107 protein-coding genes and 3 pseudogenes are annotated in these 113479 nt (G+C 63.0%); 59 read left to right on the forward strand and 51 right to left on the reverse strand.

From position 1 onward, the window contains the following. Positions 1 to 175: 175 nt before the first annotated feature. From AC0L15_RS08515 to AC0L15_RS08550, 8 genes are all read right to left on the reverse strand, one after another. The gene (locus tag AC0L15_RS08515; protein ID WP_023799485.1) at positions 176 to 451 is read right to left on the reverse strand and encodes a sarcosine oxidase subunit delta; all 276 of its coding nucleotides are present in this window, start codon (positions 449 to 451) and stop codon (positions 176 to 178) included. Between the two features lie 15 nt (positions 452 to 466). Next, positions 467 to 1720 (reverse strand): sarcosine oxidase subunit beta family protein, encoded by a 1254-nt coding sequence (locus AC0L15_RS08520; RefSeq protein WP_287245272.1) that lies wholly within the window; start codon positions 1718 to 1720, stop codon positions 467 to 469. 92 nt (positions 1721 to 1812) lie between these two features. Further along, positions 1813 to 3120 carry a type III glutamate--ammonia ligase gene (gene glnT / locus AC0L15_RS08525; protein WP_023799483.1) on the reverse strand — a complete coding sequence of 436 codons (1308 nt, stop codon included), beginning with the start codon at positions 3118 to 3120 and terminating at the stop codon, positions 1813 to 1815. 37 nt (positions 3121 to 3157) lie between these two features. Next, positions 3158 to 4486 carry an FMN-binding glutamate synthase family protein gene (locus tag AC0L15_RS08530; protein WP_287245269.1) on the reverse strand — a complete coding sequence of 443 codons (1329 nt, stop codon included), beginning with the start codon at positions 4484 to 4486 and terminating at the stop codon, positions 3158 to 3160. 6 nt (positions 4487 to 4492) lie between these two features. Further along, the gene (locus AC0L15_RS08535) at positions 4493 to 5224 is read right to left on the reverse strand and encodes a GltB/FmdC/FwdC-like GXGXG domain-containing protein (RefSeq protein ID WP_287245266.1); all 732 of its coding nucleotides are present in this window, start codon (positions 5222 to 5224) and stop codon (positions 4493 to 4495) included. A gap of 4 nt (positions 5225 to 5228) precedes the next feature. Beyond that, on the reverse strand, positions 5229 to 6125 hold the full coding sequence (locus AC0L15_RS08540; RefSeq protein ID WP_287245264.1) for a class II glutamine amidotransferase: 897 nt from the start codon (positions 6123 to 6125) through the stop codon (positions 5229 to 5231). A gap of 133 nt (positions 6126 to 6258) precedes the next feature. After that, positions 6259 to 6477, reverse strand: a complete 219-nt coding sequence (locus AC0L15_RS08545; RefSeq protein ID WP_128245540.1) for a hypothetical protein — start codon at positions 6475 to 6477, stop codon at positions 6259 to 6261. 37 nt (positions 6478 to 6514) lie between these two features. Next, a complete protein-coding gene (locus AC0L15_RS08550; protein WP_473496225.1) occupies positions 6515 to 7912 on the reverse strand; it encodes an ammonium transporter in 1398 nt (465 codons plus the stop codon). Between the two features lie 165 nt (positions 7913 to 8077). Between AC0L15_RS08550 and AC0L15_RS08555 the strand changes: the two genes are divergently transcribed. From AC0L15_RS08555 to AC0L15_RS08580, 6 genes are all read left to right on the forward strand, one after another. Further along, positions 8078 to 9211: an aminomethyl transferase family protein gene (locus AC0L15_RS08555; RefSeq protein ID WP_287245259.1), complete on the forward strand. Its 1134-nt coding sequence runs from the start codon at positions 8078 to 8080 to the stop codon at positions 9209 to 9211. Between the two features lie 14 nt (positions 9212 to 9225). Beyond that, positions 9226 to 9822 carry a dimethylamine monooxygenase subunit DmmA family protein gene (locus AC0L15_RS08560; RefSeq protein ID WP_287245256.1) on the forward strand — a complete coding sequence of 199 codons (597 nt, stop codon included), beginning with the start codon at positions 9226 to 9228 and terminating at the stop codon, positions 9820 to 9822. After that, positions 9819 to 10784: a PDR/VanB family oxidoreductase gene (locus tag AC0L15_RS08565; RefSeq protein WP_287245253.1), complete on the forward strand. Its 966-nt coding sequence runs from the start codon at positions 9819 to 9821 to the stop codon at positions 10782 to 10784. Before AC0L15_RS08560 ends, AC0L15_RS08565 begins: the two co-directional genes overlap by 4 nt. A 9-nt stretch (positions 10785 to 10793) precedes the next feature. Beyond that, positions 10794 to 11834, forward strand: a complete 1041-nt coding sequence (locus AC0L15_RS08570) for a heme-dependent oxidative N-demethylase family protein (RefSeq protein ID WP_287245671.1) — start codon at positions 10794 to 10796, stop codon at positions 11832 to 11834. 130 nt (positions 11835 to 11964) lie between these two features. Beyond that, positions 11965 to 12711 carry an SDR family oxidoreductase gene (locus tag AC0L15_RS08575; RefSeq protein ID WP_287245251.1) on the forward strand — a complete coding sequence of 249 codons (747 nt, stop codon included), beginning with the start codon at positions 11965 to 11967 and terminating at the stop codon, positions 12709 to 12711. 37 nt (positions 12712 to 12748) lie between these two features. Further along, on the forward strand, positions 12749 to 13783 hold the full coding sequence (locus AC0L15_RS08580; protein WP_287245250.1) for an RNA polymerase subunit sigma-70: 1035 nt from the start codon (positions 12749 to 12751) through the stop codon (positions 13781 to 13783). 257 nt (positions 13784 to 14040) lie between these two features. Here the strand turns inward: AC0L15_RS08580 and AC0L15_RS08585 are convergent, their stop codons facing one another. After that, positions 14041 to 14748, reverse strand: coding sequence for a helix-turn-helix domain-containing protein (locus tag AC0L15_RS08585; protein WP_023799471.1), 708 nt, complete (start codon positions 14746 to 14748; stop codon positions 14041 to 14043). Positions 14749 to 14999: 251 nt separating this feature from the next. On the opposite strand from AC0L15_RS08585, the gene AC0L15_RS08590 reads away from it, so the two are divergent. Further along, on the forward strand, positions 15000 to 16358 hold the full coding sequence (locus AC0L15_RS08590; protein ID WP_287245248.1) for an NAD(P)-binding domain-containing protein: 1359 nt from the start codon (positions 15000 to 15002) through the stop codon (positions 16356 to 16358). A 34-nt stretch (positions 16359 to 16392) separates the two neighbouring features. Here AC0L15_RS08590 and AC0L15_RS08595 read toward each other — a convergent pair whose 3' ends face one another. The 4 genes from AC0L15_RS08595 to AC0L15_RS08610 all read right to left on the reverse strand — a co-directional run bounded on the left by AC0L15_RS08595 (position 16393) and on the right by AC0L15_RS08610 (position 21592). After that, positions 16393 to 17415, reverse strand: a complete 1023-nt coding sequence (locus AC0L15_RS08595) for a serine hydrolase domain-containing protein (protein WP_473496226.1) — start codon at positions 17413 to 17415, stop codon at positions 16393 to 16395. A gap of 62 nt (positions 17416 to 17477) precedes the next feature. After that, a complete protein-coding gene (locus tag AC0L15_RS08600; RefSeq protein ID WP_473496227.1) occupies positions 17478 to 19460 on the reverse strand; it encodes an ABC transporter permease in 1983 nt (660 codons plus the stop codon). Further along, on the reverse strand, positions 19457 to 20542 hold the full coding sequence (locus AC0L15_RS08605) for a quaternary amine ABC transporter ATP-binding protein (protein WP_287245240.1): 1086 nt from the start codon (positions 20540 to 20542) through the stop codon (positions 19457 to 19459). The genes AC0L15_RS08600 and AC0L15_RS08605 overlap by 4 nt, the downstream gene beginning before the upstream one ends. Positions 20543 to 20617: 75 nt before the next feature. Beyond that, a complete protein-coding gene (locus AC0L15_RS08610) occupies positions 20618 to 21592 on the reverse strand; it encodes an ABC transporter substrate-binding protein (protein ID WP_473496228.1) in 975 nt (324 codons plus the stop codon). Between the two features lie 83 nt (positions 21593 to 21675). Between AC0L15_RS08610 and AC0L15_RS08615 the strand changes: the two genes are divergently transcribed. After that, a complete protein-coding gene (locus tag AC0L15_RS08615) occupies positions 21676 to 21798 on the forward strand; it encodes a hypothetical protein (protein ID WP_268931792.1) in 123 nt (40 codons plus the stop codon). A gap of 226 nt (positions 21799 to 22024) precedes the next feature. Here the strand turns inward: AC0L15_RS08615 and AC0L15_RS08620 are convergent, their stop codons facing one another. The 5 genes from AC0L15_RS08620 to AC0L15_RS08640 all read right to left on the reverse strand — a co-directional run bounded on the left by AC0L15_RS08620 (position 22025) and on the right by AC0L15_RS08640 (position 27359). Next, complete coding sequence (locus AC0L15_RS08620) at positions 22025 to 22810, reverse strand: SDR family oxidoreductase (protein ID WP_287245238.1); 786 nt, start codon at positions 22808 to 22810, stop codon at positions 22025 to 22027. A gap of 8 nt (positions 22811 to 22818) precedes the next feature. Next, positions 22819 to 23583 carry an SDR family oxidoreductase gene (locus AC0L15_RS08625; protein ID WP_473496230.1) on the reverse strand — a complete coding sequence of 255 codons (765 nt, stop codon included), beginning with the start codon at positions 23581 to 23583 and terminating at the stop codon, positions 22819 to 22821. A gap of 135 nt (positions 23584 to 23718) precedes the next feature. Continuing rightward, a complete protein-coding gene (locus tag AC0L15_RS08630; protein ID WP_473496231.1) occupies positions 23719 to 25227 on the reverse strand; it encodes a sugar ABC transporter ATP-binding protein in 1509 nt (502 codons plus the stop codon). 50 nt (positions 25228 to 25277) lie between these two features. Next, a complete protein-coding gene (locus AC0L15_RS08635) occupies positions 25278 to 26216 on the reverse strand; it encodes a sugar ABC transporter substrate-binding protein (RefSeq protein WP_128171972.1) in 939 nt (312 codons plus the stop codon). A gap of 132 nt (positions 26217 to 26348) precedes the next feature. After that, positions 26349 to 27359, reverse strand: a complete 1011-nt coding sequence (locus AC0L15_RS08640; protein WP_473496232.1) for an ABC transporter permease — start codon at positions 27357 to 27359, stop codon at positions 26349 to 26351. Positions 27360 to 27791: 432 nt separating this feature from the next. On the opposite strand from AC0L15_RS08640, the gene AC0L15_RS08645 reads away from it, so the two are divergent. After that, positions 27792 to 28754 carry a sugar-binding transcriptional regulator gene (locus AC0L15_RS08645; protein WP_473474872.1) on the forward strand — a complete coding sequence of 321 codons (963 nt, stop codon included), beginning with the start codon at positions 27792 to 27794 and terminating at the stop codon, positions 28752 to 28754. On the opposite strand, the gene AC0L15_RS08650 is transcribed toward AC0L15_RS08645, so the two are convergent. The 6 genes from AC0L15_RS08650 to AC0L15_RS08675 form a co-directional block, all read right to left on the reverse strand. Continuing rightward, positions 28751 to 30292 carry a xylulokinase gene (locus tag AC0L15_RS08650; protein ID WP_473496233.1) on the reverse strand — a complete coding sequence of 514 codons (1542 nt, stop codon included), beginning with the start codon at positions 30290 to 30292 and terminating at the stop codon, positions 28751 to 28753. The genes AC0L15_RS08645 and AC0L15_RS08650 overlap by 4 nt on opposite strands. A 19-nt stretch (positions 30293 to 30311) precedes the next feature. Further along, positions 30312 to 31634 carry an NAD(P)H-dependent oxidoreductase gene (locus AC0L15_RS08655; protein ID WP_287175611.1) on the reverse strand — a complete coding sequence of 441 codons (1323 nt, stop codon included), beginning with the start codon at positions 31632 to 31634 and terminating at the stop codon, positions 30312 to 30314. 353 nt (positions 31635 to 31987) lie between these two features. Then, the gene (locus AC0L15_RS08660; protein ID WP_473496234.1) at positions 31988 to 33094 is read right to left on the reverse strand and encodes a mandelate racemase/muconate lactonizing enzyme family protein; all 1107 of its coding nucleotides are present in this window, start codon (positions 33092 to 33094) and stop codon (positions 31988 to 31990) included. 261 nt (positions 33095 to 33355) lie between these two features. Continuing rightward, the gene (locus AC0L15_RS08665) at positions 33356 to 34525 is read right to left on the reverse strand and encodes an efflux RND transporter periplasmic adaptor subunit (RefSeq protein ID WP_473496235.1); all 1170 of its coding nucleotides are present in this window, start codon (positions 34523 to 34525) and stop codon (positions 33356 to 33358) included. Positions 34526 to 34540: 15 nt separating this feature from the next. Continuing rightward, entirely contained in the window at positions 34541 to 37717 is a 3177-nt protein-coding gene (locus AC0L15_RS08670; protein ID WP_473496236.1) for an efflux RND transporter permease subunit, read from the reverse strand. Then, entirely contained in the window at positions 37711 to 37968 is a 258-nt protein-coding gene (locus AC0L15_RS08675; protein WP_287245229.1) for a hypothetical protein, read from the reverse strand. The genes AC0L15_RS08670 and AC0L15_RS08675 overlap by 7 nt, the downstream gene beginning before the upstream one ends. A 263-nt stretch (positions 37969 to 38231) precedes the next feature. Here AC0L15_RS08675 and AC0L15_RS08680 point away from each other — a divergent pair, with 263 nt between their 5' ends. Continuing rightward, a complete protein-coding gene (locus AC0L15_RS08680) occupies positions 38232 to 38813 on the forward strand; it encodes a TetR/AcrR family transcriptional regulator (protein ID WP_023799451.1) in 582 nt (193 codons plus the stop codon). A 481-nt stretch (positions 38814 to 39294) separates the two neighbouring features. Here AC0L15_RS08680 and AC0L15_RS08685 read toward each other — a convergent pair whose 3' ends face one another. From AC0L15_RS08685 to AC0L15_RS08705, 5 genes are all read right to left on the reverse strand, one after another. Next, positions 39295 to 40317: a LacI family DNA-binding transcriptional regulator gene (locus tag AC0L15_RS08685; RefSeq protein ID WP_473496237.1), complete on the reverse strand. Its 1023-nt coding sequence runs from the start codon at positions 40315 to 40317 to the stop codon at positions 39295 to 39297. Positions 40318 to 40386: 69 nt separating this feature from the next. Next, positions 40387 to 41181, reverse strand: coding sequence for an ATP-binding cassette domain-containing protein (locus AC0L15_RS08690; protein WP_473496238.1), 795 nt, complete (start codon positions 41179 to 41181; stop codon positions 40387 to 40389). A gap of 3 nt (positions 41182 to 41184) precedes the next feature. After that, entirely contained in the window at positions 41185 to 42171 is a 987-nt protein-coding gene (locus tag AC0L15_RS08695) for an ABC transporter permease (RefSeq protein WP_027152255.1), read from the reverse strand. 119 nt (positions 42172 to 42290) lie between these two features. Beyond that, positions 42291 to 43223, reverse strand: a complete 933-nt coding sequence (locus tag AC0L15_RS08700; protein WP_473496239.1) for a substrate-binding domain-containing protein — start codon at positions 43221 to 43223, stop codon at positions 42291 to 42293. A gap of 256 nt (positions 43224 to 43479) precedes the next feature. Further along, positions 43480 to 44637, reverse strand: coding sequence for a fumarylacetoacetate hydrolase family protein (locus AC0L15_RS08705; protein ID WP_473496240.1), 1158 nt, complete (start codon positions 44635 to 44637; stop codon positions 43480 to 43482). Positions 44638 to 44904: 267 nt separating this feature from the next. Between AC0L15_RS08705 and AC0L15_RS08710 the strand changes: the two genes are divergently transcribed. The 7 genes from AC0L15_RS08710 to AC0L15_RS08740 all read left to right on the forward strand — a co-directional run bounded on the left by AC0L15_RS08710 (position 44905) and on the right by AC0L15_RS08740 (position 52295). Further along, complete coding sequence (locus AC0L15_RS08710; RefSeq protein WP_473496241.1) at positions 44905 to 46188, forward strand: NAD(P)/FAD-dependent oxidoreductase; 1284 nt, start codon at positions 44905 to 44907, stop codon at positions 46186 to 46188. Between the two features lie 85 nt (positions 46189 to 46273). Continuing rightward, a complete protein-coding gene (locus AC0L15_RS08715) occupies positions 46274 to 47161 on the forward strand; it encodes an ABC transporter permease (protein WP_473496242.1) in 888 nt (295 codons plus the stop codon). Then, positions 47158 to 48036 (forward strand): ABC transporter permease, encoded by an 879-nt coding sequence (locus tag AC0L15_RS08720; protein WP_473496243.1) that lies wholly within the window; start codon positions 47158 to 47160, stop codon positions 48034 to 48036. The genes AC0L15_RS08715 and AC0L15_RS08720 overlap by 4 nt, the downstream gene beginning before the upstream one ends. Next, on the forward strand, positions 48021 to 49091 hold the full coding sequence (locus AC0L15_RS08725; protein ID WP_027152260.1) for an ABC transporter substrate-binding protein: 1071 nt from the start codon (positions 48021 to 48023) through the stop codon (positions 49089 to 49091). Before AC0L15_RS08720 ends, AC0L15_RS08725 begins: the two co-directional genes overlap by 16 nt. Positions 49092 to 49152: 61 nt before the next feature. Beyond that, positions 49153 to 49761 (forward strand): cupin domain-containing protein, encoded by a 609-nt coding sequence (locus tag AC0L15_RS08730; protein WP_473496244.1) that lies wholly within the window; start codon positions 49153 to 49155, stop codon positions 49759 to 49761. Beyond that, the gene (locus tag AC0L15_RS08735) at positions 49751 to 50836 is read left to right on the forward strand and encodes an ABC transporter ATP-binding protein (protein ID WP_473496245.1); all 1086 of its coding nucleotides are present in this window, start codon (positions 49751 to 49753) and stop codon (positions 50834 to 50836) included. Before AC0L15_RS08730 ends, AC0L15_RS08735 begins: the two co-directional genes overlap by 11 nt. A 31-nt stretch (positions 50837 to 50867) precedes the next feature. Then, positions 50868 to 52295: an aldehyde dehydrogenase family protein gene (locus AC0L15_RS08740; protein WP_473496246.1), complete on the forward strand. Its 1428-nt coding sequence runs from the start codon at positions 50868 to 50870 to the stop codon at positions 52293 to 52295. A gap of 61 nt (positions 52296 to 52356) precedes the next feature. Here AC0L15_RS08740 and AC0L15_RS08745 read toward each other — a convergent pair whose 3' ends face one another. Then, positions 52357 to 53049 (reverse strand): FadR/GntR family transcriptional regulator, encoded by a 693-nt coding sequence (locus tag AC0L15_RS08745; RefSeq protein WP_023799437.1) that lies wholly within the window; start codon positions 53047 to 53049, stop codon positions 52357 to 52359. A gap of 178 nt (positions 53050 to 53227) precedes the next feature. On the opposite strand from AC0L15_RS08745, the gene AC0L15_RS08750 reads away from it, so the two are divergent. Genes AC0L15_RS08750 through AC0L15_RS08780 form a run of 7 tightly spaced genes read left to right on the forward strand, consistent with a single transcriptional unit; the run spans position 53228 to position 59893 of the window. Then, the gene (locus AC0L15_RS08750; protein WP_027152265.1) at positions 53228 to 54223 is read left to right on the forward strand and encodes an ABC transporter substrate-binding protein; all 996 of its coding nucleotides are present in this window, start codon (positions 53228 to 53230) and stop codon (positions 54221 to 54223) included. A 12-nt stretch (positions 54224 to 54235) separates the two neighbouring features. Further along, entirely contained in the window at positions 54236 to 55063 is an 828-nt protein-coding gene (locus AC0L15_RS08755) for an ABC transporter permease (protein WP_287072837.1), read from the forward strand. Between the two features lies 1 nt (position 55064). After that, positions 55065 to 55868, forward strand: coding sequence for an ABC transporter ATP-binding protein (locus AC0L15_RS08760; RefSeq protein WP_287217885.1), 804 nt, complete (start codon positions 55065 to 55067; stop codon positions 55866 to 55868). 6 nt (positions 55869 to 55874) lie between these two features. Further along, the gene (locus AC0L15_RS08765) at positions 55875 to 56630 is read left to right on the forward strand and encodes an ABC transporter permease (protein ID WP_287217882.1); all 756 of its coding nucleotides are present in this window, start codon (positions 55875 to 55877) and stop codon (positions 56628 to 56630) included. A 2-nt stretch (positions 56631 to 56632) separates the two neighbouring features. Beyond that, on the forward strand, positions 56633 to 57331 hold the full coding sequence (locus tag AC0L15_RS08770; protein WP_287218265.1) for a fumarylacetoacetate hydrolase family protein: 699 nt from the start codon (positions 56633 to 56635) through the stop codon (positions 57329 to 57331). Beyond that, a complete protein-coding gene (locus tag AC0L15_RS08775; RefSeq protein ID WP_287217880.1) occupies positions 57324 to 58859 on the forward strand; it encodes an acyl--CoA ligase in 1536 nt (511 codons plus the stop codon). The genes AC0L15_RS08770 and AC0L15_RS08775 overlap by 8 nt, the downstream gene beginning before the upstream one ends. After that, a complete protein-coding gene (locus tag AC0L15_RS08780) occupies positions 58859 to 59893 on the forward strand; it encodes a 2-dehydropantoate 2-reductase (protein WP_287245203.1) in 1035 nt (344 codons plus the stop codon). The genes AC0L15_RS08775 and AC0L15_RS08780 overlap by 1 nt, the downstream gene beginning before the upstream one ends. Here AC0L15_RS08780 and AC0L15_RS08785 read toward each other — a convergent pair. Together AC0L15_RS08785 and AC0L15_RS08790 are read right to left on the reverse strand one after the other, a co-directional pair. Next, positions 59867 to 60260, reverse strand: a pseudogene (locus AC0L15_RS08785) (type II toxin-antitoxin system VapC family toxin); the annotation flags it as partial. The gene AC0L15_RS08780 and the pseudogene AC0L15_RS08785 sit on opposite strands and share 27 nt — an antisense overlap. Next, on the reverse strand, positions 60257 to 60523 hold the full coding sequence (locus AC0L15_RS08790; protein ID WP_236369901.1) for an AbrB/MazE/SpoVT family DNA-binding domain-containing protein: 267 nt from the start codon (positions 60521 to 60523) through the stop codon (positions 60257 to 60259). The pseudogene AC0L15_RS08785 and the gene AC0L15_RS08790, both read right to left, overlap by 4 nt. A gap of 256 nt (positions 60524 to 60779) precedes the next feature. On the opposite strand from AC0L15_RS08790, the gene AC0L15_RS08795 reads away from it, so the two are divergent. Beyond that, complete coding sequence (locus tag AC0L15_RS08795) at positions 60780 to 61133, forward strand: nuclear transport factor 2 family protein (protein WP_027152272.1); 354 nt, start codon at positions 60780 to 60782, stop codon at positions 61131 to 61133. Positions 61134 to 61322: 189 nt separating this feature from the next. After that, entirely contained in the window at positions 61323 to 61679 is a 357-nt protein-coding gene (locus tag AC0L15_RS08800) for an ArsC family reductase (protein ID WP_287213778.1), read from the forward strand. Positions 61680 to 61694: 15 nt separating this feature from the next. On the opposite strand, the gene AC0L15_RS08805 is transcribed toward AC0L15_RS08800, so the two are convergent. Together AC0L15_RS08805 and AC0L15_RS08810 are read right to left on the reverse strand one after the other, a co-directional pair. After that, entirely contained in the window at positions 61695 to 63197 is a 1503-nt protein-coding gene (locus AC0L15_RS08805) for a xylulokinase (protein WP_287245198.1), read from the reverse strand. Positions 63198 to 63251: 54 nt separating this feature from the next. Beyond that, complete coding sequence (locus AC0L15_RS08810; protein ID WP_287245196.1) at positions 63252 to 64235, reverse strand: sugar-binding transcriptional regulator; 984 nt, start codon at positions 64233 to 64235, stop codon at positions 63252 to 63254. 138 nt (positions 64236 to 64373) lie between these two features. On the opposite strand from AC0L15_RS08810, the gene AC0L15_RS08815 reads away from it, so the two are divergent. Both AC0L15_RS08815 and AC0L15_RS08820 read left to right on the forward strand, forming a co-directional pair. Beyond that, on the forward strand, positions 64374 to 65702 hold the full coding sequence (locus AC0L15_RS08815; protein ID WP_287245193.1) for a sn-glycerol-1-phosphate dehydrogenase: 1329 nt from the start codon (positions 64374 to 64376) through the stop codon (positions 65700 to 65702). Between the two features lie 4 nt (positions 65703 to 65706). Beyond that, a complete protein-coding gene (locus tag AC0L15_RS08820; RefSeq protein ID WP_287245668.1) occupies positions 65707 to 66516 on the forward strand; it encodes an HAD-IIB family hydrolase in 810 nt (269 codons plus the stop codon). 151 nt (positions 66517 to 66667) lie between these two features. Here AC0L15_RS08820 and AC0L15_RS08825 read toward each other — a convergent pair whose 3' ends face one another. Next, positions 66668 to 67588, reverse strand: a complete 921-nt coding sequence (locus tag AC0L15_RS08825; RefSeq protein WP_287245191.1) for a sugar-binding transcriptional regulator — start codon at positions 67586 to 67588, stop codon at positions 66668 to 66670. 155 nt (positions 67589 to 67743) lie between these two features. Here AC0L15_RS08825 and AC0L15_RS08830 point away from each other — a divergent pair, with 155 nt between their 5' ends. The 5 genes from AC0L15_RS08830 to AC0L15_RS08850 all read left to right on the forward strand — a co-directional run bounded on the left by AC0L15_RS08830 (position 67744) and on the right by AC0L15_RS08850 (position 73148). After that, a complete protein-coding gene (locus tag AC0L15_RS08830) occupies positions 67744 to 68631 on the forward strand; it encodes a carbohydrate ABC transporter permease (RefSeq protein ID WP_128179817.1) in 888 nt (295 codons plus the stop codon). A gap of 1 nt (position 68632) precedes the next feature. Beyond that, entirely contained in the window at positions 68633 to 69505 is an 873-nt protein-coding gene (locus AC0L15_RS08835) for a carbohydrate ABC transporter permease (RefSeq protein ID WP_473496248.1), read from the forward strand. 59 nt (positions 69506 to 69564) lie between these two features. Continuing rightward, positions 69565 to 71070 (forward strand): ABC transporter substrate-binding protein, encoded by a 1506-nt coding sequence (locus AC0L15_RS08840; protein ID WP_128171996.1) that lies wholly within the window; start codon positions 69565 to 69567, stop codon positions 71068 to 71070. A gap of 253 nt (positions 71071 to 71323) precedes the next feature. Next, positions 71324 to 72049, forward strand: coding sequence for an SDR family oxidoreductase (locus tag AC0L15_RS08845; protein WP_287236948.1), 726 nt, complete (start codon positions 71324 to 71326; stop codon positions 72047 to 72049). Between the two features lie 31 nt (positions 72050 to 72080). Further along, on the forward strand, positions 72081 to 73148 hold the full coding sequence (locus tag AC0L15_RS08850) for an ABC transporter ATP-binding protein (RefSeq protein ID WP_287236949.1): 1068 nt from the start codon (positions 72081 to 72083) through the stop codon (positions 73146 to 73148). A 32-nt stretch (positions 73149 to 73180) separates the two neighbouring features. Here the strand turns inward: AC0L15_RS08850 and AC0L15_RS08855 are convergent. The 3 genes and pseudogenes from AC0L15_RS08855 to AC0L15_RS08865 all read right to left on the reverse strand — a co-directional run bounded on the left by AC0L15_RS08855 (position 73181) and on the right by AC0L15_RS08865 (position 75870). Further along, positions 73181 to 73537: pseudogene (locus AC0L15_RS08855) on the reverse strand (DUF488 domain-containing protein). Between the two features lie 78 nt (positions 73538 to 73615). Further along, on the reverse strand, positions 73616 to 74872 hold the full coding sequence (locus AC0L15_RS08860) for an aminopeptidase (protein WP_287245179.1): 1257 nt from the start codon (positions 74870 to 74872) through the stop codon (positions 73616 to 73618). Positions 74873 to 74955: 83 nt separating this feature from the next. Beyond that, positions 74956 to 75870, reverse strand: a complete 915-nt coding sequence (locus tag AC0L15_RS08865; RefSeq protein WP_287245178.1) for a LysR substrate-binding domain-containing protein — start codon at positions 75868 to 75870, stop codon at positions 74956 to 74958. A gap of 97 nt (positions 75871 to 75967) precedes the next feature. Between AC0L15_RS08865 and AC0L15_RS08870 the strand changes: the two genes are divergently transcribed. The 3 genes from AC0L15_RS08870 (at position 75968) to sbmA (ending at position 78972) form a co-directional block, all read left to right on the forward strand. Further along, a complete protein-coding gene (locus AC0L15_RS08870) occupies positions 75968 to 76180 on the forward strand; it encodes a hypothetical protein (protein ID WP_473496249.1) in 213 nt (70 codons plus the stop codon). Positions 76181 to 76412: 232 nt separating this feature from the next. Continuing rightward, the gene (locus tag AC0L15_RS08875) at positions 76413 to 77573 is read left to right on the forward strand and encodes a YbfB/YjiJ family MFS transporter (RefSeq protein ID WP_473496250.1); all 1161 of its coding nucleotides are present in this window, start codon (positions 76413 to 76415) and stop codon (positions 77571 to 77573) included. A gap of 121 nt (positions 77574 to 77694) precedes the next feature. Continuing rightward, a complete protein-coding gene (gene sbmA, locus AC0L15_RS08880; protein ID WP_287061538.1) occupies positions 77695 to 78972 on the forward strand; it encodes a peptide antibiotic transporter SbmA in 1278 nt (425 codons plus the stop codon). Positions 78973 to 79000: 28 nt separating this feature from the next. Here sbmA and AC0L15_RS08885 read toward each other — a convergent pair whose 3' ends face one another. Continuing rightward, positions 79001 to 79996 (reverse strand): polysaccharide deacetylase family protein, encoded by a 996-nt coding sequence (locus AC0L15_RS08885; RefSeq protein ID WP_473496251.1) that lies wholly within the window; start codon positions 79994 to 79996, stop codon positions 79001 to 79003. A gap of 295 nt (positions 79997 to 80291) precedes the next feature. Between AC0L15_RS08885 and AC0L15_RS08890 the strand changes: the two genes are divergently transcribed. Then, complete coding sequence (locus AC0L15_RS08890; RefSeq protein WP_287061535.1) at positions 80292 to 80957, forward strand: tetratricopeptide repeat protein; 666 nt, start codon at positions 80292 to 80294, stop codon at positions 80955 to 80957. 3 nt (positions 80958 to 80960) lie between these two features. Further along, positions 80961 to 82391 (forward strand): ribosome biogenesis GTPase Der, encoded by a 1431-nt coding sequence (gene der / locus AC0L15_RS08895; RefSeq protein ID WP_128245589.1) that lies wholly within the window; start codon positions 80961 to 80963, stop codon positions 82389 to 82391. A 64-nt stretch (positions 82392 to 82455) separates the two neighbouring features. Here der and AC0L15_RS08900 read toward each other — a convergent pair whose 3' ends face one another. Next, positions 82456 to 83214 carry an SDR family NAD(P)-dependent oxidoreductase gene (locus AC0L15_RS08900; RefSeq protein WP_473496252.1) on the reverse strand — a complete coding sequence of 253 codons (759 nt, stop codon included), beginning with the start codon at positions 83212 to 83214 and terminating at the stop codon, positions 82456 to 82458. 190 nt (positions 83215 to 83404) lie between these two features. Between AC0L15_RS08900 and AC0L15_RS08905 the strand changes: the two genes are divergently transcribed. The 12 genes from AC0L15_RS08905 (at position 83405) to AC0L15_RS08960 (ending at position 91910) form a co-directional block, all read left to right on the forward strand. Then, positions 83405 to 84001 carry a L,D-transpeptidase gene (locus AC0L15_RS08905; protein ID WP_023799405.1) on the forward strand — a complete coding sequence of 199 codons (597 nt, stop codon included), beginning with the start codon at positions 83405 to 83407 and terminating at the stop codon, positions 83999 to 84001. 201 nt (positions 84002 to 84202) lie between these two features. Continuing rightward, the gene (locus tag AC0L15_RS08910; RefSeq protein ID WP_091596207.1) at positions 84203 to 84340 is read left to right on the forward strand and encodes an ABC transporter; all 138 of its coding nucleotides are present in this window, start codon (positions 84203 to 84205) and stop codon (positions 84338 to 84340) included. A 139-nt stretch (positions 84341 to 84479) separates the two neighbouring features. Beyond that, positions 84480 to 85064, forward strand: coding sequence for a hypothetical protein (locus tag AC0L15_RS08915; RefSeq protein ID WP_031255001.1), 585 nt, complete (start codon positions 84480 to 84482; stop codon positions 85062 to 85064). A 157-nt stretch (positions 85065 to 85221) separates the two neighbouring features. Continuing rightward, the gene (locus AC0L15_RS08920; RefSeq protein WP_031254999.1) at positions 85222 to 85809 is read left to right on the forward strand and encodes a protein-S-isoprenylcysteine O-methyltransferase; all 588 of its coding nucleotides are present in this window, start codon (positions 85222 to 85224) and stop codon (positions 85807 to 85809) included. Between the two features lie 10 nt (positions 85810 to 85819). Further along, a complete protein-coding gene (locus AC0L15_RS08925; protein ID WP_023799402.1) occupies positions 85820 to 86599 on the forward strand; it encodes a hypothetical protein in 780 nt (259 codons plus the stop codon). Continuing rightward, the gene (locus AC0L15_RS08930; protein ID WP_287245167.1) at positions 86596 to 87486 is read left to right on the forward strand and encodes an SDR family NAD(P)-dependent oxidoreductase; all 891 of its coding nucleotides are present in this window, start codon (positions 86596 to 86598) and stop codon (positions 87484 to 87486) included. Before AC0L15_RS08925 ends, AC0L15_RS08930 begins: the two co-directional genes overlap by 4 nt. 284 nt (positions 87487 to 87770) lie before the next feature. After that, positions 87771 to 88955 carry a cell wall hydrolase gene (locus AC0L15_RS08935; RefSeq protein WP_287245164.1) on the forward strand — a complete coding sequence of 395 codons (1185 nt, stop codon included), beginning with the start codon at positions 87771 to 87773 and terminating at the stop codon, positions 88953 to 88955. A gap of 242 nt (positions 88956 to 89197) precedes the next feature. Next, positions 89198 to 89596 (forward strand): AtpZ/AtpI family protein, encoded by a 399-nt coding sequence (locus tag AC0L15_RS08940; protein ID WP_023799399.1) that lies wholly within the window; start codon positions 89198 to 89200, stop codon positions 89594 to 89596. Positions 89597 to 89666: 70 nt separating this feature from the next. Beyond that, entirely contained in the window at positions 89667 to 90425 is a 759-nt protein-coding gene (locus AC0L15_RS08945) for a F0F1 ATP synthase subunit A (RefSeq protein ID WP_077381387.1), read from the forward strand. Positions 90426 to 90506: 81 nt separating this feature from the next. Continuing rightward, the gene (locus AC0L15_RS08950) at positions 90507 to 90731 is read left to right on the forward strand and encodes a F0F1 ATP synthase subunit C (protein ID WP_023799397.1); all 225 of its coding nucleotides are present in this window, start codon (positions 90507 to 90509) and stop codon (positions 90729 to 90731) included. Positions 90732 to 90808: 77 nt separating this feature from the next. Beyond that, entirely contained in the window at positions 90809 to 91408 is a 600-nt protein-coding gene (locus tag AC0L15_RS08955) for a F0F1 ATP synthase subunit B (RefSeq protein WP_023799396.1), read from the forward strand. 10 nt (positions 91409 to 91418) lie between these two features. After that, positions 91419 to 91910, forward strand: a complete 492-nt coding sequence (locus AC0L15_RS08960) for a F0F1 ATP synthase subunit B (RefSeq protein WP_128179833.1) — start codon at positions 91419 to 91421, stop codon at positions 91908 to 91910. A 174-nt stretch (positions 91911 to 92084) separates the two neighbouring features. On the opposite strand, the gene AC0L15_RS08965 is transcribed toward AC0L15_RS08960, so the two are convergent. Together AC0L15_RS08965 and AC0L15_RS08970 are read right to left on the reverse strand one after the other, a co-directional pair. Next, the gene (locus AC0L15_RS08965; RefSeq protein WP_473496253.1) at positions 92085 to 92780 is read right to left on the reverse strand and encodes a ribonuclease HII; all 696 of its coding nucleotides are present in this window, start codon (positions 92778 to 92780) and stop codon (positions 92085 to 92087) included. 154 nt (positions 92781 to 92934) lie between these two features. Then, on the reverse strand, positions 92935 to 94089 hold the full coding sequence (locus AC0L15_RS08970; protein ID WP_027152303.1) for a PA0069 family radical SAM protein: 1155 nt from the start codon (positions 94087 to 94089) through the stop codon (positions 92935 to 92937). A gap of 151 nt (positions 94090 to 94240) precedes the next feature. Here AC0L15_RS08970 and AC0L15_RS08975 point away from each other — a divergent pair, with 151 nt between their 5' ends. From AC0L15_RS08975 to AC0L15_RS08995, 5 genes and pseudogenes are all read left to right on the forward strand, one after another. Continuing rightward, positions 94241 to 94747: a glycosyltransferase gene (locus tag AC0L15_RS08975; protein WP_473496254.1), complete on the forward strand. Its 507-nt coding sequence runs from the start codon at positions 94241 to 94243 to the stop codon at positions 94745 to 94747. A gap of 185 nt (positions 94748 to 94932) precedes the next feature. Beyond that, positions 94933 to 95224, forward strand: a pseudogene (locus AC0L15_RS08980) (type II toxin-antitoxin system prevent-host-death family antitoxin). Positions 95225 to 95377: 153 nt separating this feature from the next. Beyond that, positions 95378 to 96313, forward strand: coding sequence for a cyclase family protein (locus tag AC0L15_RS08985; protein ID WP_287288294.1), 936 nt, complete (start codon positions 95378 to 95380; stop codon positions 96311 to 96313). A 192-nt stretch (positions 96314 to 96505) separates the two neighbouring features. After that, positions 96506 to 97330, forward strand: a complete 825-nt coding sequence (locus AC0L15_RS08990; RefSeq protein ID WP_287318602.1) for an MBL fold metallo-hydrolase — start codon at positions 96506 to 96508, stop codon at positions 97328 to 97330. A 258-nt stretch (positions 97331 to 97588) separates the two neighbouring features. Then, positions 97589 to 98554: a phytanoyl-CoA dioxygenase family protein gene (locus AC0L15_RS08995; protein ID WP_128167704.1), complete on the forward strand. Its 966-nt coding sequence runs from the start codon at positions 97589 to 97591 to the stop codon at positions 98552 to 98554. Between the two features lie 46 nt (positions 98555 to 98600). Here AC0L15_RS08995 and moaB read toward each other — a convergent pair whose 3' ends face one another. The 6 genes from moaB to AC0L15_RS09025 form a co-directional block, all read right to left on the reverse strand. Next, positions 98601 to 99158 (reverse strand): molybdenum cofactor biosynthesis protein B, encoded by a 558-nt coding sequence (moaB, locus tag AC0L15_RS09000; RefSeq protein ID WP_287288289.1) that lies wholly within the window; start codon positions 99156 to 99158, stop codon positions 98601 to 98603. After that, positions 99145 to 100047: a 4-(cytidine 5'-diphospho)-2-C-methyl-D-erythritol kinase gene (locus AC0L15_RS09005; RefSeq protein WP_287318703.1), complete on the reverse strand. Its 903-nt coding sequence runs from the start codon at positions 100045 to 100047 to the stop codon at positions 99145 to 99147. Before AC0L15_RS09005 ends, moaB begins: the two co-directional genes overlap by 14 nt. Positions 100048 to 100072: 25 nt before the next feature. Then, on the reverse strand, positions 100073 to 100258 hold the full coding sequence (locus tag AC0L15_RS09010) for a membrane protein (protein ID WP_027152312.1): 186 nt from the start codon (positions 100256 to 100258) through the stop codon (positions 100073 to 100075). 80 nt (positions 100259 to 100338) lie between these two features. After that, the gene (locus tag AC0L15_RS09015) at positions 100339 to 101205 is read right to left on the reverse strand and encodes a S49 family peptidase (RefSeq protein WP_287288283.1); all 867 of its coding nucleotides are present in this window, start codon (positions 101203 to 101205) and stop codon (positions 100339 to 100341) included. 86 nt (positions 101206 to 101291) lie between these two features. Beyond that, positions 101292 to 102092, reverse strand: a complete 801-nt coding sequence (locus AC0L15_RS09020; RefSeq protein WP_287236961.1) for a tRNA1(Val) (adenine(37)-N6)-methyltransferase — start codon at positions 102090 to 102092, stop codon at positions 101292 to 101294. Then, positions 102092 to 102316 carry a putative signal transducing protein gene (locus AC0L15_RS09025; RefSeq protein WP_023799382.1) on the reverse strand — a complete coding sequence of 75 codons (225 nt, stop codon included), beginning with the start codon at positions 102314 to 102316 and terminating at the stop codon, positions 102092 to 102094. The genes AC0L15_RS09020 and AC0L15_RS09025 overlap by 1 nt, the downstream gene beginning before the upstream one ends. A gap of 162 nt (positions 102317 to 102478) precedes the next feature. Here AC0L15_RS09025 and AC0L15_RS09030 point away from each other — a divergent pair, with 162 nt between their 5' ends. Beyond that, positions 102479 to 103495, forward strand: coding sequence for a polyprenyl synthetase family protein (locus AC0L15_RS09030; RefSeq protein WP_027152316.1), 1017 nt, complete (start codon positions 102479 to 102481; stop codon positions 103493 to 103495). Between the two features lie 149 nt (positions 103496 to 103644). On the opposite strand, the gene AC0L15_RS09035 is transcribed toward AC0L15_RS09030, so the two are convergent. Continuing rightward, complete coding sequence (locus tag AC0L15_RS09035; protein WP_473496255.1) at positions 103645 to 104751, reverse strand: helix-turn-helix transcriptional regulator; 1107 nt, start codon at positions 104749 to 104751, stop codon at positions 103645 to 103647. 325 nt (positions 104752 to 105076) lie between these two features. On the opposite strand from AC0L15_RS09035, the gene AC0L15_RS09040 reads away from it, so the two are divergent. Beyond that, entirely contained in the window at positions 105077 to 106852 is a 1776-nt protein-coding gene (locus tag AC0L15_RS09040; protein WP_287280164.1) for a tetratricopeptide repeat protein, read from the forward strand. A 67-nt stretch (positions 106853 to 106919) separates the two neighbouring features. Here the strand turns inward: AC0L15_RS09040 and AC0L15_RS09045 are convergent, their stop codons facing one another. Then, the gene (locus AC0L15_RS09045; protein ID WP_287288279.1) at positions 106920 to 108746 is read right to left on the reverse strand and encodes a patatin-like phospholipase family protein; all 1827 of its coding nucleotides are present in this window, start codon (positions 108744 to 108746) and stop codon (positions 106920 to 106922) included. A gap of 296 nt (positions 108747 to 109042) precedes the next feature. Here AC0L15_RS09045 and AC0L15_RS09050 point away from each other — a divergent pair, with 296 nt between their 5' ends. After that, the gene (locus tag AC0L15_RS09050) at positions 109043 to 110086 is read left to right on the forward strand and encodes a glycine--tRNA ligase subunit alpha (RefSeq protein WP_084833728.1); all 1044 of its coding nucleotides are present in this window, start codon (positions 109043 to 109045) and stop codon (positions 110084 to 110086) included. Between the two features lie 388 nt (positions 110087 to 110474). Continuing rightward, positions 110475 to 112898 (forward strand): glycine--tRNA ligase subunit beta, encoded by a 2424-nt coding sequence (gene glyS / locus AC0L15_RS09055; protein ID WP_473496256.1) that lies wholly within the window; start codon positions 110475 to 110477, stop codon positions 112896 to 112898. 35 nt (positions 112899 to 112933) lie between these two features. Here glyS and AC0L15_RS09060 read toward each other — a convergent pair whose 3' ends face one another. Then, complete coding sequence (locus AC0L15_RS09060; RefSeq protein ID WP_473496257.1) at positions 112934 to 113392, reverse strand: hypothetical protein; 459 nt, start codon at positions 113390 to 113392, stop codon at positions 112934 to 112936. Between the last annotated feature and the right edge of the window lie 87 nt (positions 113393 to 113479).

Below are 113479 nucleotides of genomic sequence, written 5' to 3' on the forward strand. Positions count from 1 at the left end.
CAAACCGCATGGCGCTGCGGCGGACACGACAGGGGGAAAACTGTAACCCATGTATCCGGTTCAAAGTGTTACCCATCTATCAACTGGACACCGGCCGCAACGCTGGCGATCCCCCTCTCCCCGTTCTTCACGGGGAGAGGGTAAGGGTGAGGGGCGGCGCCAACTTGGACAGAATTCATTTTGCCACCTGCCTCGCCCCGACGCCCGCCGCCGGCTCGACCCAGGAGATCTCGTGCGTCAGCGTGTTGCGGGTGATCTTCAGCCAGGCCCGGCAGCCGCCGCCGTGGCACCAATGTTCGCTGGCCTCGCCGGCAATGTTGTCGCGCAGATAGACATAGTCGAACACCTCGTCTTCCGAGGCGCCGGCTGCCGGCCGCATCGGCTTGGCGTCGCCGAGATAGGTAAACTCGCCGAGTTCGCGTTCGCCGCAGAAGGGACAGACAATACGCATGCTTTTGGACCGTCCTCAGTGCAGGTTCGGTTGGGCGCCGACGCCCTTTTCATCGATCATCGCGCCCCGCCGGAACCGGTCGAGGCGGAAGCGCGCCGCCTCCTTGTGCAGTTCGTCGCGGGCCAGAAGATGAGCAAAGACAAGGCCGGAGCCGGGCGTCGCCTTGAAGCCGCCATAGCACCAGCCGGCATTGAGATAGAGCCCGTCCACCGGCGTCTTGTCGATGATCGGCGAGCCGTCCATCGACATGTCCATGATGCCGCCCCATTGGCGCAAGAGGCGCACGCGACCGATCATCGGCATCAGCGCCATGCCGCCCTCGCAGACGTCTTCCATCACAGGCATGTTGCCGCGCTGGGCATAGGAATTGTAGCCGTCTATATCGCCGCCGAAGACCAGCCCGCCCTTGTCCGACTGGCTGACATAGAAATGGCCGGCGCCGAAGGTCATGACATTGGGGATCAGCGGCTTGATCGCCTCGGAAACGAAGGCCTGCAGCACATGGCTCTCGATCGGCAGCCGCAGGCCAGCCATCGCCGCGACCCGCGACGAACTGCCGGCGACGGCCATGCCGACCTTGCCGGCGCCGATTGTGCCGCGCGAAGTCTCGACGCCGGTCACCTTGCCGTTGGCATCGCGTACAAAACCTGTCACCTCGCAGTTCTGGATGATATCGACATCGAGCGCGCTCGCCGCATGGGCGTAGCCCCAGACCACCGCGTCGTGGCGCGCGGTGCCGCCGCGCCGCTGCAGCAGGCCGCCTTGCACGGGAAAGCGGGCATTGTCGAAGTTCAGGAACGGCATCATCTTCTTGACCGCGGCAAGATCGAGCAGCTCGGCATCGAAGCCGTTGATGCGCATCGTGTTGCCGCGCCGCGCATAGGCGTCGCGCTGCGCATCGGAATGGTAAAGGTTGATGACGCCGCGCTGGCTGACCATCGTGTTGTAGTTGAGGTCCTGCTCCATCCGCTCCCACAGCTTCATCGACAGCTCGTAGAAGCCGGTATTGCCGGGCAGCCCGTAATTGGAGCGGATGATGGTGGTGTTGCGGCCGGCATTGCCGGAGCCGATCCAGCCCTTTTCGAGCACGGCGACATTCCTGATGCCGTGTTCGCTGGCGAGGAACCATGCCGTCGCCAGGCCGTGGCCGCCGCCGCCGATGATCACCACGTCGTAGCGGTCCTTCGGGCTGGCGTCGCGCCAGGTGCGCTGCCAATTCTTGTGGCCGGAAAATGCGGCGCGGGCGAGGGAGAAGATCGAGTATTTCATGACTCTATTCCGAGGTCGCTCGCGCCGCGCAGGACCATTCTTGACGCATCGGAATCATCCGAAAACCGCTTCACGCTTTTCGGTCCGATGCTCTAGATATCCAGCGTGTGGTCGCGCTCCCACTGGGTGAAGTGGGAAGCATAGGAATTCCATTCCTGGTGCTTCAGCTTTAGATAAGCCGACGAGAATTCCTCACCCAGCGCCGCCTTGAGCGATTTGTCGTTGTCGAACTCGCGCAACGCGTCGAGCAGGTTGAGCGGCAGCTTCGGCGCGCCCTCCACCGTATGCCCGAACTGGTACATGTCGATGTCGTAGCGCTTGCCCGGATCGGCCTTCGAGCGGATGCCGTCGAGGCCGGCGGCGATGATGACCGCCTGCAGCAGATAAGGGTTTGCCGCGCCGTCGGGCAGGCGCAGCTCGAAGCGTCCCGGGCCGGGCACGCGCACCATATGGGTGCGGTTGTTGCCGGTCCAGGTCACCGAGTTCGGCGCCCAGGTGGCGCCCGAAATGGTACGCGGCGCATTGATGCGCTTGTAGGAATTGACCGTCGGGTTGGTGATCGCGGCAAGTGCCGAGGCATGCTTCATGATGCCGCCGAGAAAATTCCTGCCCTTCGCCGACAGGCCGAGCTCCATGGCGTTGTCGGCAAAGACATTGGTCTTGCCGTCCTTGTCCCACACCGAGATGTGGGCGTGACAGCCATTGCCGGTCAGGCCGGGGAACGGTTTTGGCATGAAGGTGGCGCGCAGGCCGTGCTTTTCTGCAACGGACCTCACCATGAACTTGAAGAAGGAATGCTTGTCGGCGGTCGCCAGCGCATCGTCGAAGGCCCAGTTCATCTCGAACTGGCCGTTGGCGTCCTCATGGTCGTTCTGGTAGGCGCCCCAGCCGAGCGCCAGCATGTGGTCGCAGATCTCGGCGATGACATCATAGCGCCGCATCACCGCCTGCTGGTCGTAGCAGGGCTTTGACGCCGTGTCGTATTCGTCGGAAATCGTCTTGCCGTCCGGCGAGATCAGGAAGAACTCGGCCTCGACGCCGGTCTTGACATGCATGCCGTCGCCCGCCGCCTCGTCAATCAGCCGCTTCAGCGTGTTGCGCGGCGCCTGAGCGACCGTTTTTTCGTCCATCATGCAATTGGCGGCAATCCAGGCGACTTCCGGCTTCCACGGCAGCTGGATGACCGAATCCGGATCAGGCACCGCCAGCATGTCTGGATGCGCCGGCGTCAGGTCGAGCCAGGTGGCAAAGCCGGCAAAGCCGGCGCCGTCCTTCTGCATGTCGGCGATGGCTTGCGCCGGCACCAGCTTGGCGCGCTGCCCACCGAACAGGTCGGTGTAGGAGATCATGAAATATTTGACGCCGTTCCCTTTGGCGAAGGCGGCGAGATCGTTCCCCATTATAGTTCCTCGCTTATTGGTATCTGGTAGTTTGGTATCAGAAGCCGTTCTTCCCCGGTATCCAGTTGGTCCCGGCCAGCGGCACGCCGGCCATGGCGGCGGCTTCGATCGTCAGCGCGACGAGATCCTCGGGCTCGAGATTGTGCAGGCTGTTCTTGCCGCAGGCGCGGGCGATCGTCTGCGCCTCCAGCGTCATCACCTTGAGGTAATTCGCCAGCCGTCTTCCTGCCGCTATCGGATCGAGCCGTTTCATCAGCTCGGGGTCCTGCGTGGTGATGCCGGCCGGATCGCGGCCCTCGTGCCAATCGTCATAGGCGCCGGCGGTGGTGCCGAGCTCGTTGTAATCCGCTTCCCAGCGCGGATCGTTGTCGCCGAGCGCGACAAGTGCGGCGGTGCCGATCGACACCGCGTCGACGCCAAGCGCCAGCGCCTTGGCGACATCGGCGCCGTTGCGGATGCCGCCGGAGATGATCAGCTGCACCTTGCGATGCATGCCGAGATCCTGCAGTGCCTGCACCGCCGGGCGGATGCAGGCAAGCGTCGGCTGGCCGACATTCTCGATGAACACTTCCTGGGTTGCGGCGGTGCCGCCCTGCATGCCGTCGATCACGACGACATCGGCGCCTGATTTCACCGCAAGGGCTGTGTCGTAATAGGGCCGCGCGCCGCCGACCTTGACGTAGATCGGCTTTTCCCAGTCGGTGATTTCACGCAGTTCCAGGATCTTGATTTCGAGATCGTCAGGCCCGGTCCAGTCGGGATGGCGCGAGGCTGAGCGCTGGTCGATACCCTTGGGCAGCGTGCGCATGTCGGCGACACGGTCGGAGATCTTCTGGCCAAGCAGCATGCCGCCGCCACCGGGCTTGGCGCCCTGGCCGACGACGATCTCGATCGCATCCGCCCGGCGCAAGTCGCGCGGGTTCATGCCGTAGCGCGACGGCAGGTACTGGTAGACCAGCGTCTTGGAATGGCCGCGCTCTTCCTCGGTCATGCCGCCGTCGCCGGTCGTCGTCGAGGTGCCGGACAGCGTCGCGCCGCGGCCGAGCGCTTCCTTGGCCGGGCCGGACAGCGAGCCAAAACTCATGCCGGCAATGGTGATCGGGATTTTCAGCTCGATCGGCTTTTTCGCATGGCGCGAGCCCAGCACGACGCTGGTGTCGCAGCGCTCGCGATAGCCTTCGAGCGGATAGCGCGAGATCGAGGCGCCGAGGACAAGCAGGTCGTCGAAATGCGGCAGCCTGCGCTTGGCGCCGGCGCCGCGGATATCATAGATGCCGGTCGCAGCGGCGCGACGGATCTCGGAAAGCGTGTAGTCGTCGAAGGTCGCGGATTTGCGCGGCGTCGTCGGCGGGTTGCGATAGGTCATTGAGCCTCAATACGCGTCGGCGTTGTCGATGTTGAAATTGTATAGGGTGCGCGCCGAGCCGTAACGCGTGAACTCCGCCGACTTGACGCCGGTCACCCCGGCGCGGTCGAGCAGGTCCTGCAGCAATGCCAGATGCTCGGGCCGCATCTCCTTGGCGATGCAGTCGGCGCCGAGGCTGCCGACCTTGCCGCGCACGAACAGCCGCGCCTCGTAGATGGAATCGCCGAGCGCATCGCCGGCATCGCCCAGCACCACCAGATTGCCGGACTGCGCCATGAAGGCCGACATATGGCCGATATTGCCGTGGACGACGATGTCGATGCCCTTCATCGAGATGCCGCAGCGCGACGACGCGTTGCCCTCGATGACCAGCAGCCCGCCCCTGCCGGTGGCACCGGCATATTGGCTGGCATCTCCTTTGACCGTTATCGAGCCCGACATCATGTTTTCGCCGACGCCCGGTCCGGCCGAGCCATGCACCGTGATGGCGCTGCCGTCGTTCATGCCACCGCAATAATAGCCGACGCTGCCGCGGACATTGATGGTGATCGGCTGGTCGACGCCGACGGCGACCGAATGGCTGCCTTTCGGATGAAGCACCTCCCAGGCGGTCTCGTTCGAACCAGGGGTCAAATTGTGAAGCGCCTGGTTAAGCTCGCGCAACGGCATCTCGGCCAGGTCGAAGACCCTGGATGCATGGCTCTGGTCGAGTGCCTTGGAGACGTTGATTGCCGGCATGAACTCAATGCTCCCAGAAATAGACGGTTGCAGGCTCGGGTTCCCAGACCCTCGCATTGTCGATGCCGGGCAGTTTGGTCAGCGCACGATACTCCGAGCCGAAGGCGACATATTGGTCGGTCTCGGCCATGACGGCAGGCTTGCAGGCGATCGGATCGCGCACCACGCCGAAGCCGTTCTTGGTGCCGACGACGAAGGTGAAGAAGCCGTCGAGGTCGCTCAGCGTGCCTTCCAGCGCCTCGCCGAGATTCTTGCCATGCGCCATCTGCGAGGAGAGATAGGCGGCCGCGACTTCGGTGTCGTTCTCGGTCTCGAATTTCATGCCTTCGCGGATCAGCTCGCGGCGGACATTGTTGTGATTGGAAAGCGAGCCATTATGCACCAGGCATTGGTCGGCGCCGGTCGAGAACGGATGCGCGCCCATCGTCGTAACTGCCGATTCCGTCGCCATGCGGGTATGGCCGATGCCGTGCGTGCCGGTCATGCTGCGCACGTCGAAGCGATCGACCACCGTTTCGGGCAAGCCGACTTCCTTGTAGATTTCGACAACGTCGCCGGCGCCCATGATGCGGATGTCGGGGCGCAGCGACTGGATCGCCTCGCGCACTTCGTCGATCTTGGCAGGCGCGGTCCTGACCACCGCATGCGTCGATTTCACTGCGATGCTTACCGGTGCTCCGATCGCCTTGGCGAGTTCGGCGTCAAGGTTGCGGAAATCGTGCTCCGGCTTTGCCGACTGAATGGTGATCTTGGCCTCGTTGCCGGATGGCGTGCCATAGATCGCGATGCCGGCGCTGTCGGGACCGCGATCGCTGAGCGAGATCAGCATCTCCGAAAGCATCGAGCCGAACTGGGGCTCGAGCGACTTGTCCTTCAAAAACAATCCGACGATTCCGCACATGTCAGGCTCCCGCGGTGAGGTATGATTCCGGGTGCTACCAGCTTCATAGGTTGAGTTCAACTCATATGAAAGTTTTTTTCATCTTGGACAAGTCGTCCGGCGCAAATGACGCGCCAGACGACCTTATTCCGGTTTAATGGCGATCGATCGCCTTTCTGGTCTCCTCGCCGCTGCGATCCGCCGCCATATCGGCCTCGATCTCAGCGTTCTCCTGGCGCGTCTGGAGGACATGCCACCCGATCCAGAAGACGAGGCCGACGATCACCATCACCACTTCAGAACCCTGAAACGGGTAGATCGCGCCGACGTCCTTGAGGTCCACGGCCCAGCTTTCCATTCCATTGGTCGACATTGCGGTTCTCCCTGTCGGTTGACTACTTGTCGGTTGACTATTTGATCATGGCCTTCTCGGCGGTTCCCAGTTCGCGGACCGACGCCTCGAACGCATGGTTGAGGGCAAAGTCGACGCCCTCGAGTTCGACCTTTTTCGGCACGCGCAGGAGGTTCATGCTGTTGAGGATCTTGCAGACCACGAAGGTGGGGACGAAGCCGAGCACGAACATCAACACCGCACCTGCGAAATTGCCGAGCGGGTTGATGTGCGCGAAGCCCTCATAGGGCGAGGACGGCTGTCCCCACAGCATGAAGCCCGCCACCGCGACGCCGAGAAAGCCGCCATAGCCGTGCACAGCAACGGCGCCGACCGCATCATCGATCTTGAAGCGGCGCTCGACGAAATAGTGCAGCTTGTAGCAGATGCTCGGGACGATCGCGCCGATCAGCATCGCCTGGATCGGGTGATAGAGGTCGTTGCCGGCAGACGCCGAGATGATGCCGCAAAGCCCCATCGAGAACGTCCAGAACGGGTCGCCTTTCGAGACGATGTAGCCGGCCAGCATACCGCCCGACAGCGACATCAGGAAGTTGAAGGTGACCGCCGAGAGCGTGGTCGGCGCGAGATAGATATTCGTCGCCGTCCAGGTCTCGCCGGTGATCTGGCCGGCAATCGTGGCCGGGCTGATCAGCGGAATGTTGCACGCGGCATAAAAGCCCCAGAAACCGGTGAAGATCAGGAACAGGCCGATCGTGACCAGCCAGACATTGTGGGGCGGGATGTCGCGCGGCGTGCCGTCGGGCCTGAACTTGCCGATGCGCGGACCCAGAACGATGAGAAAAGCGAGTGCCGCTCCGCCGGCGATAGCGTGCACGACCCCCGATGCATACGCATCATGATAACCCCAGAGTTTCACCATCCAGCCTTGCGGATGCCAGCCCCAGGAGGCGTCGAGGATCCACAGGACCGAGCCAATCAGTACCGCGACGATCCAGAACGCGCCAGAGCGCGCGCGCTCTATGATCGAGCCCGAGATGATCGACGCCGTCGTGATGGAAAACAGCAGGAAGGCGCCCCAGAACACGCCGTTGAGGCGATGCCACAGCGCCGCGTCGGTGGGCGTGACCCCCGTCTCGCCCGGATTGACGCCGGAGAGATGGGTGCCCATCAGCGGATTCCATGGTTCGGCAAATGGTGCGGTGACAAGTCCGCCGGCGATGCCCGGCCCGTTGGGGAAGCCGAAATAGATCCACCAGCCGAAAAAATAGAAGGTGATCGTGACGAGCGGAATCGCCATCGCGTTCTTCATGAGCGTTTTCAGATGATTGCGCCGACGCGACACGCCGACCTCGTACATGCAGAACCCGACATGGATCAGGAACATCATGACGATGGTCACCCAGTAATAGAATTCCGTGAAAATGGTCGTTAGAGCGTTGAGATCCCCTTCCATTTCATGTCCCCTCCGTTCAGTTGCGTTCCTTGCCTCTGAGTAAAACTTTTTGCATCTTAGTATTGCGCGCTTTTGGAGTTTTGAGTCAATATGGCGCGGACCGTCGCATGGCCTTAGTGCCCTTGAGCGGCGAACGCCGGCAATCTTGTGAGGAGAAGCAAGTCCATGACCGCATCCTGGAGATTTTCGACCTTGGCGGATCGCCATCGTGCGCTCGGTTCGAAGCTCGAAGACTGGAGCGGGATGGGCACGGCCTGGACCTACGACAAGGACGCCGACGAGGAGTACATCGCCATCCGCACCAAGGCCGGGCTGATGGATGTGTCGGGTCTGAAAAAGGTCCACATCACCGGGCCGCATGCCTCGCACCTGATCGACCTCGCCACGACGCGCGACGTCGAGAAAATATATCCCGGCAAGTCGGCTTATGCCTGCATGCTCAACGAGGCCGGCAAATTCACCGACGACTGCATCCTCTACCGCACCGGCCCGAATGCCTGGATGGTCGTGCATGGTTCGGGCACCGGCCATGAGGAGTTGCAGCGCGCCGCCATGGGCCGCGATGTCTCGCTGCGCTTTGACGACAATCTGCACGACCTTTCGCTGCAGGGACCGATATCAGTCGACTATCTGGCAAAGCATGTGCCTGGCATACGCGACCTCGCCTATTTCCATCACATGCAGACCCGGCTGTTCGGTCTTCCGGTGATGATCTCACGCACCGGCTACACCGGCGAACGCGGCTACGAGATCTTCTGCCGTGGCCAGGATGCCGGCACGATCTGGGACACCATCCTCGACGAGGGCAAGAGCGCCGGCATCATCCCGTGCCGGTTCACCACGCTCGATATGCTGCGCGTCGAGAGCTACCTCCTGTTCTACCCCTACGACAATTCGCAGAAATATCCGTTCGAGAACGAAGGCCCCGGCGACACGCTGTGGGAACTCGGCCTCGATTTTACCGTCAGCCCCGGCAAGACAGGGTTTCGCGGCGCCGAGGAGCACTACCGCCTCAAGGGCAAGGAACGCTTCAAGATCTTCGGCGTGCTGCTCGAAGGCAAGGAGCCGGCCTACGAGGGCGCACCGGTCTATCGCGACGGCAAAAGGGTCGGCGTGGTGACCTGCGCAATGTATTCACCGCTGGTCCAGAAATCGATGGGCATAGCCCGGCTCGATGTCGATTGTGCCGTCCAGGGCACCAGGCTCGAGATCCGCAACCAGAGCGGCGCCATCAGCGCAACGGCCGAGCCGCTTCCATTCGACGATCCGAAGAAGACCAAGCGCACGGCGAAAGGCTGAGGCATACTGAGAGGATGGCAGCGAAAAGCATCATCAGCCGGCCGGTCTACGGAACCCTGTCTCCGCAGCCCGGCAAGCACCATCTTTTCGTGGCCGATGCAGAAGGCGCGCTGGCGATAACAGACCTGGCCGCCAAGGCGCCCGACGGTTTTTTTGCCGATGCCCATATTATTTTCATCCCCGATAATGAGGGCCAGCATGTCGCCGCGCTCGAAGCGCTGAAGCCGGCCCAGCTCTATCAGGGGCCGTCCTTCGCCAGCGCCCTGCCGCGGCTGAAGCAGACGCTGGCCAACGCGCATATGGGCCTGCGCCTCTATCTCGCCGGCACCGAGGGGCTGATCGGCCAGGCCATGCAGGCGGCGCTCGAAGCCGGCATCGACCACACCTCGATCCAGACCGAGCATCGCGGCTCGCTGGCGCGCCGCGTCCAATGCGTTCATTGCAAGGGCATCACCGAAAACGTGACGACGCAGCCGGCAACCTGCTCGCATTGTGGCCTGCTTCTTCTGGTACGCGATCACTATTCCAGGCGCCTCGCCGCATTCCAGGGCGTCTGCATCAACGCGGAAGACCGCAGCGAAATTCCTCCGGCGGAGGAGATCTTTCGATGAGCACCGGCACCACCAAGCTTGACGTCGTCGTGAGCGATGTCGTCCCGGTCAACGAACTGGTGACGCGCTTCCATTTCCGCCGGCGCGACGGGCAGCTTTTGCCGACGTTCTCCGGCGGCGCTCATGTTGTGGTGGAGATGCGCGACGGCGAGCGGACCAGGCTCAACCCCTATTCGCTGATGGGCTCGCCGCTCGACACGCGCGAGTACACCATCTCGGTGCGCCGCGACGATGCCGGCCGCGGCGGCTCGCTGTATATGCACAGCAATGTCAGGCCCGGCCATGAGATGGTGATCAGCTATCCGGTCAATCTGTTCTCGCTCGACCTGCGCGCCAGGAAGCACCTGATGCTGGCGGGAGGCATCGGCATTACGCCGTTCATGGCGCAGACCGCGCAGCTGGCAGCGGAAGGCGGCAATTTCGAGCTGCATTACACCTGCCGCACCGCCTCGCTCGGCACCTATGCCGATGTACTCAGAGACCGCTATGACCGCCGGGTCAGACTCTATCACGACGACCGCGACGAGCGCATCGAGCTCGACCGGCTGCTGTCGTCGCAGCCGCTCGGCACGCATCTCTATGTCTGCGGCCCGGCCGGCATGATCGGCTGGGTGCGCGATCGCGCCGCTGCCCTCGGCTGGCCGGCGGAAATCGTCCATTTCGAGCATTTCGCCGCCCCGCAGCCCGGCGCGCCGTTCGACGTGACGCTGGAGGTCAGCGGCAAGACGATCCGCGTCGACGAGCAGCAGAGCCTGCTTGAGGCGATCGAGGCCGCCGGTGTCGATCCGCCCTATCTCTGCCGCGGTGGCGTTTGCGGCCAGTGCGAAACCAACGTCATCGCGCATGACGGCAAATTCATCCACAACGACCACTGGCTGAGCGAGGAAGAGCACCGGTCCTGCAAGAAGATCATGCCTTGCGTCTCGCGCTTCGAGGGCAGGTCGCTGGTTCTGGAAAGATAGGAGGCGAGCCTGGGCATCACCTTTCGTAACGAAACGTTCCGTAACGACTTCACCTTCAGGAACAGCCCGGAGCACATCAGGCGGTTTCCGTTCCCGTTCCACGAAGACAGCTACATGTATGCGGTCAACATCGAGCCGCATGTTTTGGGGCCGAAGGGCAGCGTGCTCGAAAACCTGATCGACGTCGACGAGCACTATGTCGCCGAGATGCAGGACCGCGCTTTGGTGCTGGCGGAGGATCCGCTGCGCTGCCAGTCACTGGCGCACATGACGCTGGCCGGCTGGGACCTGCTCGAACTTCTGATGGAACAGCAGGCGCTGGGCTATCCCGAGCATTTCACGCTGACGCGCGACGGCGACAAATGGCGCTGGATCAACCGGCCGCTCGGCATCGACGACAGCTTCACGTTCGGCGATGTGTCGACGCTGCCCTACGGGCCGATGGAATACATCACGCGGCAAAGCCAGGGCGATTTCTGCATCCTCGACCAGCGCGACGGCAATCTGTGGATGGATGCCGGCATCGTCACCACCCAGGCCGACTGGTCGCTGGATTTCGACATCGGCATGAACTTCTTCGAATGGCACGCGCCGGTGCCGCTGGCGCATGAGAAGGGGATTTTCACCCGGGCGCTAAAATTCCTCACCAACATCCAGCAGGGCAAGCCGGCGCGGCGGCTGAACTGGACGATGACCATCAATCCGCGCCTCGACACCAGTCCGGAAAATTATCACAAATGGGGTCCGGACCGGACGACGGTGACGCCCGAAAACGTCGGCGACAAGGTCCATCTGCGTGTCGAATTGCAGAGCTTCTGGCGGCTGCCGCGCTCGAACGGCATCGTCTTCCCGATCCGCTGTTATCTCATCAAAATGGACGAGTTGGTGACCCAGCCGAAATGGGCGCGGCGCCTGCACCGCGTCATCCGCGACCTTCCCGAAGAGCTCGCCAATTACAAAGGCCTGACACGCTACCGCGCGACGCTGGTCGAATGGCTGTCGAAGCTCGACGACGGCAGCCCGACATCGCCCGGCTTCGGGCCGGATTAAGGAGGCTTGCACCGCCTTCCGATCACCTGAGAAGATTTTTAACCCGCACCGATGATTTCAGACCGCCTGCGCTGTCCTTATCAATGGGCGTGCCTGGATGGTCCAGCTGCCCGGATAGCAAGGTGGGTCCATGAGATTGTTACAAGGTCAGAATGTCGTCGTCGTTGGAGGAAGCCGTGGTGTCGGCCGCTCGATCGTAGAAGCCGCTCTCAGCGAGGGAGCGACCGTCCTCGCAGTCGCCCGCAGCGAACAGACCCTGTCGGAATTTGCCCGGGAGACTTCGGGCGTGAAGACGTTCGCGGTCGATGCAACTGTGGATATCGCTCCCGATCAGGTCTTCGCCGCGCTGGAACCGGACGTCCTAGTGATATGCGCAGGTGCTCTTGCCCCCTCCGCGCCCCTACATGAACAGAACTGGGAGGCGTTCTCCGAAAACTGGGAAACGGACGTCAAGGCGTCGTTTCTGTTTTGCAAGGCCGCGCTTCGGCGTCCGCTCAAACCGGGCGCCCGGGTTGTTCTGATCTCCAGCGGCGCGGCTCTGACCGGGGGACCACCGAATTCCGGCGGCTATGCCGGCGCAAAACGCATGCAGATGTTCCTGGCCGGTCATAGCCAGAAGGAATCGGATCGGCGCGGCCTCGACCTGCGCTTCATGGCGCTTGCGCCTATGCGCATCATGCCAGGGACCGGCGTGGGCGACGCCGGCATCGAGAGCATTTCGGCCTATAGGGGCATCCGGCCCATGGAGTTCATCGCGGGCATCCTCGACATGCAGACGCCGGCCGACGTCGGACGGGCGGTCGTGGCACTCGCCACCCAACAATCGCAAGGATGTTCCTTCGCAGTGAGCGCGAGCGGACTTACGCCGGCCGCCTGAGACGCGCGTAATGCAAACTCAAAATTGCCGGATCCGCATGACAGACTCGCAGGCACCTCTCAAGCCGGTACGTGAGCCGGGCCAGCCGATCCTCGATCGGCTGGCATTCGAACACTTCACGGCTGCCCATCGCCGGGAGCTCAAGCTCCATTGCTATCGCATGATGGGCTCGCTGCACGAGGCGGACGACCTTGTCCAGGACACGCTTCTGCGCGCCTGGCGCGCAAGATCGGAGTTCGATGGGCGGGGTTCGGTTCGCGGTTGGCTCTACACGATCGCGACCAACTCTTGCCTCAACGCGCTCAAGGCCAGGTCGAGGGCGAATCGCATTCTCCAGCAGCCCGAACGGCCGGCTTCCCACGGGATGGCCACAGGCGGCCCTGCAGCCGAGGTCACCTGGTTGGAGCCTTACCCGGACGCAGAGCTACCGGGCCGCGCTGATGGTGAGCCGGGTCCGGAAGCGCGCTACGAGACCCGCGAAGCCGTCCAACTCGCTTTCGTCGCCGCGATCCAGGATCTGCCGCCCAGGCAGCGCGCCGCTCTACTGCTTTCCGACGTGCTGGGCTGGTCGGCTGTCGAAACGGCGGGATTGCTGGGCGGGTCGACGGTTTCGATCAACAGCGCATTGCAGCGGGCCCGCATAACCCTTGCGGCGCGATATCCCCAAGGACGTCCCATCCATCGATCGAAGCCCAACCCCGACGAAGGCCTGCTGCTCGAACGTTACATGCGAGCCTGGGAGGCCGCCAATCTCGACAGCCTGATCGAACTCCTGCGGGAGGACGCCACCTATCGCATGCCGCCCTGGCAGGAATGGTATCGTGGACGCGCGGCGATCCGCAGTTTCCTCGAGACCATCTGGGGCAATTTTTCGGGCTTCCGCACCGTAGCCATTGGAGCCAATGCCCAGCCGGCAGTCGGGGTCTATTCCCGCAGCCAGAATGACCCGGCGTGGCGAGCCCATTCGCTGCATGTGATCGAGCCCGCCGAGGGCGGTATCGCCGCTCTGACGATCTATGTGCCGCCGCTCGGCCCCAGCTTGTTTGCGGCCTTCGGCCTGCCGTCATCCTAAAGCGCGTCGCATTTGACCGGCCCCATGCGACGCGCTTTAGGTTGTTGTTTCATGCATGTCGAATATCGCAAAACCGCTGCACACTTTTGCGCGACATGCATTAGAGCAATTCCAGGAAAAGCGTGAAACGGCTTTCCCTAGGGAATTGCGCATAAACAAAGAGATAGAGCGGTTCTAGCCTGGACCTGTAACATTCCATCCGGCCGCTTCGCGGCCACGGCGCTCAATGAGGGGACTTCGCTTGCGTCCGAACCCGCTCAAACCGCGCTACTCTGCGGATAGCAGATGATCGAGAGATAGCGCATCGGCAGTTGCGTCAGCTGTTCCGGGCCGTGCGGCGCGTCGGCGTCGAAGAACAGGCTGTCGCCGGGTTTCATCGGATAGAGATTGCTGCCGTGCCGGTAAACCACCTCGCCTTCGAGCATGTAGAGGAACTCCATGCCCTCGTGCTGGAAGGTCGGAAACACGTCGGAATCCTCGGTCAGCGTGATCAGATAGGGCTCGACGACGACCCCGCTGGTGTTCGACCCGATATGGCCGAGCAGGTTGTACTGATGGCCGGCGCGCGTACCCCGCCGCTCGACATCGAGGCCTTGGCCGGCCTTGACGAAGACAGCGCTGCGCTCTTCCTCGAAGCGGCGGAAGAAGGCGGTGACCGGAACGCCGAGCGCCCGCGACAGCGCCTGCAAGGTGGTCAGCGACGGCGAGGTGATGCCGTTTTCGATCTTCGACAACATGCCAAGCGAAATGTCGGTGGCAGCGGCAAGATCGGCAACAGTGATGCCGAGTTTCTTGCGAAACGCCCGCACCTCGCGGCCGATTGCGACCTCCAGGACTTTTTCGCGGGTGTCGCGGACGGCGTGCGGGTCCTGGGTCAGTGGCGTCCGGATCGTTGCCACGCCCTTCGGCTGTGGCTTGGCCTTGGCGGCGGCGCCATTCCTCAAACTGGAAGCTTTCTTCGCCATGCCACCACCCGGTCCTGCAGATTAATTTCACTCAGGGTGAACATATTCGCTGCTGATACAGAGCGCAACTGCGACGGCAAGCCACTTTATGTCGAACGCGTGCTCTCCCGGTTTCCGCCATGCGGTTCTGCTGAAAATCCGATTGGTGAAACGTGGTTTCAGCAGAAGGCCTGTTGACAGCATCGAAGGGGCAATTACTGTCCTGTCAGTGAAATTTGTTTCGTTAGAGAAATGAGACCGGGAGGCCCGCAATGAAAAGTCGTGTTGCCGTCATCGGAGCCGGGCCGTCCGGCATGGCCCAGCTTCGAGCCTTCAAGTCGGCAGCCGACAACGGCGCGGACATTCCGGAAATCGTCTGCTTCGAAAAGCAGTCCGACTGGGGCGGCCTGTGGAACTACACCTGGCGCACCGGCCTCGACGAGCATGGCGACCCGGTGCACGGCTCGATGTACCGCTACCTCTGGTCGAACGGGCCGAAGGAATGCCTCGAATTCGCCGACTACACGTTCGAGGAGCACTTTGGCCGGCCGATCGGCTCCTACCCGCCGCGCGCCGTGCTGTGGGACTACATCAAGGGCCGCGTCGAAAAATCCGCCGTGCGCAAATGGGTGCGCTTCAACAGCCCGGTGCGCATGGTGACTTTCTCCGACGCGACGAAAAAGTTCACCGTCACCGCGCATGACCGCAGCAACGACGTCACCTATTCGGAGGAGTTCGACAACGTCGTCGTCGCCTCGGGGCATTTTTCGGTGCCCAACGTCCCCTATTTCGAGGGTTTTTCCACCTTCAACGGCCGCATCCTGCACAGCCATGATTTCCGCGACGCCATGGAATTTAGGGATAAGGACATCCTGATCATCGGCCGCTCCTATTCGGCCGAGGACATCGGCTCGCAATGCTACAAATACGGCGCCAGATCGATCACCTCCAGCTACCGCTCGAAGCCGATGGGTTTCAAATGGCCTGACAACTGGCAGGAAGTGCCGCTGCTGCAGAAGGTCGTCGGCAAGACCGCGCATTTCAAGGACGGCAGCACCAGGGATGTCGACGCCATCATCCTGTGCACCGGCTACCTCCACTCCTTCCCGTTCCTGACCGAGGATCTGAAACTCAAGACCGCCAATCGGATGTGGCCGGACGGGCTCTATGAGGGCGTCGTCTGGGAGAAGAACCCGCAGCTGTTCTATATCGGCATGCAGGACCAGTTCTACACCTTCAACATGTTCGACGCGCAGGCCTGGTTCGCCCGTGACGTCGTCATGGGCCGCCTGAAACTGCCTTCGGCCGAGGCGATGGCCGAACACGGCAGCAAATGGCGGGCGCGTGAGGAAACGCTGGAAGACGCCGAGCAGATGATCTGGTTCCAGGGCGACTACACCAGGGAGTTGATGGAGCAGACCGACTATCCGGGCTTCGATGTCGAGGCTGTCAATCAGACCTTCATGGAATGGGAGCACCACAAGGCGCAAGACATCATGAGTTTCCGCGACCACGCCTACCGCTCGCTGATGACCGGCACGATGGCGCCGCTGCACCATACGCCCTGGCTGCAGGCGATGGACGATTCGATGGAATCCTATCTCGAGGTGAAAGGCGTCGCGGCGGAGTAGCGGCGTCCTCGCCACACACTTCGCGCGACATGCACTAGCTGCGCGCCTCGCGCACGTCTTTCGTCGCTTCAATGATCCGGCCGAGCAGGGCATGGAGATCGTCGCGGTGGCCGCTGCGGCCGGCGGGGCCGTTTTCATCGGAAGTCATGACCACGGTCAACGCGCGCCCCGGCACAACATAGACCATCTGCCCGCCATAGCCCCACCCGTAGAAGACCGCTTCGCCCGCGATCTGACGGATGAACCAACCATAGCCATAACCGTCACCGGTGAAACGCGAGGCGGTGCGTGGCTGCCAGGAGAGCTTGATCCAGTCGGCCGGCACGAGCTGCCGTCCGCCGCGGCTCATCCCGCCGCTGCGATAGAGCTCGCCAAAGGCCAGCAGCGAGCGCGGGCTCATGGCCATCTGGTTGCCGCCGAGATAGATGCCCTGTGGGTCGCGGTCCCAGGCGGTGATGGAAAAGTCCTGCTGCGGCCCAAGCCATTCACGCGCCAGTTCCAGCGTCGAGCGGCCGGTCCGCCGCGTCAGGATCGCCGAAAGGAGATGGGTCGAGCCGGTGGAATAGAGCATGGTACCGCCCGGTTCGTCGTCGAAAGGCATGGCGAGCGCTGCCCGCACCCAGTTGTCGCTTGCCACCCAGCGCCCGTAGTTTGGGCCTGAGGTCCGACCTAGCCCCGCCTGCATGGAAAGCAGATGACCGATCGTAACCTGCTGGAGACGCGGATCCGCGTCGGCGGGCAGGTCGGCCTGAAGAAGCGGAGCGATCTTCTGGTCAGTACCTTGGAGCACGCCCTTTTCGATGGCGATGCCGACGAGCGCGGAGATGATCGACTTGGAGGCGGATTTTATGTTGGCAGGACGTGCCGGAGAGTGGCCGCGATAGCCACGTTCCGCCACCACCGCGCCCTCATGCGCGATGGCAACCGTGCGCAGGGGCGTCAGGCGCTCGGCCTCGTCAAGGAGCTTTCCAAGCCGCTGCTCCAGGCCATCCGCAGCGTGGGCAGCGACGGAAAGGATGAGGAGAAAGGCGAGAATCACGGTGGAGCGCTTCAGCATAAAGCCAGCTTGGGATGCATTTTGGGCAAGACGAAGGTGGGGCGCGATCCTCTATTTTCCGGCTACCCCAGCCGTGCGCGTGCCTTCGCCGTCCAGGCGTTGAACAGCCGGTCGGCGACGATGCCGATGAAGGCGATGGCCAGTCCGGCGACGATGCCGCGGCCGGAATCGGCCTTGGATAGCGCAATGAACACCTCCTGGCCGAGATCGCGGGTGCCGACCATGGCGCAGATGATGATCATCGCCAGCGCCATCAGGATCGTCTGGTTGACGCCGAGCATGATCTCGGGCAACGCCAGCGGCAGTTGCACGCGCAGGAACGTCTGGCGCTTGGTGCAGCCCGACACCTTTGCCGCCTCGATCAGCGCCGGCGGCACCTGCCGAAGGCCGTAATTGGTGTAGCGGATGGCCGGCACCACGGCGAAGGCGACGGTCGCAATCATCGCCGTCACGTCGCCGACGCGAAATAGCATCACCACCGGAATGATGAAGCAGAACGACGGCAGCACCTGCAAAGTGTCGATGACCGGCGTGACGATCTTTTCGACACGGTCGCTGCGTGATGCCATCAGCCCTATCGGGATGCCTATCAGGCAGGCGATGAAAGCCGAGATGCCGCAGAGATAGACCGTCGCCATGGTCTTGTCCCAAAGGCCGGTCACCGCGCAGAAGACGGTCAGCGCCGCGACCAGGGCGGCGAGGCGAAGGCCGCCGAGCTGGTAGCCGGCAAGGCCGAGCAGGAACACCGCGCCCAGCCACGGGAAGCCCTCGCAGAAGGCGCGCACCGGGTTCAGCACATTGAGGATCAGCGCCACGCGGAACGCTTCGATCGTGTCGAAGAAGTTGATCGTGATCCAGCTCACCGCTGTCTTCCACAGGGGTGCGGTGGTGAAGGTGATCGCCTTCGGCACCGCGGCGAAGGCCGGCACGAACAGGCCAAGCAGCGTCGTGGCTGCAAGGATGGCGACGGCCAGCGTCAGATTGGGGTAGCGCCGCCAGAAGCTCGGGCTGACCTCCTGATAGACATGGCCCTTCGCGTGATTGCGCGCGATCGCCTGGCTCAGCCGGTCGAGCGCGATGGCCAGCGCCACGATGGCAAGGCCGGCTTCCATCGCCTCGCCGACCTTCAGCGCCCTGAGCGCCAAAAGCACGTCGTAGCCGAGGCCGCCGGCGCCGATCATCGAAGCGATGATCACCATGTTGAGCGCCAGCATGATGACCTGGTTGACACCGACCATCAATGTCGGACGCGCCGAAGGCAGCAGCACGCGCCACAGTTTCTGGCGCGCCGTGCAGCCGGCCATCTCGCTGAAATCGTCGATCTCGGACGGCACCCGCGACAGCCCCAGCATCGTCGCGCGCACCATCGGCGGCGTCGCGAAAATGGCCGTCGCGATCATCGCCGAAACCGGACTGTTGCCGAACAGAAGAAGCATCGGGATCAGATAGGCGAAGGTCGGGATGGTCTGCATCAGGTCGAGGGCAGGGGAGATCAGCAGCCTCTCCGCCCATGGCTTGCGCCACGCCCAGATGCCGACGAACAATCCGGTGACGATGCAGAACGGCACGGCGATGGAGATCAGCCCGAGCGTCAGCATGGCGCTGGTCCACTGGCCGAACAGCGCGATGTAGAGGAAACAGCCGCCGACCAGCGCGCCGAGCTTCCAGCCGCCGGCGGCACGTCCGGCCAGGAATGCGGCGATGCAGACACCGACCCAGGACAGGCGCGGCAGGACGAGCATGTCGGCGCCATGGCCGATCTTGAAATTCTTGGCGAGCAGACCGAGCGCAAAATCGAGCGGCACGCCGAGCGCCGCGGTGATCGAGCGCGTCAGCCAGGAAAAGTTCGACTTTATCAGGCTCATCAGCGCGCTGACCCAGTCGGCGACCGAAACGATTGCGCTGGCCGGATAGTTGACCGCCCAAGGCAGCCTGTCCTGCAGCAGGAACACGGCAAGCACGGCGGCAAGGGCGCAGGCCCAGACCACCAGCCAGAGCTGAACCGGCCGCGATCTCGCCTCGCTGGCGCTTGCCGTCACCGTCATGCGTTGGCCCCCGAACGCTCGATGCCCGCCAGAAGATCGATCACGGCTTGCGGCGTGACTTCGCCGATCGGCTTGCCGGTGCCGTTGACGACGGCGAACGGCTTGCCGGCCGAAACGATATCAGCCGAAAAACTCGATATCTTGGCATCCGGCGCGACCACGCCGCCATGCTCGGCGCCGGCGCAGGCGCGCATCAGGCTTCGCGCCGAGATCACCTTGGCGCGGTCGACGTCGCGGGTGAACTCGGCGACATAGTCGGTCGCCGGGTTGACCACCAGCTGTTCCGGGGTGCCGATCTGGATGACTTCGCCGTCCTTCATGATGGCGATGCGGTCGGCCAGCCGGATGGCTTCGTCGAAATCATGGGTGATGAAGACGATGGTCTTGTGCAGCATGGTCTGCAGCCGCATCAGCTCGTCCTGCATTTCGCGGCGGATCAGCGGATCGAGCGCCGAGAACGGCTCGTCGAGAAACCAGATTTCCGGCTTGGTGGCGAGGCTGCGGGCGATGCCGACGCGCTGCTGCTGGCCGCCGGAAAGCTCACGCGGATAGAAATGCTCGCGGCCGCGCAGGCCGACAAGCTCGATCACTTCGCGCGCGCGTTTTTCGCGCGTCGGCCGGTCCTGCCCTTGGATGCCCAGTGGAAAGGCGATGTTGTCCAGCACATTCAGATGCGGCAGCAGGGCGAAATTCTGGAACACCATGCCCATGCGGTGGCGCCGCAACTCGATCAGCGCGGCATCCGAGATTTTCAGGAGATCCTTGCCCTCGAACTCGACCTTGCCATGCGTCGGCTCGACCAGCCGCGACATGCAGCGCACCAAGGTCGACTTGCCCGAGCCCGAAAGCCCCATGATGATGAAGATCTCGCCCTGGCGGATTTCGAGGTCGACGGCGCGCACCGCGCCGACCAGCCCGGCCGCGGCGACCTCCGCCATGCTGGCCTTGCCGTCGCGCAGGCGGATGAAATTGGCCGCGTTCGCGCCGAACAGCTTCCAGACATTGCGGCAGGCGAGCTTTATCGGGCGGGCATCCTTCGGCGTGCCTGCCGCTTGCAGCACCTGTTCAGTCGTGTCGGCCATGCAGTCGTCCTTCTGGAATATGGGATAGAGACCCGGCCATGAATGACCGGGGCTCGCAGTTTCCAGTTGGAGCGATCACTCGGCCCAGGCTTTCCAGTCGGCTTCGTGGGCGGCGATCCAGGCGGCGGCGACGTCTTCCGGCGTCTTGCCTTCAAGATCGATCTGGCCGCTCATCTTGTTGAGCTCGTCGGTGTCGATCGTGTAGTTCTTCGCGACCTTGTAGGCGACCGGCCATTTGTCCTTCATGCCGGCCCAGGAATATTTCCAGATCTCGCCATGCGGCTTGCCGCAGTCATACTTTGCGTCGGGGTTCACGCCCCATTTCGGATCGGTGTAGCATTCCGGCGTATAGTCGGGGAATTCGACCCATTCGCCCTTGTATTTGGCCGGCGCCCAATGCGGCGAATAGACCCACAGCATGATCGGCGCCTTGCGCTGATAGGCCGAATCCAGCTCGGCGAACATCGCCGCGTCGGTGCCGGCATGGATGACGGTGAAGGGCAGCTTCAGCGCCGCGGCACGCTCGTCGTCAAAACCTTCCCATGTCACCGGGCCGCCGAGATAGCGGCCGTTCGGCGCCGTTTCGGCGGTCGAGAAGGCTTCGGCGCATTTCGGGTCCTTCAGCGCCTCCCAGTTCGGCAGGCCCGGGCATTTTTCCTTCATGTATTCGGGATACCACCATTCTTCCTTGGCCTTGGGCCCGAGCGGGCCGAGGCGTTCGGTCTGCCCGGTCGCCTCCGAGGCCTTCATGGCTTCGCCGGCCGTCGTGTCCCAGAATTCCATGGCGACAGCGAGATCGCCATTGGTTAGGCCGGTGGTCAGGCTGGAGAGATAGTCGGCCGTCGGGTACTCGACCGTGTATCCCAGCTTTTCGAGAATGCCGCCGAGGATCTTTGCGTTCAGATTGACGCTGGTCCAGTCGAACAGCGCGATCTTGATAGGGTCGTTTGATTCTGGCGCCGCCGCTTGGGCCGAAGGCGTCAGTGCACTTGCCGCGGCAAGTGTTAAGGCTCCCATTGATAATCTCGAAATCAAACTCCGAAGTGACATGCCTGTGCTCCTGTCAAGCTCTGGTGGAAGTTATCGTTCGTTCCCTTCTTGCGTCTTTTTGATTGTGTTGGAAAAGCTGGTCGTTGCGCAAGTCCATTGGCAGCAAATTGCTGTCGGCGCTGAAGTCGGCGCAGACGGGAATGATGCCCAATTCGATGAAGAGGTCGTGCGACCGCGTCATGGCTGCCGTGCTGCCGAAGCAGTGATCCGCGGATCGATCGCCGCTCTTGCGGCGCCCTCAAGCTTGCGAGCCATCAAGGTCCCATGCTGTCGGCTCTCGGCAGTCGCCGAAGCCATTTTCATGAGATGAAATTATATATACCAACATTCATGTCGCGCAACGACTAACGGGGCGCGAATCGCGCAATTCGGCTGCAGTTTCGCCGCCTGTCGATTATATCAGCAGATTGACGCGTGAACCTGCCCCGTTGCTCACGACATGATCAGGCCGCCATCGACATTGATCGTCTGGCCGGTGATGTAGGCGGCGTCGTTGCTGGCCAGAAAGCTGACCAGACCCGAAACATCCTCGCCGCTGCCGGCGCGGCCCATCGGGATGTTCTTCACCCATTCTGCCATCAACTCGCCGGGCTTGTAGTCGCCCATCAGTCTGCCCCATGCGGCGTCGTTGTAGGCCCACATGTCGGTGTCGATGATGCCGGGGCAGATCGCGTTGACGGTGATCTTCTCCTTGGCCACTTCCTTGGCGAGGCTCTGGGTGATGCCGACGACGCCGAATTTCGAGGCAGCATAGTGCGGCGTGTAGATGAAACCCTGGCGCGCCTGGCCGGAAGCGGTGTTGATCAGCCGGCCGCCGTCGCCATGCTTGCGGATGCGCGCGATCGCCTCCTGGCAGCACAGGAACACGCCCTTGGTGTTGACCGCCATCACCTTGTCCCATTCGGCCTCGGTCATCGCCTCGATCCTGGCGATGGTGATGACGCCGGCATTCTGCACGGAGATGTCGACGCGGCCGAACTGCTGTTCGGCCAGATCATAGAGGGCGGCGACCTCGTCCTTCCTGCTCACGTCCATGCGCAGCGATGCCACCTTGGCGCCTTCCGCCTTCAGTCCGGCGGCGACCTCTTCGACGCGCGCGTCGATGGCGCTGACGACGACAGCAGCCCCCTCAGCCGCGAAGCGCCTGGCCATGGCCGCGCCAATGCCGCCGCTGGCGCCGGTGATGACCGCCGTCTTTCCCTCGAACCGCTTCTGCATGTTCTCTCCTACCAGCAGACGAAGCCGCCATCGACGATCAGGTCGATGCCGGTTACGAAACTCGAAGCGCGGCTGGCCAGGAACACGGTCGGGCCGACCATCTCTTCCGGCGCCGCCATCCGCCCCATCGGCGTGTCGCGCTCGAAGATCCTGACCTGGTCGGCGACCTCCGGCCGCTTGTTCATCGGCGTCAGCGTGTAGCCGGGGCTGACGACGTTGACGCGCAGGCCGCGATCGGCCCATTCCATGGCGAGACTCCTGGACATGTGGATGACGGCGGCCTTCGACGAATTATAGTGCGCCTGGGTCAGGCCGCGGTTGACGATCGAGCCCGACATCGAGGCGATGTTGATGATCGAACCCTTGCGCCGCGTCAGCATTACGCGCGCTTCGGCCTGGCAGGACAGGAACACGCCGCTGACATTGACGTCGTAGAGCTTCTGCCATTTCTCCAGCGACAGCGTCTCGGCCGGCTCGGCCCCGGCGACGCCGGCATTGTTGACGGCGATGGTCAGCGCGCCGAGTTCCTTCTCCGCGCGTTCGATCGCCGCTGCCAAATCGGCCTCTGACGTCACCGTGCCGGTCAGCACCAATGCCTTGCGGCCGAGCGCCGAGATCCTGTGCGCGGTCTCGTCCAGCCCGCCCTTCGAGGTATGGCCGAAACAGGCGATATCGGCGCCGGCTTCGGCCAGGCCGATGGCGATTGCTTGCCCGATGCCGCTGCCGGCGCCGGTGACGAGGGCAACGTCCCCCTGAAGATCGAATAGTTTCATCGAAAATGTTTTCCTGTTGAGCCGCCGGTGCTGCCCTGGGAAGGAAGGGGCGCCAGTCCTGGCTGGCGCCCCGCGCGGTCCGGTGCCTGGGAGGATACCACCTGCTGCGCTCTATTCCGATCCCTTATGCCGCCCTCAGCTTGTGGCGAGCTCCATGACGGCGACGTTGCTCGCTTCGCTGCGGTCTAGAATGCCACGCTGCCGGCCACGGCTCAGCACCAGCACGCGATGCGACAGGCCGAGCACTTCCTCGAGGTCGGAGCTCACCACCACCACCGCCATGCCGGAGCGGGCGAGTTCGGCGATGACATCGTAGATCGCGGCGCGCGCGCCGACGTCGATGCCGCGTGTCGGCTCGTCCAGGATGAACACCTTGGGCGGCCGTGAGATCCATTTGGCGATGATCACCTTCTGCTGGTTGCCGCCGGAAAGCTTGCTGATCGCCTGGTTAGGCCGGCCCTTGACGCCGAGCCGGCCGATGCCGGCCTCGGCAAATTTCTGCACCGCCTTGGGAAAGACCCAGCCATGCGGCGCGACATGGTCGAAATTGCCGATCGCCAGATTCTCGCCGATGGTCTGGTCGAGCACCACGCCTTGCGCCTTGCGGTCTTCCGGCACCAGCACGACGCCGGCCTTGATCGCCGCCGCCGGGCCAGTGAGGTGCACCGGTTTGCTGGCGATACGCACCGACCCCGAGGAAATCGGATCGGCGCCGGCAATCGCCCGCACCAGTTCGGTGCGGCCGGCGCCGATCAGGCCGGCGATGCCAAGGATTTCGCCGGCCCTTACCGAGAAGCTGACATTCTGAAAGCTACGTTCCGGCGAGGACAGGTTGTCGACCTCGAGCAACGCCTCGCTGCCCGGTTCCGACAGCGGCGGGAACATCCGCTCGACGCTGCGGCCGACCATCTGCTCGACGATCGCGCGCACCGGAATGTCGGCGCGCTCGTGGCGGGCGACAATGCGCCCGTCGCGCATCACCACGACGCGGTCGGCGATCTCGGGGACCTCGTCCAGCCGGTGGCTGATATAGATGAAGGACATGCCTTCCGCCTTGAGCTTGCGGATCTGCTTGAACAACAGCTCCGTTTCCTCGCTGCCAAGTGCCGCTGTCGGTTCGTCGAAGATCAGAAGCTCGGCATTGAGCGTCAGTGCCTTGGCGATCTCGACCTGCTGCTGTGCGGCGATGCGCAGCGTGCCCACCTTGCGTTCCGGCGAGACATCGAGGCCGAGCCGCTTCAGTTGGGCCGACGCCCGCGCATTCATGGCCGCGCGGTCGATGCGGCCGCCGCGCATCAGCAGGCGCCCGACATAGACGTTCTCGGCAACCGACAGGTCCGGCAGCAGCTTCAGTTCCTGGTGGATCATGCCGACGCCGGCGTCAATGGCCGCGGCGGGAGAGGCGGGGGAATACGGCTTCCCCCGCCATGTGATGCTGCCGGCATCGGGCTTGGTCGACCCGGCGATGATGTTGGAAACGGTGGACTTGCCGGCGCCATTTTCTCCAAGCAGCGCCACGACCTCTCCCGGCCGCACTTCGAAGCTCGCATCGGCCAGGACCTGCACCGGCCCGTAGCTCTTGCAGAGGCTGCTGACGAAGAGCCCCAGATGCGGGGTCTGCGTATGGCTGGGATCCAGGGACATCGTTCCGCTCATCAACTGCCGGACTCTTTTGGGATCAGGGATGCCTGATACTAAGGATGCTTGGCGATGAACTGATCGACATTGTCCTTGGTGGTCAGCGTCGCATCCTGCAGCTGTTCTGCGGGAACGGTTTCGCCGGCCACCAGCTTGATCGCCGCATCGACCGAAAGCCGGCCCATGCCTTGCGTCTGCTGCGTCGCAGTCACGTCGAAGACGCCGCCTTTCAGTGCCTTGAGCGCCGCCACGTCGCCGTCGAAACCGGCGATCCAGACCTTGTGGCCGGGATTGGCGACCTTGACCGCCTGCGCGGCACCGAGCGCCAGCGCATCGGCCTGGCCGATGACGATCGACACGTCGGGATGCGACTGCAACAGGTCCTGCGTCAGCTTGAAGCCCTCGTCCTGGTGCCAGCCTTCGCTCCACAGCTCGCCGACCACCTTAATGTCGGGATAGGCGCTCAGCGCTTCGCCGCAGCCCTTCGACCGGTCGACCTCGGGCGTCGTGCCTTTCTGGCCATGGATGATGATCAACTCACCCTTGCCGCCGGCCTGCTTGGCGATGTAGTCGCAAACCGCCTTGGCCGATGCCACGCTGTTGGTGGCGATGAAGGTGTCGCCGGGGGCGCCCTCAGCGTTGCGGTCGACATTGATGACCGGGATGCCGGCCGCCTTGGCCGTCTTGGTCGGCACGGTGGCGGCGGTGGCGCCGGCCGGGATGTAGATCAGCGCATCGATGTTCTGCGTGATCAGGTCCTGCACCTGGCTGACCTGGGTCGCCGAATCGCCCTTGGCGTCGACGGTGACGATCTCGATGCCCTTTTCCTTGCCATAGGCCTCGACGGACTGCTTGATCTGGTTGAAGAAGTCGGCCTGCAGGTTGGCGACGGCGAGACCAAGCTTCTTGGCCTCCTTGGCCGAGGCCATCTCGGACAGTCCGAGCAGCGGAATGACAGCCGCGGCAGCAAGCAGCAATGAACGTTTGGTCAGCATGTGTTTCCTCCGTTGATGTTCAATCTGTCCCGCCGGCGCATCACGGCGCCCCTTGGCCGAACAACTCCCAGTTTCGGATCACCGATCCGTTTTCGCCCGGACATCCGGGTGAATCTCATTGCGCCCCACTCTTCATTGCGCTCTGCGCCGCCATGTATCCGTGGCCACCGCCAGCGCGATCACCACGCCGATCACCACCTGCTGGATGAAGGGCGACACGCCAAGCAGGTTCAGCCCGTTGCGCAGCACGCCGATGATGAGCACGCCGATGGCGGTGCCGCCGATCGAGCCGACGCCGCCCGACAGGCTGGCGCCGCCGATCACCACCGCCGCGATCGTGTCCAGCTCGTAGCCGAAGCCGGAACTCGGCTGGACGGAATCAAGCCGTGCCGCGAGCACGATGCCGGCGAGCCCGGCCAGAACGCCGCAGACGGCGTAGACCCAGTTGGTCAGCGACTTGACCGGTATGCCGGACAGCCTGGCGACCTCGGCGCTGCCGCCGATCGCGTAGAGGCTGCGGCCGGTCGCGCGATAGTTCAGGAAGATCGCGAAGATGATGGCCAGAACGATCATCAAGCCGACGGTGACCGACAGGAAGCCGAAATGGCGGATGATCGACAGGCTGGTGAACCAGTCGGGGAAGCCGATGATCTGCGAGCCGTCGGTGATCATGTTGGCAAGACCGCGGGCCACCGACATCATCGCCAGCGTGGCGATGAAGGGCGGCAGTCTGGTGACGGTCACGAGCAGGCCTGAAACCAGCCCGCAAAGCCCAGCAACGACAAGCGCTGTGACGATGCCGGCAGGCATGCCGAGATTGAGGTGGTCGGGATGGGCGACGAACCCCATCACCATGGCGGCGAGCGCCAGCACGGAGCCGACGGACAGGTCGATGCCGCCGATCAGGATGACCAGCGTCATGCCGATCGCCATGATGCCGAGCACGGTGACCTGGTCGAGCACGTTGAGGATGTTGCGGACGGTGAGGAAGGTGTCGGTGGTCACCGACAGCGCAAGGCACAGCAGCACCAGCCCGATCAGCGGTCCCATGGTTCCGGCGAACAGGGCCGAAAGCTTCGCGCCCGCCGCGGCCTGTGCATTTGGGCCAGCCTTCAACTCGCTTGCACCGTTGCTCACAGCCATCTTGTCTCCTCCATCAGCGATCCGGCGATGCGTCGTCGGCTCACTCTTGTTCACCAGGCACCTCCCTGTGAACAATTTATCTTTGATATGCAATTTTGTTCAGCTAAACTGTTCGTCGGAAAATTGTCAAGGCCCACCGCATCATTCCACGCCGGTTTGCGCCGCCAGCCGGTTTGCCTTACGAAAGGACATGAAATGCCGCGTTTCACGTCCGGTCTCATCCTGCGGATTCATGTCGGCTGCTTGAGCAGGGCAGGACGGCCAAGACGAAGTAAATGTTGACCATTTTGGCTTTCACTCACGTTTTAGAGGTATCCTGTCGATGTCCTGAATCTCGAATCCCGGGCACGCAGAATAATTTCGCGTCGCTTGGTCGGATAACGCCATTTGAATGGCATTTAAGGATTCGGACGACCGCGGGAGGGCAAAAAGATGGCGATGACAGACAATGACAAGGCCTCGCGCTTCCCGGATGCCGAGCTGAAGGCGCGTGCCGCGTGGCACTATTATATCGAGGGTCTGACGCAGGAGAGGATTTCGGAGATCCTCGGCATCGGCCGCATCAAGGTGCATCGCATCCTGTCCGCCGCGCGCGAGGAGGGCGTCGTCCAGTTCCGCATCCGTGACAGCGTCGTCGAATGCTTGGTGCTGGAAGAGGCTCTGAAGCAGCGTTTTGGGCTCAGCCAGGCCGTTGTGGTGCCGTCGGCCGCCGACCGAAGCAACGCGCCGCTGATGATCGGCCATGCCGCGGGCGCCTATCTGGCCGACAATGTGAATGCCGGCGATGTCATCGCGCTGGGCTGGGGGCGCACGCTGAAGTTCGCCATCAATGAATTGCCGCGGCGGCCGATCGCCAGGACGACGGTGGTTTCCATGCTGGGCGGCCTCACCCATGCCCAGCCGCTCAACCCGACCGAAAGCGCCTGGGAATTCGCCGAAAAGATCGGCGCCGAGTGCTTTCTGCTGCCGGTGCCGGTCTATGCCGACAGGCCGGAGCAGCGCGAAGCCTTCATGAGCCAGCGCAGCGTTCAGGACGTCGTCTTCCGCGCGCGCCGGGCAAACATCGCCGTGCTCAGCGTCGGATCGTTTTCCACTGACAGTCCGATCGCCAATTACGGCTTCATCAAGCCCAGCGAACTCGAAGAGCTTCAGGCGGCCGGCGCAGTTGGCGATATTTTATGCCATTTCATCGACGCCGACGGCCGGCTCGTCGACCATGAGGTCAACCGCCGGGTCTGCGCCTATCCGCTGCAGGACCTGTCGGACATCCCGGCCATCATCCTGGTTTCGGGAGGGCAGGAAAAAATCGCCATCATGCGGGCGGCGCTTGCCAACACCAGGATATCGGTTCTGATCACCGACGAGGACGCCGCCAAGGGCCTGCTCAACCGCTAAACCTGCCCGACTTCACCGAGCCGCACATGGGTCTCGCGCGTCGCCTGATAGAGGTCGCGGTAGATTGCCTTGCGCACACGGTAACCGGAGACCAGCCCGTCGACGGGGTCGACATGCTGGGTCGGCGGCGCGGCCATCGCCTCAGCCGCCGTTTCAGGCGAGGCAAACCATCCGATAGCGGAAGCCGCCAGCATGGCGGCGCCGAGCGCTGCGGCTTCGTTGACCGGCGAGACTGAGAGCGGCCGCTCGAGCACGCTTGCCATGATCCGCATCAGCAGGGCGCAGTTGGTGCCGCCGCCGGCGGCGATCATCGCCGCCGGTTTGCCGCCGGCCAGAGTTTCCGCCGCCTGCGTTTGCGCCGCTTGGGTTTCCGCCGCTTGAGTTTCCATTGCCTCGCTGGCGATGGCCTGCTCGAAGGCGATGCCTTCCAGAACCGCTCGAAAAAGGTGCTTCGGCTCATGGTCGAGCGACAGGCCGACAATGGCGCCGCGCGCCGCGCCGTCCCAATAGGGGCTCATGACACCGGCCCAATACGGCATGACGAGCAGGCCCTCGCTGCCGGCGGCAACGTCGACCGCTGCTTTCTCCAGCGCTGCAGCCGACGGCGAGCCGGTGGTGCGAACGATCCAGTCGACCAGTTGCATGCCCGAGCGCAGCACGGTCTCCAGCATGAAGCCCGAGCCGGTCGGCGAGACCAGCGTTCGAAACGCGTCCGAAGTCGTGATCCCACGGGAGTAACAGCCGCTGACGATGCCCGAGCCGAGCGACAGGTAGTTTTTGCCGTCGCCATAGACGCCCATGCCAAGGCCCATCGCCTGGCCGTCGCCGGCGCCGGCGACAACAGGCGTGCCGGCCTTCAACCCGATCAGCCGGGCCACGCTTTCGCCAAGCCCGCCGCAGATCGCGCCGGGCGCGACCAGTCGCGGCAACTGGTCCGGGCGCAGCCCCGCGGCCTCGACGAGCTGAGGGTGCCAAGTGCCATTCTTGACGTCGAGCAGCCCGAGCGGATCCGCACTTGCCGTGCTGGTGACCAGACGTCCGGTCAGCCGGTGGACGAAGAAGCCATGCACGTCGACGAGTGCGGCTGCGTCATCAAGCGTTTGCGGCTGGTGCTCGGCAAGCCAGGCGATCGCATAGAGCGCGGGCGTCGGGTCCGGCGGTTTGCCGCTCCAGTCGCGGATCGTCTCGCGGCCGAGCTCCGCCGAAAGCCTGATGACTTGCGGGCGCGCCCGCTCGTCCAGCCACAGGATCGCCGGAATAAGCGGCTTGCCGGCATGGTCGATCAACGTGAAGGTCTCGCGCTGGTGGGCGATGGCGATCGCCGCCACCCGGGCAGCGCCAACCGCCTCGGTGACTTGCTTCAAGGCGCCGAGCAGCGCGGTCCACCAATGTTCGGCATCCTGCTCGAAATGGCCGGGCCTGGGATTTGAAAGCGGGTAGGCTTCGCGCGCCTGGAACAGCTCCTTGCCGTCGCGCGTGAAGGCAATCGCTTTCACGGCCGTGGTCGAGGCGTCGATCCCGATTACGACATCGTCCATCAGGCGGGAATCCAGCGGATCAGGCGGCGTTCGTAACGAACCGTCCGTCCGACTGGTCGAGACGACGGCGGATCTGGGTTATCACCATCGAATCGTCGGGTACACAATTTTCATAGGTGAGGAAATCGCCTGTCTTGACCGGCTTGACCACCTTGGCGCGTTCGGCGAGGCCGAGCGGCAGGGCGCCGCGGGCGCGCGCGTCCTCCCAGGTCATGGCGAAGCCGCGATAGTCGTTCTCGCCGATCATGCCGAGCGACTGGCCAGGGGCAAGCTCGCTCTTGGCAACCGCCACCGCCTCGGCGACCGGATGGTCGAGCGGCTCCATGTCGGCGCGCTTGTAGACCACGGCGCGCGCCGCCGACAGCGGCACTTCCAGGCTGGTCAGATGATAGGGGCGGAAGATCGTGAAATACGGGCCCTTGCCGACCTTGAGGTCGATCATGCGCTCCAGCACGCGCGGATGCCTGGTCTCGATGATGCAGAACACGCCGGGCGCCACGCCCTTGCCGATCGAATAGTCGACCACGCCCTTGCGGTGCAGCACGCCGCCATCCTCGCGCGGGCAAAGCACGCCGGCGAGTTCCTCCAGCGTCGCGGTCGGGCCGTGCATGCCCGGCACGTCGGGCACCAGGCCGGTGGCGTTGGCGATCGCCACCATCTCGATCGCCGTCTTCGAGCCGTCGACGAACTCGACCAGCATGCGCGCATTCATATTGCGCTCGGCCGCCTCCTTCTCGTAGTCGGCCGGCATGGCATCGATCTTCAGCGGATTGTTCTTGCCCTTGCCGGCGGCGATGATGTTGAAGCCGAGGCTCCTGGCAAAGCCGATGATCTCCAGCGTGCAGGCCGGCTCGTCGCCGGCCGCGCCGGTATAGACGACGCCGGCCTTGCGCGCCTCCTCCTTGAGGAAGCGGCCGATGGTGATGTCGGCCTCGACGTTGAGCATGACGATATGCTTGCCGTTCTTCATCACTTCAAGCGCGAACAGCGTGCCGATGTTGGGGTTGCCTGTCGCGTCGATGATGACGTCGATGCGGCCGGCGGACGCCAGCGCATGCAAATCTTCGGTCACCGCGATCTTGCCGGCCTCGATGGCGCGGTCGATCGCCGCCGCATTGCCGGCCTGCACGATATCCGAGCGGTCGTGGCCGGCGAGCAGCGCCGCGTCGATCGCCGCCTGCGGCCTGACCTCGGAAATGGCGCCGATCCGCATGCCCGGCATCAGCGCGACCTGGACGACGATGTCGGTGCCCATCTGCCCGGCGCCGGCAAGCCCGATGGTGATCGGTCCCTGCTGTTCAGCGCGCTGCAAAAGTTCCGCTGCAAATTGCGGATGGGCCATGTCGCTTCCTCCAGTTCCTGACGCGCCGCAGCGTCGAAGTCATCATTTTGAACATTCCTATTTCCAAATGAAAAATATTTCAACCGCCAATTCGGCAGCCGTGCCCGCAAACATTCTGTGATTTAATTTGTGCAAGCCTTGGCTTGCGGCTTGGCAGCGCGGTCAGCGAGGGGCGCAGAAGGCGGTGATCTCTTGGGATGCAGGCGGCGACGAACCGTGACATCCCTTCTCGCAAGCAAGCGAGTGCGACGAAAAAACTGTTTCACGACCGCTCAGCTGCCGCTGTGCCTATCGCCAACGACGAAGCCGCGCAACAGAGAGCGCCAGCCGGAATGCTGGCGCATGCCAGTCTATCAGCTGCCGACCTCGAAGAAGGGCGCGCCAAGCAGGTCGGGAACAACGTCGATGCCGAGGCCCGGCCCGTCCGGAATGCCCATGCGGCTTCCCGAAACCGGCGGTTTGTTCGATGCGGTGCGCACCGTCACCCATTCGTGGAAGGCAATGGCATGCAGCCGGCGCTCCTCCGGCGTCGACAGCGACAGATGCGCCATGGCTGATGTGTCGATCTCGGCGCCGCCGGTGTCCTCGACGGTGATCATGAAGCCCAGGTCGACGGCAAGGTCGCGGATCTGCCGCGTCCTGGTCACGCCGCCGAGCCGCGAGATTTTCAGCGTCAGCCCGTCGGCCGCGCCCTTGCGGTGGATGTCGAGCACGTCGTCCAGCGAGGCGACGGATTCGTCGAGCACCATCGGCTTGTCGAGCGAGCGGCGGACCGACATGCATTCGTCGATCGTGGTGCAGGGCTGCTCGAACGTGTAGTCGATGGCGCGCGTCGCGTCAGCGAACTGGCGCGCCTGATAGGGCGTCCAGCCGGCATTGGCGTCGCAGAAGATGACGGTGCCCTTCGGCACCGAAGCGGCGACCGCGGTGACGCGCTCGATGTCGTCATGGACGTTGCCGCCGACCTTGACCTGCAGCCGGTGAAACCCGTCCCTGACGATGCGCTTGGCCAGTGCGGCCATCGCGTCGACGGTGCCATGGGAGACGACCTTGTAGAGTTCCGCCGTCTCGCTCTCGCGCCCGCCGAGCAGCGTCACCAGCGGTATGTCGGCGGCGCGTGCAGCGAGATCCGAGCAGGCCATGTCGAGCGCCGATTTGATGTAGGGATGGCCCTTGAACACCGTGTCCATCAGCCTGCCGATACTGGCCAAGGCGCGAGGATCGTGGCCGAGCAGATGCGGCGCAATTTCGATGACGCCGGCGCGAGTGCCGGCCGAGAATGCGGGCGAGTAGAAATTGCCGAGCGGCGCCATCTCGCCCCAGCCGGTCAGCCCGCTGTCGGAGGTGATTGCGACGATCACCGCGTCGAACGCGGCGGCGACACGCCCCTTGGACATGCGGTAGGGCCCGTCCACAAAGGGCTGCACGACATGGTAGGCCTTGATGGTTTTGATCCGCAATTTTTCTGTCCGTCGCTGTGACGCCCTGACGAAGCCGCCAACCTGCATCGTCCGCTGGGCTCAACTGCCGTCAGGCCGGTTGCGCGTCAGGCCGGCGCGATCGGCCTTGACGCCTCTGGAAACACACTGTTCGAGGCAGCGCGCATAGGCAAGCAATTCTTCGAAGCTGTGCCGATGTCGCCGGCCTTGTCGAACTGCTCAGCAAAACGGCGCCCTCGGCATAGCCGGGGGCGCCGCTGGACCGGGCCTGATGGGGGGGTATCAGGTGGCAGGTTTCTGTGGCAGCGGCGAGACAGGCATTCCCGGGCCGATCTTCTGCAGATTGCCTGTTATCACCTGGTCGCCTTCCGCTACGCCGCTCGAGATCGCCACCAGGTCGCCGTTGGTCGGCCCCAGCGAAACAATGCGCTGGTCGACAGTATTGTCCTTGCCGACGACGTAGAGATACTTGCCGAGCTGGCTCGATCCCAATGCCGTCTGCGGCACCATCAGTGCATCTGGCTGCTGCTTGATATGCAGCCTGACGCGAACATATTGGCCCGGCAGCAGCGTGAACTTGGCATTGCCGATCGTCGCGCGTGCGGTGATGGTGCCGGTCGAGCGATCGACCGTGTTGTCAATGAAGGTGAGCTGACCTTTGTGGCGCGGTTCCGTATCGCCGGGAAGCAGGACGTCGACATCGATGGGTCCCGTCGCGCGGGCTTCCTCGATCTGCGCCAGATCCGTTTCGCTCGGATTGAAGGTGACATAGATCGGGTCGAGCTGCACCAGCGTGTTGAGCACTGTGCCGGCGACGCTGACCAGCGTTCCGACCGAGGCCTGGTTGCGGCCGACGCGCCCGGCGAACGGCGCCTTGATTTCCGAATAGCTCAGATTGAGCTCGGCGGTCCGCACAGCCGCCTGGTTGACGGCGAGCGATGCCTGGGCCTCGCGCAAGCTGCTGGTGCGCTGGTCGAACGCATCCTTGGCGATGTATCCGCTCTTGGCCAGTTCGGTGCCGCGACCAAGGTTGGATCGTGCATAGTCGAGCGTTGCTTCGTCGCGCTGGACCTGAGCCTTCGCCTGTTCAAGGGCCGCCTGGAAATCCTCTGGAGCGATCTTGTAGAGAAGGTCGCCCTTCTTGACATCGCTGCCGTCGGGCGCGACCTGCTCCTGCAGATACCCCGGCACGCGCGCCTGCAGCGTGATGCTGCGGATCGGCTCGGTGCGAGCGGCATAGTCGAGATAGATCGGGATCGTCTTCTTGACGACGCTCACCACTGGCACCGGCATGACAAAAGCCGCGGGCTCGGGCGCCGCGGGCTCAGGCGTTGCCGCCCCTGCCGTGCCGGCGTTGAGGCCGAAATTACCCATGTCGAGCAAGTGGACGCTGGCCATCGAGACCGCCCCCACGGCAACAGCCGCTCCCAACGCAATTTTCCATTTACGCATGATCATTCTCCAATTCTATTCGGCCGCTTCGGCCAATCGCTCGAAAGCGGGTTCGGCAGTTGGTTCAGTCGGTTCGGCGACAGGCTCGCTCTTGCTGCCGCGCTCGCGCAGCTGCTCGATCACCGCGTAGAAGACCGGCACGAACACCAGCGACAGGATCGTCGCTGCGACCATGCCGCCAAAGACGGTGGTGCCGATCGACTGGCGGCTGGCTGCACCGGCACCTGTCGAGAACATCAGCGGCAGCACACCGAGGATGAACGCGAAGGCGGTCATCAGGATGGGCCGCAGCCGCAGGCGCGCCGCTTCCATTGCGGCGTCGACGATGCTGAGACCTTCCTCGCGCCGGCGCCGGGCAAACTCCACGATCAGAATGGCGTTCTTCGCCGCCAGCCCGATCAGCATGACGAAACCGATCTGCGAATAGACGTCGATCTGCATGCCGCGCATAAGCAAGGCGACAAAGGCGCCGAACAGGGCAAGCGGCACCGCGAGCAGGACCATGAAGGGCATGGCCCAGCTCTCATATTGGGCGGCAAGGATCAGGAAGACGAAGACCATGGCGAGACCGAAGACGATCGAGGCGATCGATCCGGCCTTGAGCTCCTGATAGGTGATGCCCGTCCATTCGTAGCCGAAATCCTTCGGCAGCGCCGTGGCGGCGGCACGTTCCATCGCAGCGACCGCCTGGCCCGAGGAGAAGCCGGGTGCGGCACCGCCATTGATCAGGGCCGACGCATTGTTGTTGTAATGCGGGACGGTTTCCGGGCCGACGATAGGCACCAGCTTGCCGAGCGTGCTCAACGGCACCATGCCGCCGGAGGCATTGCGCACATAGAGCCGCGAAATGTCTGCCGCACCCGCACGTGCATCCTTGTCCGCCTGGATCGTCACCCGGAAGGTGCGGCCGAACAGGTTGAAGTCGTTCACATAGAGCGAGCCGAGATAGATCTGCAGTGTGTTGAACACGTCGGGCAGGCTGAGGCCGAGCAGCTTCGCCTTGTTGCGATCGAGGTCGTAGTTGAACTGCGGCGTCGAGGTCGAGAACGACGAGAACAATTGCTGCGGGTTGAGCTCGGGCTGTTTGCGAGCTTCGGCCAGCACGGCCTGCGTAGCGTCGTTGAGCGCAGCGCTGCCGCGACCGGTCAGGTCCTCCACCTGGAATTCAAAGCCGCCGGTCGTGCCGATGCCCGGGATCGAAGGCGGATCGAAGCTTAGCGCGAACGCTTCCGGAAGTTCCATGAGCTTCGAGCGCACGTCGGCGACGAGCTTCGAGGCGCTCTGGTCAGGGCCGCGTTCGTCCCATGGCTTCAGGATGGCGAATTCCACCGCCGAGTTCGACTGGGCGGCACTGGTGAGGAAGTTCAAGCCGCTGATCGAGCCGACGATATCGACACCAGGCGTGTTCTGCAGGATGTCGCGTGCCTTCCGCGCCACCGCGTCGGTGCGTTCCAGCGACGCCCCATCCGGCAACTGGATGACCACGAAGAAATAGCCCTGGTCCTCGACCGGAAGGAAGGTCGAGGGCAGGCGCTGCCAGACGAAATAGGTGGCGACAAGCCCAGCCGCGAATATGCCGAGCATGATCCAGCGCAGGCGGATGAGGAAGCGCACACCATTGGCATAGGCATGCGACAGCCGATCGAAGCCCGTGTTGAACCAGCGGAACAGCACGAATTGCGTTGCCGGGCGGTGGCGCAGGAAAGCGGCGCTGAGCGCCGGGGTGAGCGTCAACGAGACGAAGGCGGAGATGCCGAAGGAGATCGCCACCGTCAGGGCAAACTGGTTGTAGAGCCGGCCGGAAACGCCGGGTATGAAGGCGACTGGCACGAACACGGCCATCAGCACGGCGGTCGTGGCGATGATCGGGCCGGTGACCTCGGCCATCGCCGCGCGCGTGGCAGCCAGCGGTTTGAGGCCGGCCTCCAGCTGGCGTTCGACATTCTCGACGACGACGATCGCGTCATCGACAACTAGGCCGATCGCCAGCACCATGCCGAGCAGGCTGAGCATGTTCAGCGAGAAGCCGAACATGTACATGACGACGAGCGTGGCCACCAGCGACACGGGAATCGCGATCGTCGGGATGATCGTGGTGCGCCAGCTCTGCAGGAAGATGAACACCACCGCGACAACCAGGACCAGCGCCTCGCCGAGCGTGACCAGCACGTCGTGCATCGACGCCGAAACGAAACGTGTCGTATCGTAATGCATGGCGTAGCTGACGCCCTTCGGGAAGCGGGCCGACAGTTCCTGCATCTTGTCCTTGACGCGCTGCTGCAGGTCGAGGGCGTTCGAGCCTGGCATCTGGTAGACCGCGAGCACCACGGTCGGGTCCTCACCGAAGAACGCCGACGACGAGTATTGCAGGGCGCCGAGTTCGATGCGCGCGACGTCGCGCAACCGCACCAGCGAACCGTTCGCGGCATCGGCGCGCACGATGATATCGCCGAATTCCTTGGGATCGCTCAGTCGGCCGACGGCATTGACCTGCATTTCGAAAGCGGTGCCGGCCGGCGCCGGCGACTGCCCGATCTTGCCGGCCGCGACCTGGACATTCTGCTCGGCAATGGCGTTTTGGACATCGACGGCGGTGATGCCGAGATTGGCGAGCTTGTCGGGATCGAGCCATACGCGCATCGAATAGCGCCGCTCGCCGAAGATCTGCACGTCGCCGACGCCGGGCAGGCGCTTCAGCGGGTCGACCACTTGCAGGTAGGCGAGGTTGCTGAGCGCGACCGGATCGACGGAGCCGTCGGGCGAGGTGAGATTGACGATCAGGACGAAGTTCGGGTTCTGCTTCTTGATCGTCACGCCGCCCTGGTTGACGATGGCCGGCAGCGAGGACGCCGCCTGTGAGACGCGGTTCTGGACATCGACGGCGGCGGTGCTCAGGGGATAGCCGACCTCGAAGGTAACGGTGATCGTCGACGAGCCGTCATTGGAGCTCGACGACGACATATAGGTCATGCCTTGAACGCCGTTGATCTGCTGTTCGAGCGGCGTCGTGACGGTGTCGGCCACGACTTGCGCACTGGCGCCAGGATAGTTGGCGCTGACCACGACCTGAGGCGGCGTGATATCGGGAAACTGCGAGACAGGCAGCAGGAAATAGCAGATCGCCCCGGCGAGCACCATGATGATGGCGATCGACGATGCAAAGATCGGACGGTGGATGAAGAAATTTACCATGATACGCACGCCTCGCCCGATGCTCTCGCCTGGCCAAAGGCCTTGGCCAGCCTGGACAGCCGCCGGCTGCGGCTTTGCCCGGAATCCTCCAGGAAACGAGGCGGCGCCTTGCGGCTGCGGCCTTGCGCATCCGCAAGGGTACGCAGCATCGTCTCGAAAGAGCGCGGGTCGACACGGTCGGCCTGCATCAGCATCCGGATCATCGGATCCTTCACAACTTCGTCGATCGTCAAATCTTTGCGCTGCGACATCGTAGCGGCTCCTGGCTTTGGCGATCTGTGGCGTACGCCGCCGCAGATCGGGTGGTCTTCCTTTTCGCGGCCAAAGTCGCCTGGGGCGCAGTTTCATGCCTGGGCCGATTTGGCGGAGGCTGTTCACAGGCGCCTGCGAGATTGACACGAGGCAATGGGGGTGTTACCAGTAAGTAACATCTAGAAGTTACAGACCGGTAACACCCTAGTCAAGAGGTGTGCCGAGGGATTTTTCGGAAATCCCGGAAACCAAGGAGGTTTTGATGGAAGACGGCACTGCGGAACGCATCCGCCCTCGGGATCGCATCCTGGAGACGGCACGGGATATGTTCCACAAGCATGGCATCAAGGGCGTCGGCGTCGACGCGATCACTGAGGCCGCCGGTACCAACAAGATGACGCTCTACCGTCATTTCGAGTCCAAGGACGATCTGGTCATCGAGTGCCTGCGGGCGACCGCATGTAGCGCCAACGCGATGTGGCAAAAGTTCGAGGCCGAGCATCCGGGCGACAAGCTTGCGCAACTGCATGCCTGGGTCCGGATGGCAGCCGATTGCCTGATGATGGACGGCCGCGGTTGCGACATGGCCAACGCCGCCATCGAGTTGAGCGAGACCGACCATCCGGCCCGTCGGGTAATCAAGGAACTCAAGCAGGCTCAGCGCGACCGCCTCGTCGGCCTGTGTCGGGATGCCGGCATCGGCCAGGCAGAGCTTCTTGCCGATACATTGTCGCTGCTGCTTGAAGGCGCCCGTGTCAGCCTGCAAAGCGTCGGAGCCGAAGGCCCCAGCGCGCAGTTTGTTCGCATGGCGGAAGGCCTGATCACCTCGTTCAGGGCCAGATAGTCTCGCAAGCGGCGAAACGATCGCTGGCGTGTTCATTGCAAGCCGCGCCGCGAGTGCTCTTTTGCCTTGGCATGTGCTGCCATCTCACGTCTCCGTTGCCGGTCTGTCGCCGCGCTCTTGCGCGCGGCGGTCGCTGCTGGTTGTGAGCAGGCTAGGCCCGATGGCGAATTGGCGAGAGTGACAAGTGTGGCGGGATTCCAATGGGGCTGGCGATTGCCGCCGCCTTGCCCGACACCCAGAACAAAAAAAGCCCGCTGCCGGGAGGAGGTGGCAGCGGGCTCGATTTCGAATACGACGCGGGAGGAGGTGCGCCGCACTCAGCGTCGGCATCGCATCTGGGAGGAGTAGATGGCCGACACCTGTGAAACTATCAATTGCCCAATGATTCGGCAATAGCAAAAGATGCATAGCAGATGTGCAGATTCGCGGTATCAACCGAATTTTAACCATCGCCGAGACCGACCGTGGCGCTTGCGTGGCATCACTGGACCGGAACGTTCTCCTTGAAGATAAGGCGCGGCTCGATAAATTTCCGCGTCAGATAAGGCGCCGAGGAAGCGATCGAGCCGAGCAGGCGAATGACCGATTGCTCGGCGATCAGCCGTGCATTCTGGTCGATGACGACATCGAGCAGATCGTCGACGAGATAGCCGCGTGTCGCTCTTGTCAGGTCGTGACAGATGAACACCGGCTTCCTTCGCGGCTTGGCTTCCAGCAGCGCTTTCGCCACGCCCGAGCGTCCGGCGCCCACGCAATAGATGCCGAGCAGTTCCGGCTCGTTGTGCAGCGCCTTCATCGTCGCCGTATAGCTGATATCAGGCTCGTCGTTGATCTCGACAGCGCTGGTCACAGTCAAATTGGGGAACTCCTCGCCGAGCACCGAGCGAAAGCCCATTTCGCGTTCCTCATGCCCGCGATAGGAGCGTGAGCCGACGATCATTGCCAGATGGCCCGTGCGACCGCCCAGGAAACGTCCCATCAAAAGGGCTGCGGTGCGCCCTGCGACACGGTTGTCGATGCCGACATAGGCCGATCGTGGTGCGCCCGGAACGTCCGACACCAGCGTGACCAGGCGGATGCCGGCTTCGACGATCTCGCGCAGGATGTTGCGCGTTCTCGGGTGGTCGATGGCGATGACACCGACGCCGTTTGCCTTGAGCGAGAGGTTTTCGACGGCCGTCTGCAACGAGCTCGGCGAGATGCCGGCGAGCTTGTGGATCCGGCAGGAGGCGACGAGCGGCAGGCGGGCAGCATAGTCCTCGATGTGATTTGCCAGATCCGTCATGAAGGCATTGGAGCCGATCGGCAGGAAGAACTCGAGATGCGCCGGCCGCGAGGGCAGCGTGACCTGATCCACGACCGGCAAATAGCCAAGCTGCTTGGCCGCCTCCATCACCCGCTGCCGGTTGGCGGCGCTGGCGCCCGGCCGGTTGTTCAGCACCCGGTCGACCGTCGCGGTCGACAGCCCGCAGCTTCTGGCGATGTCCGCAACGGTGGCTTTCATTGTCGCAGTCATAGGAGCCGATGTGATCCTGTACCAGAGATACGGCCAACCCGGCTTCCAACTGGCCACTCAGCCTTGTGGTTGCTTCCCCTGCGCGATGGCGTCACGGATCTCCTTGTCGGACATGCCGGTGATGATCCGTTCGACTTCCGCGACGTTGGTGTTCTTCGGATCGATATCGTCGGCAACCACCTTGCCGCGGCGCATGACGACGATGCGGTCGACCACCTGGAAGACGTGGTGGATGTTGTGGGCGATGAAGATGCAGGAATGGCCCGAATCGCGGGCGCTGCGCACGAAGCTCAGCACACCTTGCGTCTCGGCGACGCCGAGATTGTTGGTCGGCTCATCGAGGATGATGAGGTCGCTGTCGAAATGCATGGCGCGCGCGATCGCCACGGCCTGCCGCTCGCCGCCGGAGAGCGAGCCGATCGGTGTGGTCGGCGGGATGTTCTTCGAGATGCCGACCTGCTTGAGCAGGTTCCGGGCGACCACGTTCATCGCCTCCTGGTCCATACGGTTGAGGAAACGCGGCGGCTTGATCGGCTCGCGCCCGAGGAACAGGTTGCGCGCGATCGACAATTGCGTGACCAGTGCGGAGTCCTGGTAGATCGTCTCGATGCCGTGGGCGATGGCGTCGCTTGTGCTGCGCAAGGCCACCTTCTTGCCGCGGATGAAGATGTCGCCGCTGGTCAGCGGGACCGCACCCGATAAGACCTTGATCAGCGTCGACTTGCCGGCGCCATTGTCGCCGAGCAGACCGACGATCTCCCTTTCGTTGACATGGAAATTGGCGTCCACCAGCGCTTGCACGCGCCCGTAAGACTTGCGGATGTTTTCCATGCGGACAAGCGGCTCAGTCATGGTTCAAGTTCCCGCCTGATGCCGGCGTTCCAGCCATGAGTGGAGCGCCATCATGCCGAGGATGATCGCGCCGATGAAGATGTTGTAGGCAAGCCCAGGCACGCCGATCAGCACGATGCCGTTGCGCATCACGCGCAGGATCAGGATGCCGAGCACAGTACCGATGATGGTGCCGCGTCCGCCGGTCAGCGCCGTGCCGCCGATCACCACCATGGCGATGACTTCGAGCTCGTAGCCGGTGCCGCTGTTCGGGTTGGCGGCCGAAGTGCGCAGCGAGCTGATGACGCCGGCAAGCGAAGCCATGATCGACGACAGGATGAACAGGCCGATCTTGACACCGCTGACATTGACGCCGCGCGCCCTTGCCGCATTGGGGTTGCCGCCGGCCGCCTGGATCCAGTTGCCGGTCCGGCTCTGCGTCAGCACGTAGCCAAGTGCGATCGCGGCTGCGATGAACCAGAACAGCGACATGTAGATGCGGAACGGCCCGATGAAGAAATCGCCGACCAGCGCCTCGGCGAGCCAGCTGCCTTCGGCGCTCCAGGTCCGCTGCGGAAATCCGCTGGTGACGAACAGAGCGGTGCCGCGCACCACCAGCAGCATGCCGAGCGTCACCAGGAAGGACGGTATCTTGAGTTGCGTCACGAACCAGCCATTGACCAGCCCGATGAAGGCGGCAACCAGCAAGGCCACGACGAAGCCGGCCTCCAGCGAGGTGAGGCCGCTGTTGAAGAGCGTCCACATCAAGACGGGCGAGAAGCCGAACAGCGATCCGACCGAAAGGTCGAATTCGCCTGAAGTCATCAACAGCGTCATCGCCAGCGCGATCAGGCCGAGCTCGACCGTGAAGGCGAGTATGTTGCTGATGTTCTGCGGCGACAGGAAATCGTGGTTGAACCCCCAGAACACCGCGAGCTCGACGACAAGCAGCACGAAGGGCCCGAATTCCGGCCTGGCGATCGAGCGTTGGATGATGGAACTGTTTTCCACGTTGGACCCGCGACATGGTTGGAACTGGCCAACCCCGGCGCCGCATGAGGCGGTTCGAGGCTCGGCAGGATGATGGGGATGATCGTGGCAGGCGTGCCGCGATCATCCCGATCGCGGTTTTATTTTCCGGACAGGATGTCGTCGTAGACCTGTGCGGAGTCCTTTTCGTAGAGCGCGCCGGTGATCACGTCGAAGCCGGGCGGAATGCCGCTCGCGGCCATGTTGGCGATCGAAAGCGCCACATAGCTGGTCGCCTGCGGATCCTGCCACTGCGCGGCATTGACGTAGCCGGTCAGCACCTCCTGGGTGGTGTCGAGCGAGTTGCCCCAGCCGACGACCGGGATCTCACCCGGCTTGATGCCGGCCTGGTCGAACACCCGCTTGATCGAGCCGGTCACCAGGTCGCCGAGTCCAATGATCGCCTTGACCTTGGCCCTGTTGGCGGTGAGATAATCGACCATGCGGTTGATTGCTTCGGCCTGGTCGAGCGTGGCTTCGGTGATTTCATAGGTGATGCCGAGCGGCTCGAAGACGCTCTTGATGCCCTCTTCTTCCTGGACGCCGTAGGTGGCGCCGGGGATTTCAACCGGCATCCAGACAAAATCGCCCTTCTTCACCAGGCCCTTGTCGACCAGATACTGAGCCCAGTTCTTGCCGAAGGTGACGTTGTCGCCGCCGACATAGGCGTTGAAGTCCGCCTTCGGATCGGGCGTGTTGAAGTTGATGATCGGGATGTTTGCCGCTCGTGCCTCCTTGACGAGCTCGATAAGGCTGCCCGGGTCGGGGCTGGTGGTGGTGATACCGTCGGCCTTCGCCGCGATGGCGGCGCGAACAGCCTCTTGCTGGGACGACACGTCGCCATTGTGGAACGAGGTGTTGACGGTATTGCCGGTGTCCGTCGCCCATTGCTTGGCGCCGGCGAGGAAGTAGGTCCAGACCGGGTCGGCCGGGCCGCCATGCGAAATCCAGTAGAAGGTCTTGGCCTGTGCCGCCGCCGGAATCGCCAGCGCCACGATCAAGCCGAATACAAATAGTCGTAGCCTCGTCAGCATTTGATTTCCTCCCATTTTGAAAACGTCCTTCAGCTCCGGCGACGATCACGGCAAGCCCTGACCGTATTCTTGCCAGCGGCGATCTGGATGCATCAGAGCATCCGGTTTTTCGATCAATGGCAAGCCTCCATTTGCCAGTGGTAGTTGGCGCACGACGACGCGCCATCAGCCATCCCATCAGATCGCATCAGTTTGGCTGATATCTTTTGCGGCAAGCGGCACTCGCGCCGAAGACGAGGCGCAGGCGGGACGGAAGCTAGATGAGGTCGGCCCTGGCAAGGTCGCGCAAGAGATGGCTGGCGCCGTAGGTCCAGTGGGGACAGTCGGGCGACAGCCGTACCCGGTTGATCAGGGCGCCGAATTTCTCCGAGGAGATGGTGACGATGTCGCCGACCTTGTGCGTGAAGCCCTTGCCCTTTTCGCCGCGATCCTTTGACGGCACGAACATGGTGCCGAGATAGAGCGCCATCCCGTCGGGGTACTGGTGATGCGGACCCATGGCGGCGGCGACCAGCTCTTCGGGCGAGCGGCTGATCTCGGCCATCGAGCTGGCGCCTTCCAGCGAGAAACCGTCCTCGCCCTCGACCTTCAGCCGCACGATGGCCTGCTTCACGTCACCAATGGAAAAATTATCGTCGAACAGCCGGATGAACGGGCCGAGCGCGGCCGAGGCGTTGTTGTCCTTGGCCTTGCCGAGCAACAGCGCCGAGCGCCCTTCGACGTCGCGCAGATTGACGTCGTTGCCGAGCGTGGCGCCGACGATCTTGCCGCTGCTGGCGGCGATCATGGCGATCTCCGGCTCCGGATTGTTCCAGGTGGAGACCGGATGCAGGCCGACATCGGCGCCGAAGCCGACCGACGCCATCGGCTGGCATTTGGTGAAGATTTCGGCGTCGGGGCCGATGCCCACTTCCAGATATTGCGACCAGGCGCCGCGCTGGATCAGCTTGGCCTTGATCTCCATCGCCTCCGGCGAGCCTGGCTTGAGCTTCGACAGATCGTGGCCGATCAGCCCGGCAATGTCGGCGCGAATGGCGTCCGCCTTCTCGGCCGAGCCGCGCGCCTGCTCCTCGATGACCCGTTCGAGCAGACTGACGACGAAGGTGACGCCCGATGCCTTGATCGCCTGCAGGTCGACCGGAGAGAGCAGGTACGGTTTTTGCGGATCGCGCGCGGCCTGGAAACTGTTGGCGGCGATCGCATCGAGCGATCCGATCGGTTCGCCCGCGGCGGCGTGGACGTAGCCTGCCGGGTCCGGCATCTCGCAGACGTCGCGCACGGTTGGTGCCATGCTCGAGGTGATGTCGAAGACCGTGCCGCCGCGCACTGTGACCACCAGCGGATGCGACGCTTCGCTTGTCCGGACGCGGCCGAAGAAGAGTCCCTCGTCAGGCAGGATAGTAGTGTTCGTCATGGCTTGCGGTCCTCGGCTTGTCTTGTTCTGCTGCGACGGTCGTCGCCGCCGGACCAATGGTTCATAAAGAGCCTGGCCAGCGGCGACGGCACTTTCAACAAAATCCTGCCAAAGGTCTATCCCGTTCCTCGCGGTCGAGCCCTGCGCTGCATTTCGCATCGGCGGACGCCATCCTCTTCAATCCGCTGATGCCGAGATCAAACGCTCTTTCAAAATCGTGAAATCGTCACTAGGATTTTCATTTGACGAAGTACATTCAGGTGACCCTTGCCCCTACCGTTTTCCGATCCGATCTGGCAGAAGCCGCCGGCGGCCCCTGCGTTCCGGTCGCTTCTTCCCGGCGGCCAGTGTGCCGATGTCGTCATTGTGGGTGGCGGGATTCTCGGTCTGTCGACAGCCTTGCATGCAGCCCGGTTCGGCCTTGCCGTGCAGGTGCTGGAAGCCGGCGAAATCGGCCAGGGCGCATCGGGCCTGAATGGCGGTCAGGTCATCCCCGGCCTGAAATATGATCCGGAATGGCTGCTGGAGCATTTTGGCTCCGAACGCGGCGAGATCCTCGTCAATTTTGCCGCCTCGACAGCGGACGCCGTCTTCGAATTGATCCGCGACGAGAACCTGCCAGTGCCGTTCGTCCGCAATGGCTGGATCCAGGCAGCGCACACCGAGACGGCGCTGGAGGCGGCGGCGAACAGGGACCGGCAGTGGCGGAACCGTGGCGCCGATGTCCGGCTTCTGAGCCAGACCGAGATCGCCGCGTTGACTGGCGCTCAGGGCTATCTCGGTGGCTGGCTCGACCGCCGGGCCGGCGTGATTGATCCACTTGCCTACACGTCGGAACTGGCACGGATCGCCTCGGCCGCGGGCGTGAAGATCGCCGAACACCAGAAGGTGATGCGCCTCGATCACAACGCCGGCATTTGGCGCATCTCGACGGAGGGCGGCGCCGAATTGCAGGCCAAAGCGGTCATTCTGGCGACAAACGCCTATACCGGTGACCTGCTCCCCGGTCTCGCCGAGACGATCGTTCCGCTGCACTCCTTCCAGATCGCGACAGCACCGCTGCCACCCGATCTGGCGGCCGGGATTCTGCCGGAAGGGCAAGCCGTATCGGACTCACGTCGCATCCTCGTTTATTACCGCAAGAGTGCCGACGGGCGGCTGGTGCTCGGCGGGCGCGGCCGAATGGCGCTGCCGACCAGCGAAAGTGATTGGGCGCATCTCGAGCGCGCGCTGCTCCGGCTGTATCCGGCGCTATCCGGAGTCGCAATCGAAAAGCGCTGGTTTGGCCGGGTGGCGATGACGCCGGATCACCTCCCGCATATACACGAGCCCGAGCAGGGCCTGATGGCCGTGGTCGGCTGCCAGGGCCGTGGCGTCGGCCTGATGACCGCGCTTGGCGAGCGCATTGCTGGCTATCTGGCGAGCGGCGACGCCAGGCAATTGCCGTTCCCGGTCTCGCCGATGCGGCCGATCCCATTCCACGTCTTTCGGCAAGTCGGCGTCGCCGCGACGATCGCTTGGTATCGTATGCTGGATGCATTCGAGCGCTGATTTTATGCCGATGCAGGAATCAGCTTGACAGTTTCACGATTCTGAAAAATTCTTAAGTGATTTCAAATTTCGATGGGCAACCCCGATGTCGACCATCGTTTCAAGGCAGCCGCTGCCGGAGTCCCGGTCCTCGACGGGTTTCCGGTTGGCCATGCTGCTGCCGGGCGGGCTGGTCACCTTCTTCCTGATCCTGTTTGCCCTCGGCCTCGTGGTTTTCCTCGCCCTTCGCGGCAATGACGGTTCGCTGCTGGGCGACGGCTTCACTTTTGCGAATTTCATCACCGTGGCATCCGACCCGCTGTACTGGTCGGTAACGCTGCGCTCGCTGGCCATTGCCGGCCTGGTGACGCTGGCGACGGTCGTCACCGCCTATCCCGTCGCCTACTACCTGGCCTTCCATGCCGGACGGCGGCGCGGGCTGCTGCTGTTTCTGGTGACGCTGCCGTTCTGGACCAGCTATCTCTTGCGCGTCTTCGCCTGGAAGATCGTGCTTGCCTACAATGGCGTGCTGAACTCGGCGCTCGTCGAAAGCGGCATCTGGTCCGAACCGACACTGGGGTTTCTCAACACGCCGGCCGCCGTCGTCGTCACGCTGGCTCACGCCTATGCGCCGTTCGCCATCCTGCCTATCTATGTGGCGCTGGACACGATCCCGAAATCGCTGCTCGAAGCTGCTTCCGATCTCGGCGCCAGACCGTTCACCAGCTTTCGCCGCGTCGTGCTGCCGAATTCGATGCCGGGGGTGCTGGCGGCGGCTCTCGTCGTCTTCGTGCCGACGGTCGGCGATTATGTCACCCCTGCGCTGGTCGGCGGCCCTGCCAGCACCATGATCGGCTCGCTGATCCAGGCCCAGTTCGGCAAGGCAAATGACTGGCCGTTCGGCGCAGCACTCGCCGTTGCCGTCATGCTGGTCATCCTTGCCGTGGTGCTTGTCGTGCGTTCCGCCGACCGCAGGTTTGGCAGCCGCACATGAGCGCCGCGCGCATAGACGCAAAGCAAGGTGGCCGCTGGCTCGGCGCCTACGTGCTTGTCTATCTGGTATTCCTCTATTTGCCGATCTCGCTGATCCCGCTGTTTTCCTTCAACGATTCGATCCAGGCGGCGTTTCCGCTGCAAGGCTTCACGTTTGAATGGTACACGACGCTGTCCGGCAATTCGGCGCTGTCCGGCGCGCTTGCCAACAGCCTCGTCATCGGTGCAATTGCCGCCACCGGTGCCACGCTCTGCGGCATCACCGTGTCCTACATGGATCTCTTCGGCCGTTCGCCGCTTGCGTTCACGATCAGCGCTATCGCGCGGCTGCCGATCCTGATCCCCGGCGTCATCGTCGGCATCTCGTTGCTGATCCTGGTCAACCTCATTGGCTTCGGACCGTCACGCACGGCCATCGTGCTCGGCCACATATTGGTGGCGCTGCCGACGACGGTGGTGATCATGAAAAGCCGCTTCGCCGCTATACCCAAGACCATCCACGAGGCGGCACTCGATCTCGGCGCCTCCGACTGGACGACATTCAGGCGGGTCATGCTGCCGCTCAGCCTGCCCGCCATTGTATCAGCGTTCATGCTGGCCTTCCTGACCTCATTCGACGAGTTCATCGTCGCCTTCTTCCTCGCCGGCACCGAACCGACCTTGCCGCTTTATATCTGGAGCCAGCTGCGTTTCCCGAAATCGCTGCCCACCGTCATGGCACTGGGCACGGCCATCCTGGCCGTGTCCTTCGTCATCGCGGCAACTGCCGAAATCCTGCGCCATCGCGGGCTCGCCGCCGCTCAGCGGCCAGTGCCCGCCAACCTGTCCAAACCAGAAGAAACCGAAAGAGGAGAACTGCAATGGCATTCGACCTGAAATCGATAAATCGCAAGACAGTCCAAGCCGGATTGGCAGCCTTCGCGCTGGCGCTTTCGTCGACCGTCGCGCTTGCGGCCGACAAGCTGCAATATTTCACCTGGTCGGGCTACGAACTTCCCGACTTCAACAAGAGCTTCCTCGCCGCACACCCCGATGGTGTCGAGGCCTCGATGTTCGGCGACGACGATGACGCCTTCACCAAGGTCAAGGCCGGTTTCCGTCCTGACGTCGCGCATCCCTGCTACGACAAGGTGGCGCGCTGGAACAAGGAAGGCCTGCTGCAGCCAATCGACACCAAGCGCATCAAGAACTGGGATTCGATCTTTCCGGTTTTCAAGAACCTGCCCGACCTGCAGGCCGGCGACGGCAAAGTCTGGATGGTGCCGTGGGACTGGGGCAACACCTCGATCCTTTACCGCACCGATCTGGTGAAGAACCCGGAGCCGAGCTGGAACCTTTTGTGGGACAAGCAATATGCCGGGCGCATGGCGACGATCGATGCCGTCCACGACACGCCGGTGGTGGCGGCGCTTCTCGCCGGTGTCAATCCGTTCGACATGACGCCGGAACAGATGGAAAAGGTGGCTGAAAAACTGCGCGAGCAGCGCCCGCTGCTCTCCAACTACACCACCGACATGACCTCGGTCGAACAGGCGCTGGCGAGTGGCCAGTTGGTCGCCGCCATGACCTGGAACGCGTCGGCCACCTCGCTGAAGAAGCAGGGCGTGCCGGTCGAGTTCATGAAGCCTAGGGAAGGCATGCTGACCTGGTCGTGCGGCTTCGTCATGCTCAAGGACGCCAAGAATGTCGACCTCGCCTATGATTTCATCAACAGCCGGCTGGAGACGGATTCGGGAAAATACCTGATTCAGACCTATGGTTACGGCAGCTCAAACAGCTCGGCCTTCGCCGCGGTGCCGAAGGAGGAACTGGAAAAGCTGCAACTGCCGTCCGATCCGGAAGTGATGCTGAAGACTACCGTCTTCACCGGGCCGATGAAACAGAATGACGAACTCGCCAAGATGTTCGAGAAGGTCAAGGCAGGCGGCTGAGTTCGCTCTTCCTTCTCCCACAGGGGGAGAAGGGAAAGTGCTGGCGAACGAGGAAGTATGCATGGATATACTGGACCAACCGGCTGAAAAGCCGAAAGACGACGCCGATGTGCGGGTCGGCCGGCGCGTGCGGGCGCTTAGACTGGAACGCAGTCTTTCGCTGGCCGAGCTCGCCGCCAGGGCCGGCGTTTCGATCGGGGCGCTCAGCCAGATCGAGCGCGGCTTGTCCTCGCTTCGCGTCAAGGTGATCTGGCCGCTCGCCGCCGCTCTCGACATTGAGCCGTCGGCGCTGATTGCTGACGGCAACGATGCCGTCAGCGATCTCTATTGCGTGCGCGCCAACAGTCGGCGCCAGATCCCGGTGAAGTCGGAAGGCATCGCCAAGGCGCTGCTGTCGCCGCCCGCCGCTACGCTCACCGGCATGCTGGTGACGGTAGAAGCCGGTGGCGGCACCGTCGAAGCCTACGCCCATCCCGGCCACGAATTCGGTTTCGTCCTGTCGGGCGAGGTCGAACTCGTGATCGATTCAACCAACTACGGGCTGAAGACCGGCGACAGCTTCGCCTTCAAGAGCACCTTGCTGCATGCCTTCCGCAATCCGGGCGCCGAGCGCTGCCAGATCCTCTGGGTCAACACGACCAAGCCGTCCGAGGTTCGCGATGGCGCCTGATCCTCTCGTCCGGCTGGAGGCGGTGTCGAAGATTTTCCCCGGCGGCATGGTCGGACTCGATGCCCTCGATCTCAACATTGCCCGCGGCGAGTTCCTGACCTTGCTCGGCCCATCTGGCTGCGGCAAGACCACTAGCCTGCGGGTGATCGCAGGATTCGAAAGCCCGTCGAGCGGACGGGTGCTGCTCGACGGCCGTGACATTACTTCGCTGCGGCCGTTCGACCGTCCCGTCAACACCGTGTTCCAGGACTATGCGCTGTTTCCGCACATGGACGTCGCCGAAAACGTCGGCTTCGGCCTGTCGCTGCGCAAGCTGTCCGGGGCAGAACAGGCAAAGCGCGTCGGCGAAGCGCTCGACATGGTTGGCCTTGCCGAGAAGCTCGGCGCCCGCGTATCCGAATTGTCGGGCGGCCAGCGTCAGCGCGTCGCGCTTGCCCGTGCGATTGTCTGCGAACCACGTGTGCTGCTGCTCGACGAGCCGCTGTCGGCGCTCGATGCGCATCTGCGCGAACAGATGCAGGTCGAATTGAAGCGGCTGCAGTCGCGGCTCGGCACCACTTTCGTCATGGTCACCCACGACCAGACCGAGGCGCTGTCGATCTCCGACCGTATCGTCGTCATGAACAAGGGCCGCATCGAGCAGATCGCGCCGCCGGCCACGCTCTACGACCGGCCCGCCACCAAATTCGTCGCCAGTTTCATCGGCACGATGAACCTGCTGCAGTCGCGCTTTGTCGGCCGTGACGGCGATCGGTTGCGTTTCGCCGCCGGCGCCCTGCCACTCGAAGCCACGTCGGAAACCGGCGAAGTGCCGGGAGAAGGCGCGGTGCGAACCATCGGAGTGCGTCCGGAGGATCTTTTGGCGGCGACCGAAGCAGCGACGGGCACCGCGCCGGTGCGGGTGAGCAGCATCGTCTTTCACGGCCGCACCTTGCGCCTGCACGCCGAATTGGGGCAGGGGATACCAGTGGTGATCGATGCGCCACGCCGGGCGGAAGGTTTTCAATTCAGCGTCGGCGATGTGGCGCATATCAGCCTGCGCCGCGGCGCTAACTGCCCTATGCTGCCCATCTGACCTATCCTTCCAGAAAACCGGAGCACCACCCATGAGCAATCACTTGAACTTCTTCATCGACGGCAAATGGGTCGCGCCGGTGGTGCCGGCGACGCTGGAGGTGATCGATCCGTCCACCGAAGAGGCCTACACCAAAATCTCCGTCGGCTCGAAGGCCGATGTGGATCGCGCCGTGGCGGCGGCAAAGGGGGCCTTTCCGGCCTTTTCGCAAACCAGCAAGGCCGAGCGCCTGAAGCTGCTGAAGCGCATCCTCGAAGTCTACAACGAGCGCTACGAGGACATCGCCCAGGCTGTCAGCCAGGAGATGGGCGCGCCGATCACCTGGGCGCGCGAGGCGCAGGCCTGGGCGGGCAGGGCGCATATGGAAGCCACTATTCATGCGCTGGAGGATTACGAATTCAGCGAGAAGCGCGGCGCCACCATGGTGGTCAAGGAGCCGATCGGCGTCTGCGCGCTGATCACACCGTGGAACTGGCCGCTTAACCAGATCGTCTGCAAGGTGGCGCCGGCGATCGCCGCCGGCTGCACGGTCGTGCTGAAGCCTTCCGAGATCGCGCCGATCAGCGGCATCGTCTTTTCGGAAGTGATGGAAGCGGCCGGCACGCCGAAGGGGGTCTACAACATGGTCAACGGCACCGGTCCGGATGTCGGACAGGTCATGGCCGGACATCCCGATGTCGACATGGTTTCCTTCACCGGCTCGACCCGGGCCGGCATCATCGTCGCCAAGACGGCGGCCGAGACGGTCAAGCGCGTGGCGCAGGAACTCGGCGGCAAATCGCCCAACATCGTGCTTGCCGATGCCGACTTCGAGAAGGCCGTGCGCAAGGGCGTCAATGCCTGTTTCGGCAATAGCGGCCAGTCCTGCGATGCGCCGACGCGCATGCTGGTGCCGGCCGCCCGCCACGATGAGGCGCTGGGGATCGCCAAGAAGGCGGCCGAGGCGCACAAGGTCGGCGATCCGCGCTCGGAAGACACCAAGCTCGGGCCGGTGGTCTCCAATATCCAGTTCGACAAGATCCAGCGGCTGATCGAGGCCGGCATCGCCGAGGGTGCAACGCTGGTCACCGGCGGTCCCGGCCGGCCGGAGCATCTTAATCGCGGTTATTACGTGCGGCCGACCGTCTTCGGCCACGTCACGCCGGGAATGACCATCGAGCGGGAAGAAATCTTTGGGCCGGTGCTTTCGGTCATCTCCTATGATGACGACGATGACGCGGTGAAGATCGCCAACGACACCGTTTATGGCCTCGCCGCCTACGTGCAGTCAGGGGATATCGACCACGCGCGCAAAGTCGCCGGCCGCCTGCGCGCCGGACAGGTCTCGATCAACTATCCGGAGTGGGACACCTTCGCGCCGTTCGGCGGCTACAAGCAATCCGGCAACGGCCGCGAATATGCCGATTGGGCGATCCACGATTTCCTCGAGATCAAGGGCATCATCGGCTACGGCGCTTAGCCCATGACACCGAACAGCGCCCGCGCCTAAGAAGCACGCGCGCTGTAACGGGCTAACCGAGCTATTCGGCGGCTTCGCGGACAGGGATCAGGCGCCGCTCGACCTGCTGGAGATGCAGGCGCATCGCTGCCGCCGCGCCGCCGAGGTCACGCTCGGCGATCGCCTCGACGATCCGTTCATGGTCGGCGAAGCTGTGATGGTCTGCCGGAGGGCGGGCGCCTTCTGAACGGAGACGTCCCCAGACCACAGTGCGGCGCACGGCGTTCAGCACGTCGAACAGGCCGAGCAGCACATTGTTGCGGCTCGCCTGCGCAATCTGCCGGTGGAGCAGATTGTCGACATTCTCATATTGCCGCCACGTGACGGCCTCCCGCGTCTGCACCAGCGATTGCCGCATCGCGGCGATATCCGAAAGCGTGGCGTGCAGCGCCGCTTCGCGCGCAATCTCCGGCTCGAGGATGAGGCGCGCGCGCATCACGTCGGCCGGATTGGTGCGCCCGGCGATTTCCGAAATGCCGATCGTCTCCTCGACCGGCCCGCTGCCGACGAAGGTGCCCCTGCCGACGTGACGCCAGATGCGGCCGTCCTTCTCGAGCACCGCCAGCGCCTTGCGCAGATCGCCGCGCGAGACGCCGAGGCTCTCCGACAGTTCCCGCTCGGCAGGCAGCCGCGTCTCACCGGCATGATCCATCTGGGCAAGATAGGCCTGCAGCTGAACCAGGGCGGCGTGGCCGCCATTACCGGGATCGTCCATCAATTTAACCAATCCGCATATGATTTCCCTTTGTCGGTGTTAAAACGATTAGCTCAAACCGTCAACTGCCGAGTTTTCTGGGCACACCCGTTCGATACGGTGCAGTTTCTCCTTGACCAATCCGTCCCATAGTCTTAACCAATCAAGGAAATGGTTACAAAAAACGGGAGGAATGACAATGGCCGGCGTGTCCAGACGTACCATCCTTGCCACCGCTTTCGCCGCGGTCCTGGCATGTGCAGCGCCCTTGTCGGCCGCAAATGCGGGCGACATGCGCATCGCATTCGGCGACCTTCCAGGCATCGAATCCATCCAGACGCTCGCCGCGATAGAGCGCGCCAAGGAACGCGGCGTGAATGTCGAGCTCATTGTTCTCAATGACGAGGATCTGGCTGCCCAAGCCATTGTCGGCGGCCAGGCCGATGTCGGCATCGGCGCGCCCTATACCTTGATCCAGAAGGTGGGCGTGCCGATCCGCATTTTCGCGCAGATATCGACGCTGCGCTTCTTTCCCGTCGTCAACAGCGAATTCTACAAGGAATGGAAGGATCTCGACGGGCAGGAGGTCGCCGTCCAGGCGCGCGGCTCCGGCACCGAGGCGGTCATGCTGCTGATGGCGAAAAACCACGGCATCAAGCTCGGCAACATCAGCTATGTCCCGGGTTCCGAGGTTCGCCGCAATGCGCTGCTCCAGGGGACCATCAAGGCGTCGATCGTCGATGCCGCCAACAGGCGCGCGCTCGAGGCCGAAGCCCCCGGCAAGTTCATCGTCTTGCCGGTCGAGGATCTCGGCGCCTCGGACGAAGCGCTTTTCGCGACCGCGGACTATCTGAAGAACAACGCCGCCGACGTCGACATCCTGGTCGAGGAATTGATGAAGACCGCGCGCGAGATCACCGCGAGCCCGGCGGTCGCCGTCGAGCTTCGCAACAAATACAAACTGCTGCCGGATCTCGGCGCTGAAGCCGACAGCGAAATCACCGAATACTACAAGGAAACCGCGGAAGCCGGCAGTCTTGCGCTGAACGGCGGCGGAGCCGATGCGGCCAAGGACGACTTTGCCTTCTTCAGCCTTGCCGGCCAGATCGAAGGCGATCCCGCCAGCCTCAAGGTCGAGGACTTCTGGGACGTCTCCGCAATCGACCGCGCCGTCGCCAAGCTCGGCAAGAAATAGGCGGCCTGCCGGATGGCCGCAAGCATCAGAACCGACGGCGAGGCTGCCGGCCTCGCTCCTCTTTCCAATCGCAGTGCAACGGGCGCATCGTGGGACCAGCCGGTCCTGCTCAGGCTGGTGTCGATCGCCCTGTTCGCGGGAATCTGGGAGGTGGCCGGGCGTATTCCCGTCAGCTTCGCTTTCCCGACCTTTTCCGACACGGTCGTCGCGTTCTTCGGACTGCTCGCCGACGGCAGCCTGGCAACCGCCTACCTTTCGACGCTGCAGCCGCTGGTGCTTGGCGTTGTCCTGTCGGCGTTCCTGGGTGTCGGCCTCGGCACGATCTGTGGCCTGTGGCGCACCGGCGAATGGCTGGTGATCCCTGTGTTCATCGTGCTTCAGGCAGCACCGGTCGCCGCCTTCATTCCGATGGTCACCTTTGTCTACGGAATAGGCATGACCGCCAAGACGCTTGCCGTCATGATCCTGGCGCTACCGGTCATCGTGCTCAACACCTACAAGGCCGTGCGCAACGTCAACGAGTCGCTGCTCGTCATGTGCCGATCGTTCCTGGGCACCCGCTGGCAGACCGTCGCCAAGATCATCCTTCCAGACGCCAGCCCGGTGATTTTTGCCGGCTTGCGCCTTGGAGTCGCTGCCGGCTTCGTCGGCGTGGTGCTCGCCGAACTGCTGATCACCCCGACCGGCATCGGCGACCTCATCACCTTCCACCGCTCGCGCGCCGATTACGCCGAGATGTACGCAACAATCGCCTCGATCATTGCGCTTTCCACCCTGACGCTCGTCTTTCTGCAGTGGGTGGAAGTCCGCGTTTTCAGGCCCGAGAGCAGAGGTGCTTAAGATGGGCGCGACCGCATTGCGAAATGGACCGTCGCCGGTTCCCGCACCGATCGATTCAATCGTGGAAGTGAGGGGAATCTCCAAGACCTACGGCAATGTCGAGGCGCTGCGCAGCATCGATCTCGACTTTCCCAGGGGCAAGCTGACCAGCCTTCTCGGACCCAGCGGTTGCGGAAAGACGACGCTGCTGAAGATCATAGCGGGGCTGATACGGGCCGATGGCGGCACCGTCGCGATCAACGGCAAGCACGTCACCGCACCCGGCCCCGAACGCGCTTTCGTGTTCCAGGACTTTGCGCTGATGCCGTGGGCGACGGTGACACGCAACGTGGCCTTCGGGCTGGAGTTGCGCGGCACCAACAAGGCCGAGCGCGAGGAGATCGCCCGACGCTACATCGCCGAGGTGGGGCTCGCCGGCTTCGAGGACAAATATCCGCATCAGCTGTCGGGCGGCATGCGCCAGCGTGTCGGCCTGGCGCGGGCCTTGTCGGTCGATGCCGACGTCCTGCTGCTCGATGAACCGTTTTCAGCGGTCGACGAGCAGAACCGGCGGAAGTTCCAGGAAGACCTGATCCGGCTGCGCACCAACCAGAACAAGACCTTCATCTTCGTGACCCACTCGATCGAGGAAGCGGTCTACATCTCTGACCGCATCGTCTTGCTGTCACCGAGACCTGGCCGGGTTTCGCAGATCATCGAACCGGAAATCGATCGCTCCGGCGACCCCGAGCGCATCCATCGCGACAGGCACTATCTCGATACTGTCGAGGAGATCTGGCAGGGGCTGAAGCAGTATGTGGAGTGACCGGCCGTGACCTTGTTTGGCTACCGTGTGCCCATGATGGCGTCCCTGCTGGTCTGGTGCGTCGTATGGGAAATCGTCGGCCGGCTCGACCTTGTCTTTCTGCTGCCGCCGGTTAGCGACGTGCTGGTTGCAGCGGTCAGCCTGGTGCAGACGCCGTCCTGGCAGAGCGCGACAGTCACGACCCTTCGCGCCTTCGCGACGGGCATGGCCCTGTCGATCGTTGTCGGCGTGCCATTGGGTATCCTGATGGGACGCGTCAAGATCGCCGACGACCTGCTCGGCATGTGGGTCAACATCTTTTCAAGCGCGCCGCTCTCGGCGATCGTCCCGGTGCTGATGATCCTGTTCGGCTTCGGCGAGAAGACGATCGTTGCGGCGGTGTTCCTGTTTGCGATCTGGATCATCGTTCTCGACACCCGTGCCGGGGTCCGCCATATCTCGCCGTCGCTGATCGAGATGGCGCGTTCCTATGGCGCCTCGCGCCCGGCGCTCTATAGCAAGATCATCCTTTGGGCGGCACTTCCGGAAATCCTTGCCGGCATTCGCCTCGGCCTCATCCGCGGCGTCAAGGGCGTCGTCATCGGCCAGTTGCTCGTCGCCATCGTCGGCTACGGTGCGCTATTCGAAACCTTCTCGCGAAATTTCCGCATGGCCGAATTCTGGGCCTTGACCATCATCCTTTTTGCCTTCGCCCTGCTGATCGCCGAACTGATCGAACGGGCCGAAGCCAAAGTCGAATATTACGCAGGAGCAAGACAGTGAACATGCACGGCACGACTTCAAGCTACGTCATCGAACCGAGCGCAATCCCGAGCATCCCGGTGGCGGGAACCGACAAGATGTTTCCGGTGCACCGGGTCTATTGCGTCGGGCGGAACTATGCCGCGCATGCCGTCGAGATGGGACACGACCCCGACAAGGAGCCGCCATTCTTCTTCCAGAAGAACCCCGACAACCTCGATGCGACAGGAGAATTTCCGTACCCTCCGGCCTCCAACGATGTCCATCACGAGATCGAAATGGTCGTGGCGCTGAAAAGCGGCGGTACCGATATCCCGGTCGAAAAGGCTCTGGACTGCGTGTTCGGTTATGGCGTAGGTCTCGATATGACGCGGCGCGACCTGCAAGGGAAGGCGAAGGACATGGGCCGTCCATGGGAGGTCGGCAAGGCTTTCGAGGCATCGGCGCCATGCACGCCACTGGTTCCGGCAAGCTCGACCGGCCATCCCAGCCAGGGCGCGATCTGGCTGGATGTCAATGGCCAGCGAAAGCAGACCGGCGACCTCAACCAGATGATTTGGAAGGTTCCGGAAATGATCAGCTATCTCTCAGGTCTGTTCACGCTGATGCCGGGGGACATCATTCTTTCCGGCACGCCGGCGGGCGTCGGCGCGGTCGTTCGCGGTGACGTTCTTCGCGGTCATATCGATGGCGTCGGCGACCTAGAGGTTCGCGTTGTCTGAAGCGGCCTCGATCATTGAACGGCTTGCCGCCGGAGCCGACGATGCGCCGGCGATTTCGGCACCCGACCGGATCACGCTCACGCATGGCGGACTGCGCCAGCTGATCTCCGAGACGGCAGCGCAATTGCATGCACTGGGCCTCGGCCGTGGCGATCGGGTGGCCATCGTGCTGCCGAACGGGCCGGAGATGGCGACGGCCTTTGTCGCGGTGGCGGCGGCGGCGTCGACTGCGCCGCTCAACCCGGCCTACCGGGCCGACGAGCTCGATTTTTATCTCTCCGACATCGGCGCCAGGGCGATCCTCGTTGCCGAAGACGAAAGCGGCCCGGCGGTGACCGTGGCCGAGCGCCTCGGCATAGCGGTGCTCAGGCTCACAGCACTGCGTGACGCGCCAGCCGGCAGTTTTGAGATCAAGGGCAAACCGGTTGGTCCGTCTGTTTCGCCCGGCCTGGCTGAGGACGGCGACATCGCGCTGTTGCTGCACACGTCCGGCACCACGTCACGACCCAAGCTGGTGCCGCTCAGCCACGCCAATCTCGCCGCTTCGGCCGCCCATATCGGCGCGACGCTCGGTCTGACATCAGGCGATCGCTGCCTCAACATCATGCCGCTGTTCCACATTCATGGGCTGATCGCGGCGGTGCTGTCCTCGCTCGCCGCCGGCGGCAGCGTCTTCTGCACGCCGGGCTTCAACGCGCTGCGCTTCTTCCATTGGCTGAGCGAGGCGCGGCCGAGCTGGTACACGGCGGTGCCGACCATGCATCAGGCGATACTGCCGCGCGCAACGCGCAATGCCGATGCATTGGCGGCGGCGCCCTTACGCTTCATCCGCTCGTCCTCGGCATCGCTGCCACCGCAGGTGATGGCCGAGCTTGAATCGACCTTCGGCTGCCCGGTGATCGAATCCTACGGCATGACCGAGGCCGCGCACCAGATGGCTTCGAACCGGCTGCCGCCGGGCCTGCGCAAGCCGGGCAGCGTCGGCGCCGCGGCCGGACCGGAGGTGGCGGTGATGGCGCCGGACGGGCGATTGCTGCAGCCTGGTGACACCGGCGAGATCGTCATTCGCGGGCCTAGTGTCACCGCCGGCTACGAGAACAATCCGGACGCCAATGCCACGGCTTTTGCGCATGGCTGGTTTCATACCGGCGACCAGGGCGTGCTCGACGACGACTTCTATCTGCGCGTCACCGGCCGGCTCAAGGAGATCATCAACCGCGGCGGCGAGAAGATCTCGCCGCTCGAGGTCGACGACGTGCTGATGGACCATCCGGCGGTGGCGCAGGTCGTCACCTTCGCCACGCCGCACGACAAGCTCGGCGAGGAGGTCGCGGCTGCGATCGTGCTGCGCGAGGGCATGGCCGCCACAGAAGCCGAAATCCGCAGCTTTGCCGCGACACGGCTTGCCGACTTCAAGGTGCCGCGCATTGTCCTGATCCTGGACGAAATCCCGAAGGGCGCGACCGGAAAGCTGCAGCGCATCGGCCTCGCGACCAAGCTCGGTCTTGCCAAACCTGGGCTGGGATAATGCGGATCAGCATTTTTGGCGCTGGCGCGATCGGCGGCTATCTCGCGGCCAAACTTGCCATGGCCCGCCGCGTCGATCTGTCGATCGTGGCGCGCGGCGCGCATCTCGACGCGATCAGGACGAACGGGCTTCGCCTGATCGAAGACGGTCATGAATCCGTCGCCTCGGTCAGGGCCGCCGCGCAGGCGCAGGAGCTGGGCGTCCAGGATTACGTCGTGCTGGCGCTCAAGGCCCATTCGGTTGCGTCAGCGCTCGACCAGATCGCGCCGCTGCTGGGCGAGGGAACGGCCGTCGTGACCATGCAGAATGGCGTGCCGTGGTGGTATTTCCATAGGATCGGCGGGCCGCTCGAAGGCACACGGTTGCAAGCGGTGGATCCCGGCGGGGTGATCTGGGACCGGCTTGGGCCGGATCGCGTCATTGGCTCGGTCGTCTATCCCGCGGCAGAGGTGGATGCGCCCGGCCTGGTCCGCCATATCGAGGGAAAGCGGTTCTCGCTTGGCGAGCCCTCGGGCGAGAAGAGCGAGCGTGTCACGCGGCTTGCCGAGGAGATGGTTGCGGCGGGGCTGCAGGCACCGGTTCGTGACGACATTCGCGGCGAGATCTGGGTGAAGCTGTGGGGCAATCTCTCCTTCAACCCGATTTCCGCGCTGACCGGCAGCACGCTTGCGGCAATCGCTGCCGACGAGGCAACCCGCACGCTTGCCCGCACCATGATGCTGGAGGCGCAGGCGATCGGCGAAAGCCTCGGCGTTCGTTTCCCGATCTCGGTCGACCGCCGCATCAAGGGTGCTGGCGACGTCGGCGAGCACAAGACCTCGATGCTGCAGGATCTGGAGCGTAGCCGGCCGATGGAGATCGATGCGCTGGTGACGGCGGTCCAGGAACTCGGCCGGCTGACCGGTCAGCCGACACCGACCATCGACAGCGTGCTGGCGCTGGTGCGCCGCCTCGCCATCGAGCGCGGCTGCTATCTGGTAGGAGACATTTTTATCAGCGCTCGCCTTAAGGAGATGGGCGGAACGCCCTTGTGAAGAAAAAAGCTTCACAGCCTTTTTGTCAAAGGAAACGAAGACTTCCCCGCCCAACCGGCTACCATCATAGGCAATCACACCATCAGCAAAATCACCACCAGCATCAAGGACCGATAGGCCGGCTTCAACTGCGGGCCGATTGACCACGACATTTTCCGTGTTCAGCAGGGCACGGATCGCGGCGGAAATGTCTTCACGGGCAGTCTTGTATTGGCGCGCCAAGACCCACGTGAATTCACAAAGGGAACTGTAAGCTTACAGCCACGATATCCGCACTTGCCAGCAGCTCGACAGCAGCACTCGCCTGTTTTGCATCGTCAGCCACATAGGCGCGGAGCAGAACATTCGTATCAGCCGTCATCTTCATTCCTTGCCGGCCCCGGCGGCCGCACCAGCCTCGGCGATTGCCTCATCGATTTCCTCAATAGTGAGGACTTGGCCATTCGTCTTCCCTTTCAAGAAGCCATGGAGGTCCCGAAACGATCCCTTCGGCTGCGATGCCCTTAGCTCTGCCCGGCCATCCGGCAGCAAATCCAGTTCGATTTTATCTCCCGGCTTGATGCCGAGGTGTTGCAGCACTTCTTTCCGAAAAGTGACCTGCCCCCGCGCCGTTACGGTCAGTGTCGTCATGGCAGAATCTCCTGATTGGCAGGAAACGTAATGCAAAAGCGCATTACATACGAGCACCGGCCTTCCCCGGCCGACTCGATCTCCATTTGACTCTCCAGTTTGTTCCTGTTTTGTTTCACGCCTTCGTCGCATCAAAAGTGCTTTAAGGGCACGCGATATTCATCCTGACATAGGTTGTCAGCTATCGAGCGGACCGCCAGTGGCAGGTTAGCAAACGGTTCCCTACTTGGAACGCGTCTGAACAGGAGGAACACGCATGACTACCGCGGAAATGGCCAAGGAATTCACAGAGCTGCTCAAGCAAGGTCAGAACGAAGCTGCTGCTGAGAAGTACAATGCCGATGACATCGTCAGTTACGAAGCGATGGAAGGGCCGATGGCGGTCTGCAATGGCAAGGAGGCCGTGAAGCAGAAGGGCCAGTGGTGGGAGGAGAACAACGAAGTTCATGGCGGCTCGGTCGAGGGCCCATATGTCAACGGCGACCAGTTCGCAGTGCGCTTCAAGTTTGACATAACGCCCAAGGCTACAGGCGAGCGTGTCAGCATGGATGAGGTTGGTCTGTACACGGTCAAGAACGGCAAAATTGCCGAAGAGCGCTTCTATTATTGAGGCTGAAACCGGATTTCGTAAGCTCTGTCACTCGCTGCATCGTTGGTATCAGGCATGGCGGCCAGGGCGATGCCCCTGGCCGCCATGTGATCAAGCTCAAATCCCCTTCACATATGGTCGCTGGCAATGTTTGAACGGTGGTTTACGGTGCGCCAGATTCGATGAGCGACCAGCCCGAGGGCCAAAATATTGACGATCACCATGTACGGCATCACCAATTGCGACACGATCAAGAAGGCGCGTGCCTGGCTGGAAAGCCATGACGTCGCCTATCGTTTTCACGACTACCGGGTCGAGGGGCTGGAGGCGGACCGGCTGGACAGCTGGTCCGGCAAGGTCGGCTGGGAAATCCTGCTCAACAAGGCGAGCACGACGTTTCGCGAACTGTCGGACACGGACAGGCTGAGCCTCGACGAGAGGAAGGCCAAGGCGCTGATGCTGGCCAAACCGACGATGATCAAGCGGCCGGTCCTCGATCTTGGCGATCGTATCCTCGTCGGCTTCAAGCCTGATGTCTATCAGCAGGCGTTGGGAGGGTTGAAGTAGTCGGACGGACGCTTTTCACGCTCCAGTTCGCCAGGCGAATTGGGTCGCGGAAAAGACCTTGGCCTGCCTGGCCGAGAGCGCGTCCCACGCTGCGCGGCAGCTGGGGTCCGGCTCGATTGTCTCGGCGATGCTTGTCATCGCATCCGCAGCCTCGGCAAAACCCTCGAACCATCCGATGCCGACCGCAGCGCTGATCGCGGCGCCGAGCGAGGAGGCTTCGGCATTGTGACCCTTATGGATCGCGATCCCGGTCGCGTCCGCAATCATCTTTGTCCAAAGCCTGCTGTTGGCGCCGCCGCCGATCGCCACCATTTGCGCCGGCGAAAGACCATGGCTGCGCATCTCTTCGAGAGCCCGGGCGGTTTGCAGCGTCATTGCCTCTAGCCCCGCACGATAAAAATGACCGAGTGTGTGTGAGGGGTGCATGCCGATGAAGCTGGCGCGTGCGCTCGGATCCCAGTGCGGGTCCATGCAGCCGACCAGGGTGGTGCCGGCGAGAAGTCCATCCGAGCCGATCGGCACGGCCGCCGCTTCCCTTTCGAGGCGGTCGAAGATCGCCGGATCGGAGCGCCCGCCGGCAAACATGTCGACGAACCAGTTGACGAAATAGACACCCGCCCGCTGCACGGCCTCGAGGAAATAGCCATCGCCGGTTGGCGAGGTCATGGTGCGCCAGAAGGCGCCGACCACCGGTTCCCGCGACCAGATTCCCGCGATGATCGCGGTGCCGAGATTGAGATAGACGACGCCGTCGCGCATGGCATTGACGCCGAGCCCGGCGCATTGCCCATCGCCGCCGGCGGCAATCACCGGCGTTCCTTCCGAAAGGCCGGTTGCGGCTGCGGCTGCGGCATGAACGGTCCCGACTCGCGTGCCGGACCGCACCGCATCGGGAAGTTGCGACGGCTTGATGCCGAGATGATCGAGGATCGGCTGCGACCATGCCTTGCGCGAGATGTCGAAGAGACCGAACGGATCGGCGCTCGTCCAACTCGCACTTGGCGTTCCCGTCAGTTTCAGCGTCAGATAGCCATGCACGTCGAGGATTTTCTTCGCCTTGTCCAACCGTTCCGGTTCGTTCTCGCGCAGCCATTTCAGGCGGTAGACGACCGGCGTCACGTCGATCGGCTTGCCGGTGATCGCGTGCAGCCGCTCACGACCGATCTCCGCCGCAAAACGGTCGACCAGCCCGGCGGCGCGTTCGTCAAGCCACAGGCTGGCGGGTCCGATCGGCTCGCCGGCGCCGTCGATGAGGGCTACGGTCTCGCGCTGGTTTGAGATCGCGATCCCGGCGATGCGTGTCGCGTCGACCGTGCCGACAAGCTGTCGCAGCGCCAGCGTTGCGGCCCGCCACCAGTCGGTGACCTCCTGCTCGACATAGTCCGGCCTCGGCTTCATCAGCTCGAGCGGCGCGCGGCCTTCCGCCACGGCTCGTCCGTCCCGGCTCCAGGCAATCGCCTTGCAGGATTGCGTGGAACTGTCGAGGCCGACGACAAGAGGTCCGTCGCTGCTGCCCATGATTGTCCTCCCGAGACGATGAGTTCCACCGGTGCTGGTTAGTCCAAGTGCCGGTTATTCCAAGAGACTGTTCGCGGTGGCCATGTCGGTGACAAAATGTGTCGCATATCCGCCGCCGAGCCCGGCCCTGATCGCCGCCATCTTGCGGGCGCCGCCGGCGGCGCAGATGCGGACCGGCACCGCTTTCAGCTCGTCGAGCGTGATGCCGACGGTGCGTCCGTCGAGCGGCGTTGCGAAAGGCGCTCCTCGACCGTCGATGAACCGCCCGATGATGACCCCGAGCGCGCCCTGCTCGATCATGCCGGCAAGCGCGGCGGCATCCGATATCCCGGCTCGGGCATAGGTGCTCTCCGGCCCGATATCGCCGATCCCGAAGATGACTTTGCCGGCGGCATGGATCATGCGGAACTGGTTGACGAGCATCGGCTCCTGCATGAGTTGGTCGTGCAGTTCGTCGGTGGAGACGATCGCCGGGGCAAGCAGGTTTATGCAGCGGGCGCCGAGCCGATTGGCCATCAGCGAGGTGCAGAATTCCGGCGAGAAATCGCTGGTGCCGATCGAGCTTCCCGACAGCTGGACGACGGTGAGGTTCCGGTCATGCCGTAGTCGTGGGATCGAGCGGGCGGCAGCGAGCACCGTTTTTCCCCAGGCAACGCCGATCGTGTCACCCGGATCGACCATCGACGCCAGCAACCGTCCTGCCGCTTCGCCGATGCGGCGGTCGGCGTCGTTGGGATCGAGGTCGGGGATGACCGCCGCGCCGCGAAGGCCGTATTTTTCCATGAGACGCCGCGAGGTCAAGGTGCGGGCAAAAGCGTCGTGGTCGACCTGCACGGCGACAAGTCCGCTTTCGCGAGCCTCCTGCAGGTAATGCACCACGCTCGCCCTGGAGACGTTCATGACCTTGGCGACATCGCTCTGGTTGAGCTGGTCGACATAGTACAGCCAGGCAGCCCACGCCACCGCGCTGTCGAATTCGGGCGGCAGTGCCGAGAGCCCGGATGGTCGAACCACGTCGATGTCGGCATTGGCATTCATGTCCCTTTTTCCGCAGGTTTGCAGAACGAAGTCAAGCGTCGCGGGCAAATGCTTGACAAAAGACAGGGATAGGTGACTATTGTTCATAACGCCAACGCTCCTGCGCCTCGATTACAGGGTCGCCAGCATGAGGACGTCATGACGAATCCGGCAGCCGGATCCTGGACGGCATTGATCGACGACATTCTGGATGGGCGCTGGACCAACCCGGAGACCGGTAAAAAGGCCGTGGTGCCGTATGACCGGATTGTCATCGAAGAAAGCCTCGACGGGCGGGCGGCCGATCTCGTTTCGGAGCTCGATCTGGGGGAGCGGTTCACGGTCGTTGCGGATGCCGCCACCTATGAGGCGCTTGGCGAACGCGTTGCGCGCGAACTGAAGACGCTCGGCCCTGTCGATGTGGTGATCCTGGATCACCCGCATGCCGACATGGCCAATGTCGAAAGCCTCGCCGTCAAACTCGCCGATGCGGATGCCGTGGTCGCGGTCGGTTCCGGCACCATCAACGATCTCTGCAAGTTCGTCACTGGAAGGAATGAACGGCGCTATTGCGTGTTCGGGACGGCCGGTTCGATGAACGGCTACACATCGACGACCGCGTCCATCACACTGGAAAGCGGCCTGAAGGTATCGCTGCCTTCCCACGCCCCATCAGGCTTTTTCGTCGATCTTGGCGTCTCCGCTGCCGCCCCGACCTACCTGTCGGCGGCGGGGTTCGGCGACTGCCTTTGCCGCTCGGTCGCCCAGATCGACTGGTGGATGTCGCACCGCCTGCTTGGCACGGCCTACCATCAGGTCCCGTTTCTCATCCAGGAAAAGGATGAGGCGGCGCTCAACCAGCGAGCGGCAAAGCTTGCCGAACACGACATCGAGGCCAATGGCTATCTCTACCGCGTGCTGACGCTCTGCGGCCTCGGCATTTCCTTCACCGGCGTCTCCAATCACGGCTCCATGGGCGAGCATCAGATATCGCACTACATCGACTGCTTCGCCGGCGAGCGTCACCCCGGCACGCTGCACGGCACCCAGGTCGGCGTCGCTTCGCTCACCATGGCGCGATTGCAGCAAGCAATGCTTGAAAGCGACAAGCCGCCGGTGGTGAAGGCGACGAAGATCGATCCTGACGACATGGTCCGCCGCATGGGCCCGGCTGTCGCCGCACAATGTCTCGATGAACTGAAGAAGAAGGCCTTCGACGAGACTGCCACCGCCGCTTTCAACGAGCGGCTGCAGGAACTCTGGCCGACACTCAGGCAGGAACTCAAGCAATTCATGGTGCCTGTCGACGAGATGCAGCGCCTGCTGAAATCGACCGGCGGGCCGATTTCAGCAGCCGAATTGGGCACGTCGGCCGATTTCTATCGCGAAGCCGTCGTTCATTGCCGGGAAATGCGCAATCGCTTCTCGTTCCTCGACATTGCTGCGGATGCAGGAATGCTGGAGGATTTTGCGCGTGGGGAAGCCTGACCGGATGCGCGACCTCGCCGAATTCGGACCCGAAACGGCATCGCGCATTCGCGGCGTCTTCTGCGATATCGACGACACCTTGACCACCGAGGGTCGTCTTCCGGCCGACGCCTACCGTGCGCTCGAACGCCTGCACGAGGCGGGCCTTGTCGTTGCTCCCATTACCGGGAGACCGGCAGGCTGGTGCGACATGATTGCCCGGTTCTGGCCGGTCACCGGCGTGGTCGGCGAAAATGGCGCTTTTTACTTCGCTTATGACCAGGCAACGCGAAAGATGATCCGGGTTTTCGCGGCAGGTGCCGACGAACGCCGGGAAAACAGGCGCAGGCTCACCGAACTGGAAAAGCGCATTGTCCAGGAAGTGCCGGGTTCGGCGGTATCCGCCGACCAGCAATATCGCGAAGCCGACCTGGCCATCGACTTTTGTGAAGATGTTCCGGCGCTGCCGCTGTCCGACGCCAGGCGCATCAAGCAGATTTTCGAGCAGGCCGGCGCTGTCGCCAAGATTTCGTCGATCCATGTGAACGGCTGGTTTGGCCGATACGACAAGCTGGCGATGACGCGCCGCTTTGCAAGCGAGAGGCTGGGAACCGATCTCGATGCTGAAAGGCAGGCCTATGCTTTCGTTGGAGACAGCCCGAACGACGCCCCGATGTTCGGGTTCTTTCCGAACTCGTTCGGGGTCGCGAATGTGGTGGATTTCCAGGGACAGATCGACGCCGAACCCGCTTTCGTCGCCAGGTCGCGGGGTGGCCGCGGCTTCGTCGAGATTGCCGATATGATCCTGGCGAACCGGAGGTCGGGATTGGGCTGATTGGCGGGCGCGAAAAATGCGGACTGCAAAAGACGCAAAAAAGGATGTTCTGCAGGCGATGGAACCGAACCAGGGACGGCTTAGGCAAGCGGGCGCGATGCGCCAGGCAACATCGCACGGCAGCTTCGGCTGCCGCCGCAATCCCGGCCGGTCACAGCGACCTGCCCGTCCCCTGGTCGGTGATGAGGCCGGTGAAGAATCCCTTTTCCAGGAGCTTGGCCATGATGCCGACCTTGTTCTTTCCGCCGGAAACGAGGATGCGCTTGGGAATGTTCAGCGTGTCGCGAGGATAAACCCCGACTATGCGCTCGTTGACGGGATGGTCGATGAGTTCGGCGTCCCGGTCGAAGAAATAGCCGAGAAAGTTCCCGATCGGCTTCAGTCTCAGGATATCGTCGAATTCCTCGTCGCTCATGTAACCGACGCTTCGCAGCGTCGAACTGGTTGTGCCGCCGACGCTCATCAGCGCAAGGTCGGCGTTCAGCGCCTTCTGGATGACCTCGCGCGCGCTCGGTTGCTGCAAAATCGTCTCGCGGCTTTCGCGGCTGTCGCAGATGATGGGTCCCGGGAGATAGTAGGATTCGGCCTGGGTGCGCTGGGCAAAGACGGCGGCGGCGTCGTATTTGTCGATCGACGACCGGCGCGACAGCGAGCCGAGAAGCGGCACAACGGTAACGTTCCTGAGCGCCACCGGTTCGATGTTGGAAGCGAGCCATTTCATGGTTCGGCCCCACGCCATGGCAACCGTCATGTCGTCCCTGAGCAACGTCTCGACAGTCTGCGCGGCATAGATGCCGATCACTTCGGAGAGCCCGAACTCCGACCCGGTGTCATCCGGTGTGACGCTGCATATGTCGAGCCGGTACTTCCGCCTGAGCTGTTCTTCCATTTCGAGCGCCTGGGATGTCCCGGCGTTGATGCGGATCGAGACGATGCCGCGCTCCTTCGCCTCGGCCAGCAGCCTGTGGATCTTGGTGCGGTTGATCTGCAGCCGCTCGGCGATGGCCTGCTGCGTTTCGCCCAGCACGAAATACTGATGGGCAACCCGTGCCAGGAGACCGATCGACGTCATGAGGGTCCTCCGATGCTTGTGGCGCACTCATCCGAATGCCGCTGTAGCCGGCCAACAAGTGCTTGCCACAGACAGGGCGACGATATAGCATTTGAACAAATGCACAAGATATGAACATTTGTGCAACGCAAAACGAAGCGGTTCGGGAGGAACGCGTGCGGGTTGCCCAAGCCAGACGTTTCGTCATTTCGGATCACCCGCTGCCCTGGCTGCTGCCGCTGGTGGCGATCCTGCTTGTCTTCACCGTGTATCCTCTCATCTACAACATCTGGCTGAGCTTCCATGAGTTCGTCCCGCGCCGGCGGGCGCTCGAATTCGTCGGAACGGAAAACTGGGTGCAGCTGTGGAACGACACGCGGTTCTGGCAGTCGCTCGTCATCACCTTCACCTATTTCGCCATCGCGCTGGTGTTCGAGCTGGTGCTCGGCATGGCGATCGCGCTGCTCCTCGACAGCGACGGCTTCGGTTTCGGATTCCTGCGCGGCGTGCTGACGATGACGCTCGTCATCCCGCCGGCCATTGTCGGCATGATGTATCTGCTGATGGAGGATCCGCAGTTCGGCGTGATCAGCTATCTCCTGCAGTCGATCGGACTGCTCAATTCGAACAACCCCATCCTCGCCACCGCGTCGACCGCGCTTGCCGGCGTTCTGGTCGCGGAAATCTGGCAGTGGACGCCGTTCATGGTGCTCATCTTCCTTGCCGGTCTCAGGGCGCTGCCGCCGGAGCCTTACGAGGCCGCGATGATCGACGGCGCGTCGTCGTTCCAGATTTTCCGGCGCATCACCCTGCCGATGATGTCGAAGGTGATCGCCATCGCCGTGCTGGTCCGCGGCATCGATCTGTTCCGCGTCTTCGACTACGTCTTCGTCATGACCTCCGGCGGGCCGGGAGCGTCGACCTATTCGCTGTCCCTCTATGCATGGCAGCAGACGTTCAGCTTCGTAAAATGGGGCTATGGAGCCACGCTCAGCCTCGTCACCCTGGTGATCATCCTCGTCATTGCCAACCTCTTCATCCGTATCGCCAAGGTGAGGTGGTAGAATGAACGGCTCCTTCTCGACCCGCATGCTTCGCACCATCGCCGCCTGGGTTGTGGTCGCAATCTTCTTCTTTCCGATCTACTACTGGACGTCGGTGGCGTTCAAACACGGCAACGACATCTTCAACCGGCCGCCGAAACTGTTCGCCTTCACGCCGACCTTCGACAATTTCCAGAAGGTATTCGGGATTTCGCTGAGCAGCGGCGGCATCACCGTGACGCCGGGCGGCGGCAATTTCTACATGGCGCCGCGCGTCTGGGATTCGATTGTCATCGCGACGCTGTCGACCGTGCTCGCTGTCGCCATCGCCATGCTTGCCGCCTATGCCCTGTCACGCATGAACTTCCGCGGCCGGCACAGTTTCGTCGGCTGGGTGTTGTCGACGCGCATGATGCCGCCCGTCGCGGTCGCGGTGCCGATGTTCTTCATCTACAAGAATTTCGGTCTCATCGACACCTATACCGGCATGGTGCTGATCCACGCACTGATGAACCTGCCGCTCGCCGTCCTTCTGATGAAGAGCTTCTTCGACGACATTCCCTCCGAGATCGACGAGAGCGCCATTGTCGATGGCGCCAGCCGCTTCATGATTTTTTGCAGGATCGTGCTGCCGATGGCCAAGGGCGGCATCGCCGCCACGGCGGTGCTCTGCTTCATCTTCAGCTGGACCGAATTCCTTTTCGCGCTGACCCTGACCACCACGTCGCTCAAGACCGTGCCTGTCGTCTCGTCGACTTTCGTCACCTCGATCGGCACCGCATGGGGCAACATGGCCGCGCTTGGCGCCGCATCCATCATTCCCGCTTTCATCTTCATTCTGTTGGTTCAGAAGCACCTCGTGCGCGGTCTCACGATGGGATCGTTGAAACAATAGATGGGAGGCTCGAATTCGCAGCCTTGAGAAAATCGCGAATTAAACCGGAGGAGTAGACAATGAAAGACAGCATCAGAAAGACGCATCTTGCCTCTGTCACCGACCGCTTCGTTCGCGGACAGATGGACCGCCGCTCGTTTCTTCGCGCAGCAAGCATTCTCGGCCTCGGCGCCGGCGCGCTCGGCATGGGCCTGGGACGGCGTCCGTTCTACGGCATCAGCCAGGCATCGGCTCAGGAACAGGAACTGAAGCCCAGCGCCGAAATCACCAAATGGCTCTCGGATGTCGGCAAGCCCTTTGCCGGAACGACGCTTCGTCTCGCCACCGAATCGACGCCGCCGTCGAATGCCATCGCCACGCAGCTCAAGCAGTATTTCGAGGAGGCTACCGGCATCAAGGTCGAGATCGAAGTGCTGCCGCTCGAGCAGGTGCTGCAGAAGCTGACGCTCGACGTGGCCTCGAGCCTCGGCACTTACGACCTCTACTATATCGACCAGAGCTGGGCGGCGAGCTTCAGCCAGGACGTCTTCGATCCGCGCGAGCAGCTCAAGAACGCCGACCTGGCAATGCCGAACTACAACATCGACGATTTCCTGAAGCCGCTCGTCGACGGTATCGCCATGTACGAGGACCGCATGGTCGGCGTGCCCTACGACATCCCGATCTTCATCATGCAGTACCGCAAGGACGTCTGGGACGAGCTCAAGCTGCCGCCTCCGGCCACGCTGGACGATTTGCTGAAGGCATCTGCGGCGATCACCGACGCCAAGGGCCCGAACATGTACGGCACCAGCGGCCAGATGAAATCGGGCCATTACAGCCTCGAATGCGATTGGACGGCGTGGCTTTGGGGCCATGGCGGTTCGATTTTCGGCCCCGACGGCAAGTTCACCGGCAATGACGACGCCGGCTTGGCCGCCATGGCCTACTGGGACAAGCTCAAGGCGACGATGCCGCCCGGCGTCGACGGCTGGACATGGGATGGCGAGGGCCAGTCGGTCGGCCAGGGTGTCGCCGCCTCGATGCTGTCCTGGGGCGAATTCTTCCCGTTCTTCGACGATCCCAAGGCCTCCAAGGTCTCCGGCCTGATGGAAGCGATGGTTCCGCCGAAACCTGCCGCGACGCTGCGCACCGTCGAGCAGACCGGATTCGGCGAAATTCCGGGCGTTGGTCACCAGGGCGGTTCTTCGCTCGCAGTGTCGAAATACTCGAAGAGCCCGGACGCCGCCTGGATTTTCATGCAGTGGGCGACCTCAGCCGATACCCAGGCGCTGATAACCGTTCTTGGCGGCGGTACCGGGCCAACGCGCACCAGCGTCTATGACGATCCGCGCGTGCTGGCCAATGCGCGTGTCGGCGCCGGCACGACTCGCCACTTGCCGGTCGTGCGCGACACCATCGCCAACTACATGGGATCCGAGCCCGACCTGCCGGCATGGGCAGAGCTCTCGAGCGACATGATCCCGGTTGCGCTGGGCAAATACTTCGCCGGCCAGTCGGGCTCGGCCAAGGAGTCGCTCGACGCCCTGAAAACCCAGGTCGACGATCTCGTCGCCAAGGGCTGAGTCTTCCCCCCGGGGGGGGGGGGGGGGGGGGGGGGGGGGGGCGGCCGGGGGGGGGGGGGGGGGGGTGGGGGGGGGGGGGGGGGGGGGGGGCGCCCCCCCGCGGCGCCGCGCGCGGGGGGGGGGGGGCCCTGCTGGCCCCCCCCCCCACAAACCCCGGGGGGCCCTTGCGCGCCCCGGGGGGGGGGGCCCCCCCCGGGGGGGCCCCCCCCCCCCCCCCCCGCCCGGGTATCGACAATTTCGACTGAGGAAAGCCATGGCTGGAAAACAGCTCGTAGCAGTGACAGGAGCCAGTTCTGGTATCGGCGAGGCGGTCGCCAAGGCGTTTTCCCGCGCCGGCCACCCTGTTCTGATGATGGCCCGCCGTCTGGAGCGCATGGAGGCGCTGAACCTGCCCGACAGCATGGCTCGGCAGGTCGATGTCCGCGACCGCGCCGCGATCGCGGCTGCCGTGAAGGAGGCGGAAGCCGAATACGGACCGGTCGACATGCTGTTTGCCAATGCCGGCATTGCGCGGCTTGCCGACATAGGCCGCCAGCCGCCCGAGGAATGGGACGAGATGATCGACATCAACACCAAAGGCGTGCTGAATTCGGTCCACGCCGTGATGTCGGGCATGATGGAGCGCCGTCATGGAACGCTGTTCATGATGAGTTCGATCGCCGGCCGAAAAATCTATCCGGATCATACGGTTTACTGCGGGACGAAATTCTTCGTTCACGCCGTGTCGGAATCGCTGCGCGACTATCTTTCCGACTACGACGTCCGCGTCATCGTGCTTTCGCCCGGCGTGATCGAAACCGAGGTTCTGAGCGGCGTCCTCGATCCGCAGACACTCGCCAACTACAAGGCCAACAAGCTCAAGATCGGCGGCGGCATCGGCCCGGAGCACGTCGCTGACCTCATGCTGCACGCCTACCAGCTGCCACAAAACGCTCTCGTGCAGGAAATCGTCATCACACCGACCAGGCAGAAATACTGACGACCCTGACCCGGGCGTCTGGAGACAAAGAATGGCCACCGTAGAATATAAGAACATCGCCAAGAATTTCGGCAATGTCGAGGTGATGAAAGACATCTCCTTCGGCATTGCCGACCGCGAATTCGTCGTGCTTCTTGGGCCGTCGGGCTGCGGCAAGACCACGCTCCTGCGCATGACGGCCGGGCTCGAGCGGGTGACCAGCGGCGATCTTTTGATCGGCGACAGGCGGGTCAACGACGTTCACCCGCGCGATCGCGACATCGCGATGGTGTTCCAGAATTACGCGCTCTATCCGACAATGAAGGTGTTCGACAATATCGGCTTCAGCCTGGAAGTGGCGAAAGTGCCAAAGGCGGAGATCAGGAAGAAGGTCGAATGGGCGGCGGAAATCCTGAATCTCACGCCCTATCTCGGGCGCTATCCCAAGGAACTGTCGGGTGGCCAGCGCCAGCGCGTCGCCATGGGCCGCGCCATGGTGCGCAATGCCGCCGTCTTCCTTTTCGACGAGCCGCTCTCCAATCTCGACGCCAAGCTGCGCACGCATATGCGCGTGGAAATCCGTCAACTCCACAATCGTCTCGGCACAACAACGATCTACGTCACCCACGACCAGATCGAGGCGATGACGATGGCCGACAAGATCGTGCTGATGCACGCCGGCAGGATCATGCAGATCGGCACGCCCGACGAGGTCTACGAGCGCCCGAACTCGAAATATGTCGCTGATTTCATCGGCTCGCCGTCGATGAACTTCATCGCCGGCGCTGTCGAGACCGCAGGCGGCAGTCCTCGCTTCGTCGCCGAAGGCGTGTCGATCGGCCTGTCGCCGCAGATCAAGGCAACACCAGGCCAAAAGGTCATCATGGGCGTCCGGCCACACGATCTCGGCATTTCGGATACGGGTGAGATCGTGGGCGAGGTCGTGCTGTCCGAAACGACCGGCGCCGATGTCCAGATTCATTTGCGCGTGGCCGGATACGATGCCGTCGCCGTGGTGCCGCGTGACGAGCGCCGCAGCGCCGGCGCCGCGATCAATCTTTCGGTGCTGCCGGGCAAGGTGCACCTCTTCGATGCGGCCACGGAACTGCGTGTCGCCTGAGCTAGCGATGACCGCGTCGGCAGAGCGCTGCCTCAGCCCTTCAGGCTGAGATAATCAGCCAAAGCCACCGCGTTGTTGTGCAACTCGTCCTGGGCGCCGTAGAGCAACGTCACCCGGCCGTTGTCGAGCAGGGCGCGCAACTGGCCGACCGCCTCGCTGTTCCGGTCGAGCTCGCCGCGATAGCGCTGCTGGAATTCCATCCAGCGCGTCGGCTCGTGGCCGAACCATTTGCGCAATTCATCGCTTGGCGCGATGGTCTTCAGCCATAGCGTCAGCGCGGCGTCTTACTTGCGGACGCCGCGCGGCCATACCCGGTCTATGAGCACCCGCTGCCCATCGCCCGGCGAGGGCGGGTCGTAGATGCGTTTGACCCTGATATCGAGTTTCATTGCCAACTCCGGGGTTGGCCGCCATGTCGTCTTGCTGGCGGCTGTTTAGGCCCACTCGCCCTTACGCGCACTCGCCCCCTACGCCCACTCGCCCTTGCGCATCACCGGCACGCGACCGCCGTCCTTGCCGACGCCGTCGATGTCGATCTTGTCCGAACCGATCATCCAGTCGATATGGATGAAGCTCTTGTTGCCGCCGCGCGCCGCGATCTCGTCGGGAGTGAGCGAGGCACCGTCGACAAAGCATTTCGAATAGCATTGGCCGAGTGCGATGTGGCAGGCGGCATTCTCGTCGAACAGCGTGTTGAAGAACAGCAGGCCGCTCGCCGCGATCGGCGAGGAATGCGGCACCAGGGCGACCTCGCCGAGCCGGCGCGAGCCTTCATCGGTGTCGAGCACTTTCTTCAGCACATCCTCGCCGCGGCTGGCCTTGGCCTCGACGATGCGGCCCTGCTCGAAACGCACCGCAATGCCGTCGATCAGCGTGCCCTGATACGACAGCGGCTTGGTGCTCGTAACATGGCCTTCGACGCGTCTTGCATGCGGCGTGGTGAAAACCTCCTCGGTCGGGATGTTCGGGTTGCAGGTGATGCCGTTCCTGGCGGTCGAGGCGCCGCCCATCCATTCATGGCCGTCGGCCAGACCGACGGTCAGGTCGGTGCCGGGTCCGGTGAAATGCAGCGCATGGAAATTATGGCCGTTCAGCCATTCGGTGCGGCTGCGAAGAGCCGCATTGTGTGCCTTCCAGTTGCCGATCGGGTCGTCGACATCGACCCGTGAGGCGGCAAAGATCGCGTCGGCGAGCTTCGCCACCGCGACGTCGTCGCTATCGCCCGGAAACACCTGCCTGGCCCAGGCCAGGTCGGGGTAGGCGACGATGTTCCAGTTGATGTCGAAGCCGGTGATCTTTTCCAGCGCCGGCTGGTAGGCGATCGAGTTCGCCTTGTTGGCGCGCGCCACTTTCGCCGGATCCTGCGCCGACAGCAGCGACGGATCCTCGCCGCGCACGGCCAGCCGCGCCGCATTGTTGGCGAAGGCCTTGGCCATGCCCTCGTAAAGCCAGCCGGCGGCGTGGTCGAAGCCGGCATCGGCGCCGTAGCGGAAGCGTGCCAGCGTCATCTCGTCGTCGTTGAAGATCGGCGTCACCAGGCCGGCGCCGGCCTTGTAGGCGTGCTCGACGATCCGCCGCGTCAAAGGCAGCGCTGCGATCGATGATGTCAGCACCAGGTCCTGCCCCGGTTGCAATTGCAGCCCGACCTTGATGGCGACTTCTGCCAGCCTGTCGAGCTTCACCGGGTCGATCGTTGCGGAAACGCCGCGCGAATGTGTGGTCATGATCCTGCCTGTCGCGATGTGGGAGCCTGGTTCTTACATAGACCGGTGCCATCGGTCTTTCCACCGTGATCAACCGGGCCTGCTCAGGCCGCGCCGGCGAGCGCGCCGAACTGCGCCATCGTCGCCTCGATCTCCTCGCGGATCCACATCTTGAAATCGCGCACCTTGCGGCTCTCGCTCTTGCTGGCCGAGGTCACCAGCCAGTAGCCCAGCCCGCTCTCGGCGCGGACGCCGAACGGCGCGACCAGCCGGCCGTCGGCGAGAGCATCAGCCGTCAGCAATTGCCAGCCGAGCATGACGCCGTGGCCGGCGATCGCCGATTCCAGGCACAGCATCGGGTCGGTGAAGCGCGCGCCCTTGAGGAAGCTGACCGGCTTCACCCCGGCCGCCTCGAACCAGCTTTCCCAGCTGATCATCGCTTTTTCGTCGGTGATCGCGCAGGTCAGGGCGAGATCATCGATCGATTTCAGTTTGTCGGCGATCACCGGGGCGCAGACCGGGAAGACTTCCTGCGCCAGTAGCAGTCGCGCGCGCACGCCCGGCCATTTGCCGTCGCCAAGCCGGATGGCGATGTCGATGTCCGAGCGATCGAGATCGGCAATCCGCACCGAGGCGTCGATGCGCAAAAGCACATTCGGATGCCGGGCGAAGTGACGTGATAGTCGAGGCAGCAGCCACTTCGAGGCAAAGGCCGGCGCAACCGAAACCACCAGCGTGCATTCGGAGGCCTCGTCGGCGAGCGCCACGGCTTGGGCGAGCTCGCGGAAACCTGCCCCGAGCCGGGCGGTGAAGACGGTGCCGAATTCGGTTGGCACCAGACCGCTTGCCGCTCGTTCGAACAGCGCCTGGCCAAGTTGCGCTTCCGTCCGCTTGACCTGCTGGCTGACGGCGCTGGCGGACACGTTGAGTTCGCTCGCCGCAGCCGAAAGCGATCCCAGGCGGGCGACGGTTTCCACGGCGCGCAGGCCGTTGAGGTGGACGCGGTTGAGCATGGCCATACAGTTTTTCTAAACCAGAACGGTTGAAATCTCAATTGAAATGCGGGGAGGAACGGCAAATTTTAAGGAACAAGCAGACCTGTGGAGGAGGAATACGATGAAGATTTTGTCACTGCTCGGGGTCTTTTCCGCTGCCGGCGCGCGGCAAAGCCGGCCGCAAGAAAGCGAAGCCACCCGATGGGCCACCGATCCGCTGTCGCATCCTGTGCTGGACACCATGTCGGAGCGCGAACTCGCCGACGTGCCGTTCCGGCTGACGGCCCGGCGCACTGCCTATGAGACCGGCACCGGGCAGGTCGGCTGCGGCTGAAGATGCGAGCAAAGGTGGGAGCGGGCTCAGTTCCTTTCAGGGACAAATCGCAAACCTTGGAGATTGGCTGAACCATCCCTCTCTTCGTCATGACGAAGCCATGTTATTCTGCGGGCCAATCGCAAACGTCGGATATTGGTCGGCTGGAAGCTGCTCGTCCGCCGCTGCAACCCGTTCTGGCCCAACAAGAAGCGGATTGTTTCACCCGCTCGTGCACCTATTGTGCACCGCAATGAAAGCCGCTTCGCCGTCCCCTTTGCGCCTCGCCTTCGCCGGCATGATTGCCCTGGCCGTCGCCATGGGCATCGGCCGCTTCGTCTACACGCCGATCCTGCCCGGCATGATGGAGGAACTTGGCCTGACGCCGGCCGATGCCGGCTGGATCGCGTCCGCCAACTATCTCGGCTACCTCGTTGGCGCGCTCGCAGCCGTCGGCGGCTGGGCGCACGGTCGCGAGCGCCTGCTGATGCTGGCCGGTCTTGCCGCCACCGCGGTCCTCACCGGGCTGATGGGCCTGGCCGACACGATGGCGGCCTTTCTCGTCATCCGCTTTCTTGCCGGTGTGGGCAGCGCCTTCGTCCTGGTGTTCATGTCCAGCATCGTTTTCGGCCATCTCGCCGCGGCCGGCCGAAACGACCTGCAGGCGCTGCATTTCGGCGGCGTCGGCCTTGGCATAGCGGCGTCCTCGGCGCTGATGGCAATACTCGTCACCGAACAGGCCGGCTGGCCGGCGGGCTGGCTCTGGTCCGCCGCGATCTCGGCCTGCGCCATTGCCGTCGTGATGCTGCTGCTCGGCAGCACTGCGACCGCCAACGGCGCTGATAGCCGCGAACCGGCGCTACCAAAGGGCCGGTCACTGGTGAAGGTCATAGTCGCCTACGGGCTGTTCGGCTTCGGCTATATCGTGACGGCGACGTTCCTGGTCGCCATCGTCCGTCAGGGCGGTGGCGGCCGCGTCTTCGAGGCCGTGGTGTGGATGGTCACCGGCCTTGCCGGGATTCCATCGGTCTGGCTTTGGCAGAAGATCGCGGCAAAGATCGGGCTCTACCGGGCCTATGCCTGGGGGTGCCTCGTCGAGGTGGTCGGGGTCAGCGCGAGCGTCACTATGGGCGGACACATTGGGCCGCTGCTCGGCGGGTTTCTGCTTGGCGGCACCTTCATCGCCATCACCGCGCTCGGCTTGCAGAGCGGAAGGCAGCTTGCCCCGCAAGCGCCACGCCGAATCCTGGCGTTGATGACGGCGTCCTTCGGCCTCGGCCAGATCATCGGTCCGATCGTCGCCGGCTTGCTTGCGCAAGCCTCCGGCGACTTCTTCCTCGCATCGATCGTGGCCGCCGCCGTGCTGCTGGTCTCTGGCGCGGTCATCTGGTCGGCTGCGCCAAAATCGCCATGATTGTGGTCTTGCTCGGTGCCGGGCATCACGCACCGGCATTTTCATTCCGATCGATGTGTGACCTTATGCCCGCTGAACAGCAACGCCGCTGATTTGCGCATCGACCGAGGATTTCCTAACAGTGTTCGTATCCTTCTTCCCGCAGCCGAAGTTGTTTTTCACTTCGGCCGTCGCCTGGAGCCTTCTGCTCGTCCTCCTGTGGTTTTTCGGCGGCGAGCACCTTGGCACGATGCTCGGCATGCCGCCGGTCGACCCGCAGGCAGCACCAGTCATCAGCCCGATAAGATTCCTGACGCCGGGTTTCCTCTGGTTTTACGGATATTTCTTCGCCGGTATGGGCGTATTCTACCTTTTCTGGGCGCTGTATTCCCCGCATCGCTGGCAAAACTGGTCGATCCTTGGCTCTGGTTTGATTATTTTCGTCACGAATTTCATCGTGCAGATCAGCGTGGCGCTCAATGACTGGCGCGGCATGTTTTACGACATGGTGCAGAAGGCGCTGACCACGCCGGGCTCCGTTACCCCTGCCGAGCTGTACTACGGAGTATGGCAGTTTCTGTCCTTGGCGCTGGTCTATATGAGCATTGCCGTCCTGAACGTCTTTTTCGTCAGGCACTATGTGTTTCGCTGGCGCACCGCGATGAACGATTATTTTACCGCTTACTGGCCGCGGCTGCGCCATATCGAAGGGGCGTCGCAGCGCGTTCAGGACGACACGATGCGCTTCTCCGGCACAATGCAGGGGCTCGGAGTGAACTTTATCGACTCCATCATGACCCTGATTGCATTCCTGCCCTTGCTGGCCTCCCTTTCTCTCCATGTCTCAACGCTCCCAATCGTCGGAGCAATCCCTTATCCACTGGTCATTGCGGCGATCGCCTGGTCGCTGTTTGGCACCGGCTTGTTAGCAGTCGTCGGCGTCAGGCTGCCCGGGTTGGAATTTCGCAATCAGCGGGTTGAAGCCGCGCTGCGCAAGGAACTTGTCCTCGGCGAGGACGACACGGCACGAGCGCAGCCACCAACTCTGGCCGAGCTTTTCAGAAATGTTCGCAAGAACTATTTCACTCTCTATGCGCACTATGTCTATTTCGACATGGTCCGCTATCTATACCTTCAAGTCGACAACGTATTCGCCACGCTTATTCTTGTTCCGACCTTGGCAATAGGCAAGATAACATTTGGCGTTTTCCAGCAAATTGTCACCGCCTTTTCACAAGTCGCCACTTCGTTCCAATATCTCGTGAATTCCTGGCCGACCATCGTCGAGCTGATATCCATCTACAAGCGCCTGCGCGCCTTCGAGGCGACACTTGAAGGGGCGCCGCTGCCGGAAATCGACCAGGCCTATCTGGAGCGAGAGCGAGCCGGCTTGCGCCCTGAGGATCAGCCGGTAAGTTGAGAGTGACGGGGCGGCGAGCGCTTTCGGCTCAGCCGCCCACCGACGCCTGCTTTTCCCCGGCGCGTTGGCGCGAAACATAGTCGCGATAGCTGATGCACTCGACGTCGGGCCTGGTGCGGACCTCGCCGGCAAAGCGCTCCAGCGCCTTCCAGTAGGCGCCGTCATTCATCAGTGTGAAATGGAAGCCGAGTTCCAGCGGAATGCGTTTGCCCTGATATTGCGCGTCGAAGGCGGCGCGAAAGGCGTCATGGGTCCGGTTGGCGAATTCGTCCGCCTGGCTTGGCCGCTCGAAGCCGCCGGAATGCCTGACATAGAGATTGTAGTCCATCGCGATCACCCGCCTTGTGTCAGGACCTTCCGGAATCTGCGGCAGTGAGAAGCGCGTGATGCCGTCGCTGGTCGGTGGCCGGGCAGGGCCGCGCGACACACCGCTCGCGTCGAACCAATAGCCCGCCTTTGGCAGCGACTCGTAGAGCGCCTTGTTTGCCGACAGATAGGGTGCGCGAAAGCCAACCGCCTTACGTGCAATTTCGCGCCAGCCTGCGGGTTCGGAGGTAATAGCGTTAATCGAATAGGCATTTTCGAGAATGCGCTTGAACGAACCGAACTCGCTCAGCCAATCGGCCTTGTTCCAGTCCTTGCCATCGAAATGGCCGCAAGCGTGACTGCCGATGTCATGGCCTTCCGTGGCGGCAAGGTTTATCTGCTCGAGCCGGTCAGCGATTTCCTGTTTCGAGGCGGCGAAGCCGATATTGGATTTGCCTGGTGTCTTGCCGGGCGCCGTGTATTGCTTGCGCGTCTCCGGCGAGAGCAGGAAGACGCAGGACACGAAGTAGGTGAAATGGGCGCCGGTGCGCTGGGCCAGCGCCCGGCTGCGCTTCCATTGCAAAATATCGCGGGCGCTGTCGAACGAGATGAGGACGGCCTGCTTTGGCTTTGCCGGCGCTGGCGGGTCAGCGACAGCAGCGCCCCCCGCAGCAAGCGACGCGATCGAAAACGCAACAGCGCGGGACAAACGAGGCATCAGTGTCTGGATCTGTCGAGGAGGGTTCGCGCACCGGCTATCGGCGAAATGTGGCGTGCGTGCGGTCGCCCTTTTCAGCCATCCTTTTACATCGCCATCGGCGATTAGCCGATTTTCCGGTCGAACCCCTTCCATGCCGGCGAAATTTCGCTAAAACGCGGGCTACCGCATCGGCCTGAAGTGCAGAATTGATTTTTTTCAGGAAACACGATGCGCAAATTCAAAGTGTTAGAGCGTACTTTCCATGGACGCACGTCGCTCTAAACCGCCCTGAGGCGGGCAGGATGGTTTTGAGATGTCGGACGACAGCTTTATCCGCGAAGTCAACGAAGAAATGCGTCGCGATCAGGCGCATGCGCTGTGGGACCGTTTTGGTCCCGCCTTGCTTGCGCTCGCGGTGCTGGTGGTGGTCGGCACTGCCGCCTTCGTCGGCTATCGCTATTGGGACGAGACCCGCGCCAATCGCTCGGGCGACGCCTTCTCGCAGGCGCTGAAGCTCGCCAATGAAGGCAAGAGCGACGAAGCGCTGGCGGCCCTCGATGCGCTGGAAAAGGATGGCTACGGCGCCTATCCGCTGCTCGCCCGCATGCGGGCGGCAACCGTCAAGGCGGATAAGGGCGACGTCGCCGCCGCCGTCAAGGACTTCGACGAGGTCGCCGCCGATACGGACATTCCATCAGGCCTTCGCGATGTGGCGCGCCTCAGGGCAGCGCTGCTACTCGTCGACCACGGTTCGTTCGCCGATGTCTCCAGCCGCGTCGAGACGCTCACCGCCGATACCAATCCGCTGCGCCATACCGCGCGCGAGGCGCTCGGCCTTGCCGCCTGGAAGGAAGGCAAGGCGACGGATGCACTGAAACTGTTCGACCAGATCGCCTCGGATGACAGCGCCCCGCGCAACGCGCGCGAGCGAGCGACGTTGATGTCGGAGCTGATCCGTGGGTCGGGCGGCGTGTCGTGACAGATGACGTTCAAAGTCGCCATCATTGGCCGGCCTAACGTCGGCAAATCGACTCTTTTCAATCGTCTGGTGGGAAGGAAGCTGGCGCTTGTCGATGATACGCCCGGCGTCACCCGCGATCGTCGCGTCCATGCCGCCAAACTCTACGATCTGCATTTCGACGTCATCGACACTGCCGGCTTCGAAGATGCCGCTGCTTCGACGCTGCCGGGCCGCATGCGCGCCCAGACCGAGATCGCCATCCGCGAAGCCGACCTGATCTTTTTCACCATCGATGCCAAGTCAGGGCTGATGCCTGACGACAAGACCTTCGCCGAGATCGTGCGCAAGTCCGGCAAGCCGGTTGTCGTCGTCGCCAACAAGGCCGAGGCGCGCGGCGCCCAGGGCGGCATGCTGGAGGCCTGGGAACTCGGCCTTGGCGAGCCGATCCCGGTCTCGGCCGAACACGGCCAGGGCCTGCCCGATTTGCGCGATGCGGTGATATCAGCAATGGGCGAGGCGCGCGCCTTCGGCGAAGAAGAGGATGCCGACGAGGAGGCCGCGGCCAGCGAGGTGCTGATCGGCGAGGACATCACCGATCCGGATGCCGAGCCGAGCTATGACGATACCAAACCGATGCGCATCGCCGTCGTCGGCCGTCCGAACGCCGGCAAGTCGACGCTGATCAATGCGCTGATCGGCGAGGAGCGGCTCCTGACCGGGCCGGAAGCCGGCATCACCCGCGATTCCATCTCCGTCGACTGGGACTGGCATGGCCGCCGTCTCAAACTGTTCGACACCGCCGGCATGCGCCGCAAGGCCCGGATCCACGAAAAGCTGGAAGTCATGTCGGTGCAGGACGGCCTGCGCGCCATCCGCTTTGCCGAGATCGTCATCATCGTGCTCGACGCCACAATCCCCTTCGAGAAGCAGGATCTGCAGATCGCCGACCTGATCATCCGCGAGGGCCGCGCGCCGGTGATCGCCTTCAACAAATGGGATATGATCGACCATCCCCAGGAACTCCTGGCGGAACTGCGCGAGAAGACCGAGCGGCTGTTGCCGCAGGCGCGCGGCATGCAGGCGGTGCCGGTCTCGGCCGAGACCGGGCGCGGCCTCGACAAGCTGATGGATGCCGTCATCAGGACGCACAGAGTGTGGAACAGCCGCGTCTCGACCGGCAAGCTCAACCGCTGGCTGGAAGGCATCCTGGCGCATCATCCGCCGCCTGCCGTCGCCGGTCGCCGGCTGAAGATCAAATATGTCACCCAGGCCAAGACGCGCCCGCCGGGCTTCGTCGTGTCCTGCTCACGGCCGGACGCGATGCCGCAATCCTATGTCCGCTACCTCTCCAACAGCCTGCGCGAAGCCTTCGACATGCCCGGCGTGCCGATCCGCATCGCTTTGCGCACCTCGGAAAATCCGTTCGCCGGCAAGGCGAAGAAGCGCCGCTGAGCGCCGCGTCTTGTGGGCGCCGGCATCAGCTACGCTCCGCAGCCGGCTCGCGTGCAGCGGCGCTTTAATGGGCGGTGTAGGCTCCGTCGACCAGGTGGTAGCTCCCGGTGATAAAGCTGGCCTGATCGGACAACAGGAAGCACACAAGAGCCGCTACCTCTTCCGGTTTGCCGCGCCGGCCCATCGGCTGAAGGGCTGCCATGCGCCTGGTATTGGCTAATGCCTCCGCTTGCTCCGATAGAAGAGGCGTTTCGATCCAGCCGGGGCCGACGACATTGATCCGGATGCCCATCCTCGCATATTCAATCGCAGCAACCTTGGTCAGCCCAACGACCCCGTGTTTCGCTGCCGTGTATGCGGACGCAGTCGGCAAGCCGACGGAACCGAGAATTGAGGACATGTTCACGATGGCGCCTCCGCCTCGATCCAGCATGGCGGCGATTTCGTACTTCATGCTGTAGAAAACGCCATTCAGATTGACGTTCATCAGCATGTGCCAGTTGTCGAGCGGATAGTCTGCCGTCGCTTTTCGAACGCCGTCGATGCCGGCATTGTTTACCGCCATATCCAGTCCGCCGCATTTCTGGACAGTGAACTCGATCAGCTTTTCGACGGCTGCCGCATCCGTGACATCGACCGCAAAATCGTGGGCCCTGCCTCCTTGCGCGCTTATTTCGGCAGCCATGCAGCGCGCGGCCTCGGCATCAAGGTCGGCGACAACAATTTCGGCTCCTTCTTGCGCGAGTTGCCGTGACACAGCCGCTCCTATTCCGGAGCCTGCGCCGGTCACAATCGCGACTTTACCATGGAAGTCAGGCTTCATCGTCTCTGTCCTATGCCCATTGTGGCCTAACCGAACAGAGGCGGACGGTTATCGCAAGAAGTTTCGCTCCAATTCGCTCGTCAATCCTGTGGATTCATTTTGCCACCCCACAGCGAGACTTGGCCCGCAGGCCTTGCAATGGTAGAGACGAGGAAGGGCGGTAGATTGACCAGTTTCCTAGCAGGTAGAAATGGAAGAACACAACATTGCGCGCCGGGGGCTCGTGCTGGGAAGTCTGGCTCTGATGCTCTCCGGGTGTACGTCGACGTTACAGCAGGTGACGGAGCCGATTTCATCCGCGTTCGGACCAAGGAATGGCCTCAATCCTCGTTTCCGACGGAAGCAAGTGCGGTACGACGGAAACGAGCCGCCTGGAACGATCGTCGTCGATACTTCGCAACGTTTTCTCTATGCCGTCGAGGGCGACGGGTGGGCGACGCGCTACGGCGTCGGCGTCGGCGAGCAGGGGCTTTCGTTCAAGGGTACAGCGACCGTCGCCCGCAAGGCGGACTGGCCGTCGTGGACACCCACCACAAACATGATGAGGCGCAAGCCTCGCCTGGTGAAATATGCAGGCGGGGTCCCTGGTGGACCAAACAACCCGCTTGGTGCGCGTGCCCTTTATCTCTATCGCAACGGGCGCGACACCTACTTCCGGATACATGGTACAAACGAGCCATGGACGATAGGCACAGCGGTATCGAACGGGTGCATCCGTTTGACAAATGACGACATCATCGACCTCTACGAACGGACTCCTTTGGGCACGACGGTGGTGGTGGTTTGATGGTGGGCAGGCCTGATCTCCGTTGCATGGCGAGCCCTGCCGGCACGTCACCGCAAGGATTTCGGCTGCAACCGAATGCCGACTGTGTCATTTCTGCACTAGGCTTTGGTGTAGATCGCAGCTAACTTGGTTGGGCTGCATGTAATTTTTTATTTGTGGCGATTCTATAGGCTGTTCCGCCCCTGGGGAAAGGATTGCTTGATGAACAGGATGTTGATTGTAATGGTTGCTACCCTCGCCGTTACCAGCCTGAGCGGCTGCGCGAACGGGATCGGTAAAGGAAAGGGGAAGGCTCCTCCGCCGGAACCCGTTGCCGTAGAAGAGCCAGTGATTAAGTAAGCATCGGCTTTCGAAGATTTTGGGAAGGGCCGCCAGGCCCTTCCCTATCGATATGCAGGGGCCACCGGATTCGCAGCCTACCTGCGGTTAACGGGCATAGGCTGGCAGCAAGTATGCGGTCCTCGGAGTTCTGGATGAGATGACGCTTGTAAGTGGCCGTTCAACAATTGTGGCCCTGCTCGCGCTTGTCGCGGCGTCATGTCAGTCGCAGGACAACAAACCCCAGCCGACTTTTGTGTCCAATGAACGGGCACTGAGTACCGCGGCGATGCCGGCGCGCGCGGCCCAACGGCATTTCATCGAGTTCCGCTCCCGGTACGCCCTTACCTACGGCCATTCCTACGTGATTTTTGGACGATTGAACCAGGCGGGACGGATGGTCAACCCCGAAGTCGCGGGGCTCGCTCCGAAGTCCGATGATCCCAATGTCTATGTTCTCGGCCATGTGGCGCCCGTGCCAGCCACGACCGGGTGGACGGACGGCGACCTGGAAGATGCCTACCGGTCGGCAAGCTGGCGCGTTTTACTTACGGAAGCCGAATATAGGAAAGTCGTCGCGAGCATACGAAAGCTGCAGGCCAGCTCTCCGCTTTGGCACGCCTCACTCTACAACTGCAACGCATTCGTAGCGGACATCGCCAGATCGATGGGGTATAAGACCCCCGGTACCTGGCTCCGGCCGCAACAATTCATAACCAAGCTTCGGGAGATGAACGGGGGTTGAAATGCGATCTGCAAACCCGCTTTCGCCTCATTCGCCCGGTCAACTCCGAAAGCAGCGCGCTCTGAATGTCTTCGGTCGACAATTCGGACGCTGGCATCGTTGCGACGGTTTATCGTGGTCCCAGATCGAGAAAAGGCTCCGGTGACCTGAAGTGACCATTTCTGTAGCTTCGCTTGGCGAGATCATATGGGTGATCGGCCTCGTTGCCTGGTATGTGATCCGGTATCCCTTCGAGCGCCGGGCAAGGCGCGTGCGAATTGTAGCTGGCGGCCGCTCGCGTTCCGACACCGTCGGGCTTGCATCGGCTCTCCTTGGCCTGGCGATCCTGCCTGGCTTCTATGTCGCCACCGGCATCCCCGCAGCGGCTGACCATCCGGCCAGCGTGTGGTCGGTGGCGCTCGGAACCATCATCTTCTGCTCCGCGCTGTGGATTTTTCGCATGTCCCACAAGGAACTTGGCCGTAACTGGTCGATCACGCTCGAGATTCGCGAACGGCACGAACTGGTCAGCGCCGGGCCATACGCCTTGGTCCGTCACCCGATGTACACCTCGTTCCTGCTTATGGGGCTCGGCCAGCTCTTTCTGCTGCCGAACTGGGTTGCGGGCATATCCGGTTTGATTGGTTTCGCCGTCCTTTTCCTGCTGAGAGTGGACAAGGAAGAGCGTATGATGCTTGAGACTTTAGGCCCGCAATACCGTGCCTATATGGAAAGGACCAAGCGAATAGTCCCTTATCTTTATTAGAGGTCGTTTGATGCGAGGTCGAGCCATCAAGCTTTCGGCGCCCCGGCGCCTTGTTGGCGATCTGATGAGGTTTTCGATCGGCGTGCCACGGGTCGCGGTGCAGCGTCAGATGAATCTCGGCCCACTCGTAAGGGCTAGAATGGCGCAGCAGACCAGGCCCTCGTGGACCGCGATCTTCCTGAAAGGCTATGCGCTTCTCGCCCTGGAGATGCCGGAGCTGCGGCGCGCCTATGTCAAATTGCCCTGGCCGCAGCTTTACGAGTATCCGGCAAGCGTGGCCTCGATTGCCCACGAGCGCGAATATGATGGCGAGCCGGCCGTTCTGCTGAGCTGCATCAAATGCCCGGAACGCTACTCCATCACGGAACTTGAGGGGTCCATCCACGCGGCTCGATCACGGCCGATCCTCGAGGTCCCGGAGTTCCGGCGTGCCTTGCGGATGGCAGCTGCGCCCGCGCCTGTCAGGTGGCTGCTTATGTGGCTAGGGTTGAACATCGCCCGGCAAAGGGCAAATTACTTCGGTACCTTCCAACTGTCCGTCTATTCTGGTCTCGGTGCAGAATCACTCAACCCGCTGACACCATTGACCACGCTTCTGAACTACGGTCCGATCGGCAACGACGGATCGGTGAATGTCCGCATCCACTACGATCACCGGGTGATGGATGGAGCGAACGTCGCACGAGCACTGGAGCGATTCGAAAAGATTTTGAATGGCACTGTCGCCAATGAAGTGGTGCTGCTCGGTCAGGGTGTTTCCGCTCCTGCAAGACAGAGGAACGCGACGTGATTTCGCACAGTGGATTGCGGCCGGCCGTCGTCGTGATTGGCGGCTCGGGTGGAATTGGCCGGGCAATTGCGAGCGTCGCTGCACGGGAGCACGGCGCGGTTGTGCTGGTTGCCCGCTCGCCCGAGGGTTTGGCCGCCGCGGCGTCTGAGGTTCGGGAGGCGGGTGGCGAGGTATTCACGCTCGAGCTGGATCTCGTGGCAGGCGATGCGCCAACGCGCCTGGAGGGCTTTCTGTCCGCACACGGCCTGGTCTGTGATGTCCTGGTCAACAGCGCCGGCTATGGCCTGCGGGGGGCGACGACGGCGCTGCCCGTTGATGGTCAACTCGGCATCATCGATCTCAACATACATTCCCTCACAGAACTGACCCTCCATTTTCTGCCCGCAATGGTGGCGCGCCGACGGGGCGGGGTGCTCAATCTCAGTTCCGTCGCCGGGTTCCTTCCCGGACCTTATATGGCTCTGTACTTCGCCAGCAAAGGTTTCGTGCGCTTCTTCTCAGAAGCGCTTCACCAGGAATTGCGCCGAACCGGTGTGACGGTCACATGCGTGGCACCAGGCCCGGTGTCGACGGAGTTTCTCGCAAGGTCAGGCGCCAATCAGACGGTGCTCTTCAATGTCTTGCCCAAAGTGGATGCGGAGTATGTGGCCGAACGTGCGTGGCGAGGGTTCAGATCCGGTCGTCGCCTCGTCGTGCCGGGAATCTCGGCCAAGTTGGCTGCCCTTGCGGCATCGCTCCTGCCTTCCGCAGCGCTGCTGCCCCTAGTCGGCCGGCTGCAACGCGGCGGCAATGATCAATGTCCCTGCGGTTCAGGTATGAAGTTCAAGAAATGCTGCGGTGCCCGCCAGATCCAGCTGCGCCGGGGCCCTCGGGGAATTGTCCCCTGACCGGACCAGCACGCCACCGAAAAACCTTATTGAAGCAAGAGACCGCTCGCCGATGGCGGGCCGTTAAGCACGTTCGTGGCATCGCCGTTAAGCATGTTCGTGGCATAGAGGAGGCTCCTCCATCTCTGAACAGCGCTCTGCGGAGTGGTTAACGGGACCGTTGGAGCCGTTTCCAACAAAAGCCTTTGAAATGATTGGCGCTGTCGACCTCCGTTAACGCCCCATCAAGGTTAATGCATCATCGTGCCTCTCCAGTGGGGTCCATTGCGTTTCTGGAGAGTTCCGTGCATCGACGTGTTTTGAAGCGGCTTGTCGCTTTCGCCGGTGAGAAAAGACGTTCCTTTCTGTCTCCTCTGGTCATTGGACTTGGCATCTGGGTCGGCTTTCCCGATGTCATCGCCTACCAGGACATGACGAGCCTGGTTTCCGGCCTCAAGGCGCCGAACGCCCGCTGGAACGCCTATGTCGAGAAATCCGTCGCCGGCTCGGTCCATGCCGCAGAAATGCCTTTCCTCGATTCCGACACCACCGGCTCGATCTCGGGTTCCGGCGTCCGGTTGCCCGGCATCGGCGCCGTGTCGTTTCGCGGCAAGGGTAGCGTGGCCAGCACGACGCCCGACGAGGACCGCATCATGCGCGCCGACAAGAAGGGCCGCATCATCATCGTCTCGCCGGTCGCGCCGCCGAAGAACTTCAATGCCGGCTCGGTGTTTAAGCGCACTTCCTCGCTGCTTCGCCCGAGCATGGACAGCGGGCTGAAGATGGCTTTCGCCAAGCCCGAGATCAAAGGCAAGGAGATCCAGATTGCCGCCGCGTTCCATAGGCGCGTCGACAAAAAGCCGGATCCCGGCGTGCCGGCCATGCTGGCCGCGCTGGTCAACAACGACCGCCCCGACGTCCTGGCGACCGCCTACGCAGCGGCCGCGCCTGACTATGCCCAGGCTTCGCCCTTCGAGGCCTTGCTCCAGGACGAGCAGCCGAACGATGGCCGCTTCATTCCGCCGGTGGCCAAGGGCGATCATTCGTGGATGCAAACGCCGCTGCCGGCGAGCGTCTTCTCCAAAGCGGAACAGACTTGCCTCGCCAACGGCATCTATTTCGAGGCGCGCGGGGAATCGGTGCGCGGCCAGGCCGCCGTCGCCCAGGTCATTCTCAATCGCGTTCGCAATCCGGCCTATCCGAACTCGATCTGCGGCGTCGTCTATCAAAATGACAAATGGTTCAACCGTTGCCAGTTTTCCTTCGCTTGCGACGGCAGGAAGAAGCGCATCCAGAGTCCCGCCCACTACAAGACCGCGCAGGACATCGCCATGGCGGTCACTGCCGGCAAGATCTTCATCCCGGAAGTCGGATCGTCGACGCATTACTACGCCAACTACGTCAACCCGGGTTGGGCGCGGACGATGAAAAAAATGACCAGGATCGGCCTGCACATTTTCTATCGCACCTATGGCGGCGGCTGGAGCTGAGCGCTCCGGCAAGGCCCCGGGCGCGCCCGATCGAAGACCCGTCGCTGCAGGGATTCGGCCGCGACACGCCGGCGGCGGTAGCGGGCACGATGTCGCACCCTGGCAAGCTATTGATTTTCATGGGAAAAATACTTGACGATGAAGTCCTGCCCGTGGCTTGACGGGCGGGGACCCTCTAACTATGTTGCCGGCGACTTAAGAGCGGACGGACGGTGACGATCTGACCGGGCAAGGGGGTTGCGATGGCCGACAAGAATGGGCCAGACGGAACCGGAGAAACCGGCCGCGGCAAACAGCGTCAAGCCGACATCCGCGACGACGATCTTGAGCGCCGCCGGCGCGACCTTGAAGCATCGCTTGCAACAAGGCGGCCGGACCGGCTCGAGGGGAAAGACGACGCGAAAGCGGGCAGTGCGGCCGGATATGGCCAGGCGCTCAAGCTATCCAGCGAGTTCATCGCCGGGATAGTGGTTGGTGCTGGTCTTGGCTGGATCATCGACCGTGTGGCGGGGACATCGCCATGGGGTCTGATTGTTTTTTTGCTGCTCGGTTTTGGCGCCGGCGTGCTCAATGTCCTGCGCTCCGCGGGACTTATGGCGGAATTCGGACAGGGCGACAAAGCCCGCGATCCGAAAGAATGACTTGAGGCGCCGCTTGCCGGCGCAGTGAACAGGACACTAAAGCCGCGCGCGGCTTTGATGGGGATATAAAGTGGCTGCTGACAAGGTCGATCCGATCCACCAGTTCCATATCAACAAGCTGATTCCGATCGAGATCGGCGGCTACGACCTGTCGTTCACCAATTCGGCGCTCTTCATGGTCGCGACCGTCGCCGTCGCCTCGGCGTTCCTCTATCTCAGCACCTCGAGCCGCAGCCTCGTTCCCAGCCGTCTTCAGTCGGTCTCGGAAATGGCCTACGAATTCGTCGGCAACATGCTGAGGGACGCAGCCGGAACCCAAGGCATGAAGTTCTTTCCCTTGGTATTTTCGCTGTTCATGTTCGTGCTCGTTGCCAATCTGCTCGGTCTTTTTCCATATTTCTTCACCGTCACCAGCCATATCATCGTCACCTTCGGCCTTGCCGCGCTGGTGATCGGAACCGTCGTCGTCTACGGCTTCATGAAGCATGGCCTTGGTTTCCTGAAACTGTTCGTGCCGCATGGCGTGCCGGTTTACCTGCTGCCGCTGGTGGTGCTGATCGAGGTGATTTCCTTCGTATCGCGCCCGGTCAGCCTCTCGGTTCGTCTGTTCGCCAACATGCTGGCCGGCCACATCACGCTGAAGGTGTTTTCGGGCTTCGTGGTGAGCTTGAGCGCGCTTGGCACGCTCGGCATTGCCGGATCGGTCCTGCCGCTGGCGATGGCCGTGGCGCTGACGGCGCTGGAGCTGCTGGTCGCCTTCCTGCAGGCCTACGTCTTTGCCGTGCTGACCTGCATGTATCTGAACGACGCCCTGCATCCCGGGCACTGACCCAGTTGACCCAAGAGTTTCCGGCCCTGCTGCCGGGATAGAAATCGCAACGGAATTTTTAGATCCAAAGGAGTTGAACACATGGAAGCAGAAGCAGCAAAGTTCATCGGCGCCGGCATCGCATGCCTCGGCATGGGTGGCGCCGGTATTGGCCTTGGCAACATCTTCGGCAGCTATCTGGCGGGCGCGCTGCGCAACCCGTCGGCCGCGGATGGCCAGTTCGGCCGCCTGATCTTCGGCTTCGCCGTGACTGAAGCGCTGGGCATCTTCTCCCTGCTCATCGCGCTTTTGGCCCTGTTCGGCTGAGCCCCTGTTCGGCTAACATTGGGAATTGGAAGGGCCGGCCGCAAATCGGCGGCAGGCCTGACATCAGGGGATAGTCGATGTTCGTGACATCTGCCTTTGCGCAAGAGTCCGCGCCCGCCGTCGAAGGCGGCCATACCGGCACGGAAGGCGATACGCATTCCGGCACCGGTGTGCCTGCCGAGGCGCACGGCGTGTTCCCGCCATTCGATCCGGCGACATTCCCGTCGCAGCTTCTGTGGCTGGCGATCACCTTCGGGCTGTTCTACCTGTTCCTGAAGAAGGTGGTGATGCCGCGTGTTGGCGGCATCATCGATGTCCGCAACGACCGCATCACCCAGGACCTCGACCATGCCGCCAGGCTGAAGGGCGAGGCCGATGCCGCCGTTGCCGCCTATGAGCAGGAACTGGCGGAGGCCAAGACCAAGGCCAATGCGATCGGCCAGCAGGCCAACGACGCCGCCAAGGCGGAAGCCGAGGCCGCCCGCAAGAAGGTCGAGGCAGCGCTTGACCAGAAGCTTGGCGAAGCCGAGGCTCGCATTTCGACCATCAAGGCCAATGCCATGAAGGAAGTCGGCACGATCGCCGAGGACACGGCTTCGGCAATCGTCGAGGCGCTTGTCGGCGGCAAGGCCAGCAAGGCCGAGATCGCGGCAGCCGTCAAATCCGTGGCCCGGTGAGGAGCGCATCATGGACGCCACATCACTCGCGACGCTTTGGGCCACCGTTGCCCTCGTCATTTTTCTGGGCATTGCCGTCTACGTCAAGGTGCCTAAGCTGATCGCCAAGGCGCTCGACGCCCGCGCCGACAAGATCAGCAACGAGCTTGAAGAAGCGCGTCGGCTACGCGAGGAGGCCCAGCAACTGCTCGGCCAATACCAGCGCAAGCGCAAGGAAGCCGAGCAGGAGGCCGCCGACATCGTCGCCGCCGCCAAGCGCGAGGCCGACATGCTGGCTGCCGAGGCGCACAAGAAGACCGAGGACTATGTCACCCGGCGCACCGCGCTTGCCGAACAGAAGATCGGTCAGGCGGAGCGCGAGGCGATCGGCGAAGTGCGCGCCAGTGCCGTCGATATCGCCGTCGAAGCCGCCCGCACGCTGCTCGCCGCCAAGATTGACGCCAAGGCGGGCGCCGACCTGTTCCAGGCCTCGCTTCAGGACGTCAAGTCCAGGCTGAATTAAGGAGAGAATCTCCCCCCGTTGAGGGGGAGATGTCGCCGAAGGCGACAGAGGGGGTCGCCTCGGCGTCGCGGCGCCCTATCGGATAATATGTCGAATGAAAGAGGGGCGCGGCGCTTCACGCGCGGCTACCCCCTCTGGCCTCCCGGCCATCTCCCCCTCAGGGGGAGAAAGCGGTCAATCCAGACCCGAAAAACTCTCTTCGTCGAGCACTTCGGTTCCGCCAAGCCGGAACGGTGCGAAGGACGCGCGGTGCAGCCGCGCCACCGGTCCATGCACCTCGATCGATGTGCGGTGGCGGACCGTGGCGTAGCCCATATGGAGCTCGAAACCGTAATCCGCGTGATGACTGCCGCAGCCGCACATCATGCGGTCGCGCATCACCTTGGCGACGATCGAGGCGGCGGCGATCGACTGCGAGCGCTGGTCGCCCTTGATCAGCGCTCTGCCTTCGCATGGCAGTCCGGGCGGCACGTCGCGACCGTCGGCCAGGGCCAGCTTTGGCTGCACCGAGAGCCCGACCAAGGCGCGGCGCATCGCCTCGAGGCTGGCCTTGAGAATATTGCTGCCATCGATGCCTTCCGCGCTGACCGAGGCCATCGACACGGCAAGAGCGGAGCCGAGGATTTTCAGGAACAGCGCCTCGCGCTGCAGGTGGCTGAGGCGCTTGGAATCGTCGAGACCGTCGGGAATGTTGGCGGGATCGAGGACTACCGCTGCCGCGACGACCGGCCCGGCCAGTGGGCCGCGCCCGGCCTCGTCCATTCCCGCCACCGGCCACAGGCCTTCGGCCATCGCCTTCGTCTCGAAGGAGAAATCGGGTCTCTCAACGATTTCGAAGAGAAGCGGAGAATCAGAACGCGCGCGAGCCATGTTGCGGCGAGGTTCGCATCGGCTCCGATTCTCCGCAAGCCCCTCCGGGTCGGGTGAGGCACCGGACCGGAGGGCACCGTCTGCAAGCCCGGGGACAGGACAGGCCGGACGGGATTTTTTCATCTGCCGCCGGCGTCGGCGGCAGACGATGTCTTCAAAGCAGCATCAGTTGCTCGGTTGCCTTGGCTGCGGCGACGAACTGGTCGGTCCTGAGCGACCGCCGCTCGGCGTTGAGGCCAAGCCGTTTGGCGGCAATCTCGAAGCGCCGGCCGATCTGCCAGGCATAGGGGCCGGAGCCTTTCATGCGCTTGCCCCATTCCGAATCGTAATCCTTGCCGTCGCGCATCGAGCGGATCAGCGACATGACGTGACGGTAGCGGTCCGGATAATGACGCAGCAGCCAATCCTTGAAGATCGGCGCGACCTCCAGCGGCAGGCGCAGCAGGACGTAGCCGGCCTCGCGCGCTCCTGCCGCACGTGCCGAATCGAGGATTCGTTCCATCTCCTGATCGGTCAGGCCGGGGATGATCGGAGCGACCATGACCGAGGCCGGAATGCCGGCATCCGAAAGCTGCCTGATCGCCTCCAGCCGCTTGGTCGGCGTCGACGCGCGCGGCTCCATCGTTCTGGCCAGCATACGGTCGAGCGTCGTCACCGACAGCGCCACCTTGGCCAGCCCGCGTTCGGCCATGCGCGACAGAATGTCGATGTCGCGCGTCACCAGCGCGGATTTGGTGACGATGCCGACCGGGTGGCCACGCGCCTCCAGCACTTCGAGGATCTCGCGCATGATCCGGTACTGCTTCTCGATCGGCTGATAGGGATCGGTGTTGGTGCCGATGGCAATGGTGCGCGGCTGGTAGCCGTCCTTCGACAATTCCTTGTCGAGCAGCCGCGCCGCATCCGGCTTGGCGAACAGCTTCGATTCGAAATCCAGTCCCGGCGACAGGCCCATGAAGCTGTGCGTCGGCCGCGCGAAGCAATAGACGCAGCCATGTTCGCAGCCGCGATACGGATTGATCGAGCGGTCGAAGGAAATGTCGGGCGATTCGTTGCGGGTGACGATGGTGCGCGGCTTCTCGACCTGCACCTCGGTCTTGAACGGCGGCAGCTCCTCAAGCGAATTCCAGCCATCGTCGAACACATGCCTGCTGACCGGTTCGAACCGGCCGGACGGGTTGATGCCGGCGGACCGGCCGCGATTGCGCTCCGGACGGATACGGACGCCGCTCTGCTCGATCATTGCATTGGCCATCTCGGCTCTTCCAGCCCCGAAGGCAGCAATGTCGGCACGTACGATCTGTTCCATCTTCGCCCTCTCCCAGGGACTGTCGGCTGGCTGTCGAATCGCTCTGTTCATGAAAATAATCCTATTTTATCCGTTGGAACAAAGCAAGAACATTTTTATGGGGCGACGCAAAAACTGGCGCTGTGCCCGGCTTTCCGCTATTCGGCTAACGATGCTCAGCGTTCTCATCCAGACCCTGAATGACGAGGAAAGACTCGCCCGCACGCTCGCCTCGCTGATCGGCGGCGCGGTCGAGGGCGTGGTGCGCGACGTCATCGTTTGCGACACCGGCTCGACCGACCAGACGCACCGCGTTGCCGAACATGCCGGCTGCCTTTATGTGGCGAGCGGCGGCATCGCTGCCGCCATCAGGCAGGCCAAGGGCGACTGGCTGCTGCTGCTGGAGCCGGGCGCGCGTTTGGGCGAGGGCTGGATCGACGAGGTCGTCGCCCACACCGCCAGGCAAACCATGCCGGCGCGATTCTCGCGGGCGCGCGGCAGCCGCGTCCCGTTCCTGTCGCGGGTGTTTTCTGGAAACCGGGCACTGGCCGAAGGGCTGGTGATCAGCAAGCGTCAGGCCGCGGCCTTATCGAAAAACGCCCGCAGCGCCGAGGCCATCGCCCGCGGCCTTGCGACCAAGAGGCTCGACGCCGAAATCTGGGTGGCGCCGGTGAAGTGACGGTCGTCTCTTTGCCGGCAAGCGGGCGAGGGTCGGTCGCGTCGTTTGCTGCGGCAATTCGCTGAGGTCGTCTTCTACGAGACCGCAGTTTGCGAGGTTGTGGGGCGATGTGGCGCTTGGATCGGGGTGCCAACCTCTGCGTATTGCCTGAAGCCCGTATATTCCGGAGCAAAGGAGCCTTGCCGATGACCATCACCGTCACCACCGCCGCCGTCTCGAAAAACTTCGGCGCTTTATCAGGATGCCGCGTGCGCGATCCGGTCATCATCACCAAGAATGGCCGCCCGCGCACCGTGTTGCTGGCCTACGAGGATTGTCCGGCTGTCGAAGCGCGACCGGCGGGTCGAGCTGACAGCGGAACTCGGCGCCGACGAAATCGCCGCGGTCGAAGCCTCCGAAATGGATCCGGGTCTCGACCATCTCAATGAGGAACTCAACGGGACAAAGAGCCTGACAGCAAAAAATGCTGCCGGCTGAAATCAAAGTCGGCCACGTCTTTCGTTATTCTTATCTCTGGCATTGGCAACACCGCGAGGGGCCGCATTGGCGCGACATTCGTGGGAGGAATGCACATGCTTGTCGTCCTGCGGGAAACTCGCGATACTCGGCGAGATTTCGGGGAGATCACCGATGAATATATCCAAATTCGTTCGTATCGCCTTGCTGTCAGCCGCTTGCTCAGTTCCGGCGATCGCGGTGGCGCAGGAATCGTCGCTTTGGTCGGTTTATGAGAACACGCTCAAATCGGCCAAGTACATCGATCTGACCCACGCCTTCGAGCCGGTGCAGCCGGTATGGCCGGGCTTCGCCAATGCCAGGTTCAGGCCGGCTGTCGCCGGGAAGGACATCGATGGCTACGTCAAGGCCGGCGAAGAGTTCACTTACGACAAGCACGGGTTTGTCGCGAGCGCCTACGAGTTGACGACGGACCAATATGGCACGCAGCTCGATCCGCCCTCCCACTGGAACCCGCTCGGCGCAACGATCAGCGACCTGCCGGCCACCTATGCCGTGCGGCCGCTCGTCGTCATCGACATCAGCGGCAAGGTGCGGACTGACGAAGGCTATCACCTCCAGGTCGCCGACATCGAGGAGTGGGAAAAGCGGCACGGCCGCATACCGGAAGGTTCAGTCGTCTTCGTGCGTTCGGATTGGTACAAGAAATGGTCCGATGTCGCCCGCTTCAACCAAAAACCGTTTCCGGGCGTCAGTTTGGACGCACTGAAATTCCTGCATCGGGAGCGGAAGATCCTGTTTCATGGCCATGAGCCGCTCGACACTGACACCACGCCCAATCTCGAAGGCGAACACTGGCTGCTTCACAACGATTTCACCCAGGCAGAAGGCGTCGCAAATCTCGACAAGGTGCCGGAGGCCGGTGCGTTGGTCACAATCGGCTTCGCCAAGCCGCTCGGCGGGTCAGGCGGGTACGCGCGTTACATCGCGATTGCACCCGCCGACTGGACGGAGGGCGTCTCGGTCACCGAAGCGCCTGGTGCGCCGCTTTCCCGGCAAACCGCGCCGCTCAAGCGCGACGAGAACGGCGTCTTCCGCCCGACGCCCTGATAGTAGAGGATATCATCGGGGCGGCAGGGCCGTGGCACGTCCCATTCCACGCGATTTGTGGCGCAAGTCGGGACAAAAGGTTCAGACGACCAGCCCTCCGGCGCTCGCGAAAACGTGACTGTCCCGATGATAGCCATCACAATTGCTAGCGCTATCGTGGCATGAGCGCCAATCCTGCCACGGGAGACAGCCTTGCTCCGCCTATCCGCCGCCGTTCTGCTGACTGTGGCTTTCTGGCCGTTCGCCGCTTCGGCCCGGGACGAGCCGCCGTCGAGATGCGTTGCGATCGCTGAAGCGCTGCCGTCAGCCACCTATGCCAGCTTCACGGCGCCAAAGGCGCAGCCGTCTCGGCTGGCCCAGGCTTTCGTCGACGGTGACGTTACGATCACCTATGCCGGCCATTCGACCTACGTTATCGAGACACCCGCCGGCGTCAGGATCGCCACCGACTTTTCTGGCGTCTATGGCGCCGACCCGCTGCCGCGCGTCGTGACTATGAACAAGGCCCACCGCACCCATTATTCGGACCATGTCGATCCCGCCATCGAATATGTGCTGCGCGGCTGGAATCCGGACGGCGGTCCGGCGCGCCACGCCCTTGTCGTCGACGATGTCTATATCCGCAACGTGCCGACGGATATCCGCAATGGCGGCGATCTCGGCAAGGACGGCAATTCCATCTTCATTTTCGAAGTGGCTGGACTCTGCATCGGCCATCTCGGCCATCTGCACCACCGGCTGGAGGATGCGCATTACGGCGCCATCGGCCGGCTCGATATCCTTATGGTGCCTATCGACGGCGGCATGACGCTGTCGCTCGACCGGATGACTGAAATCACCGCGCGGCTCTATTCCTCGATGATCCTGCCGATGCATCGCCATTCGACCCCGATCAGCGAATTCACAGGTAGGATGGGCGACGATTTCGCGGTGGAATTCTTCTCCGGCCGGTCGCTGACGGTCTCACTGAAGACCCTGCCCGACCGGCCGACGATCATCATCCTCGACGGGGTTTGACCGCTTCGTCGCGGCCTTCTCCGCTGTGCGCGGCCTCACTACTCCACCTCGCTCAAATCACGCGCTGTCGCGAACTCAACGAGCGTTAATGCTCCGTCAAGCTTGCCAGAAGGATTCCGGGCGATCCTTTTATTGTGCATTGCACAAAGCCTGACCGGGGATTACCGTTCCTGTGATGCGGGCGGACGGGTTTGGGTAACGCCTGAGCGTTGAGCGGCCGACGTTTCGTCGGCGCCGCCCTCACAGCTGAGGATCCTTATGACCCCTGACAAATCCGGTGCTGCAAGCCTCGAGTCGATCGCTCGAAACGGCAGCCTGCTGCGCCGCATTGCCGTGCGGATTCCGACCTATCTGTCGGACCTTCGCGAGAACCCGGCATGGCTGCCGATGTTCATGCTGGCGCGTACCATGCCGGCGCGGCGGTTGCATTGGCGTGGCGCAAAACCGGTTCGACCGGCACAAGAAGTCCAGGAAACGGTGTTCACTGGCATCGACCGTGATGCGGTGGTCGGCGCGCTCCGCTCGGACGGGCTCTTTTCCGGACTTGCGCTGCCGCAGTCGATTCACGAGGAGATCGCCAGCTTCGCGCAGCGCACGCCTTGCTTCGGTAATTTCGACCGTCGGCTGGAGTTCCTGCCGGCAAAGCACGCAGAGGCCGAGAAGCGCTTCGGCCGTCCCTTGCTCAGCGGCCACTTTTTCGAGCGGATCCTCGACTGTAACGCTGCGCTTACCGTACAGCGCGATCCGCTGCTTCTCGACATCGCCGCCCATTATCTCGGCAGCCAGGCGAAGCTGATCACCACGCGCGTCTGGTGGAGCTTTCCGACGAGCTCCGCCTCCGACGCCGAGAAGAACCTGGCGTCGCTTGGCAAGTACCACTTCGATCTCGACGATTGGCGGATGCTGAAATTCTTCTTCTATCTCAATCCGGTCGATGCCGAGACTGGCCCCCATGTCTATGTCCGCGGCAGCCACAACCGCCGCACCCTCAAGCACCAGTTGACGCTCCTCGTCGGCCATCCCGCGGAAGAGGTTCTGAATGTCTACGGCGCGCAGAGTCCGATTACGCTGACCGGCGAGGCGGGATCGGGCTTCGTCGAGGATCCCTTCGGCTTCCACATGGGCACCGTGCCGACGCGCAAGCCGCGGCTGATGATGGAAGTCGGCTTCGGCGTATCGCCGCCCTCGCGCCGGCGATTCCACGGCGAGCCGGTTATTCGGTGATTTTCGGCGCTGGTTCTGGTCCCGAACAGCCTTTTGAGAACCTGGTCTAACTCGCCTTGGTGCCGCCGCGCCGCAGATGCTCGTCCAGGCGCGGCATGATCTCGACGAAGTTGCAGGGCATGTGCCGGTAGTCGAGCTGCGGCTTCAAAATGCCGTCCCAGGCGTCCTTGCAGGCGCCGGGCGAACCCGGCAGCACGAAGACGAAGGTCGCGTTGACGACGCCGCCAGTCGCCCGGCTCTGGATCGTCGAAGTGCCGATCTTGTCGTAGGAAATGCGGTGGAACACTTCGGAAAAGCCGTCCATGCGCTTTTCGAAGATCGGCTCCAGCGCCTCCGGCGTTACGTCGCGGCCGGTAAAACCGGTGCCGCCGGTGGTGATGACGACATCGATCGCTTCGTCCCTCGACCAGTTCTGAACCTTGTCGCGGATTTTCTCGCGATCGTCGGTGACGATGTCGCGGCCGGCGAGAATATGGCCGGCCTCGACGATGCGGTCGGCCAGCGTCTGGCCGGATTTGTCGTCGGCAGGGCTGCGCGTATCGGAAACGGTCAGCACCGCGATGCGCACGGGAATGAAGGAACGGCTTTCGTCAATCCTGGCCATATGCGTCAAGCTCCGATGTCATGCTTCGCGTCGCGGCGACGAACCAGTCGGGATGGCGGCTGCGGATATCGACGGCCGCGCGTTTGGCGACATTGCCGGTCTCGAACAGCCCAAAACAGGTCGCACCGGAACCGGACATTCGCGCGAACCCCGCTCCGGCCTTGTTGAGCACCGAAAGTGCCTTGCCGATGGCAGGTTGGATCGCCCGTGCCGCAGGCTCGAGGTCGTTGCGCGTGATCTCCAGCCAATTACGGATGCTGTGGAAGTCGAGGCTGCGCGGCAGCGGCGGCAGCCCCTCATTGTCGCGATGGGAAAGCGCATTGAACACCTCGGCCGTGGAGATGGCAGTGCCGGGATTGACGAGAACCAGCCCGAGTGCGGGAAAGCCCGGCACGGCCGACAATTCGTCACCGACGCCGCGCGCGATCAGCGGCCTTGCCATAAGGCACATCGGAACGTCGGCGCCCAGCGAGAGGCCGACCCGCGCCAGGTCGGCATCGTCGAGGTCAAGTCTCCATGTCTCAACCAGCCCGCGCAGCGCCGTTGCGGCGTCGCTCGACCCGCCGCCGACGCCGGATGCAACCGGCAGGTTCTTTTCGAGCCTGATTGCGACCGGCGGCGTATGCCGCAGACCAGCCTGTTTTCGCAGCGCATCGCGCGCTTTCACGACCAGATTGCTGTCGTCGAGCGGGACTGCGTAGGCATATCGGCCCGACACGAAAAACCCGTCGCTGTCGGCGAGTTCGATGTCAACCCGGTCGCCGAAGCGCGTGAACACCGCCAGGCTCTCGATCATGTGATAGCCGTCGGCGCGCCTGCCGGTGACGTGCAGCGCGAGATTTATCTTGGCATGCGCATGCAATGCCCGGACCCTATTGCCGGAAGCCACTGTCTCAGTCACGAGGGGGATGATGTCAGTCCTTGGCCAGGCGGTATTCGCCGGTCTTCGGGTCCCTGACCAGCGTGCCCATTGTGCCGTTGCTAGCCTGCTTTTCGGTGCGCCGTATCTTGGCCGTCACGCGCTCGGCTTCCCTGACGAAGGAGCGATAGCCGAAATAGGCGAGCAGGCCGACTGCGATGAAGAAAATGATCTGTGGCATGTCAAACTCCTCCCTCGCAAGGCCGACTGCGGCGCCGGTCGGACGGTCAAACTTTCAAGTTAAACGCTTTCGCCGGTTTTTCAAAGCCCGAAGCGCGCCCATAGTGCGCGCTCTTCCGCCGCATCGATCACGCCGCTTGCGGCAGCAGCGGCGATCTCGGGCGCCGAAAAGCCGCCTCTGCTTGAGCCGAACCAGCCGAAGCGGCCGAACAGGCCGCGCGGCGCCGTGATCAGCTTGAGCTGGGTTTTTGGCCCGAAACGGGCCCTCAGCACGCTGCGCATATCGCCGAGTGCATCGACAAGGCCGAGTTCCAGTCCCTTCTTGCCTGTCCAGAACAGTCCGGTGAACAGGTCCGGGTCGTCCTTGAGCTTGGCCCCGCGCCGGTCCTTGACGAGGTCGATGAAGGTCTCGTGGACCTCGACCTGCAGCGCCTTCAGCCGCTCGATATCTTCCTTCTTCTCTGGCTTGAACGGATCGAGCACCGCCTTGTTCTGGCCGGCCGTATGGACGCGGCGCTCGACGCCGATCTTCTTCAACAGCTCGGGAAAGCCGAATGAGGCCGACACCACGCCGATCGAACCGACGATAGACGACGGATCGGCAATGATCTCGTCGCCCGCGACCGCGATCATGTAGCCGCCCGACGCCGCCACGTCCTCGACGAAGACCAGGACTTTTTTGTTCTTCTCGCTCGCCAGGTCGCGGATGCGTCTGAAGATCAGCCGCGACTGCACCGGCGAGCCGCCCGGCGAATTGATCGAAATGGCGACCGCGGGCGCGTCGAAGGAAAACGCCTTCTCAATAGGGCCAGCGGTAGATGCCAGCGACAGGCTCGGCCGGAACGGGCCGCCGCCGGGCATGATGGTGCCGTGCAGCCGGATGACGGGAATGGTGACGATGTCGGAGCGCCAGGATTTCGGCAGCAGGCGGTTCAGGAAGCGTTTCACGGGGTCTCCGGTCAAAATTGGCTTGAAGGCATGTAGGGATTCGCCGGCCAACGGCAATGCCGAGACGCCCGGCCGGCTAAAAAGGCTCAGTCGCCGAACAGCGAAGCCATCCCGTTGTTGATCATCTCGGTCCGCTCCGTGGGGCCGTCACCAGATTGCGCGTGCAGCATCAGCGGCGGGCGGATCGACAGTTTTCCGCGTGCGCCGAGGATTGCCCTGACGACGATGCGGATCGCCGCTACCTCGGGGCGGGGGTGGACGGCCAGCATCTCGGCGTCGCCGAAGCGGCCCGAAATCGCATCGAGGATAGCGCCGAGCTGATCGGGCCTGGCAATCACGGCAAGACCGCCGCGCGGCCTGACCACGGCAGCCGCGCTTCGGATCCAGCTGTCGAACAGCCCGTCCTCCATCACATGCGCCGCCTTCCTGAGCGGGTCGGGCGTGGCGCGATCCTCGGCGGCGTTGAAGGGTGGGTTCATGATGACGAAATCGAAGGAATTGTCGGCAAGCCCAGTGGCGGCTCGTGCCTGGCCCGACAGCGCGACGTCGGCGGCGAGCACCGAGGCGCGGTCGTTGAGATGCGCATTACCGGGGTGGGCAAGCGTCGTTGCGGCGAAGGCCGCCATTTCCGGAGACCGTTCGATGAGCACGGCCTCGGCATCAGGACAGCGCGACAGCACGGCCAGGCCTGCGGCGCCAGCACCCGCGCCGAAATCGGCAAGGCGCCCGGCGAAGGAGGACGGCACGGCAGCCGCCAGCATCATGGCGTCCATGCCGGCGCGATGGCCTGCCTGTTTCGGCTGCACCAGCCAGAACCGCCCGCGATGGAAAGCATCGACGGTATGGGCCGGCGTGTCCTGGACAAGAGTGGCGCGCGCCGCGGACATTACTTCTGGCGCATCTCGTTGGCGATGCCGGCATCCGTCAGGATACGCCGCGCCGCATCGGCCTGGTCGGCTTCGACCATGATGCGCCTGGGCAAGATGCCGATCGAACCGTCGAGCACGCTCATGTTCTGGTCGGCGACGAAACAGCCGATGCCGGCATCGCGCATCAGCGATTCGACAAAGGAGATGATCACGGCGTCGTTGGTGCGGATAAGCTCTATCATAGGACGAAACTCGCAGGTTGCAGCGTCTATGTAAACGTGGGTGGCTTCCGTCGCCACCTCGACCGCGCCAAATCGCCTCTTGCCGTGCCTGTGGGTAGCGCCCTAGAGTCTGCTGCGGTATCGGGGTGCCGTCGTGCGCGTGACATAAGACGGGAGTTTGTCGTGGGTGTCGTTCTCAACATCGAAAACGGGAAGCGGGAAGCCGCCTCCATTAAGGATCTCATCGACCTGACTTCGGCCGATATGGGGCGCGTCAACAAATTGATCCTGTCGAAGGCCGGTTCCGACGTCGAGATGATCCCGGAGATTGCCAACCACCTGATCTCTTCGGGTGGCAAGCGGCTGAGGCCGATGCTGACGCTCGCCTCAGCCCAGATGTTCGGCTATTCCGGCGAGGGCCATGTCAAGCTCGCCACATCAGTCGAGTTCATGCACACCGCCACGCTCCTCCACGACGATGTCGTCGACGAGAGCGGCATGCGGCGCGGCAAGAAGACCGCCCGCATGATCTGGGGCAACCAGGCGAGCGTGCTGGTCGGCGATTTCCTGCTTGGCCAGGCGTTTCGCATGATGGTCGATGTCGGTTCGCTGGAAGCGCTCGACATCCTGTCCAGCGCCGCCTCGATCATCGCCGAGGGCGAGGTGATGCAGCTCGCCGCCGCCAAGAACCTCGAAACCACGGAGGATGAGCATTTCGCGGTGATCAAGGCCAAGACCGCTGCCCTGTTCTCGGCCGCCGCCGAGGTCGGTCCGGTCATCGCCCAGGCGACGCGAAACGATCGCGCTGCACTGCGCTCCTATGGCATGAATCTCGGCCTTGCCTTCCAGCTGATCGACGATGCGCTGGATTATGGCGGCACCAGCACGGATCTGGGCAAGAATGTCGGCGACGACTTTCGCGAAGGCAAGGTGACGCTGCCGGTGATCCTCGCCTACCGGCGCGGCACCAAGGCCGAACGCAGTTTCTGGAAGCGCGCCATCGAGGACAATGTCACCGATGACGCCGGGCTGGAAAAGGCAATCGGATTGATGACCCGCCACGGCGCTATCGCCGACACCATCGGGCGCGCCGGCCATTTCGGCGAGATCGCCCGCGACGCGCTGGCGCCGCTCGAAGCGACGCCGCAGAAATCGGCGCTGCTCGACGTCATCGATTTCTGCATCAGCCGGGTGAACTGAAGATATCGCCGACATTTGGCCGGCACGGCGCCGGCCCGTGTTTTGGTCTTCCCGGAATTGCGGCGGTGAAATCATGCTCGCTCCGCAGTAGCATGGTTAGCAAGCAGGGCAGGGCTCCGTGACGGTCAGCGCCCGGCAAACTGTCGAGGTCATGAAAATGACCACGCGCTCTTCAGCAGCGCCACGAGTTCGCTCTGACGGCTGGTTTCGGTTTTCCGGAAGATTCGCTCGAGATAGGTGCGGGCCGATTTGACGGCGATGCCGATTTCCATGGCCGCCTCCTGCACCGAATGGCCGGAGGCCAGCTCGACGGCGAGCCGGGCTTCCGCCGGCGTCAGGTCGAACAGGCCTGAAAGGACATTGGGCGACGGAACAGTGGCGCCGGTACCGACCGTGGTTGCGACAACCAATACATCTGCACCCGAAAAAATATCGTGTGCGGCGCGGCGCAGCGGCAACAGCTGAATGACCAGCGCGGGCCGCCCCTTGATGGCCGCAACCGGGATGGACCGCACGACGCGGTTATCCCGGTTCTGCGCGATGGCCTGCTGGAAAAGCGCGTTTGCAGTTTGATCGGCAATCGCCATGCCGCCATGGGCTGTGGGAAGGAAGACGTCCGCCATGCCTTCGAAAAGCGGATTGGCCGTCAGCACACGGCCCGATCCACTCATGATTGCGGCCGGCAGCCCGATTTCCCGCAGAATGGACACGGCGGTCCTGGCCCGTTCCAGACCCAGGCGCCCGGCGACGAGGCCGGCCCGTGCGAGGTGCGGACGCAGTCCGTTCAACAGATCGATTGCGGCCTGGTCATAACTCCCGTCCTTCAGCCAGCGCTGGAAGACAAAAAGGACAAGCTCGCCGCCAGGCATGGGGATGGCTGTGCATAGATGCGGCCCGATGCCAAACGCGGTGGCACTTTTGCGAACGGGATCGCGCTCGATCTCCTCGCAGGTGATGAAATTATCGACCCGCACAAAGCTTGCTGGCAGCGCGGCGCACAAGCGCTTCACGCTCTCGGAAAACCGCCAAGTGTCTCCCTTCATGAACTCATCGAGCAAGGGCTGGAGATGCGTTTCGGTGATGGCGCGGACCGGCGAATGATCGCTGACTACAAAGATCGCGCCGTTTGCCGAGCGGGAGATCGCGCTTGCCGCCGCCAATACCTCCGGCCACAGCTCGGCCGCGAACGACGCTTCGTAGATTCGATCGACAATGGCGAAGGCCTGCTGGCCCTGCGGCATTTCCAGCATCGCCATCTTCCTGGGCGAAGCAACGGCATCCATCTGCACGGTTCCACGCATCATTCCGCTGCGGAAACTATCGACGCCCGCCGCTTACGGATCGCTTACGGCATCGCGGCGCCGATGCTGCAGCAGGACAGGCCGGCAGCGCGTCAGGCCGGCAAATCGCGGTCGACGGTCGCAATTTGGCGCCTTTCCGCGTTGTTTTTGATAGCATTACCCGATTGTGAATTCGGGCCGGGTTGAAGCCTCACCCCAAAAAGGCCATGCTTAACGTGGAAAAGATCGAGTCAACGGCGATCCCGCTGACGCGGGTATGGCTTCGACTGAAAGGAATATGATGCGGCAAGGATGTGCGCGCTGGCTGACAGGGCTGGCAATTGTGACGGGCATGGCGGTCTCCGGTCTGCCCGCCTATGCCAAAGAGACCACCGAGCCAGTCAATATCACGTCGTTCTCGGGGGCCTATCTTGCCGCGCGGGTCGCCGAAGGTGACAATGATCTCGACAGCGCCATCGCCTACTACAAGCAGGCGCTCGCCTTCGCTCCCGGTGACACCTCGTTGCAGCAAAGCCTGATGCTGTCGCTGATCGCGCAGGGGCGCTTCGAAGAATCCCTGGTCTATGCCGACAAGCTCAAGACGGTTCCCGACGTCGAGCGGTTCTCGCGCCTGGCGCTGGCCGTCGGCTCCTTTCACAAGAAGGACTTTTCCAAGGCCGAATACTGGCTCAAGCTTTCGCTCGAATCCGATCTCGACCGGCTGATCTCCGGTGTCATGACCGGCTGGGCCAAGCAGGGCGCCGGCGATCCCGGCGAGGCCATGGCCTCCATCGACAAGCTGCAGGGCCCGGACTGGTTCGGCCTGTTCAAATCCTTCCATCGCGGGCTGATCGCCGATGCCTCGGGCCTGCCCGAAAAGGCGGATGCGATCTACGCCGCCACCTTGCAGGACACCGCGACCGGCGCCGCCGCGCCCGAAACCTGGATGCGCAACGCGCAGGCCTATGCCTCCTTCCTTGCCCGCAAGGGTGACAAGGACAAGGCGCTGTCCGTGCTCGATCAGGCCGAGGCATTTGCACCCGGCAAGGTCGAGATATCGGCGCTTCGCGACAGGATCACCAAGGGCGAGAAGATCGAACCCTTCGTTGCCGGCCCGTCCGACGGCGCCTCGGAAATTCTGCTCGATCTCGCCACCGCGCTCAATCGCGGCGGCGGTGAGCCGTTCGTCCGCCTCTATCTGCAATACGCCCTGGCACTGAGGCCCGACAGCGACGCGGCCCTCGTCCAACTCGCCGCCGTCTCCGAGCAGTTGAAGGACGGCGAGGGCGCCATCGCCTTCTATCGCCGCATCCCGGCCAGTTCGCCGCTGAAGACGCTGTCGGAACTGCAGCTCGGCCTCAACCTTGCAGATCTCGACCGCTATGACGAGGCCATCGCCCATCTGAAGGCCCTCGTCGAAGCGCGCCCCGACGACATGCGCGCCTATCAGGCGCTCGGTGGCGTCTATGCCTCGAAGGAGGATTTCCGCTCCGCGGCCGGTCTCTATGACAAGGCGGTGGCGATGCTGAAGGCCCCGACCCGCGCCGATTGGAACATTTTCTACCAGCGCGGCATCGCCTATGAGCGACTGAAGGAGTGGCCGAAGGCCGAGCCGAATTTCCGCAAGGCGCTGGAATTGTTCCCCGACCAGCCGCAGGTTCTGAACTATCTTGGCTATTCCTGGGTGGACATGAACACCAACCTCGAGGAAGGCCTTCAGATGATCCAGAAGGCCGTCGAGCTCAGGCCGAGCGACGGCTACATCGTCGATTCGCTGGGCTGGGCCTATTTCCGCCTTGGCCGATTCGACGATGCGGTGCGCGAATTGGAACGTGCCGTTTCGTTGAAGCCGGAAGATCCGGTGCTCAACGATCACCTTGGCGATGCCTATTGGCGCGTCGGCCGCAAATTGGAAGCCACCTTCCAGTGGAACCAAGCTCGCGACCTCAAGCCGGATCCCGGCGTGCTCGCCGCCTTGCAGCAGAAACTGCTGAAGGGCCTGCCGCCGATCGAATCCAACACGGCGCAGGAAACCCCGAAGGTCAAGCCCGAACCGACGACTGCGCCAAAGGGCTGAATACTTCTGAATTCGATTATGCGGGGCTCGTCGCCGCTGTCGCTAAGGGTCTGGACCATAAGCTATGCTAATCGTGCGCGGTGCCGAGCACCGCTCGGAGCCCTGAGTCGTTCTGTTCCTCGATCCATCGGGTCGTACGGTCGTAGGCATCCGAAAACAACTCGGAATGCCGACTCCAATCCATGAAGCTGATCGTGTTGGAAACCTCCGGACAGATCAGGATATCCTCTTCGCCGACGGCAATGTCCTGCGGCCGGTGTGCCAGCATGCTCGAGGCAATGACCTGAAGCATACTGGGAACCCGAGGCAAGCGGGCACGACCGAAAGGGTTCAGCAAGGCCAATGCCAGTTCGGAAGCTCCGGGGATACGGTCATAGTCTATGTCGTATTTCTGCGGTGCACTCGACCCGAAGGTAACGATGACATTGGGTCCGGTCTTGAGCTCCTTCATCTGCTCCAGCGGCAAATTGTTCATGATAGCGCCGTCCACCAGCATATCGCCGTCATCCGTAAAGAACGGCGGCAGGACGCCCGGGATGGAGCCGGACGCCCGAACGGCGTGCCAGAGCTTTCCACGACGGTGGACATGAGGCTGACGGCTGCTCAGATTGGTCGAAAGCGCAAAGAACGGAAGCCAAAGATCCTCGATCAGAACGTCGCCGTATTCCAGCCGAAGGGCCCGATCAAACGCTTTGTGATCCAGAAGCGCGAAATGCGGCAAGGTGGGACGGCGAAACGCCCGGCTTTTGATAAATATGTTGTGGGTGCCTCGGTCGATCTGGTCGGCATCCAAGCCTCTGGCGAAGCCGGCCATCATCGCCGCGCCGGAACTTGTCCCACCGAGATAGTCGAAGCAAGCGCCCGCCTCAACGAAAGCCTTGTAGACGCCCAAATGAGCGCTGCCGAGGGACCCACCCCCTGCCGCCACGAAGCCCAGTGCCTTGCCCGAAATAAATCGGACCAGGCGCTGGAAATCAGACGCGTCGTCCAGCGCAACATGATGATGCTGGTCAACATAGGGTCGCTCATCGAGCCATGCAGAGGTACCGGAGACCTCAGCCGAGCGAGTGTCGTGAATTAGGACAAGCCGACTGGTCGATGGCGGATGGACCGATAGCGTCAGTTCCTCAGACGGGTTCAGGCGAGGCGAGCAGGACGCGTTGGCCAGCAACAGGACGGCATCGGCCTGGCGAATGCAGACTTGGGTCCACTCATTAGGTTCCTCATCGGCAACATAGACGATGAATTGGGCTTCCGCCTCCAGTTCGTTCAACCAGTTAAGGATCGGCTGGTCGTCGATCGGAAGACCTGGGAACTTCGCTTGGATGTCAAGCCGGGAAACGAACCGAGCGCGCGTGGCCGCGCCGAACGCTTGCCGCAGGTGCTGGATGAACACCGGTGAGATGCGACTTCCGCCGGCTGCAATGATCGCAAGCGTTCGGATCTTGGCAGGTTCCTTGAGACGCGACGAACTCGGAGATTGGATGGCAAACCGGCGCGCCAGAAATACCGTGACCGCCTCCCTCAGGCTCGGCAATGTCTCGGCCGCCTTCTCGAAATGATTGCGACCGATTTCAAGGACGATCGAATCGCGCGCTGCAAGGACAGTGGCCATGCGGGGTAGTCCCGCGAAGAAACCGATTTCACCGATGAGTTCACCCTGTGCGATCTCGGCGACCGAGCCAGTCGAATCTCCTTTGTGTACCGTAAAGCGTCCAGACAGCACGATGAAAAACCTGTCCGACGCATCGCCTTCGCGTACCAGAACCTCACCGCGTCGCAGGACCCGACGGTCGGATTCGGCAGCTAAAGCCTCGAGCGCCAGCAACGACGCCCGATCGAACATCAATGTCGCCGACAATAAACTCGCTGCAAGAGAATCGACGGAGGACATCTGAGCCATCCCTTGGGAATTCATGACTTTTGTCTCCTCGAGGGTGCTGGACTCCTGCCGGATGATACCACACATGAGAGCCGCCGAACGGCTGAGGCGCGGGACTGATCGCTGGGCGCTCTCATCTCTGGCTCCCAGGAAGGGCCACGATCAGGCCGCCACGTCCCTGCCGTTTCGCCGTATGTCACGCGTTAACTCACCCGATTGCCCTGCCTGCGGCCGGCCCCCTTGCCTTGACGCTTGCCGGTGGGCGCTCTAGGGAGGGCCGCATCCCCGTCTTTCCCGTCGAGGCCGCCGTGACAGTTGATATCCCAGCCCATATGCATCCCAGCCGCTCGTTCCAGGGGCTGATCCTGACTTTGCATAACTACTGGGCGGACTATGGCTGCGTCGTTCTCCAGCCCTATGACATGGAAGTCGGTGCCGGCACGTTCCACCCGGCGACGACCTTGCGCGCGCTGGGGCCAAAGCGCTGGAACGTGGCCTATGTGCAGCCTTCGCGCCGGCCCAAGGACGGGCGCTACGGCGAGAACCCGAACCGGCTGCAGCACTATTACCAGTACCAGGTGATCCTGAAGCCGAACCCGCCCAACCTGCAGGAACTGTATCTCGGCTCGCTGGCGGCGATCGGCGTCGATCCGCTTCTGCATGACATCCGCTTCGTCGAGGACGACTGGGAAAGCCCGACGCTCGGCGCCTGGGGGCTGGGCTGGGAGTGCTGGTGCGACGGCATGGAAGTGTCGCAGTTCACCTATTTCCAGCAGGTCTGCGGCATCGAATGCGCGCCGGTGGCGGGCGAGCTCACCTACGGGCTGGAGCGGCTGGCCATGTATGTGCAGGGCGTCGACAATGTCTACGACCTCAACTTCAACGGCCGCGACGGCGCCGACAAGGTGACCTATGGCGAGGTCTTCCTGCAGGCCGAGCAGGAATATTCGCGGCACAATTTCGAATTCGCCAATACCGCGATGCTGCTTCGGCATTTCGAAGACGCCGAAGCCGAGTGCAAGGCGCTGCTCGATGCCGGCGCGCCCCTCTCCCCGCTCGAGGGGGAGATGCCCGCGGAGCGGGCAGAGGGGGTCGCCTCAGAAGGCACCGCAAGCAAGGTCCCAGCGACTCCTCCCGCGTCTGGCCACCCCCTCAAGGGGGAGGGGAACCACCGTCTGGTATTTCCCGCCTACGACCAGTGCATCAAGGCCAGCCACGTCTTCAACCTGCTCGACGCGCGCGGCGTGATTTCCGTCACCGAGCGGCAGAGCTACATCTTGCGGGTGCGCAATCTGGCGAAAGCCTGCGGCGAGGCGTTTTTGCTGACGCAGGCAGGTGGTCTGGCGGCTTAGCTCCAGAGGCTGTTTGCGATTTCGACTGATACGCTGATTGGCGATACGCCTTGGCCGCTCGAGCCAGCCATTGTCCGCAGCGCTTGTCTAACGCCGGGCATCGTGAACGTGCCATGAGCCTGCGCCGCAAAACAGGCGCTGAGCGCGAGGATCTGCAGAAATGTCGATGCCGTCTTCATAGTCGTTCAGCCAATAGTTTTCTGCCTGAGCGTTGGTCGCTTCAGCGCTGCGTTCGGTTCATGGAGATCTTTGACCCAAGGACGGATGGTCCCGCTCTGGCCCGACAGGCAGCGGCATATTTTTGGCAATCGTCCGTGGATGCGCCGATTGCATGGGACCAGCCGAGTTGCTATGCCGCCTGGACCATTTCGCCGCGTGAGCACAATTTATGCCCGACCTGCTTTTAGAACTTCGTTCGGAAGAGATTCCCGCTCGCATGCAGCGCAAGGCGGCGGGCGACCTGAAGAAGATGATGACGGACGGTTTGGTCGAGGCCGGGCTGACCTATGAGGCGGCGCGCGAATATTGGACGCCGCGCCGGCTGGCGCTCGACATTCGCGGCGTGACCGCGCGCTCGAAGGACATAAGCGAGGAGATCAAGGGACCCTCGACCAAAGCGCCCGAACAGGCGGTCCAAGGTTTTCTGCGCAAGGCCGGTCTTTCCTCGATCGCCGAGGCGCATGTCCACGTCGATCCGAAGAAGGGCGACTTCTATGTCGCCCATATTGCGAAGCCGGGCCGGGCGGCCGAGACGATAATCGCTGAACTGGTGCCGGGCATCATCCGCGACTTTCCATGGCCGAAATCGATGCGCTGGGGGCCAGCCTCGGCGAAACCGGGATCGTTGCGCTGGGTGCGGCCGCTGCAGTCCATCCTCTGCACCTTCGGCCCGGAGACCGAGGAGCCGGTGGTCGTCGATTTCGAGATCGACGGCATCCGCTCGGGAAACATCACCTACGGCCATCGTTTTCACGCGCCGGGCGCCATCGGCGTGCGCCGTTTTGACGACTATGCCGCCAAGCTGGAGGCGGCGAAGGTTGTGCTCGACGCCGACCGGCGCAAGCAGATCATCCTTGCCGACGCCAGGAATCTCGCTTTCGCCAACGGGCTCAACCTTGTCGAGGACGAGGGGCTGCTTGAGGAAGTGTCAGGCCTGGTCGAATGGCCGGTCGTGCTGATGGGCGAATTCGAGCAGGACTTTCTCGCCATTCCGGCCGAGGTGATCCGACTGACGATCCGCGCCAACCAGAAGTGTTTTGTGACGATGCGACAAATCTCCCCCCTTGAGGGGGAGATGTCGCCGCAGGCGACAGAGGGGGGGGCTGTCCCGCCGACATCTCAGCGCGAGGCACCCCCCTCTGCCCTGCCGGGCATCTCCCCCTCAAGGGGGGAGATTGGCCAATCGCGCCTTTCCAACAGCTTCGTCCTGACCGCCAATATCGAGGCCAGTGACGGCGGCAAGGAGATCGCCCACGGCAACGGCAAGGTGGTACGCGCCCGCCTTTCCGACGCGCTCTATTTCTGGAAGACCGACCAGGGCGATTTGCCCGACCTCGACCAGTTGCAGGCATCGGCGGAAAAGTTCGGGCTCGATCTCAAAAAGCCGCTCGACCAGCGCATGGCCCGCCTCGACCATCTCGGCGTCACCTTCCACGCCAAGCTCGGCACGCAGGGTGAGCGGGTGGAGCGGATTGCCCAACTGGCTGAAGAATTGGCGCCGATAGTGGCGAGCGGAATCTCCCCCCTTGAGGGGGAGATGGCCGGCAGGCCAGAGGGGGTCGTTGCGCGTGGATCAGCGACCCCCTCTGTCGCCTTCGGCGACATCTCCCCCTCGAGGGGGGAGATTACCGCGCTGGCGCGCCGTGCCGCAGTCCTGGCCAAGGCCGACCTCACTACCGAGGTGGTCGGCGAATTCCCGGAATTGCAGGGCGCCATGGGCCGCAAATACGCGCTGCTGCAGGGCGAGCATCCCTCGGTCGCCGCCGCCGTCGAGGAGCACTATAAGCCGCAGGGCCCGTCCGACCGCGTGCCGACCGATCCCGTATCGGTGGCCGTAGCGCTCGCCGACAAGCTCGACATGCTGGTCGGGTTCTGGGCGATTGACGAAAAACCGACCGGGTCAAAGGACCCCTATGCTCTCCGCCGCGCGGCGCTGGGGGTGGTGAGGATTCTAGTCGAGAACGGTATCCGACTGCCGCTCATGCCCACCTTCGGAAGCGCCTATGAGTGGGCGAACTATCTCGACAAGAATGCGATTACAACGCTGGAAGGGAAGGCGGAGCAAGTCTACCGTTCCGACCTCCTCGCTTTCTTCCATGACCGCCTGAAAGTTTATCTGCGCGACCAGGGCGCGCGGCATGATCTGATCGATGCGGTCATCACGCCGCGGTCCGACGATCTCCTGCAAATCGTTCGTCGCGTCCAAGCCCTAGGCTCTTTCCTCGACACCGAGGACGGCAAGAACCTGCTAGCCGGCACCAAGCGCGCGGCCAACATTTTGGCCGCCGAGGAGAAGAAGAAAACGACGATCGCCGAAAATGTTGAGCCGGCTCGATTCCGGGAAGAGGCCGAGAAATCGCTGTTTGCCGCGGTGAATCAGGCCGAGAAGGAAGCCGGCCAAGCGATTCACAACGAAGACTTTTCCGCCACCATGCTGGCGCTTAGCGCGTTGCGTGAACCGGTTGATTCATTCTTCGAACGCGTTCTTGTGAATGATGAGGACCAGGCCGTGCGCGCCAACCGCCTGGCGTTGCTGGCGCGCATCCGGGCAGCGACCGACCAGGTCGCGGATTTCTCGAAAATCGCCGGCTGAGGCTTGGCAATTTAGGCGAGCGTGGCTGCGAACGGCTATTTGGCCTGGTCGATCTCGGGGATCGGCGTTGGTTGCGGTGTGGCGGGCTCAGGCGGGCTGTTCGTTGCGGTAATTTTTTTGTCGGATTTCGTGGCCGCCGCAGGTGCTGCGGCAACGGTTGTCGCGGCAGGTGCGGGGCTGGGCGCCGGTGTTGCGAAGGCGTCACCGACGATGCCGCCGCGAATGATCATCGGGCTTTGCGTGAAATCATGCTTGGGCTTGGGCTGGCTCGGGATCGCAGAAACTTTTTCATAGGTGACATCGGGCACTGGTTCGCCGAGCGCCACGATCGATGGCGTCGAGGAGTTGCCAGCCACCTTCGCCGGTTCAGGCGCACCGAGGCTGACGACGGACGGGGTCGAGGATGGTGCAGCAGGAACAACGAAGGATGAAGCCTGTGCTGTGCCCGCCGCCAGAGTGAGGCCAAGCGCCCTCAGGATACGCACCCAGACCATGATAGCTCCCCTTGCCCAACAAGCCGGCACCATAGCGTCCGGGAATTGATGCGGGCTTGCCAGGAAAGCTGGCATTTTAGCTATTGG

Source organism: Mesorhizobium sp. WSM4846, assembly GCF_055811415.1.

Bases quoted from the DNA above. Each gene is read 5' to 3' on its own strand.
- AC0L15_RS08515 (WP_023799485.1), bottom strand. From the start codon at position 451: ATGCGTATTGTCTGTCCCTTCTGCGGCGAACGCGAACTCGGCGAGTTT.
- AC0L15_RS08520 (WP_287245272.1), bottom strand. From the start codon at position 1,720: ATGAAATACTCGATCTTCTCCCTCGCCCGCGCCGCATTTTCCGGCCAC.
- glnT (WP_023799483.1), bottom strand. From the start codon at position 3,120: ATGGGGAACGATCTCGCCGCCTTCGCCAAAGGGAACGGCGTCAAATAT.
- AC0L15_RS08530 (WP_287245269.1), bottom strand. From the start codon at position 4,486: ATGACCTATCGCAACCCGCCGACGACGCCGCGCAAATCCGCGACCTTC.
- AC0L15_RS08535 (WP_287245266.1), bottom strand. From the start codon at position 5,224: ATGCCGGCAATCAACGTCTCCAAGGCACTCGACCAGAGCCATGCATCC.
- AC0L15_RS08540 (WP_287245264.1), bottom strand. From the start codon at position 6,125: ATGTGCGGAATCGTCGGATTGTTTTTGAAGGACAAGTCGCTCGAGCCC.
- AC0L15_RS08545 (WP_128245540.1), bottom strand. From the start codon at position 6,477: ATGTCGACCAATGGAATGGAAAGCTGGGCCGTGGACCTCAAGGACGTC.
- AC0L15_RS08550 (WP_473496225.1), bottom strand. From the start codon at position 7,912: ATGGAAGGGGATCTCAACGCTCTAACGACCATTTTCACGGAATTCTAT.
- AC0L15_RS08555 (WP_287245259.1), top strand. From the start codon at position 8,078: ATGACCGCATCCTGGAGATTTTCGACCTTGGCGGATCGCCATCGTGCG.
- AC0L15_RS08560 (WP_287245256.1), top strand. From the start codon at position 9,226: ATGGCAGCGAAAAGCATCATCAGCCGGCCGGTCTACGGAACCCTGTCT.
- AC0L15_RS08565 (WP_287245253.1), top strand. From the start codon at position 9,819: ATGAGCACCGGCACCACCAAGCTTGACGTCGTCGTGAGCGATGTCGTC.
- AC0L15_RS08575 (WP_287245251.1), top strand. From the start codon at position 11,965: ATGAGATTGTTACAAGGTCAGAATGTCGTCGTCGTTGGAGGAAGCCGT.
- AC0L15_RS08580 (WP_287245250.1), top strand. From the start codon at position 12,749: ATGACAGACTCGCAGGCACCTCTCAAGCCGGTACGTGAGCCGGGCCAG.
- AC0L15_RS08585 (WP_023799471.1), bottom strand. From the start codon at position 14,748: ATGGCGAAGAAAGCTTCCAGTTTGAGGAATGGCGCCGCCGCCAAGGCC.
- AC0L15_RS08590 (WP_287245248.1), top strand. From the start codon at position 15,000: ATGAAAAGTCGTGTTGCCGTCATCGGAGCCGGGCCGTCCGGCATGGCC.
- AC0L15_RS08595 (WP_473496226.1), bottom strand. From the start codon at position 17,415: ATGCTGAAGCGCTCCACCGTGATTCTCGCCTTTCTCCTCATCCTTTCC.
- AC0L15_RS08600 (WP_473496227.1), bottom strand. From the start codon at position 19,460: ATGACGGTGACGGCAAGCGCCAGCGAGGCGAGATCGCGGCCGGTTCAG.
- AC0L15_RS08605 (WP_287245240.1), bottom strand. From the start codon at position 20,542: ATGGCCGACACGACTGAACAGGTGCTGCAAGCGGCAGGCACGCCGAAG.
- AC0L15_RS08610 (WP_473496228.1), bottom strand. From the start codon at position 21,592: ATGTCACTTCGGAGTTTGATTTCGAGATTATCAATGGGAGCCTTAACA.
- AC0L15_RS08620 (WP_287245238.1), bottom strand. From the start codon at position 22,810: ATGCAGAAGCGGTTCGAGGGAAAGACGGCGGTCATCACCGGCGCCAGC.
- AC0L15_RS08625 (WP_473496230.1), bottom strand. From the start codon at position 23,583: ATGAAACTATTCGATCTTCAGGGGGACGTTGCCCTCGTCACCGGCGCC.
- AC0L15_RS08630 (WP_473496231.1), bottom strand. From the start codon at position 25,227: ATGTCCCTGGATCCCAGCCATACGCAGACCCCGCATCTGGGGCTCTTC.
- AC0L15_RS08635 (WP_128171972.1), bottom strand. From the start codon at position 26,216: ATGCTGACCAAACGTTCATTGCTGCTTGCTGCCGCGGCTGTCATTCCG.
- AC0L15_RS08640 (WP_473496232.1), bottom strand. From the start codon at position 27,359: ATGGCTGTGAGCAACGGTGCAAGCGAGTTGAAGGCTGGCCCAAATGCA.
- AC0L15_RS08645 (WP_473474872.1), top strand. From the start codon at position 27,792: ATGGCGATGACAGACAATGACAAGGCCTCGCGCTTCCCGGATGCCGAG.
- AC0L15_RS08650 (WP_473496233.1), bottom strand. From the start codon at position 30,292: ATGGACGATGTCGTAATCGGGATCGACGCCTCGACCACGGCCGTGAAA.
- AC0L15_RS08655 (WP_287175611.1), bottom strand. From the start codon at position 31,634: ATGGCCCATCCGCAATTTGCAGCGGAACTTTTGCAGCGCGCTGAACAG.
- AC0L15_RS08665 (WP_473496235.1), bottom strand. From the start codon at position 34,525: ATGCGTAAATGGAAAATTGCGTTGGGAGCGGCTGTTGCCGTGGGGGCG.
- AC0L15_RS08670 (WP_473496236.1), bottom strand. From the start codon at position 37,717: ATGGTAAATTTCTTCATCCACCGTCCGATCTTTGCATCGTCGATCGCC.
- AC0L15_RS08675 (WP_287245229.1), bottom strand. From the start codon at position 37,968: ATGTCGCAGCGCAAAGATTTGACGATCGACGAAGTTGTGAAGGATCCG.
- AC0L15_RS08680 (WP_023799451.1), top strand. From the start codon at position 38,232: ATGGAAGACGGCACTGCGGAACGCATCCGCCCTCGGGATCGCATCCTG.
- AC0L15_RS08685 (WP_473496237.1), bottom strand. From the start codon at position 40,317: ATGAAAGCCACCGTTGCGGACATCGCCAGAAGCTGCGGGCTGTCGACC.
- AC0L15_RS08690 (WP_473496238.1), bottom strand. From the start codon at position 41,181: ATGACTGAGCCGCTTGTCCGCATGGAAAACATCCGCAAGTCTTACGGG.
- AC0L15_RS08700 (WP_473496239.1), bottom strand. From the start codon at position 43,223: ATGCTGACGAGGCTACGACTATTTGTATTCGGCTTGATCGTGGCGCTG.
- AC0L15_RS08705 (WP_473496240.1), bottom strand. From the start codon at position 44,637: ATGACGAACACTACTATCCTGCCTGACGAGGGACTCTTCTTCGGCCGC.
- AC0L15_RS08715 (WP_473496242.1), top strand. From the start codon at position 46,274: ATGTCGACCATCGTTTCAAGGCAGCCGCTGCCGGAGTCCCGGTCCTCG.
- AC0L15_RS08720 (WP_473496243.1), top strand. From the start codon at position 47,158: ATGAGCGCCGCGCGCATAGACGCAAAGCAAGGTGGCCGCTGGCTCGGC.
- AC0L15_RS08725 (WP_027152260.1), top strand. From the start codon at position 48,021: ATGGCATTCGACCTGAAATCGATAAATCGCAAGACAGTCCAAGCCGGA.
- AC0L15_RS08730 (WP_473496244.1), top strand. From the start codon at position 49,153: ATGGATATACTGGACCAACCGGCTGAAAAGCCGAAAGACGACGCCGAT.
- AC0L15_RS08735 (WP_473496245.1), top strand. From the start codon at position 49,751: ATGGCGCCTGATCCTCTCGTCCGGCTGGAGGCGGTGTCGAAGATTTTC.
- AC0L15_RS08740 (WP_473496246.1), top strand. From the start codon at position 50,868: ATGAGCAATCACTTGAACTTCTTCATCGACGGCAAATGGGTCGCGCCG.
- AC0L15_RS08745 (WP_023799437.1), bottom strand. From the start codon at position 53,049: ATGGACGATCCCGGTAATGGCGGCCACGCCGCCCTGGTTCAGCTGCAG.
- AC0L15_RS08750 (WP_027152265.1), top strand. From the start codon at position 53,228: ATGGCCGGCGTGTCCAGACGTACCATCCTTGCCACCGCTTTCGCCGCG.
- AC0L15_RS08755 (WP_287072837.1), top strand. From the start codon at position 54,236: ATGGCCGCAAGCATCAGAACCGACGGCGAGGCTGCCGGCCTCGCTCCT.
- AC0L15_RS08760 (WP_287217885.1), top strand. From the start codon at position 55,065: ATGGGCGCGACCGCATTGCGAAATGGACCGTCGCCGGTTCCCGCACCG.
- AC0L15_RS08770 (WP_287218265.1), top strand. From the start codon at position 56,633: ATGCACGGCACGACTTCAAGCTACGTCATCGAACCGAGCGCAATCCCG.
- AC0L15_RS08780 (WP_287245203.1), top strand. From the start codon at position 58,859: ATGCGGATCAGCATTTTTGGCGCTGGCGCGATCGGCGGCTATCTCGCG.
- AC0L15_RS08790 (WP_236369901.1), bottom strand. From the start codon at position 60,523: ATGACGACACTGACCGTAACGGCGCGGGGGCAGGTCACTTTTCGGAAA.
- AC0L15_RS08795 (WP_027152272.1), top strand. From the start codon at position 60,780: ATGACTACCGCGGAAATGGCCAAGGAATTCACAGAGCTGCTCAAGCAA.
- AC0L15_RS08805 (WP_287245198.1), bottom strand. From the start codon at position 63,197: ATGGGCAGCAGCGACGGACCTCTTGTCGTCGGCCTCGACAGTTCCACG.
- AC0L15_RS08810 (WP_287245196.1), bottom strand. From the start codon at position 64,235: ATGAATGCCAATGCCGACATCGACGTGGTTCGACCATCCGGGCTCTCG.
- AC0L15_RS08815 (WP_287245193.1), top strand. From the start codon at position 64,374: ATGACGAATCCGGCAGCCGGATCCTGGACGGCATTGATCGACGACATT.
- AC0L15_RS08820 (WP_287245668.1), top strand. From the start codon at position 65,707: ATGCGCGACCTCGCCGAATTCGGACCCGAAACGGCATCGCGCATTCGC.
- AC0L15_RS08825 (WP_287245191.1), bottom strand. From the start codon at position 67,588: ATGACGTCGATCGGTCTCCTGGCACGGGTTGCCCATCAGTATTTCGTG.
- AC0L15_RS08835 (WP_473496248.1), top strand. From the start codon at position 68,633: ATGAACGGCTCCTTCTCGACCCGCATGCTTCGCACCATCGCCGCCTGG.
- AC0L15_RS08840 (WP_128171996.1), top strand. From the start codon at position 69,565: ATGAAAGACAGCATCAGAAAGACGCATCTTGCCTCTGTCACCGACCGC.
- AC0L15_RS08845 (WP_287236948.1), top strand. From the start codon at position 71,324: ATGGCTGGAAAACAGCTCGTAGCAGTGACAGGAGCCAGTTCTGGTATC.
- AC0L15_RS08850 (WP_287236949.1), top strand. From the start codon at position 72,081: ATGGCCACCGTAGAATATAAGAACATCGCCAAGAATTTCGGCAATGTC.
- AC0L15_RS08860 (WP_287245179.1), bottom strand. From the start codon at position 74,872: ATGACCACACATTCGCGCGGCGTTTCCGCAACGATCGACCCGGTGAAG.
- AC0L15_RS08865 (WP_287245178.1), bottom strand. From the start codon at position 75,870: ATGGCCATGCTCAACCGCGTCCACCTCAACGGCCTGCGCGCCGTGGAA.
- AC0L15_RS08870 (WP_473496249.1), top strand. From the start codon at position 75,968: ATGAAGATTTTGTCACTGCTCGGGGTCTTTTCCGCTGCCGGCGCGCGG.
- AC0L15_RS08875 (WP_473496250.1), top strand. From the start codon at position 76,413: ATGAAAGCCGCTTCGCCGTCCCCTTTGCGCCTCGCCTTCGCCGGCATG.
- AC0L15_RS08885 (WP_473496251.1), bottom strand. From the start codon at position 79,996: ATGCCTCGTTTGTCCCGCGCTGTTGCGTTTTCGATCGCGTCGCTTGCT.
- AC0L15_RS08890 (WP_287061535.1), top strand. From the start codon at position 80,292: ATGTCGGACGACAGCTTTATCCGCGAAGTCAACGAAGAAATGCGTCGC.
- der (WP_128245589.1), top strand. From the start codon at position 80,961: ATGACGTTCAAAGTCGCCATCATTGGCCGGCCTAACGTCGGCAAATCG.
- AC0L15_RS08900 (WP_473496252.1), bottom strand. From the start codon at position 83,214: ATGAAGCCTGACTTCCATGGTAAAGTCGCGATTGTGACCGGCGCAGGC.
- AC0L15_RS08905 (WP_023799405.1), top strand. From the start codon at position 83,405: ATGGAAGAACACAACATTGCGCGCCGGGGGCTCGTGCTGGGAAGTCTG.
- AC0L15_RS08910 (WP_091596207.1), top strand. From the start codon at position 84,203: ATGAACAGGATGTTGATTGTAATGGTTGCTACCCTCGCCGTTACCAGC.
- AC0L15_RS08915 (WP_031255001.1), top strand. From the start codon at position 84,480: ATGACGCTTGTAAGTGGCCGTTCAACAATTGTGGCCCTGCTCGCGCTT.
- AC0L15_RS08925 (WP_023799402.1), top strand. From the start codon at position 85,820: ATGCGAGGTCGAGCCATCAAGCTTTCGGCGCCCCGGCGCCTTGTTGGC.
- AC0L15_RS08940 (WP_023799399.1), top strand. From the start codon at position 89,198: ATGGCCGACAAGAATGGGCCAGACGGAACCGGAGAAACCGGCCGCGGC.
- AC0L15_RS08950 (WP_023799397.1), top strand. From the start codon at position 90,507: ATGGAAGCAGAAGCAGCAAAGTTCATCGGCGCCGGCATCGCATGCCTC.
- AC0L15_RS08955 (WP_023799396.1), top strand. From the start codon at position 90,809: ATGTTCGTGACATCTGCCTTTGCGCAAGAGTCCGCGCCCGCCGTCGAA.
- AC0L15_RS08960 (WP_128179833.1), top strand. From the start codon at position 91,419: ATGGACGCCACATCACTCGCGACGCTTTGGGCCACCGTTGCCCTCGTC.
- AC0L15_RS08965 (WP_473496253.1), bottom strand. From the start codon at position 92,780: ATGGCTCGCGCGCGTTCTGATTCTCCGCTTCTCTTCGAAATCGTTGAG.
- AC0L15_RS08970 (WP_027152303.1), bottom strand. From the start codon at position 94,089: ATGGAACAGATCGTACGTGCCGACATTGCTGCCTTCGGGGCTGGAAGA.
- AC0L15_RS08975 (WP_473496254.1), top strand. From the start codon at position 94,241: ATGCTCAGCGTTCTCATCCAGACCCTGAATGACGAGGAAAGACTCGCC.
- AC0L15_RS08985 (WP_287288294.1), top strand. From the start codon at position 95,378: ATGAATATATCCAAATTCGTTCGTATCGCCTTGCTGTCAGCCGCTTGC.
- AC0L15_RS08995 (WP_128167704.1), top strand. From the start codon at position 97,589: ATGACCCCTGACAAATCCGGTGCTGCAAGCCTCGAGTCGATCGCTCGA.
- moaB (WP_287288289.1), bottom strand. From the start codon at position 99,158: ATGGCCAGGATTGACGAAAGCCGTTCCTTCATTCCCGTGCGCATCGCG.
- AC0L15_RS09010 (WP_027152312.1), bottom strand. From the start codon at position 100,258: ATGCCACAGATCATTTTCTTCATCGCAGTCGGCCTGCTCGCCTATTTC.
- AC0L15_RS09020 (WP_287236961.1), bottom strand. From the start codon at position 102,092: ATGTCCGCGGCGCGCGCCACTCTTGTCCAGGACACGCCGGCCCATACC.
- AC0L15_RS09025 (WP_023799382.1), bottom strand. From the start codon at position 102,316: ATGATAGAGCTTATCCGCACCAACGACGCCGTGATCATCTCCTTTGTC.
- AC0L15_RS09035 (WP_473496255.1), bottom strand. From the start codon at position 104,751: ATGGCGATGCTGGAAATGCCGCAGGGCCAGCAGGCCTTCGCCATTGTC.
- AC0L15_RS09040 (WP_287280164.1), top strand. From the start codon at position 105,077: ATGCGGCAAGGATGTGCGCGCTGGCTGACAGGGCTGGCAATTGTGACG.
- AC0L15_RS09045 (WP_287288279.1), bottom strand. From the start codon at position 108,746: ATGTCCTCCGTCGATTCTCTTGCAGCGAGTTTATTGTCGGCGACATTG.
- glyS (WP_473496256.1), top strand. From the start codon at position 110,475: ATGCCCGACCTGCTTTTAGAACTTCGTTCGGAAGAGATTCCCGCTCGC.
- AC0L15_RS09060 (WP_473496257.1), bottom strand. From the start codon at position 113,392: ATGGTCTGGGTGCGTATCCTGAGGGCGCTTGGCCTCACTCTGGCGGCG.